This window comes from Halomonas sp. G11 (assembly GCF_001663515.1).
Lineage (GTDB): Bacteria > Pseudomonadota > Gammaproteobacteria > Pseudomonadales > Halomonadaceae > Vreelandella.
Genome location: NZ_LYXG01000023.1, coordinates 230,687 through 344,427, shown reverse-complemented (window position 1 = coordinate 344,427; position 113,741 = coordinate 230,687). Strand labels below are relative to the sequence as shown.

The window sequence follows — 113,741 nt, the reverse complement described above, 5'->3', positions numbered from 1 at the left end:
GGCAGCTCTTCGTCGCGTTACATCCTCGGCCAGCAGCAGGCATTAGCCATGCAAGGCTGGCAGAGCGTGGCGGTGAATTGGCGGGGCTGCTCTGGTGAACCCAATCGACTCGCTCGCGGTTATCATTCAGGGGTGAGTGACGACCTCGCTGAGGTTGTCGGGATGCTGTCCATGCGCCGACCGGCCCAGCCCCTGGCGGTGATTGGTTATTCGCTGGGCGGCAACGTACTGTTGAAATACCTGGGCGAGCAGGGCAGTGATACACCGCTGCAGGCAGCCGCCGCTGTTTCGGTACCGTTTCGTTTGGATCACAGTGCCGAGCGGATATGCCAGGGCATGTCGAAAATATATCAAGCACGTTTTTTACGCGACCTGCGTCATTACATGACAGACAAGCGCCAGCGATTTGCGATAAATGGCGACCCCGATGAATACGCAAGGTTGTTAGCCTTGGGATCGCTAAAGGGGGTTAGCTCGCTGTGGGAATTCGATGAGCGGGTGACAGCCCCATTGCACGGTTTTTCAAGCGCTGCCGATTACTACCAGCGATGCAGCAGCCTGCACTTCCTTTCGTCGATTACTGTGCCGACACTGATTATCCAGGCACAAGACGACCCATTTCTTTACCCAGATAGTGCGCCACATCCAGCGTCATTACCCGCTAGTGTGGCGCTTGAGTTTCATCGCCAAGGGGGGCATGTGGGCTTTATTGAAGGCTCTCCCTGGTCACCCGGTTATTACCTGGAACGGCGCTTGCCAGCTTGGCTGATGGCTATCCTGGCAAGTTCTGAACACCGGGCAAGCTGCGCGTAAAATATCGATTGTATTGGTACGGCGTTGCACTAATATGCAGCTATAAGGCTCATTGGGAGCCCTTATGGAAAGAAAGCCGCCATGCTAAAAGGTCTAATTATCTGTTTTGCTGTGCTGTTTGCACAATTAGCGGTACTGCATGTAATTGATGCGCGCCTCTACAACGCCCCTCAAGACGCACGTCAAACCGCGGTGAGCAAAAATACGCCCCTGAAAGACGACGAGGAAGGTGTGTCAAGTCATGAGGGCTGATCACAGGTTCATGGCAGGCTCGCTTCCGAAACGCTAAGGGCGGTATGGTGCAGCCAACTAAATACCGACTTCATAGGTAACAACGAGGATTTCCCGTTCAACGCTAACGCTTGCTAAACTGATACAGGATTGAAAGACTAGTCACGAAAGACGAAGAACGTGTAAGACAAAGACTTGCGTCTGGAACTTGGGAACGGCATGCTGGTCAATTGTTTGATAGATCATTACGGAGCATGAACACATGAGTTACAACGACTCACATATTGCGCAATCAGCCTCTGGCGGTGTGGCCAATTCGGTTAGCACCAACAAAGTGCTGCGTAACACCTACGCGTTGCTGGCGATGACGCTGCTTTTCTCTGCGGTCACCGCAGGCGCCTCGGTCGCAATGGGCGTTCAGCAACTGAACATCTTTGTGTTCTTCATTGGTGCCTATGGGTTGATGTTCCTGGTCCATAAAACGGCCAACTCAGCGTTAGGCCTGCTGTCTACATTCGCCTTCACGGGCTTTATGGGCTTCACCCTGGGGCCGATCCTGTCCGCCTACCTGGCATTGCCCAATGGCGGCGCCTTGATCATGAATGCCCTGGCCATGACCGGTATCACCTTCATCGGTCTTTCAGCCGTCGCCCTGATAACCAAGAAAGATTTTGGCTTCCTGGCCAATTTCATGGTGGCCGGTGCGATCGTGCTGGTGCTTGCGATGGTGGCGGCGTTGATTTTCAACATCCCCGCGCTGTCGCTAATGGTGTCGGCTGGCTTCGTGCTGTTTTCTTCAGCGGCCATTCTTTACCAGACCAGTGAAATCATCCATCGCCAGGGTGAGACGAATTATATTCTGGCGACCATCACGCTCTTCGTCTCTATCTACAACCTGTTTATCAGCCTGCTGTCGCTGCTGGGTTTCATGAGCAACGATTAACCGATCTGGCGTTAAACAGAGCAACAAGCCTCAACAGACCCTATCATTAGGGTCTGTTTTTTTATTATGTGCGCGATATCATTAGCCACACCACGATAGGTAAGGGCAATGGATTACGGACTGTTAGTCATGGGGGCCCCCTACAGCCAACCGGCGCCTCATTCGGCGCTCAGGTTTGCCCATGCGGTGCTGGCAAGGGGACATCGGCTCGTTGGCGTTTTCTTCTATCACGACGGTGTTCATAATGCGTCAATGCTAATGACTCCGCCGCAGGACGAGCTGAACCTGCGCGACGCCTGGAAGGCGCTTCATAAAGAGCACGATGTAGCCCTGGATGTATGTATCGCTGCTGCCCTGAGGCGTGGTGTCATCAGTCAATCTGAAGCATCCCGCCATGGCCATGATGCCTTTAACCTGGAAGCCCCCTTCGAGTTGACCGGGCTTGGCCAGTTGCTGACGCTTCAACAGCGCTGCGACCGTTTGATTACCTTTGCCAGTTGAGGCCATCCATGCGTGAATCAGAAGACCTGCTGGTGATTATTCGTCACGCTCCCCATGATTCGAACTGGCTGCGTGAGGGACTAGACGCCGCTCTGGTTGGCGCTGCCTTTGGACAGTCCGTCAGGCTGTTGTTCATGGGGCAGGGCGCGTTGGCATTGTGCAGGGAACAGCAGGCCGGCGCCCCGGGGCAGAAGGCCAGTCTGCCGACCATCGACATGCTCGAGATGTATGATATCGATCAGTTGAACGTTCCCCAGCGAGTGCTCGATGACCTGAAGCTGCCTCTCGAAGCGCTTGTCGATGGCGTAACACCGCTCAGTGAGGGGCAGGTCAAAGCATTATTTAGCCAAAACCGCCCGATTCTCAACTTCTAGGGTGTTTCATGATCCTGCATATTTTGACAACCCCACCCACGAGCGAGGTCGCCCAGCAGGTCGAGCAGGCCATTCAGGCGGGGGATACGCTGTTGCTGACCGAAGCAGGCGTGACGGCGGCGCTTAACCCAGATCTACACTGCTGGACGCAGGATGACTACGCGGTATTTTTGCTTGAAGAAGACCTCGTCGCCAGAGGGCTCTCAAGCATTGCGGCAAGCCATGGGTTGTCAGCGGTAGATATGGACGGGTTCGTAGCGCTGACCGAGCAACATCTACAGTCGGTCACCTGGTATTGAACAGCTGATAGGCAACAGTGAGTACATTGATGGAGAACACCGAGGCTAACGTAACGCTGGATCCGGAAGGGTATCTCGTCGACATGAGTGACTGGTCGGAAGCGGTGGCGGCCCAGTTGGCCGACGATGCAGGTATCGAGTTGACGTCCGAGCACTGGGAAATCATCCACTTGGCGCGCGGTTTCTATCGCCGTTACGAAATGGCACCGGCGATGCGGCCGCTCGTCAAGGCCACTCAGCAGGCGCTGGGTAGTGACAAGGGCCGCTCTATTTACCTGATGCGGCTCTTTCCTGGCAGTACCGCCAAGGTGGTAGCGCGCATTGCGGGACTTCCCAAACCCACCAACTGTCTTTGAGACTTTTCTGGCTTTAAGACTTTTCTGGCATTATATCGGTTTAGCTCGGGCCTTCCCCGCTAGCACTGACTGACAGCGCCACGGTGGCCCTTGCTTGTGGAATCGATACGTGGCCCTGTTGGTTAGCTCAAAGCAAAGGGCAAGCCTAGCAAGGCTCTCAGGTGTGCTTCCACGCCGCTTGCCAGCGAGGTCGGGTTATACCCACCCTCTAACGAGGAAACCAGGCGGTTATCGGCATACAGGGTGGCAATTTCCATCGCCATGTGCGTGACCCAGTAGAAGTCCTCGTCCGCCAGACACACATCGCCCATGGGGTCATCGCGGTGGGCATCGAACCCAGCGGATATCATCACCAGATCAGGCTTGAAGCGGTGCAGCGCCGGTAGCCATTGGCTCTCAATCAGGCGACGGAATTCGGGGCCTTGCGTGCCGACTTCCAGGGGCGTATTGACCACGTTTTGCCATTCGCTACGTAAATATCGCCATGGGTAGAAGGGATACTGGAAGCTGGTGCAGATCAGCACATCCGGATCATTCTTGAAAATATCGATCGTGCCGTTGCACTGGTGGACGTCAAAATCCAGGATGGCAATACGCTGGGCACCGTAACGTTCCCTTGCATAGGCCGCGCCGACGGCAATGTTGTTGTAAAAGCAAAACCCCATCGCCTCGGCGGCTTCGGCATGATGCCCGGGCGGGCGAACTGCGCAAAATACGTTATCGGCTTGGCGCTTGAAGACCTGATCGACCCCTTTGACCACCGCACCGGCAGCAAAACGAGCCGCTTTCAAGCTGTCCGGGTTCATCAGGGTGTCGCCATCAAGCGATACGATGCCTTGCTCGGGCAGGCACTTGCTAAGGGCGTCAAGATGACGCGTGGCGTGCACCCGGTTGAGTGCCGTGTCATCCGCTTCCTTGGCATCGGCCTGCATGGTTTGCTGTAATAATCCCGATAATGCTAGACGCGCTCGAATCGCTTCCAGTCGCTGAGGGTTTTCAGGATGTTCCGGCCCCATATGATGCAATGAACAGTCGGGGTGGGTAAGGTAGGCAGTGATCATTCAAGCGCTCCATGGTAGCTGGTATCACCTTAATCGCGAGACGCTGATACGCGACAGTGTCCATAAGTCTTACATCGCCCTGCACCGTTCCAGGAGAGGCAAACGTGAGCACACGTTTTTTGCACCATTTCTTTGAACCCCGCACGCTTGCCGTCATTGGCGCGTCCGAAAACCCGGCGTCGCTTGGGGGCCTGGTCCTACGCAATATCCATGAAGGTGGATTCAAGGGGCAGCGTTGGGCAGTGAATCTGAAAGGCTATGATCAGGTCTTCGGTGACCCTTGTGTCAAGCGGGTTGACGACTTGCCTGAGGTGCCCGACCTCGCCATCATCTGCTCGCCCATTGACGGGGTGCCCAAATTGATCCACCAGTTGGGCAAGTTTGGGGTAAAAGCCGCCCTGGTACTGTCCGGCGGCGCTTATCTGGACCGCGATACGGGCAATAAAGGCTCGATACGCGAGCGCATGCTAAAGGCTGCCCGAGAATCCGGCATCCGTGTGCTGGGGCCTGAATGCATGGGCCTGATCGTGCCAGCAAAAAAACTCAACGCCTCCTATGCCAGTCAGCCGGTCAAGGCGGGCCGGGTGGCGTATCTTGGACAGTCAGGCATGTTGGCCAACGCCATGATCGATTGGGCGGCCGGGCGCGATGTGGGGTTTTCGCACCTGATTACCGTGGGTGATAGTGTTGATGTGCTATTGCCGGATCTGATCGATTACGTGAACCAGTTTTCGCCAGCGCAGGCGATTCTGCTCCATCTCGAGCGGATTTCCGATGCGCAGCATTTCATGACCGCGGTACGCGACGCCTCGAGAAACCGGCTCGTGCTGGCGATCAAGAGCGGGCGAACCTTTGCCTCGGATATTTCCGGCATGGCCCCGACCCCGGGTATTGCCAATCGCGATGTCGTGTTTGACGCGGCTTTTTCACGCGCCGGGGTAGTGCGTGTCGACGACTCCGACGAGTTGCTGGATGCCCTGGAAACGCTTTCGCGCATGAAGCCCTTGCGGGGTGACCGCCTGGCGGTGGTGTCTAACGGTTTGGGCCCTGCCATGCTGGCCATCGACAAACTGGTCAGCGCCGGGGGCAAGCTGGCCGAGTTCAGCGATGAAACGCAGCAGGCGCTGCATCAAAGCCAGGTCGATTTCAGCAAACCCGGTGAAAACCCCGTTGACCTGGGCGGCAACGCCACGCCCGAGCGATTTGTCGAAGCGCTGAAAATTGTCGCCGCGGATGCCAATGTGGACGCGGTACTCGTGGTGCATGCGCCAACGCGCCTGGCGCCTTCGCTGGTCACCGCACAAGCACTGATTGCCAACCGCAAGGCCTTCCGTCGCAATCTATTGACCAGTTGGATGGGGCTCAAGGAGGCGCTGAATGCCCGCCACGAATGCAACCTGGCCGGTATTCCCACCTATATTTCACCCGAGAAGGCGGTGAAAGCTTTCATGCATATGGTGGACTATCAGCGGGTTCAGCAGTTGCTTCAGGAAACACCGCCCAGCCTGCCGTTTTCCACCAGCGCCGAGATTCGTGCGGAGTGCCGGAAATTGATCAGTGAGGCGAAGGCGGAGGGCCGTCAGACGTTAAGCCACTCGGAAACGGCGCAAGTGCTCGAGGCTTACGGCATTCCTGCAGCCACCAGCTATTACCTCACCAGCGCCGAGCAGGCGCTGGACATTGCCGCAAAGATTGAAGGTCCCAAAGCGCTTAAAGTGGTTCATGAGGGCAATTGCCGCCCTTATCGCTATCGCAAGCACCCGCATAAGATCTCGGCGGGGCTGCTTCAGGATCTTGAAACGCCCGAGCAGGTGGCGGATGGCGTTCGCCAACTGGGCGAAAAGGTGAACGAAAAGTACCCCGAGTACGCGATTCACGAATACTGCCTGCAGCCCATGCAACGCGGCAAACATTCCATGCAGGTGTGCGCGGGCATTACCCGGGACCCGGTATTCGGCCCGCTGATCGTGTTCGGCATTGGCGGCTATAAAGTCAATGTGCTCGCTGACCGCCAAGTCGCTTTACCGCCTCTCAACATGAGCCTGGCAGCGGATGTGGTCAATCGCACCCACGCGGCATCGTTGATACGCGAACATTCGTCAGACCCCGACCGGGATACCCAGCACCTATGCCAGCTGCTGGTAAAGCTGTCGCAAATGGCCTCGGATTTGGGCGAGCTGCGCGGGCTTGAACTGAACCCGTTGCTGCTCAACCGCGATGGCATGCTGGCCGTCGACTTTGCCATGGACCTCGGCCCCCCGGCACGCTTCGCCATCATGCCTTACCCGGAAGAACTGCGTGAATGGCTGACGCTGAAAAACGGCTGGCAGGTCGAGGTGCGGCCGATTCGTGCTGAAGACGCACCCTTGATTACCAACTTTCACCGCCAGCTTTCCGAAGAAAGCATTCGCTTCCGTTATTTTCATAACAAGTCGGATTTAACCCAGCGCGATCTGTCGGTGCTGTCGCACATCAATTACGACCGCCAGATGGCGTTTATTGCCGAACATCAGCGCGATGATGGCAGCAAGGAGATGCTAGGGGTGGTGCGTGTCTGGAATGACCCGGATAACATTCGAACGGAATTTTCGGTCATTATTCGCGACGACATGCAAGGCTTGGGGATCGGCAGCCTGCTGATGAAGAAAATGATCGCCTACTGCACCCACATTGGCACCCTGGAAATGGTGGGTAAAATCATGCCGGATAATCATCCCATGCGGGCATTGATGAAACACCTGGGCTTCACTTGCCGTTACAACATGGAAGAGCAGGTGATCGATGCCATCATGCGGCTCAACGAACCCGAAAGCGAATGGCAGCGCCACCGGCTGGAAAGCCTGCCGGACTAGACGCGTACAAGCCATGGCCAGCCAGCCCTGCATTGGCCAGCCACAGGACAGGGAATGTTCAGGGCGCCATACGGAAAGAGTGCCACTCGCCACCTTCGCGCCGCTCAAAGCGTATACGGTCGTGCAGGCGACTGGGTTGGCCCTGCCAGAATTCGATCATATCAGGATTCACGCGGTAGCCGCCCCAATGGTTGGGACGCGGAATTTCCTGCCCCTCATAGGCTTGCTCAAAACGCTTCTGCCGCTCTTCGATCCAGTTACGGTCGGGTATCACCACGCTCTGGGTGGCAATCCAGGCACCTAACTGGCTGCCACGTGGACGGCTGGCGAAATACGCGTCGGACTCTTCAGCGGCCACCTGCTCGACGGCGCCCTCAATGCGCACCTGGCGGGAAATCGATGGCCACCAGAAGGTAAGCGCTGCGTAGGGCACATTGTTGAGTTCGCTACCCTTGTGGCTATGGTAATTGGTGTAAAACACCATGCCGCGCTCGTCGAACCCTTTCAACAGGACCACGCGCGCATGAGGGCGCCCTTGGCTGTCGACGCTTGCCAGCGTCATGGCATTGCTGTCTTTGCCTTCCTGCTCGATAGCCAGACTGAACCATTCATCAAACAACACGAGGGGATCATCAGGGACCTGGGATTCATCGAGTAGGCCACCTTCATAATCACGCCTGATATCCGCTATGTCGCGTGCCATTGCTAGGCTCTCCATCAAGAATTTTTCACATGGTGTCGGGTGTGGTAACAAAGCTCAAGTCTTGATTAGCCCTGAGCACGTATTTGGCGGCTGCGGAATCGTGCATAGGCCATGCAGCCGGTAAACAAAGCCAGTGACAGGACGGCCTCGGCGACGCCCCGCAGGGCTTGTGTTGGAAGGGTAGCCACCATGACACCCTGGCTGAAATACAGCAGGCTGACAAACGCCAACCAAGCGTGGCCCCGGGGCCGCCTTCCGATAATGGAAGGTAGAAACAGGACCAGGGGGAGCACAAATGCTGCCATGGGGCGCCAACTGAAGGCCGCATCCTGGACCATGAAACCACGCAACAGCATCATTATCAGCAACAGGCCAAAACTTGCCAATACCCATTGCCGCGCTCGAAAGGTGAGAAGATCAACGCCGTGGCGTTGCTCCACGCGCTCCAGCCACTGCTTCATGGCGCCTCCTCGCGCATTGTCCGCATTGCCAGCGCCAGTTTGGCCAGGCGCTTGCCCTGAGCGACACACAAGGCGCGCTCGTGTTCATCGACTGAGCGGTCGCTCCGCGGCCCTGCCAGGTGGCTTGACCCATAGGGCGTGCCACCGGTCTGCGTGGCCAGCAGCTCGGTGGCGCTATAGGGCACGCCCGCGTAGACCATGCCGTGGTGGAGCAGCGGAACCAGCATGGTCAACAGCGTCGCTTCCTGCCCACCATGCAGGCTCGAGCTCGAGGTGAAGGCGGTAGCCGGCTTGTCGATCAGGGCGCCATTGATCCAAAGGCTGCTGGTGGTATCAAGGAAATATTTGAGCGGTGATGCCATGTTGCCAAACCGGGTCGGGCTGCCCAGTGCCAGGCCGCTACAGTGACGGAGGTCGTCGAGCTCGGCATAAATCGCACCTTCCTCCGGAATCTCTGGCGATGTCGCTTCGCAGGTGGGGGAAACCGGCGGCACAGTGCGCAGGCGCGCCTCGATACCTGCCACTTGCTCCACACCGGCAGCCATCTGCTGAGCCATGGTGGCGGTGGCACCCGAGCGCGAATAATAAAGTATCAAGACATAGGGCAATGAACCGGACATAGTCACTCCAAGCAGATTATTCTCTTAGGGTACCAGAGCAATGTGGGCAGCGGGTAACGACAAACGCATACCCTGCGCATTGGGTAGCCGCTGATAGACCCAGGCACGGGTGCCATCGGCAAGCTGCTTCTCCACCCGCTCGTAGCGAATCCCCAGGCGTTCATAGCGATCCAGGCGAGCGAGTTGATCGGCGGTGACGCTCAGGCGAAGCCCTTTCACCTGGCTGCCAGGCGAAGGCGATAAATCAAGCCCGTTGCGCTGATGGTCTTCAAGCGTGGCTGGCTCAGGGTCGCCCGAACCGCCCATCACCACCCAGCGAACCGGCGCATAGCGCAACGTGCCGTAGACAAACACCTGGTGTGTGCGCTGTTCGATATCCGCAAGATCGTCGGGTCGCTCATAAAACCACGGGCTGAGCATGGTCAGCCACAGCCACCCGGCAAGGCCCAGTAGCAGTATTGCACATAGCGCCAATAGGCGTTTGACCCAGGCCATGGTGTTTCCTTATGCAGCAGGCAGAAAGCTTAGGGTGGCGTGCGTCAGCGTGGAACACAAGCGTAACAAGACGCTTAAGCAATCGGTGCGGGTTTGGTAGGATAAAAGTCATATCCTGTCGGAGAGCCTGCCATGAACCAGCCACTTCGTGATGAGACCGACTTTCGGGCGCTTGTGGGCGATGTGAAGCCGCTAGCGCAGAAAAATCGGGCGGATACCGGTGATGCGCGCAAGCGTCCTTCCGAGGCGCAGCTGGCAAGGCGCGAACGCGCTGAAGCAGAGATTGATGAGCACAACTTTCTATCCGATGATTTTGTCGACCTGATACCGCCCTTTGACCCCATCGAGTACCGCCGCGAGGGGATCCAGCAGGGGGTGGTCGATAAACTCAAGCACGGCGGCTACCCGGTTCAGGCACAGCTTCATCTGCTCAGGCGGCCTCTGGCCGAGTGCCGTAGGCTGGTGTTTCCTTTTATTCAGGATGCCTACGCGCACGACCTGCGCTCGGTACTGATCGTCCACGGCCGAGGGCGTGAGATCGACAGCCCCGCCAATGTATTACGTTCCTATATTGGCAAATGGCTGATCCAGTTTGACGAAGTACAGGCCTATATCTCCGCCCAGCCCTCGGAAGGTGGGCTGGGGGCTACCTGGGTCATGCTACGCAAGAGCGATCGCGCCAAAGCCAACAACCGTGAACGGCAGCAAAAACGTCGTGGCTAGCCAGCCATGAATTAGCCGTCAACGAAAAGGGACAGCCGCATGGCTGCCCCTTTGGCTGGTTCGCTATGATGCACTCAATGGTGAGCGTTAAGGCGTTTTTCAAACAGTGCCTGGCGTTCTTCGACATCCGGCTGGTAGCGCACGCTGAAAAAACTTAGCGCCCGCAGGGCATCCTCGGGATGCTGGTCATCGCGAAGCGCCATGGCGGTAAAGCCACAGCGGCGCATGTATTCCAGCTGGTCGACCAGCACATCGCCCACCGCGCGCACTTCGCCCTGATAGCCAAAGCGCTCGCGCAGCAACCGAGCAAGGGTGTAGCCACGGCCGTCGGTGAATGCCGGAAAATGAATGGCGATTGCCGGGGCCGAACGGAGCTCATCGGCCAGGGTCACCGTCAGTTCGCAATCGCTTGCCAGCAGCGGTGCCAGTTCGGTGTCTTCCTGATGCGCTTTCCAGAGCGCCAGGGGGACAAAGGCAGGGCGCTGCTCGGGCAGCGCCTCTGCGTCGTAAGACACGCACCAGGCGTTTTCCGCCGCCAGTTCGCCATTGGCGATCAGGTGATCGGCATGAACCGGCGTCATCTCAACCGCCTCGGCCTGCTTGTCATTAGGCGGCATAAACACGCTCCTTGAAGGGTTTCAGTCCAATACGGCGATAAGTGTCCAGGAAGCGTTCATCTTCATGGCGCTGGGCCACGTAGACTTCCAGCACTTTTTCGACAACCCCGGGGACATCTTCACGGAAGAAGGAGGGGCCAAGAATCTTGCCCAATGAGGCATCATCGGTCGAGTTACCGCCAATCGATACCTGATAGTACTCCTCGCCCTTTTTATCGACACCCAGAATGCCGATATGGCCCACGTGGTGGTGGCCACAGGCATTCATGCAGCCGGAAATATTCAGATCCAGCGGCCCCAGGTCGTAAAGGAAATCCAGGTCTTCAAAGCGTTCCTGCAAGGCCTGGGCGATGGGAATCGACACGGCATTGGCCAGGCTGCAGTAATCGCCGCCAGGGCAGCAGATGATATCGTTGAGCGTACCCACCGTCGGGTTGGCCATGCCCAGCGTTTCGAGCTCTTGCCAAAGGGCTTCCAGCTCGTCCACCGGGACGTCGGAGAGCACCAGGTTCTGCTCATGGGTCACGCGGACTTCCCCGAAACTGTAGCGGTCGGCAAGATCAGCGATGGCGTCCATCTGGTCAGCCGTCACATCGCCGGGGGCGTGCTCGCGGCGCTTGAGCGATAGCGTCACGGCTTTATAACCGTAGACCTTGTGGTCGGTGACGTTATTGGTCACGAAACGCGCAAAGCCACGATTTTCCTGACGAAGACGCTCGTAAGCTGCCACCGCGGTTTCATCCACGGCGCGACGATCCGGCTCGGGGAAGTGGCTCTTTGCGGCTTCGACCGCGGCAGCATTGAGCGTCTGAGGACCATCTTTCAGATGCGCCCACTCTTCCTCGACGCGACGGCGGTACTCTTCGATCCCCAGCGCCTTGACCAGAATCTTGATCCGGGCCTTGAACTTGTTGTCGCGACGCCCGAACTGGTTGTACACCCGGACGCACGCTTCCAGATAGGTCAGCAGGTGCTGCCAGGGCAGGTCGTCGCGTACCACGTCGCCGATCATCGGCGTGCGGCCCAGACCACCACCCGCAAGGACTCTGACGCGCAATTCGCCTGCCTCGTTGTACCACAGACGCAGGCCGATATCGTGAACCTGGATGGCCGCACGGTCCTGGGAAGCACCGCTGACGGCGATCTTGAATTTGCGCGGCAGATAGGCAAATTCTGGGTGCAGCGTTGACCATTGGCGGATCAGTTCGCACCAGGGACGCGGATCTTCCACTTCATCGTTGGCAATACCGGCAAACTGGTCGCTGGTGGTATTGCGAATGCAGTTGCCGCTGGTCTGGATGGCGTGCATCTGGACTTTAGCCAGATCCGCCAGGATATCCGGCACATCTTCCAGGGCAGGCCAGTTGAGCTGCAGGTTCTGCCGCGTGGTGAAGTGGCCGTAGCCGCGGTCATAGCGACGGGTAATATCCCCGAGCGCACGCAGCTGATGGCCAGCCAGCATGCCATACGGGATCGCAATCCGCAGCATGGGGGCATGGCGCTGGATGTAGAGGCCATTCTGCAAACGCAGTGGACGAAACTCTTCTTCTCCCAAACGCCCGTCGCGGTAGCGATCCATTTGATCGCGGAATTGAGCGACGCGCTCATCTACCAGCGTTTGGTCATGAATATCATAACGATACATGGGGCACGGTCCTGCTAAAGCGAAGTTGTCACGTTGAAACGGGACGAATCAGTGTCGCCACCATAACGCGGGCATCATATTCTACAAAAGAATATATAATTATCTTTTTATCTCAAAATAGTATTTAGGCTAGCGACGTCGCCCACCGGCGGCGTTGCCATATCCAGAAAAACGCGGCTGAGTTAATGATGCGATACATCAGCTGCATTAGCCAAATGCCGAGCAGCCCATAGCCCAGACTAACGCCGACCCACCAGGCCAGCGGTAAAAAAAGCAGCCATTGCAGGCTCAGCGTCAACAGCATGACGGTTCGCTGGGCGCCCGCACCCATCAGGGCTTGAGCAAGTACCAGCGCGGCGACGTCAATGACCATCATCAGGCCCGTCAACTGTAGGGGCAGCGTGCCAAGCTTAATCAATTCTGGCGCCTTGAAAAACAGGCCAAGCAGTTTGTCTGGCACCCATAGCATTGGCAGGGCCAGTATCACCAGCAATAGCGCGGCCACCCAGAGCGCGTCCAACCCCCAGCGGTGGGCTTCCTGCTCGGCATCCCGGCCCAGAGCTTCACCCACCAGGCTCATCGCGGCAACGCCGACACCGACACCCGGCAGTATCAGCAACAGCGATAGGTTGACCAGCACGTGCCCCACAGCAACACTCGCGGTGCCTAGCTGGCTCAGCAGCCAGAAAAGCACGGCATAGCCAGCGGCAAACCAAAGCTGCTGGGCCGAGTGGGGCAACGCCAGCCGGGCGGTGGTTCTCAGCACCGGCGCCTCGGGTCGTAACTGGGCCCAGGTCAGGGCACTGCTGTGGCGGGCGGTGATACCTATCCAGAGCAGCAGCCCCACGCCTACCGACAGCGTGGTGGCAACGCCTGCACCACTGGCTCCCAGCTCGGGAAGCCCAATCAGGCCAAAAATCAATCCCGCGCTGAGCACCACGTTAAGCAGGTGGACGGTCACGATAATGCGTAAGTACAGGCGTGTGTACTGACGGCCATTCCAGTAACCGCGAAAACACAGGGTGAGCGCAATCGCCGCCAGCGACAGCACTCGCCAGCGAAAGTAATCAACGGCCACGGAGTGAACGTCTGGGGCCGGCGAGAGCCACTGCATAATCACAGGCGCCTGCCACCATGCCAGCAGCGTCAGCAATGTACCACTGACCAAACCGAGCAGCAGCCCCGCCTGCAGGGGCCGGGCGAGGCCAGAATGCCCCGCGCCCAGCCGCTGGGCGGTTTGGGATTGAACGCTGGAGGACAGGCCGAATACCAGTGCCGTCATCATGAACATGGCGTAACCGCCAAGCCCCACACCGGCCAGCGCCGTTTCGCCTAGACGGCCCACCAGGGCGGCATCGACAAGGTTGAGCATGCTCTGCGAGAGCATGCCCAGTATGACCGGCCAAGCCAGACGAACCACTAGGCCGTGGCGGTGGGCGACGTAGGGCACAGTCAGCTCGGGTCGTAGGAAAGCACCGGTGACAGCCAGCGCTCCATTTCCTCAAGCGGCATTTGCTTTCGTTCAGCCAATACCTTGACCTGATCCTGGGTAATCTTGCCGGTTGAAAAATATTTCGATTGCGGGTGCGAGAAATACCATCCAGATACCGCCGCGGCAGGCCACATGGCAAAGTTTTCGGTCAGCGCCAGTCCGGTATTGGCGGTGGCGTCAAGCATCCTGAACAGCGTTGCCTTTTCGGTGTGGTCAGGGCAGGCCGGGTAGCCGGGAGCGGGGCGGATGCCCTGGTATTTCTCGGCAATCAAGGCGTCATTATCGAGCGACTCCTCGGGCACGTAGCCCCAGAATTCCTTGCGCACGCGTTCGTGCATCCGCTCGGCAAAGGCCTCTGCCAACCGGTCCGTCAGGGCCTGAACCATGATGGCGTTATAGTCGTCGCCCGCCGCTTCGTATTCTTTGGCCAGTTCATCGACCCCGTGCCCGGTGGTCACCGCAAAGCCGCCAATCCAGTCCGCTTTGCCGCTGTCCTTGGGAGCGATGAAATCCGCCAGACTGTAGCAGATGCCGTCGCGTCCTTTGGTGGTCTGCTGACGGATATGATGCAGCCGTTCGACGACATCGGTACGGGATTCATCGGCGTAGACCTCAATGACGTCGTCATCGACGGTATTCGCCGGCCAGAAGCCAATCACGCCCCTTGCCTGGACGCGCTTTTCGTCAAGCAGCTTGCGCAGCATCACCTGGGCATCTTCAAACAGGTTGCGAGCCGCCTCGCCGACTACCTTGTCATCCAGAATCTTGGGGTATTTACCCGCCAGCTGCCAGCTCATGAAGAAGGGCGTCCAGTCGATCCGCTCGACGAGCTCATCAAGCGGGTAATTATCGAAGGTGTTCAGCCCCAATTGGTGAGGTTTGACCGGCGTATAGTTGGCCCAGTCGGTCCGAAAACGCCGCTTGCGCGCCTGGGTGTAGTCAAGGTCGGCGGCTTTGGGGCGACGCTTGGCATTGCGTTCACGAACTTTTTCGTACTCCTCGCGTATTTCGGCGATGTAGGGCGTCTTGAGGGACGGTGTAAGCAGCCGACTGGCCACCCCGACTGCCCGGGACGCATCGGTCACATAAATCACCGGATGGTCATACTGGGGTTCGATTTTGACCGCCGTATGCGCTTTCGAGGTCGTTGCACCGCCAATCAGCAGTGGCAGGTCCATGCCGCGACGCTTCATTTCCTTGGCGACGTGAACCATTTCGTCCAGGGACGGCGTGATCAAACCGGACAGCCCGATGATATCGGCGTTGTGATCCTTGGCGGCCTGGAGGATTTTCTCGGTGGGCACCATTACGCCAAGGTCAATGACCTCGTAGTTGTTGCACTGAAGCACCACGCCGACGATATTCTTGCCGATATCGTGGACGTCGCCCTTGACCGTCGCCATGACAATCTTGCCCTTGGCCTGGGTGTCAGCACTTTTTTCGGCCTCGATATAGGGAATCAGGTAGGCGACGGCCTGCTTCATGACCCGAGCGGATTTGACCACCTGGGGCAGGAACATCTTGCCTGCGCCAAACAGGTCGCCGACCACGTTCATGCCGTCCATCAAGGGCCCTTCAATGACCTCGATGGGGCGTTCTGCCTCGGCACGTGCCAGTTCGGTATCGTCTTCGATGTGCGCGGTAATGCCTTTGACAAGGGCATGTTCGATACGCTTGTTGACCGGCCAGCTGCGCCATTCCAGGTCTTCTTTTTTCGCCGCGCCGCTGCCATCGCCTTTATAATTATCGGCAATCTCCAGCAGGCGCTCGGTGCCGTCGCTGCGGCGGTTGAGCACCACGTCCTCAACGGCTTCGCGCAGTTCGGCAGGCAGGTCATCGTACACGGCGAGCTGGCCCGCGTTGACGATCCCCATGGTGAGGCCTGCACGAATGGCGTGGTACAGAAAGACCGAGTGAATCGCTTCGCGTACCGGATTATTGCCCCGGAACGAGAAGGATACGTTGGAAACGCCCCCGGAAAGCATGGCGTGGGGCAGGTGTTCGCGAATCCACTGGGACGCCTCGATGAAATCAACGGCGTAGTTGTTATGCTCTTCGATCCCCGTGGCAATGGCAAAAATATTGGGGTCGAAAATGATATCTTCCGCCGGGAAACCGATTTCATCCACCAGCAGGCGGTAGGCGCGCTCACAGATCTCCGTCTTGCGGGCGAAGGTATCGGCCTGGCCTTCCTCGTCGAACGCCATCACCACGATGGCGGCCCCGTAGCGGCGGCACTTCGTGGCCTGCTCCCGGAAAGCGGCTTCGCCTTCCTTGAGGGATATGGAGTTGACCACGGCCTTGCCCTGCACACACTGAAGCCCGGCTTCGATGATTTCCCATTTGGACGAGTCGATCATGATCGGCACGCGGGCAATGTCGGGCTCACCGGCAATCAGGTTCAGAAAGCGCACCATGGCTTCCTGAGATTCCAGCATGCCCTCATCCATGTTGATATCGATGATTTGGGCGCCGTTTTCCACCTGCTCCAGCGCGACTTCCAGCGCCGTGGTGAAATCTTCTTCCACGATCAACCGCTTGAAGCGCGCCGAGCCGGTCACATTGGTGCGCTCGCCGACATTCACAAACAGCGAGTCGGCTTCGATATTGAACGGTTCAAGGCCCGACAATCGGCAGGCGGGGGAACGTTCCGGCACCTCGCGGGGCGGCAGACCATGAACGGCTTCGGCAATGGCGCGGATGTGTTCCGGGGTTGAGCCGCAACAGCCGCCGATAATATTCACCAGCCCACTCTGGGCAAATTCGGCAACAATGCCCGCCATTTCCTCGGGTGTTTGATCGTATTCGCCAAATTCGTTGGGCAGGCCCGCATTAGGGTGGGCCGACACAAAGGTGTCAGCCTTGGTGGAGAGTTCTTCGACGTACTGGCGCAGCTCTTCGGCCCCTAACGCGCAGTTAAGGCCTACGGAAAACGGGTTGGCGTGGCGAACGGAATTCCAGAAGGCTTCGGTGGTTTGTCCCGATAGCGTTCGACCGGAGGCATCGGTGATGGTGCCGGAGATCATGACCGGTAGCCGCTTGCCCAGGGTCTCGAATAGTTCCTCGAGGGCGTAGATGGCGGCCTTGGCATTCAGGGTATCGAAGATGGTCTCGATCATGATCAGGTCGGCGCCGCCATCAATGAGCGCCTGAGCGGCTTCAAGGTAATTGTCACGCAGCTCGTTGAAGGTGACGTTACGCTTGGCGGGGTCGTTGACATCCGGCGACAGCGACGCGGTGCGCGAGGTAGGGCCCAGCACGCCCGCCACATACCGCGGCACCCCGGTCTCTTCGGCAACGGCGTCACACACTTCCCGGGCCAGCCGTGCCGACTCGCGGTTCAGCTCCGGCACAATATCTTCCATGCCGTAGTCAGCCTGGGAGAGGCGGGTACTATTGAAGGTGTTGGTTTCAATAATATCGGCACCGGCCTCGAGATAATCGCGGTGAATGCGGGTCACCACGTCGGGGCAGGTCAGCGCCAGCAAGTCATTGTTGCCTTTCAGGTCCGACGGCCAGTCACTGAAACGCTGGCCACGAAACTCCTCCTCGCTCAGCTCGGCATTCTGCAACATGGTCCCCATGCCGCCATCCAGGATATGGATACGTTGATTCAGGCGTTGGGAGAGGGTGGCAATCAAATCACTAGCAGCCATGGCAGGGGGATGTCTCCAGCGTCACAGTCAAAAAAGGTTTTTTATCGTCGGCAATCGCCGTTCAAATGAACCAACGGCGCACTATGATAACAAAGGGTGCCAGGCGGGGCAGCAATGTATTGTTTATGAATGCCATAGGCCCCATTAACGATACACCGGAAATAGCCTAGTAAAACAGTCGGGATTGTGTCGGCGCGCTGTTTTGCTTACCATAGACACAAAATGACATGTGAAGTGGCGCCGCCACTGCCACGGGAGGAAAACAGCCCTCATGACCACGACAGCAGAAGCAGAAACCAAGGTCGATACCCAAGGTATTGATATTACCAACAGTGCACAGGATTACCTGGCGGAATTGCTGGAAAAGCAGAACGTCGAGGGCATCGCTGTGCGCATTTTCATCACCCAGCCGGGCACGCCCTACGCCGAAACGTGTTTGGCCTATTGTCGCCCTGGCGAAGAAGAGCCGACTGACGAAAAGCTGGAACTCGAGAAGATCAACGTGTTTCTCGACAAGAATAGCCTGGCGTTCCTTGAGGAAGCCGTGGTCGACTTTAACGCCGACCGCATGGGAGGCCAGCTGACCATCAAGGCACCAAACGCCAAGATGCCCAAGGTCAATGCGGACAGTCCGCTGGAAGACCGCGTCAACTATGTGCTGTACAGCGAAATCAATCCTGGCCTGGCTTCTCACGGCGGCGAAGTCAAGCTGGTCGAACTGACCGAGCAGAACATGGCAGTACTGGCCTTCGGCGGTGGCTGCCAGGGTTGCGCGGCCGTCGACCTGACCCTCAAGGACGGCGTCGAAAAAACGCTCATGGAGCGTATCCCCGAGCTTGGCGGCATTCGCGATGTGACCGACCACTCGGACACCACCAACGCCTACTATCGCTAATCAATAGCGTTCCACCAAGATGATGATGCCCAGCCCTTGCTGGGCATTTTTCGTCTGCGCCCATTGACGCTAGCCGTCTAGTCACGGCTATTTTTATCTTCGTGCTCACCATTCTGGTCGCGCGCCAGTGATGTCGGCAGATCGGTTAGCTGCCGTTGCATGGCGTCCATCCTGGACCAAAGCTGTTCCTGCCAGGCCTTTTCGCGAGCATCATGTTGCCGCGCTTCTTCGGCTAACGCCGTTTCTGCGCTGGCAAGCTTTTTGATCACCTCGTCGTGGCGCTGTTGAAGGTCTTCCACTGCGGTTTGCAGCTGCTGATAAGCCTGCTGCTGGGCATGTGCCTCCAATTGATACTGATGGATTGATTTTTCCAGCGTTTTAATCTCTTCGGCCAACGCCTCGTTACGTTTATCAGCCTGTTTCAGCCGTCGCTGGTAGGCGCTTTCTTCCTGAGCCCGTTCCTGTCGGGCGCTGTCCAGCAGGCTCATCAACCGGTCTTCGGCGGCTTCATGGCGCTGCTCTTCCTGAGTCAGACGCGCCTGCCATTCGGCCTGCTGTTGGCTGAGTTGATCGGCATGCTGCGCCTGACGCTCAGCTATGTCTTGCTGGGCGCGTTCATGGGCGGACTGCCATTTGCCCACTTCGTCACGGGCTTCCTTTGCCTGGGTCCGCCACTGCGCTTCATCCGCTTGGCTGGCCGCCAGGTCCCGGCTAAGCGCCTCGACGCGCGTCTCTGTATGACGCAGATATTCTGCCAGGGCGCTTTCACGCTGCTCCGCATTGGCGGCCCGCTGGTCGGCCTCACTGGCCTCGAGTTGTGCCGCTTCGACCTGGCGGTCGGCTTCCTCGCGATAATGGCGTAACGCTTCGTGCGCCGCTTCCATGGCGTTCTTCCATAGTTCACCGGCAGCGCTAACCACAGATTCCGGCACGCCCTTGGGAGGAGGGATATCGCGGTTCTGCTCCCGGTCAAGTCGCCACTGGCGAAAGTGTTCACTGATGGTGGTAAAGCTCCCCGTGCCGAGTACTTCCCGAATGCGCTGAACGCTCGGCGTATCGCCTCGGCTAAGCAGTGTATCGATGGCCTGTTGTACATCCTGGTATTGAATGCCGCTGCGTGCCATTGGCGGGCTCCTTGCAGGGTTGGAATGACCGTGATTATCCCGCCGCTGGCGATATAAGGCAATATTACGTAATACGTAAAATGTAATTTATTTATCTTAAATCGAATAAATTCAAGATTACGCGTATTATCTTGAATTTATAAAGGGTAAAAGGCAGACTTGACGCACTTATCAGCAACTGGCGCGAATAAGAAGGAAGAAGAGGGAAGAGGGAAGAGGGAAGAGGGAAGAGGGAAGAGTAAAAATAGCAGGGTGAGAGAGGATAAGAGACGTCAATGGAAACGTGGGATAATACCGCTATCGCCAACCCGATATCGCCGCTGGAAAGCCTCGGTGGCTCGCCCGCGTTGCCACATATTACCGCCAGCACGGACGTGGAGGCGGTCGCGGCGTGGCTCGCCGAATACCAGGAAAGCCCGCAAACCTGGAAGTGTTATCGCCGGGAAGCCGAGCGCCTGCTGTTGTGGCTGAATACCCAGAACTTGACGCTTGGCAAGGTCAACCGTGACGTGCTGCGTCACTTCGAACAGTTTCTTGCCGACCCACACCCAAGTGCCTATTGGGTGGGGCCTACCAAGCCCCGGCATCACCCACAATGGCGCCCGTTCCGGGGTGGACTTTCACCGGCCAGCCGTCGGCAAAGCCTGGTTATTCTCCAGGGGTTGTTCAGCTGGCTGGTAGAAGCGGGGTGGGTGCGCCACAATCCGTTTCGCCTGATGCGCGATAAATCACGCCGCATGAGCAACCAGACGCCGCGCATAGAGCGCTACCTGGAGCGGGAGTTATGGGAATGGCTCTGGCAGTGGCTTAACCAGCCAGTGGAGGAGGGCGAACGCAACCGTTACGAAATGGCCAGACGGCGGTTCATCTTTGGCTTTGCGTATCTGCTGGCCCCCAGGGTGAGTGAAATGGCCGAGGCCCGTATGGGTGACTTTGAGCGAAGCGAAGGGCGCTGGTGGTGGTCTGTCGTCGGTAAAGGCAATAAGATTGCCCGCATTCCTCTCCCGGCTGACATGCTGGAATGCCTGGCCGAATGGCGGCAGACCCTGGGGCTCTCTACCACGCCGGAACATCAAGACGATACGCCCGTAATTCGCGCCCTGGACAAGAAGCGGGGGATTGGTCATAACCAGCTCTATCGCTTGATACGTGAGACTTTCAGCGAAGCAGCAAAGGCACTGGAAGCGGCTGATGGCAACCCTGTTTACATTGAGGCGTTGCGCCGGGCAACGCCTCACTGGTTGCGCCATACATCCATTACCCATCAAGCCCAGGCAGGCATCAGCCTGCGGCATCTGGCCGACAGCGCTCGCCACTCGCGCCTGGATACCACCGCGCGTTATCTGCACAACGAAGCCATCGAGTGGCACCAGGAACAGCAACGCCACCAGATTGAGCCGAGAGCCACCCAAGACGACGTTGAGACGTTATAATGGGCAGAATTTCGTGACACCAACGCTAAAGGAATCACCATGACTACGTCCGGTGCCGAGTTAGCCCAGCAGGAACTGATCGAAGAGTTCGACATGTTTGATAACTGGATGGACCGTTATCAATACATCATCGATATGGGCAAACAGCTACCCGCTTTCCCCGACGAGTGGAAAACAGATGAGTTTAAAATTCAGGGATGTCAGTCGAACGTGTGGATGCACCACGAAGCGCAGGACGACAAGCTGATCTTCAAGGCAACCTCTGATGCGGCGATAGTATCAGGATTGATTGCCGTGCTGCTGCGTATCTACAGCGAAAGAACCGCCGAAGAAGTACGTAGTACAGAGCCACATTTCATGACGGATCTGGGGCTGGACAAACACTTGTCGCCAACGCGGAGCAACGGCTTGCATGCCATGCTGGAGCGTATTTACCAGGTTGCCCGGCAAAGCGCTTAACAATCACGCCGGGAGCGATGATGATCACCAGTGTCTGAGTGGTCTTCGCCTTCCCGGCATAGGGCTTCACTGCGCCCGCCGGGAACAGGATCCATGCCGCCGTTGCTGCCCGGGTGACATTTTAAAATACGCTTCATAGCCATCCAGCTGCCTTTGAACGGTCCGTGTACCTGGATGGCTTCGATGGCATAGGAGGAACAGCTTGGCCAAAAGCGACAGCGTGGGCCGAGCAGGGGACTTAACGTATATTGGTAAATGCGCACCATAATGACCAGACATTGACCGAGCAGCCAACGCACGCCATTAAGCCAAGTCTTCATGGCGATGGCTTGGCGTAGAGCTCGGCGGGGTCAATAAGGGGCTCGCTGTTGATCGTAACGCCTTCGTTTGAAAGCGACAGGTAAAAGCAGCTCCGCCGCCCCGTATGGCAGGCAGGCCCGGTTTGCGCCACCTGGAGCAACAGCGTGTCGCCATCGCAGTCGAGGGCCGCCGATACCAGATGCTGCTGTTGGCCGGAAGACTCACCTTTGCGCCACAACTTGCCTCGTGAGCGCGAGTAATAGCATACCCGCTGCGTTTGCAGCGTTTCTTCCAGGGCTTCGCGGTTCATCCAGGCCATCATCAACACCTCGCCGGTATCGTGCTGCTGGGCGATGGCAGGCAGCAGGCCGTCGGCATTAAACGCGGCGGCATCGAGCAACGCCGTGACAGATAAAAGGGCATCCGCAGGAGATGCTGACTCGAGGTCTTTGAATAGTGAATTTTCTGAGGACATGTTCACGACTCATCATGAGGTTGGCAGCGCTGACATAGCCCCTGTAATTCTATGGTCTGGCGCTCTACATTGAAGCCTTGACGCTGGGCGAGGGCGGCCAGTTGATCGCTGATTTCATCCAGGTGGAGCTCTTCCACGTAACCACACTGCCGACAGATAAGCAGCTGAAAGCCATGAGCGTGTTCCGGACATGCGCAGGCAACATAGGCGTTTTGCGATTCGATACGGTGAACCAGTCCCTGTTCGATGAGAAACTCGAGGGCACGATAAACCGTCGGCGGTCGAGCCGCCGCGTGCTCTGTGGAGAGCTTGTCGAGTAGGTCATAGGCCTTTAAGCCGCCACCATGACGCGCGATCAATTCAAGCACACGGCGCCGAATAGGCGTAAAGCGCACGCCCCGCGTATGGCATTGGGATTCTGCCTGTTGTAATAGCACATTGGCGTGTGTCATAGACGTCTCGTTGACCAGGGTGAGCGCAGTTCACGCTCTAAAAGTAGTTTACGCGCTTGCTGGAGGCGTGTCAGCCGGGTCTGTCAACTCACTCACGCGGGCAAAATGATGCTGCGCAAATGCCACGCGCTTCTTGGCAGGCACGCCATCGGGCTGACGTTCGATAAGGTCCAGGCGGCGGCGCAGACCTTCACCGTTGGTCATCTGGATGGCGAGCCCGGGGCGGGCATTAAGCTCAAGCAACATCGGGCCATGCTGGCGGTCGAGCACCATGTCGGTTCCCAGGTAGCCCAGTCCGGTCATTTCGAAACAACCCGCAGCCAGATTAAGCAGCGTTTCCCATTGGGGAACCACCAGGCTAGCCAGGTCGTGCCCGGTATCCGGATGAACAAAGCAGGGGCGGTCAAACTGCACGCCGCGAAGGGCGGCGCCCGTTGCCATGTTAAGCCCCACACCGACAGCTCCCTGGTGCAGGTTGGCCTTGCCATCCGATGCCGCCGTCGAGAGCCGCATCATGGCCATGACGGGGTAGCCTTTAAAGACGATGACACGAATATCAGGGACGCCTTCGTAGGTGTAGGCCATCAGGCTTTCATCAAAGTTGATCAGTGTCTCGACAACGGCGACGTCGGGTGAGCCGCCAAGCGAGTAGAGCCCCGACAGAATATTCGACACATGGCGTTCGATATCGGTGATCGAAAGGCGTGCCCCGCTAGGCTTGATAAAATCATCGCCCTCGATCTTTTCAATGACCAGAATTCCCTTGCCGCCGCTGCCTTTGGCCGGTTTGATCACAAATCCATGGTGGCCTGACAATATTTGGCCGATGTGCTTGACCCCAAACTGGGTCGTCACCGTGCCGATTAACGCCGGCGAGGTAATCCCGTAACGTTGCGCCAACAGCTTGGTTTTCAGCTTGTCATCCACCAGCGGGTAAAGGCGCCGGTTATTGTAACGCCCGATATAGCGGATGTTACGCCGGTTCATGCCAATAATGCCTTTGTCACGCAGTTGCGACGGCCATGTCCAATTACTCAGCCAGCTCATGAGGGCTTGTCTTCCTCGGTAATGGGCTTGAAGCGCCGCAGTTCCAGCAGGCGATAACCCGTGTAATTACCCAGCAACAGGATCAGTGCCATCAAGATGAACTGAACCCCCAGGAAGTTAAAGGTGATATGGCGCACCCATGGATTGTTCATGGCCAGGAAGGCGATGACGGCGGTGAGCAGGCTGCCGCCCCCTTGTATCAGGACCTGCTTGGGACCTTCTTCTTCCCACAGGATCGACATCCGCTCGATCGTCCAGGCAAGAATGATCATTGGGAAGAAGGTAATGGTCAGCCCGGCGTTCAAGCCCATTCGGTACGCCAGCACCGAGAATACCGAGATGATGGCAATGACGGTGATAATCACCGCCGACACCCTGGCCACTAATAACAAGTTTAAATAAGACAGGTAATTACGGATTATCAGGCCTACCGACACGACCAGCAGAAAACCAATTAACCCGGTTGTCAGACTGGTCTGGATAAAGGCGAGGGCAATCAGTACAGGCATGAAGGTGCCCGAGGTTTTGATGCCTACCAGTACGCGCAGGAAGACGACGACCAGGGCGCCAATCGGAATAAGCAGAATGGTTTGAAATAGCGCCTGTTCCTCCAGCGGGAGGCTGTGAATCGAGAAGTTCAGCAGCGTATCGTTGGAGTTGTGGTTACGTACCGCCGCGGACGCGGGCTGATAATGGGTCATCATCGAGAAACTGACCCGGGAGTTTGTCCCGCCTTGTACTTCCAGGACAGCTTCGCCGGTGGTTTCCCATAGCAACAGGTTGTCTGGCTTGCCCTGGACGCCGGTAATGGGGTGGAAAAGCGACCATGTCTCGTCGTTTTCATCGAATACCTGAATCCAGGTGCTCAGTGTTTGCCGCCGACGCCCATCCTCAAGCAGCAAACCGCTGACGCCTCTGGCTTTCACTCCAGCCTGGTTAAGCAGGCGAACCACCAGCGGTGCTGGATCCATCTCGCCAAGCAGAAGGCGGGCATTTTCATCCTGGCGCTCACCGTTCACATCGCGAATCAACTCACGGGCAAAGGTGGCGTTATTGGCGCTGCGCTCCCAGGCTTCATCGATAAGCTGCTCAGCCGCCGAGTCGTAAGGGCTTTCCCACTCGACGGCGGGAGGCAGTTCAGGGGCTGCCTGCACCGGCGCTTGCGCGTCGGGCGATACCAGCATTTGCACGGAGTAATACAGCTGCTGTTCGCCATCGGCTTCGCGAATCGTCCATTCCGCACGCCGCCCCGCGTCATTTGCCTGGTAAGCCAGCCCGTAGCCAGAAGAAGCCGTGTTCTCGGTAAGTATACGATACCCAGCCTGCTGGGTCGGCAGTGCAAGATCAACCTCTACCGGGCCATCCTGGGCATCAAAGGTAATGACGGCTTCAATTTCCCAAACTTGGCGCTGTTCACCTGGCACCCAGGGTATTTCAAACTGCAGGTGACGATGTACGCTCATCGCAATGCCAGCTGCGAGCAATAAACCGACGATAAAATAAAAGGGTAGCCGGGACATTAAGATTCCTTTCAAAAGTGACAGAGGCGGCTGTCGTTATTCTTCGCTATCGTCTGACTCAGCAACTTCATCGTCAGCCGCTTGGTCGGCGGGCTCGCCACCGGGGAACTCGGGCCGGTCAAAGCGATAAGTTTCTGCTACATCGATAATGGCAATATCGAGCAAGAAACGCCGACCGAGCAGAACAGGGTAGTCCAGATGACTGCGGTCGCTAAGGGTGAACTCCACATTTTCGCTGAGCGGCCCCAGGGTTAGCAGCAGGGAAATCACCAGACGCGATTCTTCTCCGGAGGCCTGTACGATACGGACGCGACGCTCGATAGGCGCTTCAATCCACTCATCGCGGATACTTTCGACCACGACATCTTCTTCATTAAGCGCCAACTTGAAGCGCACCCAGTCTTCACCGTCACGTTCAAAGGGCGTGATGTCACGGGCAGATAGCGATGATGTATTGGCGCCGGAGTCCACTTGGGCCTGGAGATAGGTACCGATACTCGGTAATCCTACCCATTCATTGCGGCCAAGCAGCGTTTTATTTTCAAGCAGGTCGTTTTCAACATTGCATTCTTCACGAACCACAATGGATTCCTGGTTGCGTGCATCCAGTTGCTGCACATCGTTGCGCAGGAGGCGAAGCAGACTGCCGACTTCTCGTACATCGGCGGTAAAGACGTCTTGCTTGTCAAGCTGGCGTTGCTGCAAGGTCGCCGTCTCGCTGCATTGCTGGGACAACTGGGTCTGCAACCTATCCATGCGTGTGTTGAATGCTGCTTCATCAAGGGGTGGGGGTCCTTCGGGAGCAGGCTTCGGCAACGCACAACCCGTCATCAAAACAGCCGAACCTACTATCAACCAAACAACACCTGTACGCATAACATGGACACTCGTTATCAATAAGAGGATGAATGATAAGGAGTAGTGAGACCGGTTGTCCAACACCCGCACGATGTTTTGACCGGCAGTCTACCGCATTTAACATAATATATATTATGCGAACTCAAGGATGACTTGGCTTTGACCATGATTCCTGCGATAGTTTCGACAATTATTATACCCACCACTCAATCCATATAGGGAAAGCACAATGAAAATATCTGTTCAAGCTGCCGTTTTCGCCCTCCTGGTCACTTTCCTTGCAAGCTGTTCAAGTATCGATGTCGAAGATTACGCCGGTACCGAACCGCGTCTGGATATCGCCGAGTATTTTACCGGCACAACCCGCGCCTGGGGCATGGTACAGGATTACAGCGGCGAAGTTCAGCGCCGGTTTACCGTGACCATTGACGGTCGTGTTGAAAACGGCACGCTAATTCTGGATGAGGACTTCGAGTTCGCCGATGGCGAGACCGACAGGCGTGTATGGCGCTTCGAGCGTATCGATGAACATCGCTGGGAAGGCACGGCGAATGACGTCGAAGAGACGGTGGATGCCCGCCAATATGGTCATGCGTTCCACATGAACTACCCGCTGGATGTGGCGATCGGCGACAGAACGATCAACTTCACCATGGATGACTGGATGTACCTGCAACCCGATGGACGATTGATCAATCGTACCGCCATGAAAAAGTTCGGTTTAACCCTGGGGGAAATTACGCTGGTATTTGAGCAAGTGGCTCCCTGATCAAAACGATAGCCTTCCTGACGCATCAGCCCCTGCCACACCCAAAAACAGCCTGCTGATTAGCAGGCTGTTTTAGTACTAAGGTTCGCCAAAAAAGCTAACGCCCCAGGGCTCAATCATCGGCCGGCGCGTAGGAACCATCTTCACGGTGTACTTCGTTACCGGTGATTGGCGGCGTGAACACGCAGGCCAGGTGCATGGTTTTATGAGCACGCAGCAGGTGCTCGTCATGCTGGTCAAGAATGTAGATATCACCGGGCTTGATCGGCCAGATTTTGCCATCTGCCAGGGTTTCCACCTCACCTTCACCTTCGATGCAATAAACGGATTCATAGTGATGCTTGTAATGAATATGCGTTTCGGTGCCTTCGAAGATACGCGTAATATGGAACGAAAAGTTACCACCATCACCTGCCAGTACCAGGCGCGTACTGTCCCAGTTGCCGTTCTCGGCTGTCACTAAGCGATCTGTTTGGCGGGCTTCTTCAATGTTGCGAACGATCATACTGGTGCTCCAATTAAGAGGCGGCCCGAACGGAACCGCATACGTTATATCTTAGCGGAAGAATAGTAGCGTTGTTACTCGCTAGCGACAGCTTTGACACATTTTTCCAGGATGTCCAACCCTTCCAGCAGGTCTTCATCGCTGATGGTCAGCGGGCACAGGCACTTGACCACTTCGCCGTCTTGACCGCTGGTCTCGATGATCAGTCCGTGTTCAAACGCCATGGCGGTGATTTTATCGGCGATATCACCTGAAACGACGTCGATGCCACGCATCAAGCCACGGCCGCGTTCAGTGGCGGGTATGCCGTTTTCGGTAAGCATCGCGGCTAACGATTTAAAGCGCTCTTCTACAATACGGGCTTTACGCTGTACGTCACGCTCGAAAGTGTCGTTTGACCAGTATTTTTTGAGGGCGGCAGTGGCTGTCACCATGGCCAGGTTGAAACCTCGGAAGGTGCCGTTGTACTGGCCTGGCTTCCACTTATCCAGCTCCGGCTTCATGAGTACATGGGCAAACGGCATGCCAAAGCCAGATAACGACTTGGAATTGGTCACCATGTCCGGCTTGATGCCCGCATGTTCGAAGCTGAAGAATTTGCCTGTGCGACCACAGCCCGCCTGGATATCGTCAATGATCAATAGAATGTCGTGGGCTTTACAGATCTCTGCCAAGCGCTTGAGCCACTCGAGGCCGGCCACGTTGATACCGCCCTCGCCTTGCACCGTTTCGACAATCACGGCGGCCGGCACATCCAGACCGCCCGATTTATCCTTCAACAGCTTCTCGAAATAATCAAGTGTGTCGGCATGTTCGCCCATGTAGCCATCAAACGGCAGGAAGCTAGCCCCCTGGGTCGGAATGCCACCGGTGGCTTCGCGGAACTTACGATTACCGGTGGTGGCCAGGGCGCCCATGGTGACGCCATGGAAACCGTTGGTGAAGGTGACGATATTGTGCCGCCCTTTCGCCACACGCGCCAGGCGGATGGCGGCTTCTACCGCATTGGTACCGGTTGGACCAGGCAGGTGAACTTTATAGTCCAGGCCACGAGGCTTGAGAATGACATTTTCAAGCGTTTCCAGATAATCGCGTTTTGCATCGGTCCACATATCCAGGCCATGAACGACACCGTCTGTGGCCAGATAGTCGATCATGGCTTGCTTTAAATACGGATTGTTATGGCCGTAGTTCAATGTGCCCGCACCGGCGAGAAAATCGATATATTCACGACCGTTTTCATCGGTCAAGCGGGCATTCTGTGCCTTGGTGAATACCACCGGGAAAGAACGTGAATAGGTACGAACATTGGATTCCATACGTTCGAGAGTCTGGGTCTGCATTAGCGACCTCCTTTTTTAATAATCAGTTTGCCAAGCGAAAGGAAGGTAACGCGAGCGGGAAAGCCGGTTAGATGTTGTGGGTATTGAACGGACCAATACGCACCAGGTTTTCCGGGTCGTGCTCGCCTCCAAGTTGTTCGGTCGAAAAGTATTCACGGCTGTTCAGAGGGGCCTGCCAGCGCCCTGCCAGCCGTTGGAACAAGCCCCATGAGGCTTGATTGTCGGGCGTGATCGTCGTTTCGAGGTGGTGTACATCGGCCAACTCCGGGCGGGACATGATGGCCTCTACCAGGCGGCGCGCCAACCCGGTTCCCCTCGCCTTTTCACCAACGGCCACCTGCCAGAGAAAGTAGGTATCCGGGGCGTTGTCCTTTACATAGCCGGACACAAAGCCGACGACCTCACCTTCTTCATTGGTCGCGACGGCACAGGTATCCCTGAACTGAGTGGCTAGCAGGAGATAGGCATAGGCGGAATTCACATCCAGCGGGGGGCATGCTTTGATCAGCTCATAGACCCCCCAGCCGTCTTCGGCGTTAGGCTTGCGAATATATAGCGGGGTGTCCGCATGACCGACAACGGCATCGGCAATGGTCGGTCGGGCCAAGTCTGCTGAAGGCGTAAACGGCGGTGTTGGGGTGCTCATGGTTATGCTTCGCTGTTGCGATTTTAGATGTGATTATAACAGCTGCTTATGAGCAGTTCAAAAATCATGTTATTCAACTCCCTATATTCGATAATTATTTATTATACGAGCAGCCTGTTCATGGCGAACCTTGGGCAGCCACCTCCTCTTCTGACCAGGATAAGTTTAGCCCAAAGGAGATGATTGCCCAGGTCCTATTGAAACGCCACTAGCCCCGTGAAGGCGCACGCATCGTGACAAATTCTTCCGCGCCGGTGGGATGAATCCCGACCGTATTGTCAAAGTCTCGCTTGGTTAATCCGGCGCGCACCGCGATGGCAATTCCCTGGATGACCTCCCCCGCGTCGTCACCGACCATGTGGGCGCCGACCACCACATCGGTCGCATCATCCACCACGAGCTTCATCAGAGTACGTTCCTGGCTGCCTGACAGTGTATGCTTCATGGCCCGGAAGTCAGTCCGGTAAACGCGAATGACGCCAAACTGTGCCCGCGCGGCTTCTTCTGAGAGGCCGACCGTGCCAATGTTGGGGTGGCAGAAAACAGCTGTTGGCACGCGAGTGTAGTCCAGGGGGGCGGGCGCCGGGCCACCGAAGTGGTGGTCAGCTAATTGCATGGCTTCCGCAATGGCGACCGGGGTCAGTTCGGGCGTATCAATCAGGTCCCCGAGGGCAAGAATAGACGGGACCTCAGTTTCAAAGCGTTCATTGACCGATAGCTTGCCCTGCTCGTTCAGCGAAAGACCTACCGATTCCAGGCCCAGTCCGGACACGTTGGCACGACGCCCTGTAGCAGCCAGAACGACATCCACTTCAAGGGTATCCCCATTGGTGAGCGCAACCTGGTAGCCAGTGTCAGTTTTCTCGATTGTCTCGATATTGGTATCAAAATGGAGATGGACACCTTGACGATCCATTTCCTGACGCGTGAACTCACGCACCTCGTTATCAAAGCCTTTCAGGAATAGATCACCGCGGTAGATCAGATGCGAATTGCTGCCTAAACCGTTAAAAATACTGACAAACTCAACGGCAATATAGCCACCGCCAAGAACAAGAAATCGCTCGGGCAAACGTTCAAGATCAAAAATCTGGTTGGAGGTCAGCGCGTGCTCATTGCCAGGGAAGGTTGGTACCCAAGGCCAGCCGCCGGTGGCCAGCAGTATGCGCTCGGCCGTCACATGCTGCTCGTCGCCCTGCTGATCGGTAATCACTACCGAGTGCTCACTGTCCAGGCGGGCTCGCCCGTTATAGAGGTTGACGCCTGCCGTCTCCAGCAAACGCTGATAGATGCCATTGAGCCGTTTGATTTCGCTGGTTTTGTTGTCCCTTAGCGTCGCCCAATCAAAACGCGCCTCGCCGGGCAGCTGCCAGCCGAAGCCACTGGCATCATCGAATGCGCTATGGAAATGGGACGCGTAGGCGTAGAGTTTTTTGGGCACGCAGCCGACGTTGACGCAAGTGCCGCCAAGATACCGATCCTCCACGATCGCGACCCTGGCCCCCTTGGCAGCGGACATACGGGCCGCTCGTACGCCGCCGGAGCCGGCACCAATTACCAACAAGTCGTAGTCGTAACCTGTAACCTCTGACATTTCAATCTCCTATATCGTCAACACGGCGAATGTTGACCCGCTGTCGAGAGAAGGTTAAAAACCTTCCTCTGGTTAATGTGTATGCTGGCCGTCATGACTAAGAATGAGCATGCCGGGCGTAATGATGGAAAAAATGAGTAATCGGAGACCCAATGTCTGACCCTATTGAGACGTTACTAGAGAACAATCGTGCCTGGGCGAAGCGCATGTGCGATGAAGACCCTGATTACTTCAAACGACTATCAGAGCAGCAAAATCCTGATTATCTCTGGATTGGCTGTTCTGATAGCCGGGTGCCCGCCAATCAGATTATCGCTCTGCCCCCCGGCGAGGTGTTCGTCCATCGCAACGTCGCCAACCTGCTGCATCATACCGATATGAATGCGCTTTCAGTGGTGCAATTTGCTGTGGATGTGCTCAAGGTCAGCCATATCATGGTGGTCGGGCATTACGGCTGCGGTGGTATCAAGGCAGCGGTAATGGGTGGCGAATGCGGTGTCGTCGACTACTGGCTACACTCGGTTCGTGAGCAGTACAATCAACATCGTCGTTCACTTGAACACCTCACACTTGACGAGCAAATCGACCGCATGTGTGAGCTCAATGTGAAAGCGCAGGTCAATAGCCTGTGCCGCACCAAAATACTTCAGCGTGCCTGGCAGCGCGGTCAGCAGATTTCGGTTCATGGTTGGGTCTATGGCTTGAGCGATGGACGCGTAAAAGACCTCAATTGCACCATCGACGGCCTTGAACAGGTCGAAACGTTATACCGCATTGACCGTCTGCAAACCGACGACTGACGACCTATCGCCCGCGGATGCTGCGGGCGATAGTAACAGCCAGCCCCTTACCCTATAGGGCAGCTGACGCCTGTTCCCTTAATACCGCAATAGCCATTGGGATTTTTGTATAGGTATTGCTGATGATACGCCTCGGCATAATAAAAAGCGTCCAGCGGCTTGATTTCAGTAGTGATATCGCCTTTTCCTGCGGCGTGGAGCGCCTCCTGAAACACCTTGGCACTTTCTTCGGCTGCCTGATGCTGCGCCGCTGTCGTCGTATAAATCGCTGAGCGATACTGAGAGCCTACGTCATTACCCTGGCGATTTTTTTGGGTGGGGTCGTGCTGCTCCCAGAAAATATTCAGCAGGGTCGCCAGTGATACCTGGCTCGGGTCGTAAATAATTCGTACGGCCTCGGTATGGCCGGTCCGCCCCGTGCAGGTTTCTTCATAAGTCGGGTTGGGCGTTTGCCCACCGGCATAACCTGCCGCCGTCACATAGACCCCGGGCAGATCCCAGAAAAGGCGCTCCACGCCCCAGAAACAGCCCATGCCGACAACCAGTTCCTCAGTCTCTGGGGGAAAAGGCGGGTGCAGTGGATGACCGTTAACGGCATGATGATCACTGGTCGCAATGGGTGCCTCACGACCCGGCAGAGCGGGCTCCGCCTGGCGAGTGGCATTATGGGTGTCAAATATAGACATGCTGCTTACCTCATTGCTGATCGAAAATGGTTGGGTTACCAGAGCGGCTGAAGGTGTAGATCAGGTCCACTGCCTGGTTGGCCCCGGAAACTGCCTGCACATAAAGGTTGCGCCACAAAGTGTAGCGTAACGTTAGTTCTGCAATGGGGGAAAAAATTCCCACCCCGTAACTGATCCGGATATCGTCAGTCAGCTGCCCACTCAATGCCACCTGACTATCTTCACCGGAACCTGCCGTATCCAGTGTCAAATCATCGATGCCAAAGGCCTCACCGATAGAGCCAACCGCCCCACCCGTGCGGCCCAGCGACATGCCAATCAGCGCGGTGGTCAACGCGCTGTCGACACCGCCGCCTGAGTCCTCAGGGGCGCGCCCTCTCAATATATAGGAAAGCGCACGGCTCTCATTCATGGCGGGCTCGGAAAAAATGGCAATATTCGGCTGTTCGGCGTTACCCGTCACTCGGAGACCGGCAATGACATCGTCCTGGGTCACCTCCGGGTTGCGTATGGCCTCAAAGTCGAGAACGGGCAGCCCAGGTGGGCCGCTGAATAACAACTGCCCCCGGCGAATGAGCAGGTCCTGGCCAAATGCCTGAAAACGGCCGTCGACCAGGTTGACCTCGCCAAATAGCTGTAGCGAACCGCTATCCTGACGAATTTCTAATGTGCCTCCCAGCCGAGATTCCAGCCCATAGGCTGTAATCCTCATGTCGCGACCTAACGTCAGGGTAATTAAAACATCCAACTCCATGCCCTCACTGGCTAGCTCATCCGCTGCACTGGGGCCGTCTTCGCCACGTTCTGCCTGGCGGCGTGCCTCCTCTGCCGCCTGCCGATCCTGGCGCTCGGTGATAATCACTTCGTCAGGGCTGGGTGAGATGGCGGACGACGGCAAGTCTCCCACTTCCAGGCGACCCCATGGCAGGTCGACGTTGCCGCGAACCTGTAACCGTTCGGGGGTGACGCGTACACGAATATCCGGCGCGGCTTCCAAACGCCCAAACTGCGGCAATACCACCAGTATCGGCGATTGGGTTGCGTTGAGGTCTACGCCCACTCGCCAGTCGTCATCCGCTGGCCAACGGGCATTTCCTTCAATATCAAGCTGGCCTCGCTCGGCTGCCAGGAACCCATCAATCGTCCCTTCTTCGCCGTCGAACCTTATGGTGACCTCGCCATCCTGTACATCCACAGGAATATCAGGGCCATTCACCTGGATGCCAAGTAGCGCAAGCTCGCCCTGCAAGTCCGGCTGGGTGGTGGTGCCAGAAATATCGATGCGGCCATTCAAATCCCCCGCAAGCTGCTCAAGGGATACCACCATGGGCTGATACGGGGCCAGTGATACGCCATTGGCTTCAAGCGAGCCGGACAGCTCACCTGCGCCGAGTGGGTCCAGGACCGACAGCGCCAGTTCGATATCCCCCGCCTCTTCAAGCGATAGCAGCACCCTGCCATCCGCCTCGGCCTGGGTAGCGGATACCTGAGTATCCAACGAGATGCGAGGCAGCTCGACGGGCTGGCCATAATCATTGACCGCTGTGACCGCCAGTTCACCAAGCACCTCGGCATCGGCTTGCCAACGCTGGCCGCCCTGGCTCCATTGAGCGGCCAGGTCCGCGGTGGTATCACCCTCGACCTGCCACTCTTCAGGTAACCAGGGTTCCAGCGCTTCGATAGGAATATCACGCACGCTAAGCGCCGCCTGCCCCTGGTCAGGTGATGCAACCATTGGCCGGTCAGCGCATACCCGGCCACCCTGCTCGCGAACCAGACAAAACGGCGCCAAACGGGCCTCACTGCTGGCAAGGTCGAAAACGACATCAAGCGGAGCTTCCAGTCGGATATCGCCTCCCCCGGTGTCGATTTCCAGCGGTGTGAGACGCGCCTGGTAGCGCTGAGCCGTCTGGTCCAACTGGCCGTTGAGAGTGAGCACAACACGTTCCAAGGCGCCGTCCGGCTGACCATCCACATTGATATCCAGTTGATGCGATGACAGCCGTCCATCCAAGGTCAGATTTGCCGCGGCGAGTGTCTGACCACCGGCAACCAGGTTCTCGAGACCCAGTGAAACGTCCAGTTGCGGGTCCTCCAGCCCTTCCACATTGGCGTTCAGGCGTAACTGCTCGATGCGATTTTGCGCAAACCTTAGCGCTTCGCCGTTGAGCGTTGCCTGAAGCTGGGGCTGTTCCAGACTACCCCGAGCTTCAATGTCGCCGCGGATCGTGCCAGCAAGATCAGGGGAAAGCGTTTGCAGCTCGCGCAAATCAATATCGGCGTCCACGGCGAGTTCGTCAGGCTGTACCGAACCGCTCGCCGACAAGCGGTTTTCTCCCTGACGAAAGCGCAAGCGCTCAATGTTGGCCTGCAAGTCACTGTTGGCATCAAAAGCAGCATCCAACTGCAATGGATAGTCACGCAGGTCGCCGTTCAAGCTCAAGTTCGGTACATCGACCAGCCAACGTGTGCCCTGCTGACGAAGGGTGAAAGCGAGCTCGCCATCGATATCGCCTTCTAACTGGTCGACAAACAAGGCCGGATCAAATTGCTCGAGCCCTACCTGGGCATCCACCGTCAGCGGGGAGGTCCAGTCGACACGGCCTTCGCTTGTCAACTGGCTATCGCCTGCGACCAGCGTCAACGGCTGCCAAATGAAATGTGCCATGTCGCCTTGGCCGTTCACTGCGACGTCGGTTTCGGGCAGCCCCGGGCCTTGCGCCTTCAGGCCCAGCTGAAGTTGATAAGCGTCGAGGTTGCCGCTGACCTCCAGGTCAAGATCGTCGATAATGAACCCTTCGCTTGACGGTGCTTCTTCTTCGTCAAGCGCTGCATTGGTTTCAGGCAGCGGCCATGTCAGTTCGTCACTTTGCAGACGCGCCTGAAATGGAAGCGCCGGGTCCAGGGCATTCACCTGGCCTTCCAGTGCCGCGGTAATGGCTCCTTGGGCGTCAAGCTGTGCCGTCAACTCGCTCAGGTTACCCGTCAAATCAAGCGTAAGAGACTGACCATTCAGTGCCGGTAACGGCTCCTCCAGAAACAGCGTGGTTTCAGCCCGTAATTCCAGCGGATAGTCGTCACGTAGTGCAACATTACCCGCCAGGTTTAACGTCGCATCGGCAGACGCCACCTCGAAATGCTCGATCACGACGTCACTTCCTCGGGTTTCCACCCCGAGACTCAACCGTTCGACGAGATAGCGAAAGCGCCCCGTGACTTCGATATCGTCAACCGTCAGCGTGGCAAGCCGGATATCGACAGGCAGACTCACTTCGGGCAGTTCGATGGGAGAAGGGTCTGAAACCGTCTCATCACTGGCCGCGGCACCGGGCGTTTCAGCAGGCGGATTTTGTAACGCGATGGTGGCATCAATGGTCGCGGCGGTTAATCCTGCCTCGCCCTCTGCTGGTGCCAGGCGCTCCCCCGCTGACGGCGGCAAATAAAGCCGAGGGTTTTCCCAGTGCGTCGGGGCAATATCGACACGTCCCGCGCTTGCCTTTACCGAGGTGCGAAAAGAGGTCCAGGCGAACCGGGTACCATCGGGTAGTTGCAGGGCAACATCGTCCAGCACCAGTTCCCTGAGCTCGACAGGAAAGGGAAAACTGAATGGGGATGCCCCCTCTGAGCCTCCCGCCTCTGCAGGCGTTTCTTCACCACTGCCGCCAGACAGGCGGATATCGGCACCTTCCAGGCGTAACGTATCCAGACACAGCTTGCCGGACAGGACGCAGTCATCCGCCCAGGCAAGTTCAAGCTCGTCAATCCGAACTTCTGCACCGGCTGCGTCGAGCCGAAAACCGCTAAGCTGGAACTCATCGAGCACACCGCCCACGTGTTCTTCAACGCTGAACCAGCCTCGGTCCTGGCCCTGGGATAGCAATACGCCGGTTCCCCACGGCGAAAGCGCCACTCCCAACAATAAAACCACAGCGCCAATCAACCATAGCGGAAGCAGCAACAACAGTCGCAGGGTACTCCAACACAACAACCACAGGCGGAAGCGACGTGTCAGCGCTCGACGACCAGTCGCGGGCGTTTGGGTAGCTTGAGGCACATCGCTCTCCTAGAATTCGGGTCCAATCGAAAAGTGCAACCGCCAGCTATCGTCGGCGTCGTCAAACGGATGCGCCACATCAAAGCGAACAGGGCCCACCGGGGAGACCCACCTCACCCCTAAACCCGCACTTTTTTTCAGATCAGCGGGGCCCCAGTTGTCAAAGGCATCCCCGGCATCGACAAAGGCGGCTCCCCACCATGCACCGGTGACACGGCGCTGGTATTCGAGGCTGGAGGTGAGTTTTTGCTGGCCACCGCGCAGTTTACCTTCGTCGTTACGAGGCGAGAGTCCTTCGTAGGAATAACCGCGTACGCTGCTATCACCACCGGCAAAGAACCGCAGCGACGGGGGAACCTTATCGAAATCTTGGGTTTCGATGGTCCCGACACTGACGCGTGCCAAAAAGCGGTTATCGTCGCCGTAGGTACGAATCCATTCGGTATCACCCGTGAAGCGTAAGAACTTGGCGTCCGATCCCCATGCCGGGTCAGAGTACTCCACCGAAAACTGCTGTCGATCGCCCCACAGAGGAAAGCGCTGAGGCCGGGTGCGCGTGCGTGACCATTGAATACCGGGGTAGAATAACCACACTTGATCGGCCTCTCCCCCTTGGTTGAAATCCTCATAGGTAGTTCGAAAATACAGCGACTGTACCCAGTCATTGTCGAACTCCCAGCGCCGAGCGATTTCCACGGTACCTTCCAGCGAGTCGGTATCGCCGTCATCGACGTTGCGGACACCGTATTGCAGGCGATAGCTGTCACGCAGCGGGTCCTCAAGGGGAACGTCGTAGACGCCGGTAAAGCGCTGCTCGGGCGCTGACAGGTAGAGATCGTGATCCAGGCTATGTCCATAGCGGTTAATCCACGGCTGGTCCCAGCCGAACCGTAACCGTGGCCCCACGTCAGTGGCGAAACCTATGCCTGTTTCAAACTGGTGTCGGTTGGCAGGCTCCACGCTGACATCGATGGGCAAGGCTGTATCGTCGTCGGACTGCTGCGTGCTCAGCGCGCTGGCAAGTGCCGCACTGGTAATTCTTGGGCGCTTCGGTTGTGATTCGGTCGCCGATACCCACCAGGGGTCACCACCGCCAGGCGGGGCGAGTGTCAGTTCTTGAGCCGTTTCCAGGCGCGGTTTGACGGATACGGAGCTAAACCAGCCGGTCTCGGCGAGCCGTTGGTTGAAGCGCGCCAGGGACTCAGCCAAATAGGGCTCATCTTCCTCATAAGTGCGCATCTGCTGCAGACGCTCGGGTTGAATGTGGCTGCCGGTGATCAGCGTTTCGCCAAACCGGTAACGCGGGCCACTGTCAAAATCCATATACAGCCGGGCACTTTGCAAGTAGGGACGCACCTCCATCCGGCGATCCGTGAACCCCCAGTCAAAATAGCCACGTTCAATGGCCAAGCCGGAAAACTCTCCCCGCAGCCGGTCCCAGGGCGCATGACGCAGGGTATCGCCCTCTTTCAAGGGGAATCCCTCTAGCGCCTCTTTGAATGGCTTATCCTGAGCGGCGTCTCCGAGGATATTGATATCCAGTGTTTCGATGGTGACCTGAGGCCCTGGCTCGATAGTCAGGCGAGGTCTCCCTTCGGCAGGAAGATCAATGGAAATATCGGGTTCGTAATAGCCGTAAACGCGCATTGCCTGTTGGGTGCGTTGACGGATCTCACCCTCCAGACGGGTTTCGGTGTATTCGTCTTCTTCGATATTCTGCAGATAGGCGCGGATGTTGCCCGCCACCTCGCCCTCCACGCCTTCAAGGGTGGCGTCTAGTGCCCATGCGGCGGATGCCGCCACTCCTAGCGGCAAGGTTACGAGGTTTGCGATGACTGTTGCTGAAAGCCATTGCCGTTGTCTTCCCATACATTTTTCCTAACCTGATCATCGGCGTGCTGCCTTTCAGCCAGTCGTGTCAATCAACGCAACATTTCAAGCTGTGCACTGAATGCCAGTTGCGCTTGGCGAACTTGGCGTACATCATTTTCCAGCTCGTCCAGTCGCTGTGACAATTGGCTCTCTAGTGCTTCGTTGTCGCTCCTTTCACCCTCAAGCTCGCTTAGTGAGGCCTCAAAGCGTGACCACTGTTCTTGTCGCTCGGCGTCGCGGGCGTTGAGGCGTTCGTCAATATCATTTGCCAGGTCGGCAACTGACGTTTCCAGTGCTTCAAGCGCCTCTTGGCTTTGAGACTCTACATGAGCGATTTCCTCGGCTAGCGACCTACGTCCCGATGTTCCGGCTTCTTCCAACGCATCCAGCGATGCTTGGATGGCGGCAAGTTGGCTATCGCGAAGAGCCGCCCGCTCACGCTGGTCCTCCAGACGCTCAAGCAACGGATCAATCGTGTCACTGGCAATAGTGCCTTCGTTCTCGGTGAGTACATCGTAAAGCTCATTCCGAGTATCCGTTAGCGCGACCGACAATTGTTCCTGTTCTTGAAACAAGGTGCTCATCTGAGCTTGGACAAAGGTTAACGTATCTTGTACATCACTGTCACCTGAGTCCAGACGGGCGTGCATGTTTGATACCTCGCCACTGACACGCTGCAACTCCTCCTGAAGCCGCTCGCGCTCCAGGTACAGCCCTATCGCGGCTGCCACCAATAGACCAATTAACACAAACATGCACAGCCAGAGCGGCCATAGCGACGGCCCCTTACGGTGTTTGACATGCTGAGATGCAATACTCTGATCGGCATCCGGTACAATGCGCGAAGATGGGGCTCTATCGGACATGCAATTTCCTCACAACGACGTTGGATCGGCGCGCCGACCTATTCCTCGATACTTTAAGCCACAGCTGGCCACAAATTCAGGGTCATAAATATTCCTGCCGTCCAGTATCAGCTTATCGCCAAGCTGTGAAGCCAAGCGTTGCCAGTCGGGATTCCAGTAGGTTTTCCATTCTGTTACCAACATTAACGCATTAGCACCTTCACAGGCATCGTACGGGTTATCGACAAAGGTAACCAAATCATTCCTTGGACCCACAGCCGCCTTCAAAGCAGGCGTAGCCGCGGGGTCGTGAAGCTGGACGTGAACCCCCTGCGCCCAAAGTGCGTCCAGCAACGTCAGCACCGGCGCATGGTCAATCCGGGCGGTACCGGGTTTAAAGGCGGCGCCCCAAATGGCAATCGTCTTCCCTTCAAGCGCTCCGCTGTAGTAGGACCAAAGCTTGCGAAATAGCGTCTCTTTCTTCTGTTCGTTGATATCGAGCACGTGCTCGAGCAAGGCTGATTGCCGCCCGCTGGCAACCTGCACGTCGGCAAGCCTCATCAAATCCCGCGAGAAGCTTGGCCCGCCAAAGCCGCATCCTGGATAAAGGTATTCGTACCCGATACGTGAATCGCCCCCCATTCCCTGCCGGACATGTTCCACATCAACGCCCAGGGTATCCGCCAACCCGGCAATTTCATTCATGTAACTGATGCGCGTGGCCAGCATGCCGTTGATGGCCAGCTTGGTTAACTCAGCGGCACGCGTGGGCATCACCTGAAAAGCATCACGGCGTCGGTTGAAGGCTCTCAGTAACTCGCGTAGCTTTTGCTCGGCCAGTGAATCATCACAACCCAACAGCCAACGACCAGGGCGTGTAAACGACTCCCAGGCGCGTCCCTCTTCCAGCGTATCTGGCAAGGCAACACCCAGAGCGCATTCCCCCGTCAGGTGCTGTAAGCGTTCGGTTTCACCGACCGGAAAGGTCGAGTTATTGACCAGCACGCTCCCTGTCTGCCACGTCAACGCGGGGTGCTGGAGCAAACCGGCTGCCGATTCGCGCTGTGACGGTGAAAGCGCTAACCACAACACATCCACAGCCAGCTTTGCTTCCGGCTGGGCAATAACCGTTAAAGCGCCAGTCTCCAGAGACTGTTGTATCTGTTCAACGAGGTGTGGTTCGCGGCGTAGCCAGTTCTCGTTGAAAAGCGTCGACCATGGAGTATCCCCATGGGGAAGCCATGTCACCACATGGCCCACGGAGGACAGCGCAGCCGCCGCGGTTGCGGTGCTTAATTCACTGCCGTACAGGAGCACCCGCATCGTTTATCCTCCCTGATGATAGCGTGCGAGCAGCGCTTTAAAATCATCACCCAAGTCAGGGTGCCTGCGAGCATAGGCCAGCGTCGCCTCCAGGTAGCCCAGAGGTTGTCCGCAATCGTACGTCGTCCCCCGCATACGGTAGGCCTGAACGCCCTGCTGCTCACGCAGCGTTTCAATAGCGTCGGTGAGCTGAATTTCGCCCCCCGCACCGGGCGGTGTCTTGGCAAGTATAGGAAAAATCGCGGCGGGCAAGGCATAACGGCCGATGACCGCCAGGTTCGAGGGTGCCTGGTCACGCGCAGGCTTTTCAACCATGCCGAGCAGGTCAGCAGAGCATGAGGGAGCTGGCACCTCACCTGCAGGGGCGACAATGCCGTATTTTTCCACAAGCTCCCAGTTGACTTCCTCGACCATCAGTTGCGCGGTGGCGTGCTGCCCGTAGGCCTCGAGCATCCCTTGCAGATCACTGCGCGACGTGTCGCTGTTGTCTACCAACACATCCGGCAAAAGCACTGCAAAGGGCTCGTCGTCACCAATAATTGGCCGTGCGCAAAGAATGGCATGCCCAAGCCCCAGGGGCTCACCCTGGCGAACACTGATGATATTGACATCATCAGGCACCATTGCCCTGAGCGAGGCCAAGAGATCGTGTTTGCCCTTTGCTTCCAGGCTCGCTTCCAATTCAGCATGGGTGTCGAAATGGTTTTCGATGGCGCCCTTGTTACTGCTGGTGACAAACACGATATCGCGAATACCCGCCGCAATCGCCTCTTCGACCACGTATTGAATGACCGGCCGGTCCACAATGGTGATCATTTCCTTGGGAATGGCTTTGGAAGCGGGCAAGCAGCGGGTACCAAACCCCGCAACAGGCAGTACGGCCTTACGAATCATAAGAGGTCCTTTTCATGCGTTCCGGCTCAGGAGTGGTTAGAATGCCTATCATACTGAACGCGCGGTGGGTTTCCAGTTCGCCGTTAGACTGCAAGTATCAGGCCACGGTCTTTCCCATGCTTGCTCACTGTTGATGGAGTCAAAACATGTCAGCGACACCAAAGGATAGCACTGCTCACCAATATCAAGGCAATGTTGATAACGCCGAAGTGGCGAAATTTGAAGCACTTGCCAGTCGCTGGTGGGATCCGCAGAGTGAATTTAAACCCCTGCACGATATAAATCCCTTACGACTCGACTTTATCGATGCCAGGGCCGGGCTGGCGGGCAAGAAAGTGCTGGATGTTGGCTGCGGCGGCGGCATTTTAAGCGAAGCCATGGCGCGACGTGGTGCAAAGGTGACCGGTATTGACCTGGGTGAAGCACCATTGGGAGTCGCCCGCCTGCATGCGGAAGAGCAAGGCGTGACGGTTGACTACCGCAACATCAGCGTGGAAGCACTGGCAGATGAACAGGCAGGCCAGTATGACGTCGTCACCTGCATGGAAATGTTGGAGCACGTTCCGGACCCGGCGTCGGTGGTGCGTGCTTGTGCGGCCTTGGTGAGACAGGGTGGCTATGTGTTTTTCTCTACCCTTAACCGCACGCCGAAGGCGTACGCCTTTGCCATTCTAGGTGCCGAGTATGTGCTGAAGCTGCTGCCTCGGGGAACGCATGACTATGCGAAATTCATCCGCCCCTCCGAAATGGCAGGCTGGAATCGACAGAGCGGCCTGGAAGTGCGCGAACAGATCGGCCTGACCTACAACCCCCTGACCCGACGCTATCGGTTGGTTGAAAACGATGTTTCGGTCAATTACATGATGTACTGCCGTAAGGTGCATGCGTAATGCCTGTCTGCTCATCGCCTTGCGCCGTACTGTTTGACCTGGACGGCACCCTGGTGGATACCGCACCGGACTTAGCCGTCGCTACCAATGCGTTGCGTCAACACCACGGCTTGGCACCGTTGCCGTTCGCCACCATTCGTACCCAGGTTTCAAACGGCGGTAACGCCTTGGTGAGCCTGGCACTGGGCGATGACCTTAGCGTCACGCATCAGGCGGAGGCTCGTCAGTTTTTGCTGGACGCCTATGAAGCCTCGGTTGCGGTTCACAGTCAGGTATTTTCACCGCTGGACCAATGGTTAGATGCCTGGCACCAACAGGCGCGCCCTTGGGGGATTGTCACTAACAAGCCCCGGCGTTATACCACGCCATTGCTTGAAGCCCTGGCGCTGGCCCCCGGTGCTCTGCTTTGTGCAGATGATCTGACTGCCAAGAAACCCGACCCCTTGCCCCTGCTCGAGGCCGCTCGACAATTAGGTGTCAATCCCCAGCACTGCTGGTACGTTGGCGATCATCTGAGGGATATGCAAGCTGCCCGGGCAGCCGGTATGACCGCGGTGGCGGTGGGCTACGGGTATATCGCGGAAGACGATGATTATCGTCGGTGGCCGGCACACTGCTGGTATCAGCAGTGTGCCGAGCTGGTCGATGCGCTGCCTGACATCGCTTGAAAAGCCTTAAACGTCAAGTCTGCCGGGGTGGTTGCGCATCGATTTTCTGACCGTGGGTGCCCGCACTGTCGGGGCCCATCAACCACAGATAGGTGGGCATAATGTCGTCAGGCGTGCGCAAGTTGGCGGGGTCTTCACCGGGATAAGCATTACGCCGCATTTGCGTCCGGGTAGCGCCTGGGTTAAGGGTGTTGATGCGCAGGTGGGGCTCGTTATCCAGCTCGTCGGCCAATACTTCCACAAAGCCTTCTGTGGCAAATTTAGACACGGCGTAGGCCCCCCAGTAGGCACGGCCTTTGCGCCCGACACTGGAAGAAGTAAAGATGACCGACGCATCATTGGAGCGCTGCAACAACGGCAATAGCGCCTGGGTCATCCAGATGGGGCCGTTGATATTGACCTGCATGACCTGCTCCCAGAGCGTGGCATCATACTGCGCAAAAGGGGTAATCCGACCCAGTAGACCGGCATTGTGCAGCAGACCATCCAGACACCCGAACTCCTTTTCTAGGGTGTCGGCCATATCGTGAAAATCCTTGAGCGTCGCGCCCTCAAAATTGAGCGGGAAAATGGCCGGCTGGGGGCCACCATCCGCCTCTATTTCATCGTACACACGCTCTAGCTTGGCAATGGTGCGGCCAAGCAGGATTACCGTCGCACCGTGGCGGGCGTAGCTGAGTGCCGCCGCACGACCTATACCGTCACCTGCCCCAGTGACCAGCACAACACGGTCACGGAGCAAATCGGGTGCTGGCTGATAATCAATTTTACATGTCATCGCAGACCCTCCTGGCGGCTTTTGTCATCAACTGCTCTGGCGAAGAAAGTCATCGGCCAGCCCCGCCGCACTGCTTTGTGGGTAATCATCCTGCACTTTTTCAAGCAGCGCACGACTTTCTTCCGCTTCGCCCTGCCGGGCCTTGACCAAGCCAAGCTTGTACAACGCATCCGGTACCTTGCTACTACCGTCATAGTTATCAATCACGCGGGTGAATGCTTGTTCGGCGGCATCCAGTTCGCCTTCCGCGGCATACAACTCTCCCAGCCAGTAATGGCCATTGGCGGTCAGGCTGGTATCCGGATAGGCTTCCACAAAGGCTTCAAAGGCGTCGATAGCCTCACCGAAGCGGCGCTCCTGCACGTGAGCAAATGCATCCTGGTAGGCCTGCCTGGCTTCATCACTGACGTCGCTTACGGAGGGTGCATTGGCCACTTCTTCAGCGGCTTCCGGTTCAACCTCGGGTGTTGATTCCTCGATCTGATTTTGGCCACTGCTCATCAGACGGTCTTCAATATCCAGGTACCTTTCCTGCGACTGACGACGAAGTTGCTCCATTTGATGGCGCAGCTCTTCAATTTCACCCCGTAGACGCTGAATTTCCCGCTGATGCTCCTGCACCGTGTTGAATAATGCAAGGCTTCCGTTGGCACCTCCGCCCTGGGTTTGGGCTTGTTCATAAAACCCGCCGCCCGAACCTGACAGATCTTCGACAACGGGTTGTTGGGCAACACTGACAAGGGGCAATACGGATAGCGGGAGCACCAGGGCTCCCGCACCGCACAGCCTCTCAACGTAACGCTTGAGACTGTGATTCATGATGACTCCAAAATAACAGGTACTAATGCGCGTTAATCACTACGCGGGTCATCAATAATTGAACACAACGCGACGGTTTTGTGAATACGCCGCTTCGCTGCTGCCACGCTCGGCAGGCCGTTCTTCCCCATAGCTCACCACGCTCATCTGCGAAGACGAAACGCCTTGAATGTTCAAAAAGCGCTCAACGGCCTTGGCGCGTCGCTCGCCGAGGGCCATATTGTATTCACGGGTACCGCGTTCATCGGTATGCCCGTGCAAGACGACGTTGACATCCGGATTTGAACGCAGGTAGCGCGCGTGGGCCATCACCACAGATTCGTATTCGCTTTTAATCGTGTCGCGATCGTAATCGAAATAAATGGTTCTGACATCGGGAATACGCGAGTCGGCTTGTTGACTACGGTCAGCGCCTGAGGTTCCGCTGCCGTACTGACCGCTCGTTCCGGTGCCCGAGGTGCTACTGGCGCTTCCATTGCGGCCATCCTGGCTGCCATAGGAATCACCGTCTTGAGTGCCGCCGGTGCTTGAACAGCCTGCGATAACGGCAATAGAAAGCGCGACGGCCAATGAGCGAACCAAGGGTTTAAGTTGCATAATCAGACTCCTTGCCTGAAAACATGAATGGATTTCATTCGTTTAAAAACGGTGACCATGCGGGGTCACGCACATCACCTTGAGCGGCGGGTAACCTGAATGACGAACGGCCATCGGCAGAAACGGCACTCAGCACCCCATTGTTACCCTGTTGGGTAGCGAAGATTACCATGGTCCCGTTCGGCGCAACACTAGGCGATTCATCCTGAGTTGAATCACTCAAGGTGACCAGGCGACCGCTTTCAATATCCTGACGAGCGACCTGGAAACCACGGTCGGAACGGTGGATCAAAAACAGGTTTTCACCATCCGGCGAGAAACGCGCCCGGGCATTGTAGTTACCCGTGAAGGTCATACGCTCCGTTTCACCGCTACCAAGCGTTTGCTGGTAGATTTGCGGCCCACCGCTACGGTCAGACGTAAACACCAGACGACGACCATCCGGTGACCACGCAGGTTCAGTATCGATACTGTTGCTATCCGTGACGCGAGTTAACGAACGATCGGCGATTTCCATGATATAGATATCGGGCTGGCCGTCTTTCGACAGGGACATGGCCAATCGGCGGCCATTTGGCGACCATGCTGGTGCCCCGTTAATCCCCTCAAACGATGTAATCCGCGCACGATTGCCGCTACTCACTTCCTGAATATAGATCTCCGGGCGTCCACTCTCGAAAGATACATAAGCGAGCTTGCCACCGTCCGGTGACCAGGCAGGCGACAAGATCGGCTGGTCGGAAGTTAAAATCTGCTGGCTGTTGCGCCCGTCTGCATCGGCCACGTAAAGACCATAGTCCGTGCTATCGCCAACTCCTTGGGCGGTGACATACGCAATTCGCGTTGAGAAGGCACCGCGAATATCGGTAATCTCTTCAAAAATCTGGTCGCTGATATAGTGAGCAGCACCGCGCAGGTCATTTTCACTGGCCGTGACGGTTTCGCTCATCATGCGCCGCTGCCCGCTGATGTCCATCAGGTCGTATTGGATTCGATAGCCGCTGTCTGTCCGTTCGGCCCTGCCAACCACCAGATAACGAACATCCAATGAGCGCCAGGTGCTGTATTGAACATCGTCAGCCTTGCTCGGCTGCTCAAACATCGAGCTGCGATCCAGTGGATCAAAAAAACCGCTGCGATCGAGATTGTCATGAATGATTTGAGCGACGTCTTCGGGCATACCCGCCGAGCCCTCGAACGGCACCACGCCTATGGGTAGCGCCTGGTCACTGCCGCGAGTAATTTCAATGGTCAAATTGGCGTTGGCGACCGTACTCATCGCCAGTAACAGACAGAATAGCCATACCTTGCTTATGGTGTGCATCAGCGAACATCCCCCGGGGTAAATCGCAGATTGAATTGACGTAGATTGCGCTGCTGACCGGTCGGCAGCTCACGCAGTTCGACGAACGGTGCCGCATGTTCGATTGCCTGCATCGCCGACCGATCAAAGTTGCCATCGCCGCTTGACGACACCACCGACGTGGTCAGCACTTCGCCTGACGGCCCTAACCTGACTTGAAGCGTAGCACTCATCGAGTCGCTTGCACCTGACGGAATAATCCATGCCTGCTCCACGGCGCGCTTAACAATCGTCAAGAAGCTATTGGCCGCTTGCTCGGCTTGCTGAGCCTCGGCGGCGGCCTGGGCTTCACCTTCCAACTGCCGCTGCATGGCGGCTTCCGCCTCCTCCTGGCGGCGCCGCTCTTCAGCCTCACGCTGGCGCTGGGCCTCGGCCTCGGCTTCTTCCTGACGGCGTTGTTCTTCGGCTTCACGCTGACGTTCGGCCTCGGCCTGAGCTTCTTCCTGGCGGCGCTGTTCTTCGGCTTCCCGCTGGCGCTGAGCCTCGGCTTCTGCCTCTTCCTGGCGACGCTGTTCTTCGGCTTCCTGCTGGCGCTGGGCCTCGGCTTCTGCCTCTTCCTGGCGACGCTGCTCTTCAGCCTCACGCTGACGCTGGGCCTCGGCTTCTGCCTCTTCCTGGCGACGCTGCTCTTCAGCCTCACGCTGACGCTGGGCCTCGGCTTCGGCTTCTTCCTGGCGGCGTTGCTCTTCAGCCTCACGCTGACGCTGGGCCTCGGCTTCGGCTTCTTCCTGGCGGCGTTGCTCTTCAGCTTCACGCTGACGTTCGGCCTCGGCTTCGGCCGCTTCCTGAAGGCGCTGGGCCTGCGCTTCTGCTTCTGCCCTGGCGGCTTCCAAGGCTTGCTCTTCGGCGGCAGCAGCTTCAGCAGCTTCCCGTGCAGCCTGCTCGGCAGCGGCTTGCTCTTCCGCGGCGGCTTCTTCGGCCGCCGATGTATCGGGTTCTTCTACTGTCGCATCTTCCTCAGCCGCTTCCATGGCAGCTGACTGATCATTGGCCTGCTGAGCCCGGTTGGTGAACGCCTCGGTACTGATCAGGGTCGCCTGCACAATCGAAGATGAATCTGGCTCGGCGTCACTATCTGGCCATTCAATCAACGAGAACAGCACGATCAACAAGTGCACGGCAATCGCAAAAACCGCCGGCCATAGGTAGCCAATGTCTTGAGGATCACGAGGTTTTTTTACAGCCATGCCCTGTGCGTCCTTACTCATTCTGTGGCGGCTCAGAAATGAGCCCCACATTGGCTACGCCCGAGCGCTGCAGGCTACTCATCAACACGACCACTTCGCCATAAGCTACATTCTGGTCGCCACGCACCATCACTGGCGTATCAGGCCGCTGCTCTATAATAGCGCTGACCCGGCGAGTGATATCATCGGCAGAGACCTGGGTCGAATCATCTCCAAGACTGAGGTAGTACTGTCCTTCGCGGTCGATGGAGATAATGATCGGATCGTTGTCTTCCTGGCTTTCGATTGGCTGTGAACTGACCTGGGGCAGTTCAACGTCCACGCCCTGATTCAACATCGGCGCGGTAATCATGAAAATGACCAGCAACACCAGCATGACATCGATAAAAGGGACAACGTTGATCTCGCCCATGGGCTTACGCTGCCCGCCACGTTTAAACGGTCCTTGCATGGGGTAACTCCCTTAGCTTGACGCGCTGTCACGCCCTTGCAGATTGCGGTGCAAGATAGCGTGGAATTCTTCGGCGAAATCTTCGTACTTGCCCAACAGACGACTGGCGTTGTTGGAAAGCCGGTTGTAGAAAATCACGGCTGGTATCGCAGCGAAAAGGCCCATCGCCGTGGCGATCAACGCCTCTGCGATCCAGGGAGCGACCGTCGCCAACGTGGCTTGCTGGGTCATGGATAACGACTGGAAAGACCCCATGATGCCCCACACGGTACCAAACAGGCCTATATAGGGGCTGGCTGAAGCCACCGTGGCGAGGAAAACAAGGTGTTGGGTCAGGCGGTCTTCCTCGCGTGACCAGGCGACGCGCATGCTGCGCTGAACACCTTCAAGAACGGTTGCGGTACTGCGTGTTTTGGGCATCAGGCGATTGAATTCACGAAACCCTGCCTGAAAGATGTGCTCGGCCCCGTGGCGCGGATCGTCGGCCGGGATGTCCCGGTAAAGCTCATTCAAATCAACGCCCGACCAGAACGTTTCTTCAAACTGGGTATATTCTTTTTGCGCCCGGCGCAGGGCAATGCCGCGTTGAAAAATAACCACCCAAGAGAGAATGGACCCTACGGTTAACAGCAACATGACCAGTTGAACCACGATGCTGGCATTCATAATCAGGTGCGGAATAGACATGGCATTATCGTTCACAAGTGCCCTCATCAATCATCAGTAAATGTGGTGTTAGGAGCCCGCATTGTTCGTTACATAAGCGATTTGAGCGCAGACGGCCATGCCATCGGGCGCAGATCCTGCGCATTCAAGCACGCTATCTCGACCGTGGCGGCGCAAAGACGTTCATTTTCCCGCCATACCTGCTGCTCAAATGTCATCCGGCAGCGGCCAACGCTGACGATATCGGCACTTACGTCAAGCGCATCGTCCAGCCGTGCAGGCTTGGTGTAATGACAGGACAAGCGATATACCACTAGCTGAGTGCCTGCGTCCAGCAACGTTTGCTGGTCGACCCCCAAGGATCTCAGCCATTCACTGCGGGCTCGCTCCATAAACTTCAGGTAGTTAACGTAGTAGACAATACCACCCGCGTCTGTATCTTCCATGTAAACGCGAACCGGGAAACGCAGCGGCGGGTTCATGGGCGCTGCTCCCCCTGGGCTTCAATGGAAGCTTCGTGAGGAACGCGTTCAAAATGCAACCAGGCCTGCCGCGTGACGACGCGCCCGCGTGGCGTCCGCATCATCAGCCCCTGCTGGATCAAATACGGCTCGATGACATCTTCAATGGTGTCGCGCTCCTCACCGATGGCGGCTGACAGCGAATCAACCCCTACCGGCCCACCGTCGAATTTATCGATCATGGCCAGTAACAGCCTGCGGTCCATATGATCCAGTCCATGGTGGTCCACATTAAGCATGTTCAGCGCTGCGTCTGCCAGGCTTGCATCCACGGTGCCATCGCCCTTCATTTCGGCGTAGTCGCGCACGCGGCGGAGCAAGCGGTTGGCAATTCGCGGGGTGCCTCTTGAGCGACGGGCAATTTCAACGGCACCGTCATGATGGGTTTCAACGCCAAGCAACTTGGCTGAACGGGTCACGATCTCTGTCAGCTCGGTCAGGTTATAAAACTCGAGCCGTTGGACGATGCCAAAACGATCGCGTAACGGCGAGGTGAGCAACCCCGCTCGAGTCGTGGCGCCCACCAGCGTAAAGCGGGGCAAATCCAGCTTGATCGAGCGTGCGGCAGGCCCCTCACCAATCATGATATCGAGCTGAAAATCCTCCATCGCCGGATACAGGACTTCCTCGACGACGGGCGACAAGCGGTGGATTTCATCGATGAACAGAACGTCCCCAGGCTCCAGGTTGGTGAGCATTGCCGCCAGGTCACCGGCACGCTCGAGCACCGGGCCCGACGTCGATTTGAGTCCTACGCCCATTTCCGTGGCAATAATGTTGGCCAGGGTGGTTTTGCCCAAGCCTGGCGGACCAAACACCAACGTATGGTCAAGGCTATCTTCACGCAGCCGGGCGGCGCCAATAAAAATCTCCAACTGCTCGCGAACGCGGGGTTGGCCAATATAATCCTGGAGCCGTTTGGGGCGAATCGCATGGTCGATGCGACCTTCACCTTGCTCTGGCTCAGCGGCAATCAGTCGATCGTGCTCTAGCATAAGCGTTCATTTACGTCCGTGGTTGTACGCGTTCAGCCCTTCATGCGCTGGGTAAGTGCCGCCTTGATGAGGGCCTCGGTCGACAGAGAGCAGTCAAGGTCGGCCAGCATTTTCGTGGCCTCGGTCGGTTTGTAGCCAAGACTAACCAGTGCCGACTCGGCGTCCGCCAAGCTGTTGCGGGATTGGGCAGCCTGTCCATTGGCGGCTTCCAGGGGAAGCGTGGTATCACGGCCATTTTCCCACTCAGGGAAGCGATCCCGCATTTCTATGATCAATCGCTCGGCGGTTTTTTTACCCACGCCTGGGAGTTTGGTGAGCGCCTTGCTGTCATCATCGCGTACGCAGCGCATAAAAGCGTCTTCATCCATACCGGATAAGATGGCCAAGGCCAGTTTGGGCCCCACGCCATTCACTTTGATCAGGGCGCGAAACAGGGCACGTTCATGCGCGCGCCCAAATCCATAAAGCAGATGGGCGTCGTCCCGGATAGTGAGGTGCGTATATATAAAAACGCTTTCGCCAACCGGCGGCAGCGCTACCAGGGTTGTCATCGACGTTTCCAGCTCGTAACCCACGCCGTGTACATCCACCACAATCCATGGCGGCTGTTTCTCTATCAACTGGCCTTGAAGCCGTCCAATCATATTTATGCTCGCGCTAAGCCAAACCAGTCGCCACTATAAAGCCACTCTGTACAAGTGACCAGTGGTTGGGGCTGATTATCAGAGTCGCCACCGCCCGGTCGAACGGCGGCGCCCTCTCCCCTGCGTGGTCAACGCCTTGGGCCCTTGGCTGGCGTAGGCGTGGGTCAGTGCAATGGCCAGGGCATCGGCGGCATCCGCCTGTGGTGAAGCCACCAGATGCAGAATAGCCGTTACCATATGCTGCACCTGCACCTTGTCGGCGCCGCCTTGACCGGTGACCGCCTGTTTGATCTGCCGCGCGGCATACTCGTCGACCACCAGACCATGGTTGGCCATACAGACCAGCGCCACGCCTCTTGCCTGACCGAGCTTGAGCGCTGAATCAGGGTTTTTGGCCATGAAGACGCGCTCTATCGCCACGGCGTCCGGGCGGTGTAATCCGACCACCTCCCCTAGCCCTGCGTAGATTTGTGCCAAACGCTGCTCTAAAGGCCCTTCCGCCGTGCGAATGCAGCCGCTAGCGACATACCGGGGAACAAGTCCTGCCAGCTCAATGACGCCATAGCCGGTAATGCGCGAACCAGGGTCAATGCCCAGGATACGCAGCGGATTGGATAAGGCAGGTGTCTGCATATGACAGCACTCAGGTCGTCCAAACAAAAACACCGACGCCCAGGCGCCGGTGTAAGGAGATATATAAAGAGCGCTTATTCGGCCGTGGTATCCGCTTTGGCTTTCTGACGCAAACGGATATTTAGGTCTTTAAGCTGCTCTGAGCTGACTTCCCCCGGGGCGTCGGTCATCAAACAGGCAGCGCTTTGGGTTTTCGGGAACGCGATCACTTCGCGGATGGTCTTGGCACCGGCCATCAGCATCACCAGGCGGTCCAGACCGAAGGCCAAACCACCGTGAGGCGGCGCACCGTACTGGAGGGCGTCCAGCAGGAAGCCAAACTTCTCCTGGGCCTCTTCCTGGCCAATTCCCAGGATATCAAACACCGTGCGCTGCATGGTTTGATCATGAATACGGATCGAGCCGCCGCCAAGCTCGGTACCATTCAGCACCATGTCATAGGCGCGCGACAGTGCGCTCGCCGGGTCATCCTTGAGTGCTTCAGGTGAGCATGACGGGGCAGTAAAGGGATGATGCAGCGGGCTGAGACGGCCGTTATCGTCCTCTTCGAACATCGGGAAGTCGACGACCCAGAGAGGGGCCCAGGCCTGGGTGTAGAGGTCGAGATCTGCCCCCAGCTTAACGCGCAATGCGCCGATCGCTTCGTTGACGATACGCGTCTTGTCAGCACCGAAGAAAATAATGTCGCCGTCTTGGGCGTCAACACGGTCGAGCAGTTCCTCAACCACGTTTTCCATGAACTTGACGATCGGTGACTGCAGGCCATCAAGCCCCTTGGCGCGTTCGTTGACCTTGATCCACGCCAGCCCCTTGGCACCATAGATACCCACAAACTTGGTGTATTCGTCGATTTCCTTGCGCGACAGTGATGCACCACCGGGGACTTTCAACGCGGCAACGCGGCCGTCTGCCGCATTCGCCGGTCCAGAAAACACCTTGAAGTCAACCTGTTGCATCAGATCATCGACATTGGTCAACTCAAGGGGGATACGCAAGTCGGGTTTGTCTGAACCAAAGCGGTCCATGGCTTCCTGCCACGTCATGCGCGGAAACGCGGCCAGCTCGACGTCCAGCACTTCCTGGAAGAGCTGGCGAATCATGGACTCGGTAATGTCCATGATGTCGTTTTCTTCAACGAACGAGGCCTCGATGTCGATTTGCGTGAACTCGGGCTGGCGATCGGCACGCAGATCTTCGTCGCGGAAACACTTGGCAATCTGGTAGTAGCGGTCAAACCCCGCCACCATCAACAGCTGCTTGAAGAGCTGCGGCGACTGCGGCAGTGCAAAGAAGTTGCCCGCATGGGTACGGCTCGGCACCAGGTAATCGCGCGCGCCTTCGGGTGTCGCACGGGTCAAAACCGGGGTTTCGATATCCAGAAATCCCTGATTTTCGAGGAACGCGCGGACGGTGTGTGAAATACGCGAACGCAGCCGCAGCTTGTCGATCATATCGGGGCGGCGTAAATCGATGTAGCGGTGTTTGAGGCGCACCTCTTCACCGACTTTGCCATGCTCGTCGAGCTGGAAAGGCGGCGTCACCGCGGTATTAAGCACTTCGACATCTTTTGCCAGTACTTCAATCATCCCGGTGGGCATGTTGGGATTTTGCGTGCCCTCGGGGCGCAGACGAACCCGCCCGGTAATGCGCAGAACGAACTCATTGCGAGCACGGTCGGCATTGGCAAACGCGTCGGCGGTATCTGGATCCACGACGAACTGAGCGACGCCGTCGCGATCGCGCATATCGAGGAAGATAACCCCACCGTGGTCACGGCGGCGATGCACCCACCCGCATACGGTGACCGTCTGGTCTACCAATGTTTCATTTAGCTGGCCGCAATAATGACTGCGCATGTCTCATCCTGTTGTGTTTCGTGGCAAAAGATAATGGTGGGCCTTGATAGGCCCAGGTACGTGGGCTAGGCCGCCGTGTCTTTTTTCTTGGCCGCCGGACCGGTGCCATTCTGACCGCCGGTCTCCGGCGTTGCGCTTTTAGCATCAGCAGCTAAATTCTTTTTGCTGCCGGTTTTAAAATCAGTCTCGTACCAGCCGCCGCCCGCCAGACGAAAACCGGCCGCGGATACCAGCCGCGAAAGGCTGGCGCTTTCGCAAACGGGGCAGTCCGTCAACGGATCGGCGCTGATTTTTTGCAATTTATCCATGCGATGGCCGCAGGCCTTGCACTCATATTCATAGATGGGCATGTTGATGACTCCAGATAAAGCTCAACTCCGACAAAACAGCAACATGAATGCTGCCAAGCTGCAATATGCGGCCCGTCGGGATAAATTCCAAGGCGATGATTATTCACGCCAGTTTATTATACCCTTTTGTGCCCCCTGCCGAGCAAGGCTAGACGCCACCGGCAGACAGTGGAGGTCAGAAAATGCCTAATGCAGTGATACTGGATGCCGAAAGCCTCGGCCCGCAAATCGATTTAACCGCCATCCGCCAGGCGGTATCGCATCTTGAGGTGTTTGGTCAAAGCACGACTCAACAGGCCCGTGAGCGTCTGGCCAAGGCCGATATCGCCATTGTCAATAAAGTTGTGCTGGATGCGGAGACACTCAATCAATTGCCCTCGCTCAAATTGATCTGCGTGCTGGCTACCGGGCTTAACAATATCGACCTGGAGACTGCCCATGCTAGAGGGATAGCGGTTAAAAACGTTGCCGCTTATGGTACCGCCAGTGTGTCGCAGCACACCTTGATGCTGATGCTGACATTGGCAAACCGACTGCCGCTTTATCAACGGGATGTCGCCGCAGGTGCCTGGCAGAAAAGCGACTTCTTCTGCCTGCAGCATTATCCAACGATGCAGCTGTCGGGCAAGCACCTGGTGATGGTAGGCCAGGGCGAACTGGGTTCGGAAGTGGCACGACTGGCTGAAGCGCTGGGCATGCGCGTCACCTTTGCAGCCCGGCCGGGTAATGAAGCGAACGATAACCGCGCGTCGCTCGACGACCTGCTACCGGAAGCCGACGTTATCAGCCTTCACTGCCCGCTGAATGACGCCACCCGTCACCTGATCAATGCCTCACGCCTGGCCAGGGCCAAGTCTTCGTTATTGCTGGTTAACTGTGCCCGAGGAGGCGTTATCGACGAACATGCCGCGCTCTCGGCACTCAGGGATGGGCAGATCGGCGGGCTTGCCGTCGACGTGCTACCCAATGAGCCGCCCCGCGAAGGACATCCTCTGCTGGACGCGTTGGATGAAGCACTCAACCTGATTGTCACGCCCCATAACGCCTGGATTACGCCAGAAGCCAGGCAAAACATTGTCGGCTTGACCGCTGAGAACATCCAGCAGTGGCAAGCAAGCCGCTAATAAGTCGCGAAATGATCCGGAGCGTGGCACTGATCCAGGACGTTAAATTCGACATGGGTCACCTGCGCTCCTTCGGGACCTTTCCATAACCATTCGCTGACGGTTTTCACATCCTCTGGACGGCCGCAAAGCAACACTTCAACACGGCCGTCAGGCAAATTTTTTGCATAGCCGGTTAAACGGTGCTGCAGTGCCTGTTGTTGGGTAGAGCGCCGAAACCAGACGCCTTGCACTTTCCCCGTCACCCACGCACGTACACAACAATCTGCCATTGTCGCCTCCTGTTTTAACCGTCGTCATGTTCCTGATATTTGATAACAACAGCGCTATTGCGTGGCACCAACGGCCGACCTCTGCGTAACAGAAGCGAACGCGTAAAGGCGGCGCCAAACAGCAAAATGAGAGATGAATAATAAACCCACAGCAGCACCATCACTACAGAACCCGCCGCACCGTAAGTGGAAGCCGTTGCCGTATAAGCAAGATAGACAGCGATGACGCTCCGGCCAATGGTAAATAATACGGCTGTCACCAACGCCCCTATCAGGACATCCTGCCAACTCAACACCACATCGGGCAAGACCTTGAAAATCGTTGCGAAAAGCAGCGCAACGACCAACAGGGAAACCAGCGATTCGGCCACTTGGCTCAGCAGGCCTATGTAAGGCAGCAGTTGATCTGCAGCGCCGAGGGCGCTTCGGATGGCCACACCCAACACTAACGAAACCAGCAATATAAATCCGATCGACAGTACAACCGTCAACGAGAGGATGCGATTTTTGATGAACACCAGCGCCCCGTTAGCAGTCGGCTTGGCGGTGACGCCCCAGATCGTATTGAGCGAGAACTGCATTTGTGCAAACACCGTCGTGGCACCCACGACAAGTGCGCCCACGCCGAGTAGCGTCGGCATTATTCCCGCCTCCTGAATGCGCGATTGAGCGACGGCTTCCTCCACCACCGCTGCGGCATCAGGGCCGATAGTGCCTTGCAGTTGCGCCACGATCTGTCCCTGGGCCGCCTCTTCACCCAGCACAAGGCCGATGACGGTGACCGCAATAATGATGGTGGGCGCCAGTGAGAAGAGGGTGTAAAACGCCAGGGAACCGGCATAGCTGAAGGCGTTGCGCTTCAACCATAATGACGCTGAATCCCTGATCACGTTGCCCCAAAAACAAGCACTGCGTTTAAGCATGAAAACTCCCTAATCCATTGATAAAGGTCCAACTATCCATGGCCTAATTTAATCAGCATACCCAATCACACCGTTGGCTGCAGAGGTAGATTGCGCCGCCTGGACAAGCCCACCATAATGCGGGGCCATGACTTACAGACAAAGGACGGCCTCGCATGCCAACTGATGCCTCACACCCGAGCCAGGCGTATGAGTTTGACTGCCTCGTCTTTATTGGCCGTTTTCAGCCCCCTCACCTGGGCCATGTGGCGGTTATTCGTGAGGCGCTGAAACAAGCCCGTCAGGTCATCGTGTTGGTCGGCTCATCCTGGCAGGCACGCTCGCTGCGTAACCCCTGGCGTTTTGATGAACGGCAGATGCTGTTGCGTTCAGGTTTTGACGAGGAGGATAACCAGCGACTGGAAATCACACCGCTACTGGACGCGCTTTACAACAACGACGTCTGGGTTCGCGATGTTCAGCGTAAAGTACGGGATTTGACCGCGCCGACAAATGCCAGGCTGCCACGGATCGGCCTTATAGGGGCTAGCCGGGGGCAATCCAGCTACTACCTGTCACTATTTCCGCAATGGGAGTCGGTGAGTGTCCCCTTGGTCGAAGGCATTTCGGCGAGCCAGATCCGTGAGCGTTTATTCCGCTCGCCTGGCTCCACCGACGATTACCTCAGTACAGGGGCCTACCACGACCTACCGCCCGGCGTGGTCGATCATGTGCAAGCTTTTTGCCGGGGCAGCGACTATGAACAGCTGCTGGAAGAACAGCAACTGCTGGACCAGTACCGTCAAGCCTGGCAGCAGGCCCCCTACCCGCCCATTTTTGTCACTGTCAATGCCGTGGTGGTCCAGTCAGGGCATGTGCTGCTGGTGCGCCGGACGGCAGCACCGGGTAAGGGGCTGTTCGCGCTGCCGGGCGGCTTTATCAATCCCCATGAGCGCTTGCTTGACGCCTGCCTGCGGGAATTGCGTGAGCGTATTCGCTTGAAGGTGCCAGAGCCGGTATTGAAAGGCTCATTGAGGGGGCAGCGCCTGTTTGACGAACCCCACCGCAGCTGGCGAGGTCGAACACTGGCGGAAGCATTTTACTTTGCCCTGCGCCCTGATCAGCAGCTGCCTCGCTTGAAACCCGTCAAGGGCGGCGACCATGCCCGCTGGGTCGCCCTTGCCGACCTCCAACCCGACAGCCTGTTTGAAGATCATTTTTTTATTATTCAAAATTTTCTCGGCCTGCCTGCCGACTTCAGCAGCGCTCCATCGCACTAGTCCAAAAAACCTGGGCTTATCCCTGCAGGAAGTCCCGGGGCAGCTTCATCATTTGTCGCCACAGGCGTTCGACACCAGGCTTGTGGACCAGTGAACAGCGATATAGCCGTATTTCAAGCGGGATATCCCAATTGGCATCGGCGGCACGCACCAAACGACCGCTTTTGAGCTCCTCGCGGATGCAGAAATCAGGTATCCAGGCAACCCCCACCCCCTGCAATACCATGCCTTTCAAGCCCTCGGCCATGGCGGTCTCATAAACCGTGCGCAGCTTCATGCGCAGCGGGTCGTTTTTCAGCAGCATGCGCACACTGCGGCCTAAAAAGGCCCCCTGCGTATAAGCCAGATAGGGCACTGAACTGTCCTGCTGAAGCGAAAACAATGGCTTGCCCTGGGCATCGGGTAATGACACGGGCAGCATATTGACGTTGCCGATCGAAAAAGACGGGAACACTTCGGCATCCAACTGCATGGTGGCGAAGGGATCATAATAGGCCAACATGAGGTCACAGTTGCCTTCACGCAGCACGTGAATCGCCTCTCCGACATTCATGGCGACCAGGCGGGTAGGCAGCTCCCCGAGCCCTTTTTGCAACCTTGATATCCAGGGGGGATAAAAGCTCAGCGCTAACGAATGCGCGGCAACGATATCCAGCGCCTCATTGGCAATCGAGAGCCCACGTAAATGGCCTAACGATTCGGTAAGCTGTTCAACAAGGTTTCGCGCGGTGACCAGAAACAGCTGGCCTTCTGAGGTCAAGCCCACCGGCGTTGTCGAACGGTCGACCAAGGTTACCCCCACCGCCTGCTCTAACGCCCGGATACGCCGACTGAACGCTGGCTGTGTCACGTGCCGCTGCCTTGCCGATGCCGAAAAGCTACGTGTATTGGCCAATGCGACAAAATCTTCCAGCCATTTTGTTTCAAGGTTCACCAACGACTCCTTGTCACCCTAGTTATTTGAATTGATCTGTCACCGAGCCGTCAGGCTACTGAATGGGCGCCGTTAAATAGGCCGCCCGAGAGACCACTTTTTTCCACCAGGGACGCTGGGCAATTTCATCCAGACTGATACGACGACATCTTGCGAAATCATTCTCGAGCATCAAGCTAACCTGAGTGGCCACCGACGCGCTGGGCATAAAAGCGGTAATTTCAAAATTCAACCGGAAAGAACGGTTGTCCATATTCACCGTACCGACGGTTGCTGCCTTGTTGTCAACGAGCATGACTTTTTGGTGTAAAAAACCTGGGAGATAACGGTATATTTTTACGCCTGCACGCAGCATGTCGGGCAGGAATGAAAAGGCTGACAGGAAAACCAGTAAATGATCGGGGCGTTCAGGCATCATGACCCGGACATCAACCCCCCGCATGGCGGCCAGCCGAAGTGCATCCTGAACGCCCTGATCCGGCACGAAATAAGGGCTGGTGACCCACAGCCGCTCTTCCGCGCTCTGAATCACCTGCTGTATCAGCAGGCTGGCCGTATCCTGGCGATCTGCGGGCCCCGAGGGAACCACGACCACATGGTGGTTACTGGCAAAGGTCTTCAGGGGCTGCCAATCCAGGGTAATGACCTCCCCTGTGGCCCAATGCCAATCTTCCCAGAAGGCTTCCTGAAGACCCAGGACACTCGGGCCTTCAAGCTTGAGATGGGTATCACGCCAGGGGCCACGATCCGGGTCCTCGCCCAGATATTCCACGCCGACGTTAAACCCGCCAAGCCAACCTTCCTGGCCGTCGACCACCATCACCTTGCGGTGATTACGGAAATTTAGCTGAAAAGGATGCTTCAGCCCCCTGGAAGAACGAAACGCACTGACTTCAATACCTGACTGCGCCAGATCATTTAAATAGCGATCGTTGAGCTTTCGGCTGCCCATCTCGTCGTAGAGGAAGTAAATATTGATGCCACGCCGGACAGCCTGCTGAAGGTATCCCATCAATCGACGCCCGAGGCGATCATCCCGGACGATGAAGAATTGCAGAAGGATATAGCGCTGTGCACGCTCGATACCGGCAAACAGGCTTTCGAACGTTTCCTTGCCGTCAATCAGCAAGGTTGCCTGATTCCCCTGCGTCATCGGCATCATGGCTAACTGCTCAACGGCTTTAATGTCAGCGCTTTTGGCTGAAACGCTGTAAGGATCAATGTTGGCACGATAACGCACCAGCATGCGGCGCAATATATTGTCACGCACCCCGCGGGCCGTGACATAACCATAAAACCGCGGCCTGCCAAATAGCCAATAGGCGGGTACGGCCACATAAGGAAAGGTGAGCAGTGAAATAATCCAGGCGACCGCCCCCTGAGAGGTCCGACTGGACATCAACGCCATAATCGCTGAAACAATCCCCAGCGCATAGATCAACAAGATGCTGGTCCCTAGCAACCACGAGGTCATAGTGGTGTCCTCATTATGGGTGTCAATTCCATTGCGATGCGCCGGTTGAACATGGATAAAGGCCCCGCCACTGGCAGAGCCTTTATCGCCTGGAACCCGTTATCCGTTACGACATTCAAGCCGTCTGGGCGATAATGTCCTTCCACTTGGCAGGCCCGGTCTGGTGAACCGAGGTCCCTGCACTATCCACGGCAACGGTAACCGGCATGTCTTCTACTTCGAACTCATAAATAGCTTCCATGCCGAGATCCTCGAAGCCAACCACGCGAGACTTCTTGATTGCCTGGGCAACGAGATACGCCGAACCGCCCACCGCCATCAGGTAAACCGCCTGATTATCGCGAATGGCGTCAATGGCTTCCTGCCCACGCTCGGCCTTGCCGACCATGCCCAGCAGGCCTGTTTCTTCGAGCATGGTACGGGTGAACTTGTCCATACGGGTGGCGGTAGTGGGGCCTGCGGGGCCTACGACTTCGTCCCCGATCGGGTCTACCGGGCCCACATAGTAGATAAACCGCCCTTTCATATCGACTGGTAAGGGTTCGCCCTTGGCAATCATATCCACCATACGCTTGTGGGCCGCATCACGCCCGGTCAACAGCTTGCCGTTCAACAAGAGTGTATCGCCGGGCTGCCAGGTCTTGACGTCTTCGGGTGTCACCGTATCCAGATTGACACGTTTGACGTTGTCGCCTGCCTCACGGGTAATTTCCGGCCAGTCCTCCAACTTGGGAGCAGGCAATGCCACGGGACCCGAGCCATCCAGCGTGAAGTGGGCATGGCGAGTGGCGGCGCAGTTGGGAATGATGGCAACCGGCTTATTCGCTGCGTGGGTCGGGTAATCCTTGACCTTGATATCCAGCACGGTGGTCAAACCGCCCAACCCCTGGGCGCCAATGCCACTTTTATTGACCTTGTCGAACAGCTCCAGGCGCAGCTCCTCGGCACGATTGCTGGCCCCACGTGCCTGCAGGTCCTGGATATCGATCGGGTCCAGCAGTGCCTCTTTGGCAATTTCCATGGCCTTTTCCGCCGTACCACCAATGCCAATGCCCAGCATGCCCGGCGGACACCAGCCTGCACCCATTTTAGGCAGTTGCTCCATCACCCAGTCCACCACGCTGTCAGAGGGGTTGAGCATGGCAAACTTGGATTTTGCCTCGCTGCCGCCGCCCTTGGCCGCCACATGAATATCGACTTTATCGCCCGGCACGAGTTTGTGGTGGATAATCGCCGGGGTGTTGTCCTTGGTATTCTGGCGCTTGCCATCAGGGTCCGCCAGGACAGACGCCCGCAGGATATTATCAGGGAGCTGATAAGCGCGACGCACCCCTTCATTGACCATGTCATCCAGACTCATTTCCGCGTCCCAGGTCACCTTCATGCCCACATGAACGAACACGGTGACGATACCGGTATCCTGACAAATCGGGCGATGGCCGGTGGCACACATCCGTGAATTGATCAGGATCTGGGCGATGGCATCCTTGGCGGCGGGGTTTTCTTCACGCTCGTAAGCTGCCGCCATGGCATCGATAAAGTCTTTGGGATGGTAGTAAGAGATGTACTGCAGTGCATCGGCAACGCTTTGAATCACGTCGTCCTGGCGAATCACGGTCATGGACAAACTGCTCCTCGGTTATCGTCTTATCGGTGGCCTAAGCGGTTATTGGAATAGCGGCCTTTTGGCTGAAAACATTATACCGTATTGGCATTACCCCGGCAGTAACACCAACGTTATAGAATCAGGGAATAGCAGGTTTTAGTTCTTTCAATAATAAGATAACGGTATAAATTATGGTGTATTGCTTTGACAGCCCGGGCACCAATACAGCCGCCGGGAGCCGACCATCATGCGTTCGATAACCTGGCCGCAGCGATGGCAGCCAAGTCCCGCCCGTTCAAAAACGCTGAATCGCCATTGGCGGCGCGGTTCACCCACGGCAATGGCCTGCTCAATCCAGGACTGTTTATTGGTAACACCCGCCTGCTCGTAGGCCTGACGGGTCGTTTCGATAATGCAAACGGCGAGTTGTTGGCGCTGTTGCTCGGTTAAATCAACGGGGCGTTGTTTGGGGTGGCACTGGGCGTAGAAGAGAATTTCCGAGCGCAGATAATTGCCTAACCCCGCGACAAAACCCTGGTCGAGTAGTAATGCCCCCAGGCTGCGCCGATGAAATTGCTTGAGGCTCAAACGTTGCTGAACTTGCAGTGGCGTCACCGCCTGGCTCAGCAGGTCAGGCCCGAGCCGGGACAAAAAAGGATGCTCGGCGAGATTATCTTCATGCCAGAGTGAAATATCCGACGCGCTATAGAGACTGGCGCAGCGCCCTTCTGTGGTTAATCGAACGCGCAGCGAGCGCCGGGTACTGGGAGGCTTATCTTCTTTGTGCAGTTTCCAAACCCCATAAAGCTGATTATGGGAGTAAAGCACGCGCTGATCGGCGAACCCAATCAGCATTGCCTTGCCCCGGGTGTCTACCCGCAAAACCCGCACCCCAATCAGCGACGCTGCCTGCTCGGCAAGTTCGGGGAAGGCGAACCAGGCATCGTCAACCACCCGGCCGCCTATCTGCTGCTCAATACGATCTGCCGCACGGCGGATTTCTGGACCTTCAGGCATGCCCTACCCTAGCGCCAGCTGTTTTTCTTTCATCTTGTGCAACTGGTCACGCAGGCGTGCCGCTTCCTCGAACTCGAGATTTTGCGCCGCTTCAAACATGGCATCCTCGATTTTGCTGATCGCGGCGAGGAAATCGTGCTTGTCCATGCTGGCGGTATCGTACTCGGCAGCACTCTCGGCCACCTTGCGATCACTGCCACGCTTACGGTTGCTTTTCTTGCCTGGGGCCTGCGCAGCTTCCATGATATCGGTCACCGAACGTGTAATCGTGGTGGGGGTGATACCATGGGCCTCGTTGTGGGCCTTCTGCTTGTCACGCCGACGCTCGGTTTCATCCATCGCCCTGCGCATGGAATCGGTAACCCGGTCGCCGTAAAGGATGGCTTTACCCTGGGCGTTACGCGCGGCGCGGCCAATGGTCTGGATCAATGAGCGTTCGTTACGCAGGAAGCCTTCTTTATCGGCATCGAGAATGGCAACCAATGAGACTTCCGGGATATCCAGCCCCTCTCGCAGCAGGTTGATCCCCACCAGCACGTCGAATTTACCCAGCCGCAGGTCGCGAATGATTTCCACCCGCTCGACGGTATCGATATCCGAGTGCAGATAACGAACGCGGATACCATGCTCGTCCAGGTATTCGGTCAGATCTTCTGCCATGCGCTTGGTGAGCGTGGTCACCAATACCCGTTCGCCCACTTCCGTGCGAAGTCCGATCTCGGAGAGCAAATCATCGACCTGAGTGCTTGCAGGACGCACTTCAATTTCAGGATCCAGCAGCCCCGTCGGCCGCACGACCTGCTCGACCACCTGGCCTGCATGCTCGGCTTCATAGGGGCCCGGTGTCGCCGAGACGAAAATCGTTTGCGGCGAAATGGCTTCCCACTCTTCAAACTTCATCGGCCGGTTATCGAGTGCAGATGGCAGGCGGAAACCGTATTCCACCAGCGTTTCCTTGCGCGACCGGTCGCCTTTGTACATACCGCCTACCTGGGGCACGCTGACGTGGGATTCATCGATAAACAGCAGCGCATCGTCAGGCAGGTAGTCGAAAAACGTCGGTGGTGGCTCGCCGGGGGCGCGGCCCGATAAATAGCGTGAGTAGTTTTCGATACCGTTGCAGTAACCCAACTCAAGCATCATCTCGATATCGTAAAGCGTACGCTGCTCGAGCCGCTGCGCCTCCACCAGACGTTCGTGCTTGCGCAGCCACTCCAGACGCTCTTTAAGCTCCGCCTTGATATCGTCAATCGCAGCCAGGATCGTTTCCCGGGGCGTAACATAGTGGGATTTCGGGTAGATGGTCATGCGCGGGACTTGCCCGCGCACGTCGCCCGTCAGAGGATCAAAGAGCCGGATCGAGTCGATTTCATCGTCAAACAACTCCACCCGTACGGCTTCTTCTTCGGCATCTGCCGGGAAAATATCGATCACGTCGCCTCGCACCCGGTAAGTACCACGGCGAAAATCCATATCGTTGCGGGTGTATTGAAGTTCCGCCAGGCGGCGCAAGAAGGCACGCTGGTCGATCAACTCGCCGCGGGTAAAATGCAAGCGCATCTTGAGATACTGGTCAGGGTCGCCCAGGCCGTAGATGGCCGACACCGATACGACGATCAACGCATCCCGGCGCTCCAGGAGTGCCTTGGTCGCCGACAGGCGCATCTGCTCGATGTGGTCGTTGATGGAGGCATCTTTTTCAATAAAGGTGTCCGACGACGGCACATAGGCTTCCGGCTGGTAGTAATCGTAGTAGGAAACGAAGTACTCAACGGCGTTGTCCGGGAAAAACGCTTTGAACTCACCATAAAGCTGCGCCGCCAACGTCTTGTTGGGCGCCATGACAATCGTCGGCCGCTGCTGTTGCGCGACGATATTGGCCATGGTGAAGGTTTTCCCCGAGCCGGTGACACCGAGCAGCGTTTGATGGGCAAGTCCCGACTCAAGACCACTCACCAAGCCCTTGATAGCGTTGGGCTGGTCGCCTGCGGGCTCAAACTTCGACTGCAACCGGAAATCCTTGCTCATCTTCGCTCCTGATCAGGGTAAGGCGAGCTACGTGGCGCTCGTCGTAATCTCCACGGTCGATGTGGTCATCAACCGCTGGATGGGGCAGCGATGGCTGATATCTTCCAGCCGGGCACGCTGCTCGGCATCGTCAATGCCGTGAAATGTCATCGTCACTGCCAGCTTGTAAACGCCTTTCGTTTCCTGGCTATCATCGCGCTGAACAGTGACGGTAATGCCTTCCAGGGGCCATTGCTTCCGCTTGGCGTACATCTGTACCGTAATGGCCTTGCAGGTACCCAAGGCGATATCGAAGTAGTCGTGGGGGTCTGGCGCGCTGCCGTCTCCCCCCACTACGGGCGGCACATCCGCCGCCAGATCCTCAAGGCCGTCGACTTCAACGCGCTGACGAAAGACGCTGTTGCGCTCACTGATCACCGTAATCGGCTTGTGCATCATGTTACCTTTATGCCCAGGTTGAGCTTTTCAACGGCCTTGATGAGCGCTTCACGCTTTACCCGGCCGTCCACCTCAGCGCCATAGCGGCCCACTTCAGCGCTGTCCACGCCGTCGAGCATCATCAGCGCGGTGGTAATCTGATTGACCTGTTCAGCGGATTTGACCCCGTGAAAGGTTAATGATTGCTGTGCCATTGGCTAGCCTTGTTTCAAATACATTGTACTGTCACGGGTCAATGCCAACGATTATTGGCTCTCCGAGCGGATTGATATTGTCCTATGCAAAACTGATACAGACAACGAGTCTAGCATGCGGCGGGGACCTTGCAATCGCGGCCCATCGCCCACACTTAAGGTAATATTGATTCGCATCACGATTCAGCCACCCCTTCAACAGGAGTTGTCATGGCGACCGTTCCCTCTCTCGATGCCCTTAACAGCGGTATTCGCCTTCACCACCTGGCGGCCTTGGATATCCAGGGCCCCGATGCCGAGAAATTCTTGCAAGGGCAAACCAGCGCTCAGGTTAGCCTGGCCGACGGGCGCTTTGCGCCGCTCACCTGTTTCTGCACGCCAAAGGGGCGCATGCTGGCGAATGCTCAACTGATGAAGATAGGCGACAGTCATTATCGGCTACTTCTCAGCGAGTCGCTGCTGGAAACGCTGACCAGCCATTTGAAAAAATTTGCTGCTTTCTATAAAGCGGAGTTGACCCCGCTTCCCGAGCTCTCGCTGGTCGGCGCTGGAGAAAATGCCCGCTCAATCGCGGAAACGCTGGATCTCCCCTTGCCCAAGGCGCCAGGCACTCAATCCGCAAACCCGCACGCCAGCGTGCTGTGTTATCCGGGCGATACACCACGCTGGCTGTTCTGTCTGGAAGACGACACCCTGATCGAGGCCCTTGACGATGAAGGCGGCCGGGCGGCCTGGCAACTGGCCGACATTCGCAGCGGCCTGGCATGGTTGACCGAGGCACAGCAGGACCATTTCCTGCCGCAGATGCTCAACTGGGAAGCGCTTGGTGGGATCAGCTTTAAAAAAGGCTGTTATACCGGTCAGGAAGTCGTTGCCCGGGCCCATTTCCGCGGTCAGGTAAAAAAACGTCTGGTGCGCGCTGAACTTGCGAATAGCGAGGCGCCGACAACCGGGGACACGGTCATCAATGAAGCCAGCAAGGCCGTCGGCGAAGTCGTTAACAACGCCGTGAGCGAAACAGGCAGCATCGAGCTTCTGGCTGTCATGAATACCAAGGTGATGGAAGAGGCCATGCCCGTTTATATCGGGGAGACCCGCTTGACACTGCTTGACCTTCCCTACCCTATCGAACGGCTCGACCCCGAGCAACTCGCCATGGGCCTGGCCAATTGAAGGCTGGTTAATCGACGGCAAAGGGTAGTCGAAACAGACGGGCAGCATTGGCGCTGCTGATGGCGGCAACATGCTCGCGTGTTTGTCCGCGTAATGTTGCCACGACATCGCAGACGTCGCTCACCCGGCAGGGTTCATTGCGCTGGCCCTGGTAGCCACTGAGCGGCATATCGGGGCTGTCCGTTTCCAGCACAAAGCTGTCATCGGGTAATGCCCTGATAACGCGGTGCAAGCGCTTTGCCCGCTGATAGGTCGCCGCGCCGCCCAACCCCAGGACATAACCGAGATCCACAAATTTCCTGGCCTGTTCGTAAGACCCGGCAAAGGCATGGATCAACCCGGTTCTGGAAAGCGTGCGCTGGCGAAGCCGTTTGGCGACGGTGTCGTTGGCTTTGACACAGTGCACGACCACCGGCAACGCATGCTGCTTGGCCAAGGTCAATTGGGCATCAAAGTACGCCCACTGGGCATCGAGCGTAGCGTCGAAGCGTGCATCAATCCCGCACTCGCCGACGGCAACCAGCTCGGAACGCTCATTCAGCAAGCACTCCAATCGGGCAAGATCCTGGTCACGGTGTTCATCCATAAAGTAAGGATGAAGGCCCGCGCATACGCTGACATCCTGATGTTGCTGCCCAAGCGCCAGCACGGCTTGCCAACGGGCGCAGGTCGTCCCCGGCACGATGAAGTGCTTGACCCCCACGCCTCTCGCGGCTGCCATGACCGCATCACGATCAGGATCGAACTCCGCAAAATCAAGATGGCAGTGGGCATCAATCAGCATGGTCGCCTCGTATTGCCAGGCTAGTGCTCGCGTGTCGGCTGGAAGCGAATGTCCGGCCAGCGCTCCTGGGTCATCTGCAGGTTGACGCGGGTCGGCGCGATGTAGGTCAGGTAGCCCCCGCCATCGATCGCCAGGTTGGCGCTTGCCTTGCGCTTGAACTCCTCCAGCATCTTGGCATCTTCACAATACACCCAGCGGGCCGTCTGCACATTGACGGCTTCATACAGGCAATCCACCTTGTATTCTTCCTTCAAGCGGTGCGCCACCACGTCAAACTGCAGCGTCCCCACGGCCCCCAGGATCAGGTCATTGTTGTCGATCGGCATGAAGACCTGGGTAGCGCCTTCTTCCGAGAGCTGCTGCAGGCCTTTCTGCAAGGCTTTCATTTTAAGCGGATCTTTCAAGCGCACGCGTTTGAAAAGCTCCGGCGCAAAGTGTGGAATACCGGTAAAGCGCATATTCTCGCCCACGGTAAACGTATCGCCAATCTGGATGGTGCCATGGTTGTGCAGGCCAATGATATCGCCAGGCCAGGCTTCTTCCACCTGGGAGCGGTCGGAGGCCATGAACGTCAGCGCGTCGGCAATCTTGACATCCTTGTTGATACGCACATGGCGCATCTTCATGTTCTTGTCGTACTTGCCCGAGCACACCCGCAGGAAAGCGATACGATCGCGGTGGTTGGGATCCATATTGGCCTGGATCTTGAACACGAAGCCCGTAAAACGAGGGTCGTCAGCCGGGACATCCCGCACATCGGTTTCCCGGGGCTGGGGGGCTGGGGCATATTCAACAAAGCCATCCAGCATTTCGCGAACGCCAAAGTTACCCATCGCGGTTCCGAAGTAGACGGGCGTCAATTCCCCACGGCGATAGGCGTCAAGGTCGAACTCATGGGATGCGCCGCGCACCAGCTCGACTTCCATGCGCAGTTCCTCGGCCTGCTCTTCACCCAGCACTTCATCTACCTCGGGGCTATCCAGCCCCTCGATACGCTTGTCCTCGGGGATGCGACTGCCCTGGCCCTGGGTGTAGAGATGAACCACATCGTTGTACAGGTGATACACCCCACGGAAATGCCGTCCCATGCCGATGGGCCATGTCATGGGCGCACACTGGATATTGAGCACCGTCTCGACTTCGTCCATCACCTCGATAGGGTCACGGATATCGCGGTCCATTTTATTGATGAAGGTCAGAATCGGCGTGGTGCGCAGACGACAGACGTCCATCAGCTTGATGGTCCGGTCCTCGACGCCTTTAGCGCCGTCAATCACCATCAGGGCAGAGTCCACCGCTGTCAGGGTACGGTAGGTATCTTCAGAGAAATCCTCGTGACCTGGCGTATCAAGCAGGTTAACGATGCGTCCTCCGTAGGGAAACTGCATCACGGAGGTTGTCACCGAGATGCCCCGTTCCTGCTCCATTTTCATCCAGTCCGAGGTGGCATGACGGTCATTACGCTTGCTTTTCACCGAACCGGCCAGCTGGATGGCATTGCCGAACAGCAGCATCTTTTCAGTAATGGTCGTTTTACCGGCATCAGGGTGGGAAATGATAGCAAAGGTTCTTCTAAGCCCGGCTTCCTGGGCTAATTGGGTATCTTTCATCGGGCCTCATCATTAGCGTGTACTCAGCCAGACACATAGATGCCAAGTGTCAGCGGCCGAGCTATATGGCATTGCTGGCAATTGTACCCTCGCAGACAATCTTGGGCCACAAGAGGACGGTTTTGGGACGGGTTAGAAGCGCAGCTTCCTGTCCTGAACAGCGCGCACCATGGAAAGGAGCCAGACGCGGATAAACGGCCATAAAAAAACGCCGGGAGACCGGCGTTTTTTTCAAAGCTGTCGCTAACCAAATGAATGTTAGGCGAAGGTGTTGACCTGAGTTCCCACGGTGCCCTCTTTTGCCAGATCAGGCTGTGCACCGGTATCGGCGGACGCCATGATGTCAGTCACCTGCTGGGCCTGCGTATCCAATGCTTCCTTGAACACCTGCATTTGAGCCTGCTCAGCACTCTGGGCCTGGTTCATGTAGAGCGCTGTGCTGACCGCATTGCTGACGGCTACATCCATATGATCACCTCAATGTAGTACGAATATACCAGAAGACTAGCAAATGGTGCGGCAACACGCAAAACATGCCATCTAAAAACGCTCGGCCCTGAAGGGCGCCATATCGATGGCGGGCGTCTTGCCTTCCATCATGTCAGCAAGCAGGTAGCCCGTTGCCGGCCCCAGGGTAAACCCTTGATGACCGTGTCCGAAGGCCAACCAGAGGCCTTTATGCCGAGGCGCAGGGCCAATCACCGGCTTCATATCCGGAAGACACGGGCGTGCGCCCTTCCAGGCGGCTTCATCAAGACGCTCAGCCAGCGGAAAAATACGCCGTGCAGCGCTTTCCGCCGCGCTTAGCTGGCCTTCATCAGCCGGTGACTCAAGGCGGTCCAGCTCGGCACCGGTGGTCAGCCGAATACCGGCATTCATGGGCGCCAGCAAGTAGCCTACCTCGGCATCCATCAACCAGTACTGCAACCGAGCCGGTGCTTGAGTGGCATAATGCATGTGATAGCCCCGCTTGACGAAGGTCGGGAAGCGGTATCCCAAGCCCTTGAGCCACTCGCCTGACCAGGGTCCCAGCGCCATTACGACATCGTCTGCGGCCACCTCTCCATCACTGGTGGTCACACACCATTGTGCTTCACGCTGGGTAACCGACTGAATGTCACTTTGCACAATCTGACCGCCATTGGCGACGAATGATGCCGCATACGCGGCCACCAACGCGCCAGGATCAGCGACTGTCCAGGGATCAAGCCAGTGAATGGCCCCCATGATGTCATCGCCAAGGCCAGGCTGCCTGTCTAGCAACGCCTTTCGATCCAACACCTGAAATTGCACATCGTAGAGGTCCCGCATTTCTTCGGCCTCTTTCGCGCGCTTGGCCAGCTTCTCAGGCGTTCGATATATCTCCAGCCAGCCTTGGCGACGCACCAGGTCCTCGGCACCCGCGGCCTCGATCATCGGTCCATGGGTTTTAAGACACAACTGAATCAAGGAGGCATATTCCGGCACGATCTGGCGGTAGCGACGCGGCGAGGAATGATGCCAATAACTCAATAACGGCGACGCCGCCTCCAGCATACCGCCAGTACGATAGCGAATATCCACGCGTCGATTGGGCAGCACGCTCAGGATGGTTTTCAAATCGCGAGGAAAGGGGTAGGGCTTTACCGCTTCACGCTGGATAATACCGGCATTGCCAAAGGAGGTTTCCCGGCCTGGCTGGCGTCGGTCCATCAGAGTGACCTGAATCCCCCGCTGCTGCAGATGCCATGCAATGCTGACACCTACCATACCTGCCCCTAACACCACCGCATGACGCGACATTGAAACACCCTCCCATCGACAAATTGCACGACACGCAGGTCAGTCACACCGCACGCCTAGTTACCTAAAAAATAGCACTGATAAAGAAGCATTAATACAGTCTAAAAAACTGTTTTTAATCAAAATATCAGAAATTAATATCGCCAAAGACAAAAAAACCGAAAGCGTCCGGTATTACGGCACAGCAATTGCTTTGCCTTATTACCGCGAGGACCATCATTAGGGCAAAAGGCGCTAATTCAGCGCCGCCTTAACCACGCTTCGCCGTGCGCCATGCACCCAAATAGAGCTAACAGCGCACCAAAAAAGAACAAGGATGCCACCATGCCACTTACCCCCATCATCGATACAGAACTGCTCGATACACTATGGGTATTATGGGCAGCCGCACTGGTCTTTGTCATGCAGGCGGGTTTTTTATGCCTGGAAGCGGGCACAACCCGCAGCAAAAACGCCATCAATGTCGCAATGAAAAATATTGCGGATTTTGCCATTGCACTGAGCGTCTTCTGGCTGGTGGGCTTCGGGTTGATGTTCGGCGTCTCGGAAAGCGGCTGGCTGGGCACAAGCCTGTTCGGGTGGCAGCTCAACTCAGCATCCAGCTGGGTAATCACGCTATTCATCTTTCAAGCCATGTTCTGCGCTACCGCGGCGACCATTGTGGCAGGCGCCGTCGCCGAGAGAATGCCGTTTTTTGCCTACCTCTGGACCGCCCTCTGGATAGCGCTGCTCATCTACCCCGTATTCGGGCACTGGGCATGGGGCGGCCTACTGGGAGGCGAAAGCGGCTGGCTCGCTTCGCTGGGGTTTGTGGATTTTGCAGGTTCCACCGTCGTTCACAGCGTGGGGGGCTGGGTCGCGCTTGCGGCCGTTCTCGCCATCGGCCCTCGCCAGGGACGCTTCAACCAAAACCACCCCCCCACCGCCTTCCCGGCGGGCAACCTGCCCCTTGCCATGCTAGGGGCGCTGTTCATGATACTCGGCTGGTTTGGCTTCAACGGCGGCAGCACGCTGGCCATCAACGGCCAGGTACCCGGCATTCTCGCCAATACGGTCCTGGGCGCCGCCGGGGGCATTCTATCCGCCATGCTGATGGGCTGGCGAGCCCGCCGCTATGCAGACGTCATGTATGCCATCAACGGCGCCATTGCCGGATTGGTCGCTGTTACCGCAGGTGCCCATGCAGTGTCGATGTCGGCAGCACTGGGGCTCGGGGCTGTCAGCGGTGTTCTGATGGTGATCACCAGCGAATGGCTGCTCAACCACCGCATCGATGATGCTGTAGGCGCTATTCCGGCGCATTTGATTCCCGGCATTTGGGGCACACTCGCTCTGCCCTGGATAGCCGACCCCGAGGCGCTGGGAACTGGGCTGGGCACGGCGGAACAGGCCGGTGTGCAGTTGCTGGGCGTCGTTATCTGTGGACTCTGGAGCTTTGGCATTGCGTGGCTGCTGTTTCGTATCTCCGGGCGCTATTTTCCGTTTCGGGTTAGCCCTGAAGATGAAAAAATGGGCTTAAACCTCGCCGAACACGGCACCCATAACGAACTGACCCAATTGCTCGAACACATGCGCCGCCATGAACAACAGGGCGACATGCGCCAGCGCATCGAGGCAGACCCTTTTTCTGAAGTGGGCGAGATTGCCGCAGGCTACAACCGGGTCGCAGCGGCCCTGGAAAGCGCTATCGGCCATACCCGGGTGATGCTTCACAACCTGCGTGACGGCGTGCTTACTTGGCAGGCCAACGGGATACTCACCAGCCTCAACCCCGGGGCGGAGCAACTGTTTGGCGTTCAAGCCGAGCAGATGGTAGGCACCCCTGTCAGCCGCTTGCTGGAGCGCACCAACCTTGCGCCGGGTGAACGCCACGAAATCAAGCTGCGCTCCGCCACTCAGGAAGTCCGCTATCTGGAAGTCCAGATCAGCGAAGGGGCCAGCGGCTCGGACTCGGAACGTTCCGGCATGGTGCGCGACATTACCGAACGCAAGCGTCTGCAGGAACAGCTAAACCGCGAGCGGGACCTGGCCAGAACGACCCTGGCCTCGATTGGCGATGGCGTCATCACCTGCGATGCCAGCGGCCTGATCACGTTCATGAATAGCGAAGCCCAGCGGCTGACCGGCTGGCACCTTCGCGAGGCTCGTGAAAAACCGATCCAGTCGATTTATCGCCTCATTGACGACAAAACCGGCAGTCTACTGAGCAACCCGGCGCGCCAGGTGCTCACCCAGCATCGCGCCATTCATTCCACGGACGACGGCTGGCTTGAGCACTGCGACGGACAGCGAACGCCCATTCAACACAGTGCCGCCCCGATTCGCTCGCGCAGCGGCATTACGTTGGGCGCAGTGGCCGTCTTCCAGGACGTCAGCATCACTCGCCAACTTGCCGACCAGCTTAACTACCAGGCCAGCCACGACAACCTGACAGGGCTAATCAACCGTCGAGCATTTGAAACAACGCTGAGCCAGTTGCTCGATGGCCAGGAAGGCAGTCACGTTTTATGCTATCTGGATCTTGACCAGTTCAAGATCGTCAACGATACCTGCGGCCACATCGCCGGTGATGAGCTTCTCCGCCAGGTGGCCACAAAACTGCAGGCTTATGTCCGCAGCAGCGATACCGTCGCCCGCCTTGGTGGCGACGAGTTTGCCCTGTTACTGCCCAACTGCCCTATGGATCAGGCCAGACAAATCGCCGATGCCATCCGCTGCGATATCGAAAACTATCGCTTTGCTTGGCAGGAGCACACCTTTGGTATTGGCGTCAGCATCGGGCTGGTCGTTCTGAGTGATGCCCACATGCAGTTAACCGATGCCCTGCACGCTGCCGATGCCGCCTGCTACACCGCCAAGGAGGCAGGACGCAACCGACTTCACTGTTACCAGGCCAATGACCATTCGGTACTCGAACGCGACGGTGAGCTTCGCTGGGTACAGCGCTTGCAGAACGCGCTCGACAATGATCATTTCCGACTCTTCTCGCAACCTATCGAAGCTGTCTGCGCCAGACGCCCCGCCTACCAGGAAATACTTTTACGCCTGGAGGAAGACGGCAGCCTGATCACACCAGGCAGTTTTCTACCGGCTGCCGAGCGCTACCACTTTATGCCGCGCATTGACCGCTGGGTGGTCCGCAACACCCTGGCATGGCTGTCCGATATTACCCGCTCAGCCCCCGACACTGCCTGGGGCTGCTGGGGGGTCAACCTCTCGGGCGCGTCGCTGTCCGATGGCGAATTCTGCCGGGACCTGATCACCCAGGTGCAAAATGCCCGGTTGCCCAAGGGCAGCCTTTGCTTTGAAATCACCGAAAGCGCGGCCATTGCACAACTTTCCAGCGTGATCGAGCTCATCCACACGCTTAAACAACTGGGCTGCCGGTTTGCGCTGGATGATTTTGGCACGGGGCTGTCTTCCTTTAGCTACTTGAAACAGCTGCCCGTTGATTATTTAAAAATCGACGGGCATTTCATTCGCCATGTCCATGAAGACCCGATAGATCGAGCGATGGTTGAAGCCATTCACGCCGTGGGCAAAGCGCTCAATATAGAAACCATTGCTGAATTCGTCGAAACGCAGCAAACCCTGGATACGCTGAAGACCCTTGGCATTGACTATGCGCAAGGCTATTTACTCGGACACCCCGGCTCACTTACCCAGGTAGGCGGACAGCCCATCAAGGTGATGCCACGTTGACCAACAAGTGACGCCTTGAAAATTCCCGGATGGGAGAAACCATTGGGAAGTTCAAAACGGGAGAGAAGATAAAGATGAATGAGGGTAAGCGGGTAAAACAGAAAAGAGGTTAATGGGGTGGATGATGGGGATCGAACCCACGACCACCGGAGCCACAATCCGGGGCTCTACCACTGAGCTACATCCACCATAACCTGTAGAAGGGAACTGCTGATTGCTGTGCTGTCACTGGGGTGGATGATGGGGATCGAACCCACGACCACCGGAGCCACAATCCGGGGCTCTACCACTGAGCTACATCCACCATTGACAACTGCAACTGACGAGATTTCGAGGCTGATCGCTACTGGTACAAATGGCGCGCCCAGCAGGATTCGAACCTGCAACCTACGGCTTAGAAGGCCGTTGCTCTATCCGGTTGAGCTATGAGCGCACATATAATATCTGTGAACAGAGACATTGATGAGCACTTGACCACAACCATCGCCTGGAAAAGCAAAACTACCTTTCGCGTTAGACGTGGTCGGGGTGGAGGGATTCGAACCCCCGACATCCTGCTCCCAAAGCAGGCGCGCTACCAGACTGCGCTACACCCCGATTTCATTGCCTAAACGCTGCCGCCTGGCCCGTCTCAAGCGAGGCATATATTACTGTTTTTAATTTTAAAGTCAACCATCAAGCTGACAACTTACCCTGGCACTTTGCCTGACTGCCCCATCATGCGAAAATTGGCAACGGCAGACCTTTGGTTAACACTCGTGTCTTTAGTTCGCCCTTCAACCTCTACGGGGATTTCTTTACATGACCGCCCAACTCATCGATGGCAAAGCTATCGCCGCCAATGTCCGTCAGCATGTTGCTCAACAGGTAGCTGCCCGCCAGCAGGCAGGTAAACGAGCACCCGGACTTGCGGTTGTGGTGGTAGGAGACGACCCCGCCTCACAAGTCTATGTGAACAATAAGCACCGCGCCTGTGAACAGGCAGGCATTCTTTCCTTTCAGCACGCCCTGCCCAGCGATACTTCCCAGCAGACACTGGAAGCGCTGGTTGACCAGTTAAATGACGACCCTACCGTCGACGGCATTCTTGTCCAGCTCCCCTTGCCCGACGCGCTCGACGCCGAACCGATACTCGAACGAATTCGACCCGACAAGGACGTCGATGGTTTTCACCCCTTCAATATTGGTCGGCTCGCCCAGCGCATGCCTGCCCTTCGCCCCTGTACGCCAAAAGGCATCATGACGCTGCTCGAACACAGTGACGTCAAGGTCCGCGGTCTCGATGCCACCGTCGTCGGCGCCTCTAACATCGTCGGGCGGCCCATGGCACTGGAGCTGATGCTTGCCGGCGCCACCACCACGGTATGCCACCGGTTTACCAGGGATCTGGAAGCACATGTCCGACGTGCCGATCTTGTCGTGGTTGCCGTCGGCAAGCCCGGCATCGTGCAAGGTGACTGGATCAAACCCGGTGCCGTGGTGATTGACGTGGGTATCAATCGCCAGGAAGACGGCAAGCTGAAGGGGGATGTCGGCTTCACCGCGGCCGCCGAACGCGCCAGCCTGATCACCCCCGTCCCTGGCGGCGTAGGACCGATGACCGTCGCTACCCTGCTGGAAAACACCCTGGCGGCCGCTGAACAGCACGACCAATCTGACAGCTAACCGCGCTGTTTATCTTCTTCTGATGGATAGGAAAACAACATAGTGAAGCGTATCGGCATCATCGGCGCCATGGCGCAGGAAGTCAGGATCCTGGCGTCCCAGCTCGAAAACCCGGAGCGTTATGAACACGCTGGGTTTATCTTTCATCGCGGCACACGCCATGGCCTCGATGTGACAATCCTGCAATCGGGTATTGGCAAAGTGAACGCCGCGGTGGGCACTGCGCTACTTTTAGAGCGCCATCAACCTGACGCGGTGATCAACACCGGCTCAGCCGGCGGGTTCGCCAGCGACCTGCATATCGGCGATATCATCATTTCCGACGAAGTTCGCCACCATGACGTCGACGCCATGGTCTTCGGCTACGAAATGGGCCAGGTCCCCGGCATGCCCGCGGCTTATCTGGCCGATAAAGCGCTCCGCAAAGTGGCTCAGGGAGCCATCAAGACACTGGGCGAGGTCAAGGTGCGTGAAGGCTTGATCGCCACTGGCGATGCCTTCATGGCCGACCCGGCCAGGGTCGATGCCACACGCGCCTTGTTCCCCGGCATGCTGGCGGTGGAAATGGAAGCCGCCGCTATTGCCCAGACATGCCACCTTTACCAATGCCCGTTCGTGGTTATCCGCGCGCTATCCGATATTCCCGGCAGCGGCGATAACCACCTGTCCTTCGAGCAATTCCTGGATGTGGCTGCCGACCATTCCTCGCGCATGGTCGACCAGATGCTCCTCACTTTAGGCGCTAGCTGATTGACCAGTCGAGCGTCTCCCCCGCCAGCAGCGGAATGATCGCCTCGCCATCGGCATAGGGGTAGCTGGCGGGGACGCTTTGCGGGCTCCGCGACAAGGTAATCGTATCGCCATTGGGCGGCAGCCCGTAAAAGCGCGGTCCGTTGAGGCTGGCAAACCCCTCCAGCGCCGACAGCGCCCCGACTTCGTCAAACGCCCTCGCATAAAGCTCTATCGCCGTGGAGGCTGTGTAAGCGCCCGCACAACCACAGCTTGACTCTTTGGCAGTTTGCGCATGGGGAGCGCTGTCGGTGCCCAGAAAGAACTTCCCGCTGCCGCTGGTCGCCGCTTTCAATAGGGCCTGACGGTGCCTTTCGCGCTTGAGAATGGGCAGGCAGTAATAGTGCGGCCGAATACCCCCGACCAGCATTTTATTGCGATTGAATAACAGGTGGTGCGCGGTAATCGTCGCGGCCACCGTATCGGGTGCCTGGGCAACGAACTCGGCGGCTTGCTGTGTCGTGATATGTTCGAACACCACTTTCAACCCTGGGTGGCGCGCTAAAAGCGGTGTCAGTACGCGCTCGATAAACGCCGCCTCGCGATCAAAGATATCAATGGCCGCGTCGGTGACTTCACCATGCATCAACAACGGCATGCCTGCTTCGGCAAGCGCGGCAATGGTCGCATCGCAGCGCGTCAGATCCGTCACCCCAGAGGCAGAGTTGGTGGTCGCGCCTGCCGGGTAAAGCTTGACGGCGTGGACGATGCCGCTACTGGCCGCCCGCGCGATCTCTTCCGGCGGTGTGGTATCTGTCAGATACAATGTCATGAGCGGTTCAAAGCAACTACCGGCAGGCAGCGCATCCAGAATCCGCTCACGGTAAGCGACAGCTTGCTCGGTCGTGGTGATCGGCGGCGTCAAGTTCGGCATAATGATTGCGCGCCCCATCTGGGCAGCGGAATGGCCCACGACCGCTTTCAGTGCTTCGCCATCGCGCAGGTGGAGGTGCCAGTCGTCTGGCCGGGTCAAAGTAATAGCGTCCACGGAAGATCCTGTACGTCGTCAGTTATCGCAGTCAATGAAATGGGCGCCCAGCGCCTCGAACAGCAGTATACCGGATACGCCATCAGGTTAAATCGAGTGCCATTCATCCACAGCTGACTCGATGTGGCGTATGATAATTATCACTGGTTGGTCAAAGGATACACGTTATGCAGAAGGTCCGGCGAAACGCCGACATTATTGCCAGCCTCGAAGGCTTGCTGTGGCTCGCACTGGCGTGGTCGGTGTCGTTTTCTGCGTATTACGGCAGCACCGAAGCGACTGTCACCATGCTGCTGATCATCGCCACACTGGCATTTTTCAGCTGGGCGCACCGGCCGCTTCGCTACCTGCTGCGGCGTTATCATGTGCGCAAACGACGGACCGATATGTGGATTCACCTGCTGGCGCTGCCGGTGCTTATCGCGATGTTTTTCCACATCATGATTGAGGGCCTGCTGGGCAGCGCCTGGCTGCCCCCCAAGATGCTGGTATTCAATATTGTGGCCACGGCGGGATGGTTAACTTACGTCATGACGCTGTTTATTAAATTCCTGATTCATCGCTTTAAATCCACCGCCAGGTGAGCCACATGCCAACCGAGCTCCCGCTACCGTTATCGACCCCGAACCGCAACCTGGTCCGATTGACCATTGTCAGGGGCATTACCTGGACGGGTTTTTTAATTGCCATCATCGTGGGCGTCAAGTTCCTCTCGTTTGAGCTGCCCGTCCCTGAGGTGGTCAGCGTCGTTCTGGCGATGGGACTGCTCAACATTGCCACCTGGTGGCGGCTGGGACGGCCACGTGCCGTCCAGCACCTTGAGTACTTGCTACACCTGCTCGCCGATGTGGTGGGCCTGACGCTGCTGTTCTATTTTTCCGGGGGATCCACCAATCCCTTCATCACCTACTACCTGGTACCGATTACCATTGCGGCCGCTACCCTGCCCTGGCGTCATGCCTGGATCATTGCCGGCTGCGCCATGGCCGCCTATAGCTTCTTGATGATTGACTACCATCCCATCCCCCAATTGGGGCATATCAACAGTGGCAGCCCGCTGAGCCTCCATGTCTTGGGCATGTGGGTGAATTTCGGCATGTCCGCAGGGCTGGTCACTTTTTTCATCTATAAAATGGCCCATGCCTTGAGACGTCGCGACCAGGCGCTTTCCCGCACCCGCGAAGCGGCGTTGCGCAACGAGCAAGTGCTGGCCGTTGCCACCCAGGCGGCAGGCACCGCGCATGAATTGGGCACGCCGCTGTCCACCATGGCGGTACTGCTCAAGGACATGCAGCAAGAAGCCAAGGATGACCCGGAGCGTCAGGAAGATATCGAATTGCTGCGTCAGCAGGTGGATATTTGCAAATCCCGCCTGCAGCACCTCGTCAGTCAGGCAGACCGGCGGCGCATGGCAGAACCGGAAGTGCTCGACGCCGAAACCTGGCTAAGCGGTGTTGTCCAACGCTGGCTGGTATTACGGCCCGATGTCAGTCACCGACTGGACATTGCTGGCCGCCGTGGACGGCCCTGGCTGGCCGTAGACGCCACCCTCGATCAGGCACTCACCAATCTGCTCAATAACGCCGCGGACGCCAACCCCGAAGGCGTCGCCATCGGGCTGGATTGGCATTCAGACCGCGTCGTGATCGATATTCGTGATCACGGCCCCGGCGTTGCCATGTCGATTGCCGACCAGTTGGGCGATACGTTCATTTCCACAAAAAGCAAGGGAATGGGCATTGGCTTGTTTTTAACTCACGCCACTATCAATCGTTTTGGTGGGGGCGTCAGTCTTTATAACCATCCTGAAGGCGGCACGTTAACCGAAGTCACGCTACCCCGTGCTGGTGCTGACTAGGCGCTGTGCCGCCTCTCGTTAGTGATTCATTGAGGTCATCATGCAAACACCCAACCAGCGGTTATTGATCGTCGACGACGACGAGATGTTTTGCCATGTGCTAAGTCGCTCGCTCACCCGGCGCGGCTTTGAGGTCATCGTGGCCAATGATGCGGACCAGGCCCTGGCACTTGCAGCTCAACATATGCCCACCATGGCCACCCTCGACTTGAAGCTGGAAAATTCATCGGGGCTCAAGTTATTGCCCGACCTGCTGGCAGTCGTTCCGCACTGTCATGTGGTCGTATTGACCGGCTACTCGAGCATTGCGACCGCCGTGGAAGCCATCAAGCTGGGGGCCGTCAATTATCTATGCAAACCGGTCGACGCTGACGATGTACTGACCGCGTTCGAACGGTCCCAGGGCGACCCCAATATTGAAGTGGCTGATAACCCACCTTCCATCAATCGCATTACCTGGGAACACATCCAGAAGGTCTTGCAGGAGCACGATGGCAATATCTCGGCCACTGCCAGGGCGCTCGGCATGCACCGCCGAACACTGCAGCGCAAACTGCAAAAGCGCCCTGTGCGCCACTAGCCCGCTGTCTGTCTACGCCTGTGGGCTAATGCAGCGCGAATTAATGGGCGGTCCAGCCCAGGTCGATATTCCAGCTCGCCCCGGTCACCGCCCCTGCTGCATCCGAGGCCATGTAGGCGACCAGTTGCGCCACTTCACTCGGCTCGATCAGGCGTTTTACAGCGGCGTTCTTGAGCATGATATTTTCAATCACTTCCTGCTCACCCATGCCATGCAGCTTGGCCTGATCCGCAATCTGGTTATCGACCAGCGGCGTCTTCACGTAAGCCGGGCATATCGCGTTCGCCGTAATCCCCTGTTCACCGCCTTCCAACGCGGCCGTTTTGGTGAGCCCGATCATGCCGTGCTTGGCACTGATATAAGCCGCCTTGCCCGGCGAGGCCACCTGGGCATGAATCGACGCAATATTGACGATCCGCCCCCAGCCCTTTTCACGCATGTGCGGCCAGGCGGCCTGGGTCAGCAGGAAAGGGGCCGTCAGCATCAAGTCGATAATGTGACGCCATTTGGCTTCAGGAAAGTCTTCAATGGCCGCCACATGCTGAATCCCGGCATTGTTGACCAGGATATCCACGCCGCCAAAGCGTTTGACCGCCTCCGCAACGGCGCCGCGACAGGCTTCCGGGTCGGTTAAATCCGCCTGGTAGAACGCAGCCCCTGCTGCCTCGGCAATCGTTTTACCCTCGGGATTGAAATCTACCGCCAATACCTGATGGCCCAATTCACAAAAGTGTTTGACCACTGCCTCGCCAATACCGCTGCTGGTGCCGGTAACCAAGGCAACACGAGGGGTCACTGCTGTCGTCGTCATGGCAAATCCTGTTGATCAAGTGAATGTACTTACTGGGTCAGTCTAGCTGATTGATTACCGCTTCACTGCTCCCCTTCGGTAGCAGACGCAGATGATAACGTGACTCAATAACCTTTTTAGCGTCCCCCTATTGGATAACGTTGGCCGGTTGATTCACAATGCGTCTTCGTTTTAATACTGACAAAGGAGTCATGTATGTTTGTGGTCATTTTTGGGCGCCTTTCCTGCCCGTTCTGTGTTCGCGCCAAGCAGCTTGCTGAGCAGTTGGAACAGGCGGGCAGCATCGAAGGCTACCGCTACGTCGACATGCCGTCTGAGGGCGTCAGTAAAGACGATATTGCCAAAACCGCAGGCAAGCCGATTCATACGGTGCCCCAGGTCTTTGTCGATCAGCAGCATGTCGGCGGCTTCAGTGAGTTCGACCAGTTCGTTCGCGACCGCCAGCTACTGAGCACCTCCTCGACTGCCTGACCCATCGTTAGCCTGCCGTTTAGCTGCGTTGAACTTATCGTTTGTCACTTGCCTATACTGGGGTCGATAGCAACCCATAAGTTAGTGGGCCGACACCCTGGCAAGGAAGGCAGCATGCATCGCGAGGAGTTCATCCAGCAGTTATGGCTGGATTATATTCATACCCATCCTGATATCGGGGCACTTCGCCTCTGGCCCCTTTCAACGCCAGCGGATTACCTCACGCTGGTAACACTCAATCATGGTGGTTTTTCCTCACAGGCACTGTCACCAGCGCTTGCCCATATGGGGTATCGCCATATCGGGCATTATGCGATGGCCGATAAAGGGCTGCTCATCCACCTGTTGGCGCCAGCGGACAGCGGAAGCTGGTTGGTTCTCGCCGAATTACAGACGGGCACCCTGTCAAGACCCTCACGCGAAGCGCTACTCGGCCTCGTCCAGCAGACACATCCGCAAGACAGCAAGGGCCAAAACCTGCTTTGCAGGGGTCGCCCCTGGCCAATGCCTACCTGGGCACTCTATCAGCAGCTTTACACCGAACACCCACTCGCCGCCTGGTTAGCCGTAATGGGGCCCAGGCTGCACCATGTCGGCTTTGACTGCGAACAGCTTGGCCGGTCAATGGAAACCATTGACCGGCAACTGACAGAAAGCGGCCTGCCCCACATGGAAGGCCAGCAGAATGGGGTGTTCAGCGTTTCCAATCTGCTCATCCACCGTTTCTATCCGACCACGCCGCAAAAAATGATATTCGACCAGGGTGATGAACATCGCCTCTGCCTGGGCGGCCTGGCCATTGTCCAGAAACACCTGGACAGCAATCACGAGCGGGTAGCCGAGTTGTTGCTGCCTCTTCATGCACGCTGCGAGATGGCGTAAGCGCGGCGACGCTTACGCCCTGAGTTGCAACAGGCACTCGCGGGTCGGCTAGCCTTCAACAAAGGTCATTTCGGGGACGTGTTCGGGTACCACCAGTTTGCCAGCGGTCTTTTCGACGATTTCCTCAACACTCACGCCCGGCGCACGCTCTTTCAGGATGAAAGTGCCGTCCTTGATTTCCAGGTAAGCCAGGTCAGTCAATACACGGTTGATACAGCCTGCGCCGGTCAGTGGCAGATTGCATTTTTCGAGCAGCTTGGATTCCCCGTGTTTCGACGCATGGGTCATGGTGCAAATGATATTTTCCGCACCGGCCACCAGGTCCATGGCGCCCCCCATCCCCTTGATCAGCTTGCCGGGAATCATCCAGGAGGCAATATTGCCGTTCTGGTCGACCTCAAACGCCCCCAGAACCGTCAGGTCCACGTGGCCGCCGCGAATCATTGCGAAGGACTCTGCCGATGAGAAAATCGCCGCGCCGGGCCTCGCCGTTACGGTTTGCTTGCCGGCGTTGATCATGTCGGGATCAACTTCTTCTTCCGTGGGATAACGGCCCATGCCGAGCAAACCATTTTCCGACTGAAGCATTACGTCCATATCCTCGGGGATATAGTTGGCCACCAGGGTCGGAATGCCGATTCCCAAATTAACGTAAAAGCCGTCTTCCAGTTCACGCGCCACGCGCTGAGCCATTTGTTCACGTGTCAATGCCATGGTCAGTTCCTCATAGTGAATCGATTAAAAGCCAAAAAACCGGGTTGTTCGATAACGCCGCTCTCTTAGCTGTGCACCGTGCGTTTTTCGATGCGCTTCTCAAACGTGCCCTGAATGATTCGGTCTACATAGATGCCCGGTGTATGGATCTGACTGGGCTCCAGTTCGCCAGGCTCAACGATCTCTTCGACTTCAACGACGGTAATCCTGCCCGCCGTTGCGACCATGGGATTAAAGTTCTGCGCCGTATGGCGGTACATCACATTACCGTAGCGGTCGGCTTTCCAGCCCTTCACAATGGCAAATTCACCGGTAATGGCCTCTTCCAGAATATGCGGACGACCATTGAATTCACGGACTTCCTTGCCTTCGCCAATGGGGGTGCCGTAGCCGGTGGCGGTGTAAAACGCTGGGATACCGGCCCCGCCCGCGCGCATCTTTTCCGCGAGTGTCCCTTGGGGGGTCAGCACCACCTCGATCTCGTCATTGAGCATTTGCTGCTCAAAGAGCGCGTTTTCGCCTACATAAGACGCCAGAATCTTGCGTATCTGACGATCTTCGAGCAACAGGCCGAGGCCAAAACCATCGACGCCACAGTTGTTCGATACAACGGTCAGGTCCTTGACCCCACGCCGCTTTATTTCAGCAATCAAATTTTCAGGAATGCCGCACAGGCCAAAGCCACCGGCCAATACGGTCATGCCGCTTTCAATGCCTTCCATTGCTTCTTCGTAGGAAGCAACACGCTTATCGAATCCTGCCATTGTTATACCTCGCCTTGTTGTCGATGACGGTTGTCGATGACGGTTGTCAGTGATACCCCAATGTCGCTGAGCCCACGAGATGCAAGGTGTGACGGCTATCGCGACGCAGGCTTAGGGTTGCAGTGTTGTGCCAGACAATATATTTGTTAAGTTTGTTTTTCTTATCGATTTATTTTTATAACTTATAAAGAGCCAGCCATGACCGTCAAACAGTTGCGCGCCTTCCTGGCCGTTGCCCAGACCCTGAGCTTTACCCAGGCCTGCGAACGGCTACATTTGTCCCAGCCCGCCCTTAGTCTAGCCATAAAAGGGCTCGAAGATGCGCTGGGCGGCAAATTATTGCTACGCAGCACTCGCAGTGTCCGCTTGACGCCCGAGGGCGAGTCGCTGCTGCCGCTGGCCAAGCACTTGCTCGCCCAGTGGGACAATACGGAAGAACGCCTGCGTCAACGCTTTACCCTGCAGCTGGGACGCCTCAGCGTCGCGGCCATGCCAGCCTTTGCCTGCAACCTGCTCCCCAGGGCATTGGTTAGATTCCGTCAACAGTACCCCAAAATCAATGTGACCGTGCACGATGTCATCAACGAAGACGTTAACGACATGGTGCGTTCGCGTCAGGTGGAAATGGGCATTGCGTTCGCACCGGAAGGTACCGGCAGCCTGTCATTCACGCCCTTGTTCGAGGACCATTTTGTCGCGGTCGTTGCCAAAGGCTCACGGTTGAATCAGCGAGCATCGTTGTCATGGGAAGACTTGCTTGGCGAAGACTTTATTACCTTGCAGCGTCCCTCGATGGTTCGCAGACTGCTGGAACAGGCCCTTTCCCGACAGCAAATGGATTTGCCGGTCGCCTTCGAGAGCCATCAGTTATCGACTGTCGGCCGAATGGTGGCGGAAGGTCTGGGCGTCAGCGCCGTGCCATCAATGTGCATTCCCCAGATGCGGGCGCTAGGCGCGCACTACCTGCCACTGACCTCGCCAAGCGTCGCCTGTCGCGTGGGGATCCTGACGCAACAGGAGCTATCAGTGGCCGCGCATGCATTACGCACGGTCTTGCTGGAGACCGTTCAAGCGCCCTACTTACCCGAGCATGAGACTGGGCAGGCTGGGTAATATCCTTTAGCATTCAACATTACGCACCAGTAAGGAAGCGCGGAATGCCGATGTTTAAAGGGGTGATTAGCGTCGTCTTGCTAGTCCTCAATACGCTTTTTTGGGGAATCCCCCTGACAGCGCTATCGTTGCTCAAACTGATAGCCCCCAGAGGGCGCATTCAAAAGGCAGTACAAGCAGGTATTGGTCACGTCACCATGAACTGGATAGGCGTTAACCTGTGGTGGATGCGCCACTGGATACAACCTCGGCTAGAGGCGTCCGTTCCCGACAACCTGCGCCCGGATCAGTGGTGGCTGGTGATATCCAACCATCGTAGCTGGACCGATATCTTTATGCTGCTGATGGTTCTTCACCGGCGCATTCCCATGCCGCGTTTCTTTGTAAAGCGGCAGTTATTGTGGATACCGATCGTAGGGCTAGCCTTTTGGGCGCTCGATTTCCCCATCATGCGACGCATTACCCGAGAGCAAATTGCCCGCAATCCGGGCCTGGCAAAGCTGGACCGGGAGGCGACAAAACGCATGTGCGCTCGCGCCCGCCAGTCGCCCATTGCTATCTACAATTTTGTTGAAGGCACCCGCTTCACGCCGCATAAACACGCCTTGCAACAGAGCCCCTACCGCCATCTGCTTCGGCCCAAGGCGGGCGGGGTTGCTCAAGTCCTAAACTTGCTTGGCGACAAGCTCGACGGCATCCTTGACGTGACGCTGAGCTACACCAATCCGAATCCCACTTTTTGGGGCTTTCTTTGTGGCCAGGAAACACCGATCACCCTGAAGGCACGCATCCTTGAAGTGCCTGCATGGATGTTGACCGCTGACTATCACGCCGAATCGCAGCACAAGGAACATTTCCACACATGGATCAATGCACTCTGGCAGGAAAAAGACTGTCAGCTGGATGGTCAGATCGATCACGCGTGAGCAAGCTGCTCGGGGCTATCATGGTCGCCAGCACACTGGTCGGCTGCGCCAGCACGCCCTCTGACCCTCAGCGAGTCGCCGCCCCGGCGGCGGCCCAGATCAGCGGTAGCTGGGTGGCAGTCAAACGTGGCGATACGCTGGGCCAGTTAGCCAAACGCGCCAACGTGCCGCTGGAAAGGCTGCAGCGCTTCAACCCGGGCGTCAGAGCACGCCACCTGGCCGTTGGTCAACGCTTGCTGATTCCCACGCAGCAGGAACGCGCGCCAGCCAGCGGGCCATACCGCTACCAGATCCGCCCGGGCGATACTTTTTCCAGCCTTGCTCGCCATTTCGGCACCACCCCATCGCGGCTGCAAAGTGCCAACGCGGGAAGCTCGGCGACCGAGTTGCGCGTTGGTCAAATGATCAATATTCCCGTCGGTTCGAGCAATGGTACCTCGACCGCAAGCTCGACAACGTCAAGCCGCAGCCAATCGGCCGCGCAAACGTCCAGCCCGAGCAGCTCATCGCTCCCGGCATCGGCCAAACGCTGGCCCTGGCCGCTGGACGATTATCGCGTGGTTCGCCGTTACGGCCCCGATAGCCGTGGCACGCTTCAGCCCATGCTGCTGGCCACCCAGGCCAATGCAAGTGCGAAGGCAGTCGCCAGGGGCGAGGTTCGTTTTGCGGGCAGTATGCGACAGCTCGAGAAGGTGGTGATTGTTCACCATGCGGATAACCTGCAAAGCGTCTATGCCCTGTGTGAGCAGTTAACCGTCGAAGAAGGTCAGCAGGTGGCCGCAGGTGACCCGCTTTGCCATGTAGGCAAAAGTCGGGCCACAGGGCGTCATGATTTGTTGTTTGACTTACGTCAGGGCGGCAAACCGATCGATCCCCGGCGAGTGCTGAAATAAAACCGGCCCCGCGGCTGAAACCAGAGCGGGGGGCGGTTTAACAGCCCCTAACCACGATAATAGTGGGCGGTGACAAAGGGTGTTTTGGTGACCGTCATGGGCAACCGTTTGCCGCGCACTTCGGCATAGACGGTTGTGCCTGGTGCTTCAAGGTCCCGGGAAACATAGCCCATTGCCACTGGTTTGCCCACACTGGGCCCGAATCCACCGGAGGTCACCGTCCCCACCTCACTGCCATTTTCATCTACCAGCGAGGCGCCCTCACGCACCGGCGCGCGCCCCTCGGCCACCAGCCCCACGCGTTTACGGGCATGGTCTTTGGCATCGACCTGATGAAGGATCAAATCCGCACCGGGGAAGCCGCCAGGGCGATCGCCGCCGTGACGACGCGGCTTGCTGATCGCCCAGATCAAACCGGCTTCTACCGGCGTGGTCGTGGTATCCATGTCGTGCCCGTAGAGACACAGACCCGCTTCCAGACGTAAGGAGTCCCGCGCCCCAAGACCAATGGCCTCTACTTCTGGTTCTGACAGCAGACGCTCGGCGAAAGCCTCCGTAGCGTCAGCCGCCACCGATATCTCGAAGCCATCTTCGCCGGTGTAGCCACTGCGGCTGATCCATATTTCCTGGTCATCCACCTGAAAGCGACCGTGCTGCATGAACACCAGCTCGCAGGCTGCCGGGCACACCCGCTGCATGACCTGGTGCGCACTGGGACCCTGCAGGGCGAGCAACCCACGGTCCAGGGGCGCTATGTTCAGACGGTCACCTAAACGAGCCTGCAGATGGGCGATATCCTGTTCCTTGCAGGCAGCATTGACCACCAGATAGAAATGCTCGCCCGCATTGACGACCATCAGGTCGTCAAGAATCCCGCCTTCGTTGCTGGTCAGCAGCCCATAGCGCTGGGCACCTTCGGCCAACCCAACCAGATCGGCAGGAATCAGGGTTTCCAGTTCCTCGGCGACGTTATCACCGGACACCACTACCTGCCCCATATGCGAGACATCAAACAAGCCGCACTGCTGGCGTGTGTGCTCGTGCTCCTTTTTAACGCCCAACGGAAACTGGACAGGCATCTCGTAACCGGCAAAAGGCACCATCTTCGCCCCCAGTCGGCCATGCAGCGCATGCAACGGGGTCTGTTTAAGCTCAGTCATCAATCACTCCTCTACAAACAAGAGCGGGAAGCCACATGAGTGCCTTCCCGACTCTTCATAAGCATTGCAAAGGCGCACGAGCGCCTGGCAACGATTAGTTATCGTGGTCTAACGCTTCCCCTGGCAAGACGTCTTTGCCATCGAAATAGTCTTTGGTCAGTTTAAACACGACAGGCGACAGCAGTGCCAGTGCAATCAGGTTGGGAATCGCCATCATGGCGTTGAAGGTATCTGCCATCAGCCAGATGAAACCAAGCTGTGCCATGGCGCCAAGCGGAATCGCCAGAACGAAGAGTACCCGATACAACATGATAGAGCGCGTGCCGAACAGGAACTGGAAGCATTTTTCACCGTAGAACGACCAGCCAAGGATGGTGGTAAAGGCAAATACCGCCAGTGCAACGGCAACAATCTGATTGCCGAACCCGGGTAGCGCCGCATCGAAGGAAAGTGCCGTCAGCGACGCCCCTTCCTCGCCATCGATCCACACGGTTGAAGTCAAGATCACCAGCGCTGTGATGGTACATACCACAATGGTATCGATGAAGGTACCCAGCATAGCAATCAGACCCTGGCGGACCGGGTTCTTGGTCTGTGCCGCCGCATGGGCAATAGGCGCGCTACCCAAGCCTGCCTCGTTGGAGAAAATCCCCCGAGCCACACCAAAGCGAATCGCTGCCATGACCGCCGCGCCAGCAAAACCACCCGCAGCCGCAACAGGGTTGAAGGCGTAGTAGAAAATCAGGCTGAAGGCTTCACCGATCTGGCCGGCATTAATAATCAGCACGAGAATACCCGCAACGATGTAGGCAATGCCCATGACCGGCACCAGCTTGCCGGCGACTTTGGCAATCCGCTTGATGCCGCCGAGAATGACCGCACCAGCCAGCACCATGATCACCACACCGGTCAGCCATGTCGGCACGCCAAAGGTGGCATCCATGGCATCCGCGACCGAATTGGACTGAACCGTGTTACCGATACCGAAGGCCGCAACAGCCCCGAAGAACGCGAACAGTACGCCAAGCCACATCCACTTCTTGCCGAGACCGTTCTTGATATAGAACATCGGTCCGCCAACATGGTAGCCAGTACTGTCGGTTTCACGAAAACGGACCGCCAACAGGGCCTCGGCAAATTTTGTGGCCATCCCCACCAGCGCCGTGATCCACATCCAGAACACCGCGCCCGGCCCGCCTAGCGCAATCGCGGTAGCCACCCCGGCGATATTACCGGTCCCGATAGTCGCCGATAACGATGTCATCAGCGCGTTAAAGGGGGAGATTTCACCATCTTTTTCAGCACTTTCACCCTTGGCTTCCCGCCCCTGCCACATGAGCTTGAAGCCGATACCGAGCTTCCTGATGGGCATCAGTTTCAGGCCAAGCTGGAGGTAGATCCCCACACCTAGCAGCAAGATGAGCATCAACGGGCCCCATACCACCCCGTTAATGGCTCCGAAGAGACTGTTTAATGTTTCCACCTGCTACCTCCTTACCCTTTTCATGGTTTGATTTATTCGATGTAGACCAGATGTAACGCTTGGCGACGCGTCGCTTAATTCTGGCCATCAAACGCTCTGGTGTCACGAGCCGATCGCTGGCGGCACCCGACGTAAGATCGCCATGTTTTACACCATTACTTTGGTCACTTGCCATGGCATTGTCGAGTTTACATAGCAAATATCGCTAAATTGGCAATTCATCACCACGTAATCGCCATTGACGCTTTAGGTAGGGGGTCTCGCCATAAAGCGGCATCGGGGAACTTGTTTCCTATTGGAAACACGTTACCATGCGTCGCTAAACGCTCGCCGTGCACAGCGCCCATCGCCAAGGTGAACAACAAGCGCTAAGATGGCGGCTCCACATCCGTTTCGTATAGGGAATCACCATGAGCAACCTTCCTGCCAACCTTCGTTACGCTGAGAGCCACGAGTGGGTGCTTGATCATCAAGACGGTACGGTCACCATCGGCATTACCGACCATGCTCAAGCCGCGCTCGGTGATGTCGTGTTCGTCGAACTGCCCGATGTTGGCACCACGCTGACCAAGGGTGATGAGTTTGGTGTCATTGAGTCGGTCAAAGCCGCTTCTGACCTTTATTCGCCCGTCGATGGCGAAGTCATCGAGGTCAATGAAGCGCTGGAAGATGCCCCAGAAACGGTCAATGATGCCCCTTATGAAGGCGGCTGGATCATGAAGGTGCGTTTAAGCGATGAAAACCTTGACGAGCTCATGGATGCAGACGCTTATCAAGCGACCTTGAGCGACGACTGATCAATAACGCCTGCCCATTGGCAGGCGCAGCCCCCCTGCCCGGTTTACTCATCACGTTCGGAATTCTCTCCATGCCTTTTGAAACTCGCCGATTAGCCGAACTGGCTGACCACGATGCTTTTATCAAACGTCATAATGGCCCTGACGCCGACGACGTCTCCACCATGCTAAAAGCGCTCGACATGCAGCGCATGGAAGACCTGATCGAGCAAACTGTCCCCGGCGATATTCGCCTCGGCCGCGAGCTGTCGCTCGACGATCCCAGAAGCGAAGCCGAAGCCCTGGATTACCTGAGCCAGCTGGCACGCCAGAACCGGGTCGCCAAAAGTTATATAGGCCAGGGTTACTATGGGACCCACATGCCCGCGGTGATTCAGCGCAACGTACTGGAAAACCCGGGCTGGTATACGGCCTATACGCCTTACCAGCCGGAAATATCCCAGGGGCGCCTGGAGGGTCTGCTGAACTTCCAGCAGGTGGTCATGGATTTAACCGGCATGGAGCTTGCCAACGCCTCCCTGCTGGATGAAGCGACCGCGGCGGCTGAAGCCATGGCGTTGTGCAAGCGCGCCAACAAGAAAAACAAGTCCAATGCCTTTTTTGTCGCTGACGATGTGTTTGCTCAAACCCTGGACGTGGTCAGAACCCGCGCCGATTTTTTTGGGTTTGAACTCATCGTCGGACCGGCGTCATCTGTCGCCGAGCATGACGTTTTTGGGGCCTTGTTCCAGTACCCCACGGCCAACGGCGACATTAGTGACCTGGCGTCGTTGATCAGCTCCGCCGAACAACATTCAATCATGACCTGTGTCGCCACTGACCTGCTGAGCCTGGTTCTGCTCAAAGAGCCGGGTGCTCTGGGTGCCGACATCGTGGTGGGTAACTCTCAGCGCTTTGGGGTACCCATGGGCTTCGGTGGTCCTCACGCCGCCTTTTTTGCCACATCAGACAAACTCAAGCGATCCATTCCCGGGCGGATTATTGGCGTCTCCAAGGACAGCCGTGGCCAAACGGCACTGCGCATGGCGATGCAGACCCGTGAGCAGCATATTCGCCGCGAAAAAGCCACGTCCAACATCTGTACTGCCCAGGCGCTACTGGCCAACATTGCCGGTTTTTACGCCACCTACCACGGTGCCGATGGGCTGCGCAAAATTGCCGGCCGTGTGCATCGCTTGACGACAGTGCTCGCCCACGGCCTTCAGCAGGCAGGTATCCGGCTGGCACATGACACCTGGTTTGATACGCTGCGCTTGAACCAGGTAGATGCAGGCAAGATCCATGGTCGTGCGATGACCCACGACATCAACCTGCATTATTTTGCCAACGGCGATGTGGGCATCAGCCTGGATGAAACCACCACGGCCCACGACGTGGCCCTGCTGTTCGACGTGCTGCTCGGTGATGAGCACGGACTCTCTGTCGCCGCTCTTGACGAGCAGATTGTGACTGACCGTGTTTCCGGCATTCCCCGCGCCTACCAGCGGGAAAGCGACTTTCTGACCCACCCTACCTTTAAGCGCTATCGCAGCGAAACCGAGATGCTGCGCTATCTGAAGCGGCTGGAAAATAAGGACTTATCGCTTGCCCATGCGATGATTCCCCTCGGCTCCTGCACCATGAAACTCAACGCCACCAGCGAGATGATTCCGGTTTCCTGGCCGACGTTTGCCCATATCCACCCCTTCGCACCCCGCGAGCAGGTGGCTGGCTATCACCAAATGATCGACGAACTGGCCGATTTCCTGGTTGAGGTAACCGGCTATGAGCATATTTCCATGCAGCCTAACTCGGGCGCCCAGGGTGAATACGCCGGGCTGGCAGCCATCAGGCGTTACCAGAATGCCCAGGGCGAAGGCCACCGCAATGTCTGTCTGATCCCAAGCTCAGCCCACGGCACCAATCCGGCATCTGCGGCCATGGTGCAAATGCAAGTGGTGGTGGTCGAGTGCGACGCCAACGGCAACATTGACCTGGATGACCTGCGTACCAAGGCAGAAAAGCACCAGGATCAGCTCTCCGCCATCATGCTCACTTATCCGTCGACCCACGGCGTTTTTGAAACCAGCGTGCGCGAAGCCTGCCAGATCGTTCACGACAACGGTGGCCAGGTATATATCGACGGCGCCAACATGAATGCCCAGGTGGGGTTAACCCGCCCCGGGGATTTTGGCGGCGACGTGTCACACCTGAATCTGCATAAAACGTTCTGCATCCCCCACGGCGGCGGCGGCCCAGGCATGGGGCCTATCGGCGTCAAAGCCCACCTGGCGCCCTACGTGTCCAACCACGTGGTCACGCCCATTAACGGTGTCAATCCAGAGTGCGGCGCGGTATCCGCCGCGGCGTTTGGCAGTGCTTCCATCCTGCCGATTTCCTGGGCCTACATTAAAATGATGGGCGCGCGGGGGCTGCGTGAAGCCACTGAGCTGGCCATTCTCAATGCCAACTATATTGCCAAACGGCTTGAAACGGCCTACCCGATTCTCTATCGCGGCCAGAACGGTACAGTGGCCCACGAGTGCATCATCGACATTCGCCCGCTCAAGGCGGCCTCAGGCATCAGCGAAGAAGATATCGCCAAACGCCTGATGGATTACGGTTTCCATGCGCCCACCATGTCGTTCCCCGTGCCTGGCACGCTGATGATCGAGCCAACCGAGTCGGAATCATTGTATGAAATTGACCGTTTCTGTGATGCGATGATTGCCATTCGGGAGGAGATTACGCGTGTCGAGCAGGGGGAGTGGCCGCTGGACAACAACCCGCTGGTCAACGCGCCGCATACTCAGGCGGATATCATCGACACCGAATGGCAACGTCCTTACGACCGTGAACTGGGGGCCTTCCCTACCGCCGCCGTCAAGGCATCGAAATACTGGCCAGCCGTCAATCGCGTGGATAACGTCTTTGGTGACCGTCAGTTGATTTGTTCTTGCCCGACCATCGACGAGTACCGCGACGCATAACGGCCAGCTCAATCAGCAGCCAAGCGCCTTGAGGCCGACGCCCGTAAAGCGAGCCTCAAGGCGTTATTTCCTGCATCCGCTCCTGATGAAAGCCGTCAAGCAGCTTTTCATAGCGCTTGGGCAGCACGGAATCCCTGCGACGCAGTAAATACAACACTTCATTCACCGTATTGGGCAGGTTGAGTGCCTTCACCTGGCGTTGCCACGGCGAGGTCTCGAGCACCAGACGCGACACCACCGTAAAACCCAGCCCCCGGGCGACAGCATCGAGCACCATGCTGACTTCATTGGTGAAGCCCTGGTGACGAAAATGCGTCATCGAGCGAAACTCATCCGGAAAGTTGGCGCGCAACAACGCATTGGCGTGGTTGATGCCGTCGTAATAGTTGAGAAAACCAATTCCCATCAGGTCCGCAAGCGTCCCCTCGACAAAGTCAGCCGGTACCACCAGACACAGCGGCTCCTGATGCCATAGGTGGCACTCCAGATCAGGATGATTGACCGTATCGGTCACGATCCCGATGTCATAGCGCCCCTCCAGCAGGTCATTGACGATCTCGTGATTGAAGGCAAAGCTGTAGCTGACGGTCAAGCTGGGGTGTCGTTGCTGCTGACCCAGAATGTACGGATAGAACATCAGCCCCACGCTTCCCGGTGACGCTATCCGGCATTCGCCGCTATCCAGCAAATCGTCGTCCAGCGCATGACGAAACTGCTCATGCTCAGCAAACAGCTTCAACGCATAGTCGTAAGCCCGACGCCCCGACTCGGTTAACGTAAAACCTCGACCGCGCCGCTCCAACAAGGTTTTATTTAAATAACGCTCCAACTTGCGAATATGCTGGCTCACTCCGGGCTGCGTCATATCCAGTCGCTGCGCGGTACGTGTAAAACTGCCAGTTTCCACTAAAGTGATGTAGGTTCGAAAGTATTGCGCATTAAACATGTTGAGCATCATCGGGTTAGCAATGGCGCCTATCATAGCATACTGCTCGTCGGGCGATGTCGGTGTACCCATACAGGGAGCATGATAGTATGCGTTAAGACTCCACACCGTCAGGAACAGCAACACTAATGACCCCAAACGCTCAATCGCGCGACACCATTTCCAGCATTATATCGCCGGAAGGAAGCCTTGAAGTCCTCTCCCAACACGAAGTCAACCGACTGCATCGCACGTCCAAGAGTGGCTTGCATGATTTGCTGAGGCGCTGTGCCCTGGCCGTGCTTAACTGCGGCAGCCCGACCGACGATAGCCTGGCAATTCTGGAAGCCTATAAAGACTTTGAAATCGAAGTGCTTCAGCAGGATCGGGGCATCCGTTTAAAACTGACCAATGCGCCTGCCGAAGCCTTTGTGGATGGGCGCATGATTCGCGGTATTCGGGAACACCTTTCATCGGTCATCCGCGACATTGTGTATATCTACAATGAAATCCAGCGTCATGACCGTTTCGACCTGACCACTGCCGAGGGCACCACCAACGCGGTGTTCCATATTCTGCGTAAGGCGGGCACGCTCATACCCGGCCGCGACCCTAGCCTGGTAGTGTGCTGGGGTGGTCACTCCATTTCCCGGGAAGAGTACGAGTACACCAAGGACGTGGGCTACCACCTTGGCCTGCGTGATCTGGACATTTGCACAGGCTGCGGCCCTGGCGCCATGAAAGGCCCGATGAAAGGTGCCAACGTCGCCCACGCCAAGCAGCGTCGCCGCGACGGCCGCTATCTGGGGATTTCAGAGCCGGGCATCATCGCCGCCGAGGCGCCTAACCCGATCGTCAATGAACTCGTTGTCATGCCCGATATCGAAAAACGCCTTGAAGCGTTCGTACGCCTGGGGCACGGCATCATCGTCTTTCCTGGCGGCGTGGGCACCGCGGAAGAAATCCTCTACTTGCTGGGCATTCTGCTACACCCCTCGAATCAGGATATGCCATTTCCGCTCATATTGACCGGCCCGGCCGACTCTACGGCCTACTTTGAAAAGATCGATGAGTTTCTGGTCTATACGCTGGGCGAGGATATCCGGCGTTTTTATACCATCATTACCGGTGACCCCGTCGCGGTTGCCCGGCTGATGCGCCAGAGTGTCGATGAGGTTACCGAGTTCAGGCGCACTCATCAGGATGCCTTCTACTATAACTGGCGCCTGACGGTTGCCCGCGACTTCCAAGCACCTTTTGACCCCACTCACGATGCCATGCGAGCCTTGGCCCTTCACCGCCAGCAGCCAACCCATGAGCTGGCCGCCAACCTGCGCCGGGCGTTCTCGGGCATTGTCGCGGGCAACGTCAAGGAGCAGGGCATCCGCGCCATTGAGGCCCATGGCCCCTATGTGCTCAATGCCGAACCTGAGCTGATGCGTCGCCTGGATGAGCTGCTGAGTTCATTCGTGGCACAGGGCCGCATGAAACTTGATGGACAGGCCTACACCCCGTGTTATGTGCTGACATGATCATACGGGCAAAAAAGCACTGAACGACCACACAGGACGCATTTAACGCTTTATCAAGGAGAGCAAATTACCATGGACATGATCAATCAGTTGAGTGACGGAAAAACCAAGGCGTTTGCCAAACATTGCTTTGAAAGACATTCCCGGGATGAGCTGGAGGATGCCGCCAAAGGCAGGCCTGACCAGACAGAAATGAAGCATTGGGGGATTAGCGCAGGACAGTGGGAAGAAGCCGTAACCGCCGCCCTCGCCGACCACCAGGCACCTAGCTAACCCGTCAGCAATCTGACTTCCAATCCATATAAAACGCCGCCGGAGAATAACATCCGGCGGCGTTTTTGTAGGCATATTCATGATGATACTGGATTAACAATCTCATCACTTGCGATGAAATAGATCGTATTACATTGCTCCTGGTAGATGTCATTGAGAGAATGGCCACACCCGTACGACATTCAAGCCAAACGCAACAGTGGGGTGGCCATATGAAGACCTTATCCAACATGGGGTTTGCCTTCTTTGGCGCTGCCCTGGTGGCCATCAGTTACGGGCTCGCACGCTTCGCATTTGGCTTGTTTGTACCCTCCATCAGCAATGAACTGGATCTGTCAGCCTATATCGTCGGCATTATCGGCGCATTGCCCTTTGTCAGTTTCGTGCTTGCCACCATGGTAGCGCCACTTGCCGCCAACCGTCTCGGGGCACGCAACCTGGCAGTCCTCTCAGGGTGTTTTGGTGTTGGCGGTCTGGCCCTGATCAGCCGGTCTTCTGACGCTCTATCGTTGGGTATTGGTGTGTTTACCTGCGGTGTCTGCACGGGGTTGATGATGCCGGCACTGACCTCCGCCATGCAGGTATTGGTCAGCCGTTCGATGCACGGTCGCGTCAGTTCCATCATGAACGCCGGAACCAGTATCGGCATCATCGTGGCGGTACCGACCGTCGTATTTCTGGCAGATGCCTGGCGTTTTACTTATACGTCATTTGCCATACTGGCAGGCATCGGAGTCGTGGCCGCCTGGTTTTTTATCCCCTCGGTCTCACGGGTCATTCCCGCCAACGCCGCGCCACCTCCCCCGGTGACGCGACAGCAGTGGTCGCGCCTTGTCCGGCTTTCTCTGTTTGCGTTCGCGATGGGGTTTGTCTCTGCACCGTACTGGATCTTCGCACCGGACCTGGTGGTCAGGCTGGGTGAACTCCCCCCCGCCTTCACCGGCTGGCTTTGGTTCGCCGCTGGCATTGCCGGCCTGGGAGGTGCGGTGGTGAGCGATGTCGCCGATCGCAACAACCCGCCCATTACCCAGGCGTTAATGCTGATGATGCTGGCGGCAAGCCTGGTGCTTCTCGCTGCCAGCCCCGACCAGTTAGCCCTGACGATGTTTTCCGCATTGGTATTCGGTCTCGCCTACATGAGCCTGACAGGTTTATACCTGATGACCGGCATCCGCCTATTACCAGGACGCCCATCCATGGGCCCAGTACTCCCCTTCATGGCCTGCGCGCTGGGGCAGGCCGCGGGCTCTCCGGTGGTCGGTATGCTGGTCGGCGAATTCGGCTATGCTGACGCTTTTTCCATATTCTGCGTGATCGGTATTCTTGTCTCGGTACTCTCCCCCCTCTATCCAGGCCATATCGACTACCTGACCGACGATGACGAGCAGCCCCAGGAAGTTGAAGCTGAGGAGACAGGCCTTCAAGCGGCGTACGATCACCAATTCCTGGACGAGGATGGCAACCCTCTTGAGCCAGTCGGGGAGGAAGAAGAAGCAGAAGAAACGATGAAGTGACGCTTTCAGTGATCGCTGTTGCAGTGCACAATCCCGGGTTTCAAGAGCCTGGGGTATTCACGCTTGCGGCTTGAAGTCGAGATGATGTTCATAGTGCTTGCTGATAGCACGCACCCCACGATCAATATGCCACCAGACGGTAACCGCTGTCGGTCAATTGTCTGGCTAACTCAGCAATATGCGCAGGACCCACCTCACAGCAGCCACCGATCACCCTGGCGCCCAGTTCGACCCATTCCAGCGCATGTGCGGCATAGCCGACGGGGTCAAGATCAGCACGCGATGTGAGCGCGTCCACGGTTCCGCCAGGTTGTAGCGGCGCCACGGATGTAAAGCCATTGGCATACCCACCAAAGGGCACATTGAGCTTTGCAAGTTCGTGCATGGCGGTTGTAACGGCTTCAGGTACTGAACAATTGACCACTATCTTCTCTGCGCCAATAGACGCGACCTCATTCACTGCTTCGGACAGCCGTTCCCCAGAGCGCAAACGGGTACCATCGCTATCATCTACAGTGAACGCCACCCATACTGGGCGTTCGGTTTCCACCGCCGCGATCGTCGCCGCTCGTGCCTCACGTATCAGCGACATGGTTTCACAGAGGAAAAGGTCTACACCTTCTGTTTGCTGCTTCACAAGACGCCGGTAATCAAGCTGGCAAACGGTCTCGTCCGGCACGCTATCAGCGTGATAACTGGCCACCAACGGCGGCAGGCAACCCGCGATACGCACCTCGCGCCCGCTCTCTTCTCGCGCCTGCCGGGCGGCATTGAGAGCCGCAATATGCAAAGGCTCGAACATGGCGGCGCTGCCATCCCGCGCCAGACGATGCGGGGTGGCACTGTAATTATTAAGCTTAATGACTTGCGCTCCAGCCGCGATGAAATCGCGATGTGCATCCACGACCAAATGGGGCTCGTCGAGCATGACCTGAGCAGACCATAGCGGGGACACCGGCTGGCTGCTGCGTTTCCTGAGCTCTTGCCCCATTCCGCCGTCCAGCAACACTATGTTTCTGCTTTCAGCGTTCATCAGCTTTTTCCAACATCAGAAATCCACCCCTTACCTCAGTTTCTAGGCGCTTAGTGTCTCATACCCATTGAAAATTTCTGACAGTGTTAAGACACCCGATGGGATTCTTACGGTTTTCAGACTATATAGCACTATTGAACGTCGACCGGACCAATACCCCCGTGCTAACTGGGCCCACTATCAAGCCAAGACCAAAGGACACAATCGCGTTTTGTCGACTGACCTCATGCTTTTGATACAGGCAGCACCTCTGGTAGTGACACAACGGCGTCTAGTGGCATGGGCCTCGCGAAAAGGAAGCCTTGCAGCAGATCGCAGTCGCGGCGTATCAAGTCATGCTGTTGATCGCGATCTTCAATACCTTCAGCGACAACGATCAAATCCAGATGATGTGCCATGGTAATAATACCTTGCACGATTGCGGCGTTACGTGTGTCGGTTGTAATGTCCTTGATGAAAGCTCGATCTAACTTGACCTTATGTATCGGTAGGTCACGCAAATAACTCAAACTGGAAAAACCGGTACCAAAGTCATCGAGCGCGACCTTGATACCTACCGCCTTGAGTTGATTGATCAGATCGATTGCCTTTTCGGCACCGTCCAACAAGACGCTCTCTGTTACTTCGATTTCCAGACAGTCACTGGGTATCCCGGATGTCTCCAAAGCTTGCTTCACATCATCCATGAATCCTTCCCGTCGGAACTGCAACGAAGAGATGTTGACAGCAACCGGCATTCTGAGACCGCGGATGTGCATATGAGCAACGTCCTGGCAAACACGCTCCAAGATCCAACGGCCTAATGGAATGATTTGGCCTGTCTGCTCAGCCAATGGAATAAACAGCCCCGGCGACACCAAACCTCTCTCAGGATGATGCCAACGAATCAACGCTTCTAGACCTCGAAGGCGACCGCTAACTGCTTCTACGATAGGCTGGTAGAAGAGCTCAAACTGGTCGTCACGCAGTGCCGTATGTAAATCACGCCGTAAAAGTACTGACTCTCTGGTTATCCGCTGCACATCTCCTTGATACCACTGCCAGGTATTACGGCCCTGTTGTTTTGCCTCGCCCATTGCAATATCCGCTCGCTGCATGAGCTCATGGGCATGTTCTACCACTTCACTATTACAGGCGATGCCAATGCTCGCGCTAATATGAATCAACTCGCCTTCTACTTGAAAAGGCTCCAATAAATAATCAAGCAATTTTTCAGCCATACTGACCGCTGGCTCTACATCATCGAGCTCCGTAAACAGCAGCGCAAATTCATCACCGGTGAGTCGCATCAACGTATCGTATTGTCCTGTCACTCGTTGAAGCCTATCTGCTACCGCCACCAGCAGTTGGTCACCCACATGGTGACCTAATCCATCATTGATCGTTTTAAACCCATCCAGATCTAGATGCATCACCACCAGCAACCCACCCTGCTTTTTCGCTTCTATAAAAGCCACATTCAGTCGGTCATCAAAAGCAGCTTGGTTGGGTAGCCCCGTCAACAAGTCATGGGTAGCCTGATAGGCCAACTGGGCTTCTTGCTCTTGCTGATGGGTTATATCTTTTGCGATGCCAAATACACCTTGTGTTGCACCGCCGACAATGATCGGCATGGTGGTCAAGTCCAGAGACTTTAAATGCCCATCTTGGTGTCTGATCTGGAGCTCCACACGATTTGGCTTGCCGTCCAGGGTCGCGTCATAAATTGCCTGAATGCGCTCTACATCGTGGGATTGGAGCAGCATCGAAAAATGTCTGCCTTCTACCTCGTCACTGGTAAGACCTGTAATTTCATTACAAGCTTGGTTAGCAGTCACCACACGGCCTTCACGATCAATCGATAAAACACCATCGGGGTGGTAGAGGTAGAGCGAGCGATAACGTTGCTCAAGGTCGTACTGTGCTTCTAGACGTTGTCGAGCCACTACCAACTCACGTGAACGCAGTAGTATCAGCCTTACCAAGCCCAAACTCAGGGCCAAAAGGTAGCTGAGCGTCAGACCTGCAATTGCAAAACCTGCAGGCATGATACTGGCACGCAACATGCCTGAAACAGAATCCATGTGGACGTTAAACGTTAGCCGAGTACCGCCAGGTAGACCAACACGGCGCTCTTCCAGATGCGGTAACGGGCGGATGGGGGTATCGTCGATGGCCCTCCCCGACTGCCTTAAGGTTAAGTAGGGTGTGCCTTCACCGACGGTGAGCATAAACAGACCAAGGGGCACGCTAAGTTCGCGCTTGAGCAAGTCTCGTAAGTCGAGCTCTGCAACCAGCTTCCTGTCAGCATTGTCACCTAGTGAGGAAACCAGCAACACTGCACTGGGTTGACGTGCCACCCTGAGTGCCCATGTATCTGACCGCCCCGTTAATAGCTCATCACGAAGATTTGGATAATTCTTCTCGGTAAGAAGGCGACGCTCATAGGGCTGAGGAGAAACCCGCAGCTCTTCAAGTTCACCGTCGTAACCAATCAAAGCAACCGTCTTTAAGTATGGCGCGTGCTGAAAGTAGGTATGAACATCGTGCTCCCAGCGAACTGAAGAATTCAAAGTGCTATTTAGCCCTTTTCGCCAAGCAAGACGTTGAATGAAATCCCGTTCTTCCTGCATGGCATGACGAGCATTGTGCGTGGCGTTATCCAACAAGGTACTCGCCTGGCGCTGCATATTTGCCTGAGCGCTCCAACTTAAGGTGTACCAAGCAACGCAGCTCATCAACACACCGGCTACGGCGGCGAACTGCGTAAGCCTGCCCAGCGGCAGTAACTGGCGGCTCCCCCGCCAGGCAGCGCCGACAAAAGCGAGCCCACCCAGCAAAGCATAAAGCGTGGCCAGGAGGGGGGCGGATACAAATCCGTCTGCCCAGCCAATGCGGCTGGCGGGAAGCAACAACAGCAGAATAGAAAAGCCACCCGCGCCCAGTGCAAGCAAACCGCTAACGGCCCATAGCAGTCGATACCAGGCTTTTTTCATCCCCAACGTCGTACAAACAGCAACAAGTAAAAGCAGAAACGCTGCCGCCGAAAGAATTCTCGGACCACCTGATACCCAGGATGCCTCCTCCCAGGGGCTGCCTGAAACACCATTGTGGATCAGCGTATAACAAGTAATCAGCGCCAATGGCGCAGCCGCCAGAAAAACTAGCCAACGCCAATGCACGAGCCAACCCAACAAGCACAGACCTGCTAAAAAGCCAGTCAGCGCCGCATCGGCCACCATTAACCCGCTCAAGGGATAAACAATACCCGTGAGATGCCCAATGAGCCCTGTCCCACCCAGCAGAATGAAGACAGATGCAGCCATGAGCAAACCGACATCCATCGCGACATCGCGTATCCGATAGGGCAAGTCAGCAACCTCCCGAGAGTTTAAATCAGGCATATCGACTTGACCTTTTTCATCCGTTGACAAGGCGATTTCGCCCCTCCCGCTTAGCGGTATAAAGCGCCCTATCCGCTCGCGCCAGGAGGGTCTCAGATGTGTCTTCAGGCAAATAGCTTGTTACCCCCAAGCTGACCGTAATCGGCACGGGCTGCCAATGATAAGCCTCAATGGCCTGTCGCAACCGCTCCAGAGCGTTGCTGGCCTCGTCAATGGCGGTTTTCGGCATCAGCAAGGCGAACTCTTCGCCGCCAATGCGCGCAGCAAAATCTCGGCCCCTTAGCTTCGATGAGAGTAGTTTTGCAAGCTGTTGCAATACCTGATCACCAACCGCATGACCATATTCATCATTGACGGGTTTAAAATGATCAATGTCCAGCAAAGCCATGCTAAAGCCTTCAGAAAGGAAACCTTCGGCCCGGGATAGTAACTCCTTAAGCGCAACATCGAGGTGACGACGGTTAGGCAAGCCAGTTAGCGGATCACTTTTTGCTTCATGCCCCAGCCTCATGGTCAGACGTTGTAACTCTTCGTTATGGGATTTCAGGGTCGTGCGCATTGACTCCAATTCGGTGATGACGGCTTCTTTTTCCTCCAGGGCGGTCTGAGCTGCTTGGCGAGCCTCCAGAAGCTCTCGCTCTAACTGGTCCTTACGGACGATCGGCTGCATGGAGATCAGTATCTGTGGGTCTTTCTGATCGCCCAACCGGCGCGCACTACATAGAACAGGAAGGGTGTCACCGTTCGAAAGACTTAGACTAAGATGAACTTCACTGACCGACCCCACATCCGCCACTCGGTAAGCCAAAACCCCTTGGTAAACCATACGCGATTCACAGGTGAACAGTTCACTTGCAAGTCGATTGACAAGTTGCCCTGAAGGGAAGCCCAGCCAGTCACTAAGTGTGTGATTCACCAGCACCGTATAACCTTTACCATCAACGACAACTTGGCCTGATGGCGAAAATTGCCACCAGCGTGCGATATCGGCAGGTCTTGGATTCATTGGCGTTTCCCCCCTTGCAACCCAAGTTGCTCCTGAAGTGCTGAGGCCAGAATGTCTGGCGCTGTCAGTTGGGGGTAATGGCCACTTGCATCTAACACATGGAGCTGGCTATTAGGGAGGTGCTGTTGAAGGTATTGAGCTGCTTCAATAGGCACTATGGCATCCCGAACGGTTTGAACAATCAAGCTGGGTACCGTGACATTCTGCAGATGGTGGCGGATATCCCCCAGAAAGATACTCCTGGCAAATGGGCGAAGCACCTCGGGCGGTACCGCAAGAAAGCGTTGTTGCAAATTTTTTTGCTGGGTATCGGTGGCTGTGTCACCTATAGCGATTTGTGAAACGGTACCGGCCCAATCTAGGTAGTTTTGCTCCATAAGCTGCATCAAGCCATTGAGCTGGTCACGAGTATAACCACCCCGATAGTCAGGCGGATCGTCCAGGTATCGAGCCGAACTGCACATCATGACCAAGCGGCGGAAGGCGTTAGGGCGTTCAATGGATGCAAGCATACCAATGGTGCCGCCAATGGAGTGGCCAAGCATCATGGCGCCTTCCAGCGCCAGTTCATCACACAACGCCACAATATCTTCGGCATGTCCGAATGGCGAGCTATGCCGCACTACATCGTAGGCTTCCGGGGCGGCACAGCCGAAACCCGCCAGATCGACAAGGATTAGGCGATAGTCTTGCTCAAGCGCAGGAATCAAGCGACGCCATACCGTCTGATCACATCCAAAGCCATGGATCATTAATAGCGGTGTCGAACCATGCCCAAGCTCATTGACATTAAGAAGATGGCGAAGTGATGACATAGGACGCTCAGATTTATTATTGTGAAAGGTCCATTAGACAGTATCACTATGTGTGAGGTCAGGCGTAGGTACGGTATTTCAACGCCGAAAGAAGGCTTAAAAATCACGACCTATTGATGATCTCTTAGTACCAAACAAAGAGGTTCTAATCTGAAACTGAGATGCGAAAAGGCGTCGTACTGTTGCCAGTTACTTTTTTCTTTTCGGCGCCTGCTACCGATTCGCCACCTAGAACCTAGGCCAAAAAAAGACCACTTGCTGAGTTAGCTAAGTGGCCTTTTTTGATAATTTATTTGGTCGGAGCGACAGGATTCGAACCTGCGACCTTTGCAACCCCATTGCAACGCGCTACCAAGCTGCGCCACGCTCCGATTGAGGCGTTAATTTCTTGCCTCAAGACGGTGCGTATACTAGCGGTTTAGCGGGCAAATGAAAAGCTCTTTTTGCGCTTTCTTTTCAAGTGCTTGTCTATCATACGGATTCATCGTTTCAGCCTATGCGGCGCTATCGGCATCGCGTAGTAACCTAGCCATCGCAGAGTGAACGGCGGGCGTACTCACAAGCAAATGCTGGGAATATAAATCTTCGGGCACGTCAGCTGGCACATCGTAAAGATGCCCCACACTGGCACCTGCCTCGCGGGCAACGACCCAACCGGCGACGAAATCCCAAGGCGAGACGCTCTCGTAATAAGCATCCAGCCGCCCACAGGCAACATCGCAAATATCCAGAGCAGCCGCGCCGTTACGACGTATATCGCGGCAGTTGGCCAATACGGCAGCCAGGCGAGGCAAGAGAGCTTCCCGGGCCTCCCGCTGGTAGGGAAACCCGGTTGCCACAAGACTGCGCGCCAGTTCGTTGGCACCGCTTGGCTGGATGGGCTGGTCATTGCAAAAGGCCCCAGCGCCCTCAGCAGCAGTGAAGGTTTCTTCCAGGAACGGCGCGTGGACAACCCCCATCTTTGCCACACCGTCTTCCATCCAGCCAATCGAGACCGCCACATGGCGAAGCCCCTGGGCAAAGTTGACCGTGCCATCAATCGGGTCGACGACCCATAGCTGGGGGGCACTTTCGCTGAATGCCTGATCAGGAGAGAGTTCCTCGCTTAAACGAGTCTCGCCAGGAAAATGCGATGCCAGCTGATCACTGATAAAGCGATCAACCGCTACGTCGGCATCCGTCACCAACTCATCGCCCGCCTTGTAATGCCGACAAAAGGATTGCTCCTGGCGTGCCTGACGAATCATTTGCCCCGCCTGTTCGGCAATCGTTCGGGCGATGTCCAGGCGCTCTTTTAGGGTGTAGGCAGGCATTAGCAGCTCCGTCAATGGCAAGGCCCTAGCGTAGCGCATCCACCAGAATATCGACAACCACGCGGGTGGCCGCATCGATCAACACCACATCAGACCCCACACGCTGCCACTCATAACCAGGATAACGAGGCAGTTCGTTGGCGATCGGCCCATCAAACCGCTTGGCGATGCCTGGCGGCAGTGGCTTCCCACGGGCCAGATTGCGCTCTATACCCGGTGGAAGCGACTCAGCCCTAGGCGCGCCGTATTCGCGTAGCAGACGCTGGATCAGCCGTTCTTCAATACGCGGCGGGTTATCGCGATAATTTCGTTCGGCGCGATCATCGTAAGACCGATGCTCACGCTTTTGCGCCTGCCCCTGGTGATGTGACTTATCGCGAGCGCCATGCGCCGGGGCATGGTCGGGCTGAGCTATGGCGGCACTGCATGGCATAAATGCTATGAGCGCGACTGGAACCACGGTTTTGAAAAGGTTCACTGTAAGCTCCATATCTTGGTTTGGTACTTACAACATAGCCGGTGAATGCGCAGGTATTAAGGAAATAAAAAGGGCCCGAAGGCCCTTTATATCTATTCGTTAATTAGTCGTCACTATCTCTCAACGACATTCAGAAGGCAAGAACTTAGCTGGTATCTGATCACTACCTCCAGTTCGACACTGCCAGTTAACGACGCCACTGTCTTCGTCATCTGGTTCAAAGACCAGGGTTTTACCTTGCAGCTCACTGACAACTGAGTCATTTTTCATCGTTACGACAGTGACGCCCGCATCACCCTGAGAAACATCGACACTTGCAACGTATTTTCCTGCCATTTCGGCTGGCTCAGAAAGCCCAGCCTCTGCGTTATTAGTAGGGAACTCACCTCGTGAGATGAAATACTCAGAAATGGCGGTTTTCGCTGGAGACATCAAGCTAATGGCCTCGCTGACCTGAGCTCGACCGACATAGTTCTGATACTGCGGTACGGCGATGGAAGCCAGTACGCCGATAATCGCCACCACGATCATTAGCTCGATCAGGGTGAAACCGCCCTGCTTCTTGTTGCGGTTTGCCGGTTCTGCAGATTGCTGCATGGAGACGTCTCCTTGGGGAATGCTACCCAGCGTTACCGCCGAGTATTGCTTTGGGCAAAGATGCAGTGACATTAACTGACAGTATGTGGTTTATCAATATTACGCATCAACGCTTGAGCATGAGTTATATCGGCCGCAGGATGCCTGGCTTGAACCTTTCGGCTTAAAGAGCCGCTACTGTCTTGTGTTGCCAAGTATGGTAAAAGTAACCCGCAGCGCACTTCATCAACGAGTCACGCATGAGCGAAACCAATTTCGAGTCAACCTTAAGCCATGCCGCCGCCCGGGGCGGGCTGCGCGGCATCGCCCAGCGTCTGGTCAAGCACGGGTTGCTGACCGAGGCTCAGGCGGCCACCGCCGAGGCGACGGCGTTCGACCTGGATATTTCACTACTCCAGCACGTTGTTGACAGCGGCCTGGTCGATCCCAGGCAATCAGCGATAGCTGCTGGCTGGGAGTATGGCTTGCCGGTGATCGATCTCAACGCCGTGCGTTTATCGTCACTGCCACCAGCGGCTGACTACCCGGTTAAAGTCCTTCAGCACTTGACGGTATTACCGTTAGCGCGCCACGGCCACCGACTTACCGTTGCCGTCCCTTATCCGGCGACGCTTACCCAACTGGATGAACTGCAATTTGCCACCGGACTGAGCGTTGAAGGTGTGCTTGCGCCTGTTGACCAACTGAGCACGGCGTTGAACCAGTATCTCACCCAGAATGAACGCAGCATGCTGGAGGAACTTGATGACATCGACGATGCCGTCAGTTCCTTGAATGTCGTCCAGGGAGCAGCCGGTGAAGACGCTCCCCTCGAGGAAGCGCCCCAGAACAGCGACGACGCCCCGATCGTCAAATTCGTCAATAAACTGTTGCTGGATGCGATTCGCCGGGGCGCCTCGGATATCCATTTCGAGCCCTATGAAACCCAGTACCGGGTTCGCTTCCGGATTGATGGCATGCTGATCGAGGTGGCACGGCCGCCTTTTGCCATGCGTAACCGTATCGCGGCGCGTTTGAAGATCATGGCCCGGCTGGATATCTCCGAGCGCCGCCTGCCACAGGACGGGGCGATCAAACTCAAGCTGTCACGCACCCGCTCTCTCGACTTCAGGGTCAATTCACTGCCGACGGTGTATGGTGAAAAGCTCGTGCTGAGGATTCTTGACCCCACCGCCACCCAACTGGGCATCGAGCAGTTAGGCTTCACCGATGACCAGCGCGGTCATTACGAACGGGCGCTGGCGCAGCCGCAAGGCATGATTCTGGTGACCGGCCCGACGGGCAGCGGTAAAACCGTATCGCTGTATACCGGCATCAATATTCTTAACCAGATAGAGCGCAATATCTGCACCGCTGAAGACCCAGTGGAAATCAAGGTCCCCGGCGTCAACCAGGTCAACGTACTGCCGAAAATCGGTCTGGATTTCGCCAGCGCGTTAAGGGCGTTCCTGCGCCAGGACCCTGACGTGGTCATGGTCGGTGAAATACGCGACCTGGAAACCGCCGAGATCTCCATCAAAGCGGCCCAGACCGGCCACCTGGTGCTGTCGACGGTACATACCAACTCGGCGGCCGAAACCCTTACTCGCCTGTCCAATATGGGGGTGTCTTCCTTCAATATTGCAAGTGCGGTCAGCCTGATCATTGCTCAGCGCCTGGCACGCAAGCTTTGCCCTCACTGCAAGGAACCGGTTGACATTCCCCACGAAGCACTGAGACGCGAAGGGTTCAGCCAACAGGCGATTCAGCAGTCCACCCTATTTCGCCCGGTCGGTTGCAAGCAGTGTACCCACGGCTACAAGGGGCGCGTGGGTGTCTACGAAGTCGTGCCGATTACCGATGCGATGCGCCAGTTGATCATGCGCGATGCCAACTCTCTGGATATTGACCAGTTGGCCCGCCGTGAGGGGTATCCGAGCCTGCATCAGAGCGGTCTTTTAAAGGTGATGCAAGGGATCACGAGCCTCGAGGAAGTCAACCGTGTCAGCAAGGAGTAAACCATGGCCAAGTCGCCTCGGGCTCGTCGTCAGCCAAGCATCCAGCTTTACCGCTGGAAGTGGGAAGGCACTGGGCCTCAGAATCGCACGCTCAGCGGTGAAATCATAGGCCGCAGCAAGGCAGACGTTGCCAGCGAGCTCGCCAATCAGCAGATCAACGTCAAGCGGTTACGCAAGAAAGGCGGCCTCAGTGGTCGCGGGCGAATCAGCCCACACGACATCATGGTGTTTGCCCGCCAGATGGCGACCATGATTCGGGCCGGCATTCCGCTACTCCAGGCGTTTCAGGTGGTTGCCGAGAGCCTCAAAAAACCGGCGATGGTAGCGCTGGTGCAGCAAATGATGAGCGATGTGTCCGCCGGGGCCAGCTTCTCCGATGCACTACGCCGTCACCCCAAGCACTTTGACCGTCTATTTGTAAACCTTGTTGAAGCAGGCGAGCAATCCGGCGCACTTGACCAGATGCTTGAACGCATCGCCACTTACAAGGAAAAAGTCGAGTCACTCAAGAGCCGCGTCAAGAAGGCCATGTGGTACCCCTCCGCGGTGCTCCTGATCGGTGTCGGGGTCACCCTTCTTCTACTGATCAAGGTGGTGCCCGAATTCGACAGCATGTTTGACAGCTTTGGCGCGGAACTGCCCGCCTTGACGCAGATGACAGTCAACCTGTCAGGCCTTGCTCAGCGCTATTGGCTGTACGCACTGGGGGGCACCATCGCGGGGGTATTGCTGCTCAAGCAGGCGATTAACCGTTCTCCCCGCGTTGCTTACCGCGCACACAGCATTCTATTGCGCCTGCCCATCATCGGGGACATCCTGCATAAATCGGCAGTGGCGCGGTTTGCCCGAACCCTTGCGACCACCTTTGCGTCGGGCGTGCCGCTGGTCGAGGGGCTGGATACGGCATCCGGGGCAACCGGCAATAGAGTCTACGAACGCGCCGTCACCCGGACACGCCATGACGTGGCCACCGGTCAGCAGTTATACTTCGCCATGCGCATGACCAATCAGTTCCCGCCCCTGGCGGTGCAAATGGTCAGCATCGGAGAAGAAGCAGGCTCGCTGGATGCCATGTTAAACCGCGTCGCGGACTACTACGAAGAAGAAGTCGACAACAAGGTGGATGCCTTAACCTCGCTGATGGAACCGCTCATTATCGTGGTCTTGGGTCTTCTGGTCGGCGGTGTCGTGGTGTCGATGTATTTACCCATTTTCAACTTAGGCTCGGCCCTGTAAGGCGTCGTGCAAAGGCATGTCATGCAGTATTTTTCGACCACTTTCTGGCCACTGATTTTTTTATTGGGGCTATGCCTGGGCAGCTTTCTCAATGTGGTGATTACCCGCTTGCCCGTTATGCTGATGCGGCAGTGGCGTCAGGAAGCTCGCGCCCAGCTCGCGCTGGCTGAAGAATCATCGCAGCGCTTCAACCTGGCCCAGCCGCGCTCAATGTGCCCCCGCTGCGAATCTTCTATCGCCTGGCACGATAATCTGCCGTTGATCGGCTGGCTCAAACGACGTGGGCGCTGCGCGCACTGCAATGCCCGGATCAGCTTGCAATATCCGCTCATCGAGCTTGCGGGAGGCATCCTGGCCATCAGCATCGCTCTGCTTTATGGCATCAGTTGGCAGGCGCTATGGCTTTATGGCGCCTGCTTGACACTGCTCGGCCTGGCCGTCATTGATTGGCGTGTACAGCTACTGCCCGATATTTTGACACTGCCGCTACTGTGGGCCGGTCTGATCTATCAATGGCTTTTTCAACCCGCTTTCCTGGCCGATGCCGTTATCGGTGCTGTGGTCGGCTATATGAGCCTCTGGAGTTTTTACTGGTTGTTCAAGCTGACTACCGGCAAGGAAGGCATGGGCTTTGGTGACTTCAAGCTGCTCGCTGCATTGGGCGCCTGGCTGGGATGGCTATCACTTCCGCTGGTCGTGCTGTTTTCGGCGGGTTTGGGCGCCATACTGGGCCTGGCCTATCAAGCGTCATCACCCCAGGCGCGCGGCACCCCCATGCCGTTCGGACCTTTTTTAGCCCTCGCCGGTTGGATGATGCTGCTCGCTGGCAACGATATATTAGCGGTATACCTTAATATCGTCTGTTAAGCCTGACGGTCCAAATGACATATCACAGGTAGATGCACCATGATTATTGGCCTTACAGGCGGCATCGGCTCAGGCAAGTCAACCGTCGCCCGCGCCTTTGGCGAACGCGGTATCGGATGGGTCGACGCCGATGACGTGGCCCGCGAGGTTGTCGCACCCGGCGAGCCCGCGCTTGATGCTATCGGTGAGCATTTTGGACCCGAGGTGATTGATCAGGACGGGTCACTCGACCGCGCCGCTCTGCGCAAGATCATTTTTGAAGCTCCCGAACAACGCCAATGGCTTGAGCAACTCACCCACCCTCTGATTCGCGAGCGAATTATCGCCCGGCTAGAGAATATTCAGTCGGGGCCCTCTCCGTATGCGCTGCTGGTATCGCCTTTACTGTTCGAATCGGGCCAAGCGGCGTTGGTGGATCGCACCCTGGTGATCGATATTCCCACCGACATGCAGCTATCCCGAACACTTGAGCGCGATGGTGTCAGTGAAGCAAATGTGCGTGCTATTCTGGACGCACAGATGTCGCGCGAGGAACGCTGTGCCCGTGCCGATGACATCATCGACAACAGTCGCGATATTGCGCATATGCAGCACCAGGTCGCCCAACTTGATCAACACTATCGAGAGCGACTATCGTCGTGACCCGTTGACGGCCTTTGAGGCTTCCTCTTTCACTGATCACGTTTTACATTTGCGGATATTTTATGTCTCAACCTGCTAATGACAGCCCATTTGAAGTCGCCTGCCCTCAATGCTCACGAACCGTTGCATGGAGTGGCGAGAGCCCTTTCCGTCCGTTTTGCAGCAAACGCTGCCAGCAGCTCGATCTGGGGGCCTGGGCGGAAGAATCCCGCCGAATAGCCGGTGAAAATGCCATGGACGAAGCCGATATCGACGCCCTGCTGGCGCGGGCTGACCGCGACGCACCACTTTCCTGAATGGCCGCACCTGACTACCCTGCCTACCATCTTGTGCAGCACCTTGAACGGTGCTTTGATGATCTGATGGCAGCGCTGGACGTACTCGCCACGCAATACGCAGCGCAGTGTCCGCCTACCTGGATGCTGTCGCCCACAGCCGACTCCTCACCGGACGGGTTCAGAGCGGCACTTTTCGATGTCTGGCATCAGACGGGGCAGGATGGTCGGGAAACACGCAATTACCTGGGTATCGTTGTCGCCAACGATGAGCTTATCGACGCTGCTCGCCATGTAAATATAGCCAAAGACGCATTCCATGCGGGCTTGCAGAAGATTAAAAGCACTACCCCCAAAGCACTGAGTGACGCTAAAGCGAAGCTAACCACTCGCCACCCGGATGTTAATCATGTCTTACGTAAAGAAGGGTTAGCGCGGTTACATTTAAAACAATGCTGGCGTCATCTGCCTATCGCCGATGCCGAAGTCGCAAAAGTGCGCTTTGCCTGGTATCAAAGCGGACGTTCGATTAAACGCATCACCGTAAGAGACGCCGAACAAAAGCTACTTCGGCTGGATACTGATGCGCCTCATATAAAAGTGCAATTGCGTCGCCTAGCAGGCTTGCCCAGCGAAGAACCGCTTGCCCAGGTCCAGGCCCAGGCACCGCTAATGCGTGCCAATCTCTTTTTTAACCACCCGTTAGCGGATGGCCACACGCGACGGGCGCTGAACGTCTCCATGCCCCTTTTCGTTCCCAATGAGCGCTTGGGAATGCCAGATATCAAGGCACCGCCAACTCACCCCCAGCCACAACGAACGCGGGCGACTCGGCGCGATGAAAAGCTGGAATCCGATGTTTTCCTACCCAGCCTGCGCGTGTATCGCTACCGCTAAGCTTATTTAAACATCGGGTTAACAACCAGGTTTAATCAATCAGGCAGGCGCCTGCTCCTCTGTCCAACGCCCGGACGCCAGCAGCGTCTCGATCAACTCGCGCAGCTCATGCGAGGCAATGTGGTATTCCGTCAGCAATGCTTCAAATTGCTGCTGAAACGCCTCCTCGCGTAATTGAGCCTGCTTTTCGGCGTCTTCCTCTTCAAGCGCCTCCAAGGAACGCACTGGCGGCCCGGTGGGAATCTCCATCGCCTTGCCAGGGTCCTCCAGCTGACGTAGTGCTTGCGCAAACGCATCATCCAGTTCGCGAAATTTACGAAGCTTGTCGCGCTCATCCATCGGTTTCTGAACTTTTTGATATTTCATTGATATGTCATTCACACCCTTTTGATTGAGGGATACGCCTGTCTATAAGGCTATTTTCCCCAAAAACTGTGCCCAAACGCGTAAAAAGCCAAAGCCAACTTGCCTTCAAGAGCTGTTACTAGCATAAAGAGAGCATCACTATGTACCGGTGCATATAGTAAATAATACTTACGTATCGCTGCATATTTTGCGACCACTGCAATACAACGCTGCAATGTAATCACTAGGCTCTAGTGTCAACATTGAGGCAGAAAAAAGCCGCCGCGTTGTACTGACGTTGAGGCAAATTCGAGAAACCAAGGCACCGGGAGGGTGCACATTACCGCCGGAAACACCATCTGGCGGTAACACTCATGCATGGGAGGCCAGATAATGTTCAATGCTATGACACGAGCTGAGATCTGGCTGCAAGACACACTTGAAAAGCCATTGAGTATTGACGATCTTGCTCAACATCTAGGGTATTCAGCTTCTCAAGTACGACGCCAATTCCGTCACTACTTTCACACATCGCCGAGTGCTTATCGAGAAAAACGTCGGCTAGAGCGTGCGGCGGTTTTACTCGTCTTCACTCCCCGTAATATAGCGCAAATCGCGCGGGATTGCGGTTACCAAAACCACTCGTCTTTTTCACGAGCGTTTCTGCGACATTTCCAACTATCCCCACGACACTACCGTCAGGCCATGGGCCATGTGATGCATCAGCAAATACCGTCTTACGGTTACACAACTCAAATCAAGCAAGCACCTGCACGACAGGCTGTTCTCATGCGACTCTATAAATCGCCAGAGCACCTTCAAGGGCTTGGGGATAGCAATTACCATGGCCACCAGTTGGAAAGTCTGCAAGCAAGGCTGGCAGACTCAACACCCGCGGTTTCGCTGCCTGATTTACTCAGCGAAAAAATCGATGCTCTAAGCGATCAAGCTGCGCACCCGGTACGTACCGATATCGGGCTCTACCTTGAAACGCTTCACAACATGAAGAGCATTCCACTGCCTGCGCCCTACCGCCGTATTAATATTGCAGCACGCCACTATGCGAGCACCTGCTTCGAGGAATTTTCACAACTTTCACGCGCGCTGACCAGCATGTTGCTGGAACTCTTGCATATACAAAAAGGCTATTACATCAGCGGCGAGGCGCCAATGGTACTGTGGAAACCCGATTATTTGGAATTGAGGGTACCGCTGAATCAATGAGGAAATGCTTGGCTGGGGAAATAATAAAGTCGGCATTGCCACTGGGAATGCC

Annotated in this window: 109 protein-coding genes and 5 tRNA genes (1 of these 114 cut by a window edge); 42 read left to right on the top strand and 72 right to left on the bottom strand. The window is 56.8% G+C overall.

Annotation, left to right across the window (positions count from 1 at the left end; translation table 11 throughout):
- From ADS46_RS12525 to ADS46_RS12500, 7 genes are all read left to right on the top strand, one after another.
- Nucleotides 1-813, top strand: partial view of a hydrolase gene (locus ADS46_RS12525; RefSeq protein WP_066320604.1) — the 3' portion only. The gene continues 198 nt to the left of window position 1, outside the view; the window shows 813 of its 1,011 coding nt (coding positions 199-1,011); the start codon falls outside the window, past its left edge; its stop codon occupies nt 811-813.
- Nucleotides 814-894: 81 nt separating this feature from the next.
- On the top strand, nt 895-1,065 hold the full coding sequence (locus ADS46_RS18880; protein ID WP_199825226.1) for a hypothetical protein: 171 nt from the start codon (nt 895-897) through the stop codon (nt 1,063-1,065).
- Nucleotides 1,066-1,306: 241 nt separating this feature from the next.
- Nucleotides 1,307-1,987 (top strand): Bax inhibitor-1/YccA family protein, encoded by a 681-nt coding sequence (locus ADS46_RS12520; RefSeq protein WP_066320603.1) that lies wholly within the window; start codon nt 1,307-1,309, stop codon nt 1,985-1,987.
- Between the two features lie 108 nt (nt 1,988-2,095).
- Nucleotides 2,096-2,488, top strand: coding sequence for a sulfurtransferase complex subunit TusD (tusD, locus tag ADS46_RS12515; protein ID WP_066320602.1), 393 nt, complete (start codon nt 2,096-2,098; stop codon nt 2,486-2,488).
- An 8-nt stretch (nt 2,489-2,496) separates the two neighbouring features.
- Nucleotides 2,497-2,862 (top strand): DsrE family protein, encoded by a 366-nt coding sequence (locus ADS46_RS12510; protein ID WP_066320599.1) that lies wholly within the window; start codon nt 2,497-2,499, stop codon nt 2,860-2,862.
- A gap of 8 nt (nt 2,863-2,870) precedes the next feature.
- Nucleotides 2,871-3,161 carry a sulfurtransferase complex subunit TusB gene (tusB, locus tag ADS46_RS12505; protein ID WP_082926072.1) on the top strand — a complete coding sequence of 97 codons (291 nt, stop codon included), beginning with the start codon at nt 2,871-2,873 and terminating at the stop codon, nt 3,159-3,161.
- Between the two features lie 29 nt (nt 3,162-3,190).
- Nucleotides 3,191-3,517 carry a TusE/DsrC/DsvC family sulfur relay protein gene (locus ADS46_RS12500; protein ID WP_066320598.1) on the top strand — a complete coding sequence of 109 codons (327 nt, stop codon included), beginning with the start codon at nt 3,191-3,193 and terminating at the stop codon, nt 3,515-3,517.
- Nucleotides 3,518-3,639: 122 nt separating this feature from the next.
- On the opposite strand, the gene ADS46_RS12495 is transcribed toward ADS46_RS12500, so the two are convergent.
- Complete coding sequence (locus ADS46_RS12495; protein WP_066320597.1) at nt 3,640-4,578, bottom strand: histone deacetylase family protein; 939 nt, start codon at nt 4,576-4,578, stop codon at nt 3,640-3,642.
- A 104-nt stretch (nt 4,579-4,682) separates the two neighbouring features.
- On the opposite strand from ADS46_RS12495, the gene ADS46_RS12490 reads away from it, so the two are divergent.
- Nucleotides 4,683-7,430: a bifunctional acetate--CoA ligase family protein/GNAT family N-acetyltransferase gene (locus ADS46_RS12490; protein ID WP_066320596.1), complete on the top strand. Its 2,748-nt coding sequence runs from the start codon at nt 4,683-4,685 to the stop codon at nt 7,428-7,430.
- Between the two features lie 58 nt (nt 7,431-7,488).
- On the opposite strand, the gene pdxH is transcribed toward ADS46_RS12490, so the two are convergent.
- The 4 genes from pdxH to ADS46_RS12470 form a co-directional block, all read right to left on the bottom strand.
- A complete protein-coding gene (gene pdxH / locus ADS46_RS12485; protein ID WP_066320594.1) occupies nt 7,489-8,133 on the bottom strand; it encodes a pyridoxamine 5'-phosphate oxidase in 645 nt (214 codons plus the stop codon).
- Nucleotides 8,134-8,198: 65 nt separating this feature from the next.
- On the bottom strand, nt 8,199-8,594 hold the full coding sequence (locus ADS46_RS12480) for a DUF2069 domain-containing protein (protein WP_066320592.1): 396 nt from the start codon (nt 8,592-8,594) through the stop codon (nt 8,199-8,201).
- The gene (gene wrbA, locus ADS46_RS12475) at nt 8,591-9,214 is read right to left on the bottom strand and encodes an NAD(P)H:quinone oxidoreductase (protein WP_066320591.1); all 624 of its coding nucleotides are present in this window, start codon (nt 9,212-9,214) and stop codon (nt 8,591-8,593) included. The genes ADS46_RS12480 and wrbA overlap by 4 nt, the downstream gene beginning before the upstream one ends.
- 24 nt (nt 9,215-9,238) lie before the next feature.
- Complete coding sequence (locus ADS46_RS12470; protein WP_066320589.1) at nt 9,239-9,709, bottom strand: gamma-glutamylcyclotransferase family protein; 471 nt, start codon at nt 9,707-9,709, stop codon at nt 9,239-9,241.
- 132 nt (nt 9,710-9,841) lie between these two features.
- Here ADS46_RS12470 and smrA point away from each other — a divergent pair, with 132 nt between their 5' ends.
- On the top strand, nt 9,842-10,432 hold the full coding sequence (smrA, locus tag ADS46_RS12465; protein WP_066320588.1) for a DNA endonuclease SmrA: 591 nt from the start codon (nt 9,842-9,844) through the stop codon (nt 10,430-10,432).
- Between the two features lie 74 nt (nt 10,433-10,506).
- Here the strand turns inward: smrA and ADS46_RS12460 are convergent, their stop codons facing one another.
- From ADS46_RS12460 to metH, 4 genes are all read right to left on the bottom strand, one after another.
- Nucleotides 10,507-11,049, bottom strand: a complete 543-nt coding sequence (locus ADS46_RS12460; protein ID WP_066320587.1) for a DUF934 domain-containing protein — start codon at nt 11,047-11,049, stop codon at nt 10,507-10,509.
- The gene (locus ADS46_RS12455) at nt 11,039-12,694 is read right to left on the bottom strand and encodes a nitrite/sulfite reductase (RefSeq protein WP_066320586.1); all 1,656 of its coding nucleotides are present in this window, start codon (nt 12,692-12,694) and stop codon (nt 11,039-11,041) included. The genes ADS46_RS12460 and ADS46_RS12455 overlap by 11 nt, the downstream gene beginning before the upstream one ends.
- Before the next feature lie 124 nt (nt 12,695-12,818).
- A complete protein-coding gene (locus ADS46_RS12450) occupies nt 12,819-14,144 on the bottom strand; it encodes an MATE family efflux transporter (RefSeq protein ID WP_066320584.1) in 1,326 nt (441 codons plus the stop codon).
- 2 nt (nt 14,145-14,146) lie between these two features.
- Nucleotides 14,147-17,842, bottom strand: coding sequence for a methionine synthase (metH, locus tag ADS46_RS12445; RefSeq protein WP_066320583.1), 3,696 nt, complete (start codon nt 17,840-17,842; stop codon nt 14,147-14,149).
- A 271-nt stretch (nt 17,843-18,113) separates the two neighbouring features.
- Between metH and nfuA the strand changes: the two genes are divergently transcribed.
- Nucleotides 18,114-18,737 (top strand): Fe-S biogenesis protein NfuA, encoded by a 624-nt coding sequence (nfuA, locus tag ADS46_RS12440; protein WP_066320581.1) that lies wholly within the window; start codon nt 18,114-18,116, stop codon nt 18,735-18,737.
- Between the two features lie 77 nt (nt 18,738-18,814).
- Here the strand turns inward: nfuA and ADS46_RS12435 are convergent, their stop codons facing one another.
- Nucleotides 18,815-19,861 carry a DNA-binding protein gene (locus ADS46_RS12435; protein WP_066320580.1) on the bottom strand — a complete coding sequence of 349 codons (1,047 nt, stop codon included), beginning with the start codon at nt 19,859-19,861 and terminating at the stop codon, nt 18,815-18,817.
- Between the two features lie 275 nt (nt 19,862-20,136).
- Between ADS46_RS12435 and ADS46_RS12430 the strand changes: the two genes are divergently transcribed.
- The gene (locus ADS46_RS12430; protein ID WP_066320579.1) at nt 20,137-21,294 is read left to right on the top strand and encodes a tyrosine-type recombinase/integrase; all 1,158 of its coding nucleotides are present in this window, start codon (nt 20,137-20,139) and stop codon (nt 21,292-21,294) included.
- A gap of 39 nt (nt 21,295-21,333) precedes the next feature.
- Nucleotides 21,334-21,753 (top strand): SufE family protein, encoded by a 420-nt coding sequence (locus ADS46_RS12425; RefSeq protein WP_066320574.1) that lies wholly within the window; start codon nt 21,334-21,336, stop codon nt 21,751-21,753.
- Here the strand turns inward: ADS46_RS12425 and yidD are convergent.
- From yidD to ADS46_RS12395, 6 genes are read right to left on the bottom strand one after another with little or no spacing between them, the layout of a single operon-like run.
- Entirely contained in the window at nt 21,750-22,073 is a 324-nt protein-coding gene (yidD, locus tag ADS46_RS12420; RefSeq protein WP_066320572.1) for a membrane protein insertion efficiency factor YidD, read from the bottom strand. The genes ADS46_RS12425 and yidD overlap by 4 nt on opposite strands.
- Nucleotides 22,070-22,528, bottom strand: a complete 459-nt coding sequence (gene hisI / locus ADS46_RS12415) for a phosphoribosyl-AMP cyclohydrolase (protein WP_066320570.1) — start codon at nt 22,526-22,528, stop codon at nt 22,070-22,072. Before hisI ends, yidD begins: the two co-directional genes overlap by 4 nt.
- A gap of 2 nt (nt 22,529-22,530) precedes the next feature.
- Nucleotides 22,531-22,980 carry a transcriptional repressor gene (locus ADS46_RS12410; RefSeq protein ID WP_066320569.1) on the bottom strand — a complete coding sequence of 150 codons (450 nt, stop codon included), beginning with the start codon at nt 22,978-22,980 and terminating at the stop codon, nt 22,531-22,533.
- Nucleotides 22,981-23,028: 48 nt separating this feature from the next.
- Nucleotides 23,029-24,027 carry an alpha-L-glutamate ligase-like protein gene (locus ADS46_RS12405; protein WP_066320568.1) on the bottom strand — a complete coding sequence of 333 codons (999 nt, stop codon included), beginning with the start codon at nt 24,025-24,027 and terminating at the stop codon, nt 23,029-23,031.
- Nucleotides 24,024-25,547 (bottom strand): inactive transglutaminase family protein, encoded by a 1,524-nt coding sequence (locus tag ADS46_RS12400; protein WP_066320567.1) that lies wholly within the window; start codon nt 25,545-25,547, stop codon nt 24,024-24,026. Before ADS46_RS12400 ends, ADS46_RS12405 begins: the two co-directional genes overlap by 4 nt.
- 36 nt (nt 25,548-25,583) lie before the next feature.
- Nucleotides 25,584-26,423, bottom strand: coding sequence for an ATP-dependent zinc protease (locus ADS46_RS12395; protein WP_066320565.1), 840 nt, complete (start codon nt 26,421-26,423; stop codon nt 25,584-25,586).
- A 211-nt stretch (nt 26,424-26,634) separates the two neighbouring features.
- On the opposite strand from ADS46_RS12395, the gene ADS46_RS12390 reads away from it, so the two are divergent.
- Nucleotides 26,635-27,174, top strand: a complete 540-nt coding sequence (locus ADS46_RS12390) for a DUF3833 domain-containing protein (RefSeq protein WP_066320562.1) — start codon at nt 26,635-26,637, stop codon at nt 27,172-27,174.
- Nucleotides 27,175-27,286: 112 nt separating this feature from the next.
- On the opposite strand, the gene ADS46_RS12385 is transcribed toward ADS46_RS12390, so the two are convergent.
- The 4 genes from ADS46_RS12385 to gorA form a co-directional block, all read right to left on the bottom strand.
- On the bottom strand, nt 27,287-27,679 hold the full coding sequence (locus ADS46_RS12385) for an ectoine synthase (RefSeq protein ID WP_066320560.1): 393 nt from the start codon (nt 27,677-27,679) through the stop codon (nt 27,287-27,289).
- A gap of 74 nt (nt 27,680-27,753) precedes the next feature.
- Entirely contained in the window at nt 27,754-29,022 is a 1,269-nt protein-coding gene (gene ectB, locus ADS46_RS12380) for a diaminobutyrate--2-oxoglutarate transaminase (RefSeq protein ID WP_066320559.1), read from the bottom strand.
- A gap of 67 nt (nt 29,023-29,089) precedes the next feature.
- Nucleotides 29,090-29,668 (bottom strand): diaminobutyrate acetyltransferase, encoded by a 579-nt coding sequence (gene ectA, locus ADS46_RS12375; RefSeq protein ID WP_066320558.1) that lies wholly within the window; start codon nt 29,666-29,668, stop codon nt 29,090-29,092.
- A 208-nt stretch (nt 29,669-29,876) separates the two neighbouring features.
- Nucleotides 29,877-31,262 carry a glutathione-disulfide reductase gene (gorA, locus tag ADS46_RS12370; RefSeq protein ID WP_066320557.1) on the bottom strand — a complete coding sequence of 462 codons (1,386 nt, stop codon included), beginning with the start codon at nt 31,260-31,262 and terminating at the stop codon, nt 29,877-29,879.
- A 152-nt stretch (nt 31,263-31,414) separates the two neighbouring features.
- Between gorA and can the strand changes: the two genes are divergently transcribed.
- On the top strand, nt 31,415-32,062 hold the full coding sequence (can, locus tag ADS46_RS12365; RefSeq protein ID WP_066320556.1) for a carbonate dehydratase: 648 nt from the start codon (nt 31,415-31,417) through the stop codon (nt 32,060-32,062).
- 47 nt (nt 32,063-32,109) lie between these two features.
- On the opposite strand, the gene msrA is transcribed toward can, so the two are convergent.
- Genes msrA through galU form a run of 6 tightly spaced genes read right to left on the bottom strand, consistent with a single transcriptional unit; the run spans nt 32,110 to nt 41,736 of the window.
- Nucleotides 32,110-32,748, bottom strand: a complete 639-nt coding sequence (gene msrA, locus ADS46_RS12360; RefSeq protein ID WP_066320554.1) for a peptide-methionine (S)-S-oxide reductase MsrA — start codon at nt 32,746-32,748, stop codon at nt 32,110-32,112.
- 10 nt (nt 32,749-32,758) lie between these two features.
- Nucleotides 32,759-36,802 (bottom strand): translocation/assembly module TamB domain-containing protein, encoded by a 4,044-nt coding sequence (locus tag ADS46_RS12355; RefSeq protein ID WP_234346824.1) that lies wholly within the window; start codon nt 36,800-36,802, stop codon nt 32,759-32,761.
- 9 nt (nt 36,803-36,811) lie between these two features.
- Entirely contained in the window at nt 36,812-38,671 is a 1,860-nt protein-coding gene (locus ADS46_RS12350; protein ID WP_066320553.1) for an autotransporter assembly complex protein TamA, read from the bottom strand.
- Nucleotides 38,672-38,724: 53 nt separating this feature from the next.
- Entirely contained in the window at nt 38,725-39,540 is an 816-nt protein-coding gene (locus ADS46_RS12345) for a hypothetical protein (RefSeq protein WP_066320552.1), read from the bottom strand.
- Nucleotides 39,541-39,549: 9 nt separating this feature from the next.
- Nucleotides 39,550-40,842 (bottom strand): nucleotide sugar dehydrogenase, encoded by a 1,293-nt coding sequence (locus ADS46_RS12340; protein ID WP_066320551.1) that lies wholly within the window; start codon nt 40,840-40,842, stop codon nt 39,550-39,552.
- Between the two features lie 3 nt (nt 40,843-40,845).
- On the bottom strand, nt 40,846-41,736 hold the full coding sequence (gene galU, locus ADS46_RS12335) for a UTP--glucose-1-phosphate uridylyltransferase GalU (protein WP_066320550.1): 891 nt from the start codon (nt 41,734-41,736) through the stop codon (nt 40,846-40,848).
- Between the two features lie 146 nt (nt 41,737-41,882).
- On the opposite strand from galU, the gene ubiG reads away from it, so the two are divergent.
- Nucleotides 41,883-42,626: a bifunctional 2-polyprenyl-6-hydroxyphenol methylase/3-demethylubiquinol 3-O-methyltransferase UbiG gene (gene ubiG / locus ADS46_RS12330; protein ID WP_066320549.1), complete on the top strand. Its 744-nt coding sequence runs from the start codon at nt 41,883-41,885 to the stop codon at nt 42,624-42,626.
- Nucleotides 42,626-43,294 carry an HAD-IA family hydrolase gene (locus ADS46_RS12325; protein WP_066320548.1) on the top strand — a complete coding sequence of 223 codons (669 nt, stop codon included), beginning with the start codon at nt 42,626-42,628 and terminating at the stop codon, nt 43,292-43,294. Before ubiG ends, ADS46_RS12325 begins: the two co-directional genes overlap by 1 nt.
- Before the next feature lie 13 nt (nt 43,295-43,307).
- Here the strand turns inward: ADS46_RS12325 and ADS46_RS12320 are convergent, their stop codons facing one another.
- The 13 genes from ADS46_RS12320 to ADS46_RS12260 all read right to left on the bottom strand — a co-directional run bounded on the left by ADS46_RS12320 (nt 43,308) and on the right by ADS46_RS12260 (nt 54,154).
- The gene (locus ADS46_RS12320; RefSeq protein WP_066320547.1) at nt 43,308-44,072 is read right to left on the bottom strand and encodes a YciK family oxidoreductase; all 765 of its coding nucleotides are present in this window, start codon (nt 44,070-44,072) and stop codon (nt 43,308-43,310) included.
- A 27-nt stretch (nt 44,073-44,099) separates the two neighbouring features.
- Nucleotides 44,100-44,891, bottom strand: a complete 792-nt coding sequence (ybgF, locus tag ADS46_RS12315) for a tol-pal system protein YbgF (RefSeq protein ID WP_066320545.1) — start codon at nt 44,889-44,891, stop codon at nt 44,100-44,102.
- A gap of 51 nt (nt 44,892-44,942) precedes the next feature.
- Complete coding sequence (gene pal, locus ADS46_RS12310) at nt 44,943-45,488, bottom strand: peptidoglycan-associated lipoprotein Pal (protein ID WP_066320544.1); 546 nt, start codon at nt 45,486-45,488, stop codon at nt 44,943-44,945.
- A gap of 34 nt (nt 45,489-45,522) precedes the next feature.
- Nucleotides 45,523-46,812 (bottom strand): Tol-Pal system beta propeller repeat protein TolB, encoded by a 1,290-nt coding sequence (tolB, locus tag ADS46_RS12305; RefSeq protein ID WP_066320542.1) that lies wholly within the window; start codon nt 46,810-46,812, stop codon nt 45,523-45,525.
- Nucleotides 46,812-48,038, bottom strand: a complete 1,227-nt coding sequence (gene tolA, locus ADS46_RS12300; protein ID WP_156524509.1) for a cell envelope integrity protein TolA — start codon at nt 48,036-48,038, stop codon at nt 46,812-46,814. The genes tolB and tolA overlap by 1 nt, the downstream gene beginning before the upstream one ends.
- Nucleotides 48,039-48,051: 13 nt before the next feature.
- The gene (gene tolR / locus ADS46_RS12295; protein WP_066320537.1) at nt 48,052-48,489 is read right to left on the bottom strand and encodes a protein TolR; all 438 of its coding nucleotides are present in this window, start codon (nt 48,487-48,489) and stop codon (nt 48,052-48,054) included.
- A 12-nt stretch (nt 48,490-48,501) separates the two neighbouring features.
- Complete coding sequence (gene tolQ / locus ADS46_RS12290; RefSeq protein ID WP_234346823.1) at nt 48,502-49,176, bottom strand: protein TolQ; 675 nt, start codon at nt 49,174-49,176, stop codon at nt 48,502-48,504.
- A gap of 68 nt (nt 49,177-49,244) precedes the next feature.
- The gene (ybgC, locus tag ADS46_RS12285; RefSeq protein WP_066320534.1) at nt 49,245-49,637 is read right to left on the bottom strand and encodes a tol-pal system-associated acyl-CoA thioesterase; all 393 of its coding nucleotides are present in this window, start codon (nt 49,635-49,637) and stop codon (nt 49,245-49,247) included.
- Nucleotides 49,634-50,671, bottom strand: a complete 1,038-nt coding sequence (ruvB, locus tag ADS46_RS12280; RefSeq protein WP_066320533.1) for a Holliday junction branch migration DNA helicase RuvB — start codon at nt 50,669-50,671, stop codon at nt 49,634-49,636. Before ruvB ends, ybgC begins: the two co-directional genes overlap by 4 nt.
- A gap of 32 nt (nt 50,672-50,703) precedes the next feature.
- Nucleotides 50,704-51,315 (bottom strand): Holliday junction branch migration protein RuvA, encoded by a 612-nt coding sequence (gene ruvA / locus ADS46_RS12275; RefSeq protein ID WP_066320532.1) that lies wholly within the window; start codon nt 51,313-51,315, stop codon nt 50,704-50,706.
- A gap of 78 nt (nt 51,316-51,393) precedes the next feature.
- Nucleotides 51,394-51,948 (bottom strand): crossover junction endodeoxyribonuclease RuvC, encoded by a 555-nt coding sequence (gene ruvC / locus ADS46_RS12270; RefSeq protein ID WP_066320531.1) that lies wholly within the window; start codon nt 51,946-51,948, stop codon nt 51,394-51,396.
- Between the two features lie 74 nt (nt 51,949-52,022).
- A complete protein-coding gene (gene aspS / locus ADS46_RS12265; protein WP_066320530.1) occupies nt 52,023-53,804 on the bottom strand; it encodes an aspartate--tRNA ligase in 1,782 nt (593 codons plus the stop codon).
- A 65-nt stretch (nt 53,805-53,869) separates the two neighbouring features.
- Entirely contained in the window at nt 53,870-54,154 is a 285-nt protein-coding gene (locus ADS46_RS12260; protein ID WP_066320528.1) for an FmdB family zinc ribbon protein, read from the bottom strand.
- Nucleotides 54,155-54,336: 182 nt separating this feature from the next.
- Here ADS46_RS12260 and ADS46_RS12255 point away from each other — a divergent pair, with 182 nt between their 5' ends.
- On the top strand, nt 54,337-55,278 hold the full coding sequence (locus ADS46_RS12255) for a D-2-hydroxyacid dehydrogenase (RefSeq protein ID WP_066320527.1): 942 nt from the start codon (nt 54,337-54,339) through the stop codon (nt 55,276-55,278).
- Here ADS46_RS12255 and ADS46_RS12250 read toward each other — a convergent pair.
- Both ADS46_RS12250 and ADS46_RS12245 read right to left on the bottom strand, forming a co-directional pair.
- Nucleotides 55,275-55,550 carry an acylphosphatase gene (locus tag ADS46_RS12250; protein WP_066320526.1) on the bottom strand — a complete coding sequence of 92 codons (276 nt, stop codon included), beginning with the start codon at nt 55,548-55,550 and terminating at the stop codon, nt 55,275-55,277. The two genes, ADS46_RS12255 and ADS46_RS12250, sit on opposite strands and share 4 nt — an antisense overlap.
- Nucleotides 55,551-55,564: 14 nt before the next feature.
- Nucleotides 55,565-56,473, bottom strand: coding sequence for a YihY/virulence factor BrkB family protein (locus tag ADS46_RS12245; protein ID WP_066320524.1), 909 nt, complete (start codon nt 56,471-56,473; stop codon nt 55,565-55,567).
- A 155-nt stretch (nt 56,474-56,628) separates the two neighbouring features.
- Here ADS46_RS12245 and ADS46_RS12240 point away from each other — a divergent pair, with 155 nt between their 5' ends.
- Nucleotides 56,629-57,732, top strand: a complete 1,104-nt coding sequence (locus ADS46_RS12240; protein ID WP_066320523.1) for a bifunctional nicotinamide-nucleotide adenylyltransferase/Nudix hydroxylase — start codon at nt 56,629-56,631, stop codon at nt 57,730-57,732.
- 16 nt (nt 57,733-57,748) lie between these two features.
- Here the strand turns inward: ADS46_RS12240 and ADS46_RS12235 are convergent, their stop codons facing one another.
- The 7 genes from ADS46_RS12235 to ADS46_RS12205 form a co-directional block, all read right to left on the bottom strand.
- The gene (locus ADS46_RS12235; protein ID WP_066320522.1) at nt 57,749-58,666 is read right to left on the bottom strand and encodes a LysR substrate-binding domain-containing protein; all 918 of its coding nucleotides are present in this window, start codon (nt 58,664-58,666) and stop codon (nt 57,749-57,751) included.
- 55 nt (nt 58,667-58,721) lie between these two features.
- Complete coding sequence (gene cls / locus ADS46_RS12230; RefSeq protein ID WP_066320521.1) at nt 58,722-60,140, bottom strand: cardiolipin synthase; 1,419 nt, start codon at nt 60,138-60,140, stop codon at nt 58,722-58,724.
- Between the two features lie 115 nt (nt 60,141-60,255).
- Nucleotides 60,256-61,761 (bottom strand): fumarate hydratase, encoded by a 1,506-nt coding sequence (locus ADS46_RS12225; RefSeq protein WP_066320520.1) that lies wholly within the window; start codon nt 61,759-61,761, stop codon nt 60,256-60,258.
- A 174-nt stretch (nt 61,762-61,935) separates the two neighbouring features.
- Entirely contained in the window at nt 61,936-62,763 is an 828-nt protein-coding gene (nei, locus tag ADS46_RS12220) for an endonuclease VIII (protein WP_066320519.1), read from the bottom strand.
- A 3-nt stretch (nt 62,764-62,766) separates the two neighbouring features.
- A complete protein-coding gene (uvrB, locus tag ADS46_RS12215) occupies nt 62,767-64,791 on the bottom strand; it encodes an excinuclease ABC subunit UvrB (RefSeq protein ID WP_066320518.1) in 2,025 nt (674 codons plus the stop codon).
- 27 nt (nt 64,792-64,818) lie between these two features.
- Nucleotides 64,819-65,226: an OsmC family protein gene (locus tag ADS46_RS12210; protein WP_066320517.1), complete on the bottom strand. Its 408-nt coding sequence runs from the start codon at nt 65,224-65,226 to the stop codon at nt 64,819-64,821.
- Nucleotides 65,226-65,423 (bottom strand): hypothetical protein, encoded by a 198-nt coding sequence (locus tag ADS46_RS12205; RefSeq protein WP_066320516.1) that lies wholly within the window; start codon nt 65,421-65,423, stop codon nt 65,226-65,228. The genes ADS46_RS12210 and ADS46_RS12205 overlap by 1 nt, the downstream gene beginning before the upstream one ends.
- 210 nt (nt 65,424-65,633) lie before the next feature.
- On the opposite strand from ADS46_RS12205, the gene ADS46_RS12200 reads away from it, so the two are divergent.
- Nucleotides 65,634-66,596: a YgfZ/GcvT domain-containing protein gene (locus tag ADS46_RS12200; protein WP_066320515.1), complete on the top strand. Its 963-nt coding sequence runs from the start codon at nt 65,634-65,636 to the stop codon at nt 66,594-66,596.
- A 7-nt stretch (nt 66,597-66,603) separates the two neighbouring features.
- Here ADS46_RS12200 and ADS46_RS12195 read toward each other — a convergent pair whose 3' ends face one another.
- The 4 genes from ADS46_RS12195 to ADS46_RS12180 form a co-directional block, all read right to left on the bottom strand.
- Nucleotides 66,604-67,380 carry a TatD family hydrolase gene (locus ADS46_RS12195; protein WP_066320512.1) on the bottom strand — a complete coding sequence of 259 codons (777 nt, stop codon included), beginning with the start codon at nt 67,378-67,380 and terminating at the stop codon, nt 66,604-66,606.
- A 20-nt stretch (nt 67,381-67,400) separates the two neighbouring features.
- A complete protein-coding gene (locus ADS46_RS12190; RefSeq protein ID WP_066320511.1) occupies nt 67,401-68,990 on the bottom strand; it encodes a peptide chain release factor 3 in 1,590 nt (529 codons plus the stop codon).
- A 258-nt stretch (nt 68,991-69,248) separates the two neighbouring features.
- The gene (locus tag ADS46_RS12185) at nt 69,249-69,458 is read right to left on the bottom strand and encodes a putative motility protein (RefSeq protein ID WP_066320510.1); all 210 of its coding nucleotides are present in this window, start codon (nt 69,456-69,458) and stop codon (nt 69,249-69,251) included.
- 72 nt (nt 69,459-69,530) lie between these two features.
- Nucleotides 69,531-70,772 carry an NAD(P)/FAD-dependent oxidoreductase gene (locus ADS46_RS12180; RefSeq protein WP_066320508.1) on the bottom strand — a complete coding sequence of 414 codons (1,242 nt, stop codon included), beginning with the start codon at nt 70,770-70,772 and terminating at the stop codon, nt 69,531-69,533.
- Between the two features lie 324 nt (nt 70,773-71,096).
- Between ADS46_RS12180 and amt the strand changes: the two genes are divergently transcribed.
- Nucleotides 71,097-74,474, top strand: a complete 3,378-nt coding sequence (gene amt, locus ADS46_RS12175; protein WP_066320506.1) for an ammonium transporter — start codon at nt 71,097-71,099, stop codon at nt 74,472-74,474.
- A gap of 113 nt (nt 74,475-74,587) precedes the next feature.
- On the opposite strand, the gene ADS46_RS12170 is transcribed toward amt, so the two are convergent.
- The 4 genes from ADS46_RS12170 to ADS46_RS12155 all read right to left on the bottom strand — a co-directional run bounded on the left by ADS46_RS12170 (nt 74,588) and on the right by ADS46_RS12155 (nt 75,071).
- Nucleotides 74,588-74,662, bottom strand: a tRNA-His gene (locus ADS46_RS12170).
- A gap of 41 nt (nt 74,663-74,703) precedes the next feature.
- A tRNA-His gene (locus ADS46_RS12165) sits at nt 74,704-74,778 on the bottom strand.
- Between the two features lie 52 nt (nt 74,779-74,830).
- Nucleotides 74,831-74,907, bottom strand: a tRNA-Arg gene (locus ADS46_RS12160).
- Between the two features lie 87 nt (nt 74,908-74,994).
- Nucleotides 74,995-75,071, bottom strand: a tRNA-Pro gene (locus ADS46_RS12155).
- A gap of 204 nt (nt 75,072-75,275) precedes the next feature.
- On the opposite strand from ADS46_RS12155, the gene folD reads away from it, so the two are divergent.
- Nucleotides 75,276-76,139 (top strand): bifunctional methylenetetrahydrofolate dehydrogenase/methenyltetrahydrofolate cyclohydrolase FolD, encoded by an 864-nt coding sequence (folD, locus tag ADS46_RS12150; RefSeq protein ID WP_066320504.1) that lies wholly within the window; start codon nt 75,276-75,278, stop codon nt 76,137-76,139.
- A 42-nt stretch (nt 76,140-76,181) separates the two neighbouring features.
- Entirely contained in the window at nt 76,182-76,889 is a 708-nt protein-coding gene (gene mtnN, locus ADS46_RS12145) for a 5'-methylthioadenosine/S-adenosylhomocysteine nucleosidase (protein WP_066320502.1), read from the top strand.
- Here the strand turns inward: mtnN and pyrC are convergent.
- A complete protein-coding gene (gene pyrC, locus ADS46_RS12140; protein ID WP_066320500.1) occupies nt 76,882-77,916 on the bottom strand; it encodes a dihydroorotase in 1,035 nt (344 codons plus the stop codon). The genes mtnN and pyrC overlap by 8 nt on opposite strands.
- Before the next feature lie 167 nt (nt 77,917-78,083).
- Between pyrC and ADS46_RS12135 the strand changes: the two genes are divergently transcribed.
- The 3 genes from ADS46_RS12135 to ADS46_RS12125 are packed head-to-tail and all read left to right on the top strand — an operon-like array spanning nt 78,084 to nt 80,354.
- Nucleotides 78,084-78,500 carry a hypothetical protein gene (locus ADS46_RS12135; protein ID WP_066320499.1) on the top strand — a complete coding sequence of 139 codons (417 nt, stop codon included), beginning with the start codon at nt 78,084-78,086 and terminating at the stop codon, nt 78,498-78,500.
- Nucleotides 78,501-78,505: 5 nt separating this feature from the next.
- Nucleotides 78,506-79,774, top strand: coding sequence for an ATP-binding protein (locus ADS46_RS12130; RefSeq protein ID WP_066320497.1), 1,269 nt, complete (start codon nt 78,506-78,508; stop codon nt 79,772-79,774).
- A 40-nt stretch (nt 79,775-79,814) separates the two neighbouring features.
- Complete coding sequence (locus ADS46_RS12125) at nt 79,815-80,354, top strand: response regulator transcription factor (RefSeq protein ID WP_066320496.1); 540 nt, start codon at nt 79,815-79,817, stop codon at nt 80,352-80,354.
- Between the two features lie 40 nt (nt 80,355-80,394).
- On the opposite strand, the gene ADS46_RS12120 is transcribed toward ADS46_RS12125, so the two are convergent.
- A complete protein-coding gene (locus tag ADS46_RS12120; protein WP_066320494.1) occupies nt 80,395-81,165 on the bottom strand; it encodes a 3-hydroxybutyrate dehydrogenase in 771 nt (256 codons plus the stop codon).
- 195 nt (nt 81,166-81,360) lie between these two features.
- Between ADS46_RS12120 and ADS46_RS12115 the strand changes: the two genes are divergently transcribed.
- Both ADS46_RS12115 and ADS46_RS12110 read left to right on the top strand, forming a co-directional pair.
- Nucleotides 81,361-81,636 carry a GrxA family glutaredoxin gene (locus ADS46_RS12115; RefSeq protein WP_066320490.1) on the top strand — a complete coding sequence of 92 codons (276 nt, stop codon included), beginning with the start codon at nt 81,361-81,363 and terminating at the stop codon, nt 81,634-81,636.
- A 114-nt stretch (nt 81,637-81,750) separates the two neighbouring features.
- Nucleotides 81,751-82,518: a DUF1338 family protein gene (locus tag ADS46_RS12110; RefSeq protein WP_066320489.1), complete on the top strand. Its 768-nt coding sequence runs from the start codon at nt 81,751-81,753 to the stop codon at nt 82,516-82,518.
- A 48-nt stretch (nt 82,519-82,566) separates the two neighbouring features.
- Here the strand turns inward: ADS46_RS12110 and ADS46_RS12105 are convergent, their stop codons facing one another.
- Nucleotides 82,567-83,232 (bottom strand): CoA transferase subunit B, encoded by a 666-nt coding sequence (locus tag ADS46_RS12105; RefSeq protein WP_066320487.1) that lies wholly within the window; start codon nt 83,230-83,232, stop codon nt 82,567-82,569.
- Nucleotides 83,233-83,297: 65 nt separating this feature from the next.
- On the bottom strand, nt 83,298-83,996 hold the full coding sequence (locus ADS46_RS12100; RefSeq protein WP_066320486.1) for a CoA transferase subunit A: 699 nt from the start codon (nt 83,994-83,996) through the stop codon (nt 83,298-83,300).
- Nucleotides 83,997-84,194: 198 nt separating this feature from the next.
- Here ADS46_RS12100 and ADS46_RS12095 point away from each other — a divergent pair, with 198 nt between their 5' ends.
- From ADS46_RS12095 to ADS46_RS12085, 3 genes are read left to right on the top strand one after another with little or no spacing between them, the layout of a single operon-like run.
- Nucleotides 84,195-85,109, top strand: a complete 915-nt coding sequence (locus ADS46_RS12095; protein WP_066320485.1) for a LysR family transcriptional regulator — start codon at nt 84,195-84,197, stop codon at nt 85,107-85,109.
- Nucleotides 85,110-85,153: 44 nt separating this feature from the next.
- The gene (locus tag ADS46_RS12090; RefSeq protein ID WP_066320481.1) at nt 85,154-86,035 is read left to right on the top strand and encodes an acyltransferase; all 882 of its coding nucleotides are present in this window, start codon (nt 85,154-85,156) and stop codon (nt 86,033-86,035) included.
- Nucleotides 86,036-86,055: 20 nt separating this feature from the next.
- Nucleotides 86,056-86,928 (top strand): LysM peptidoglycan-binding domain-containing protein, encoded by an 873-nt coding sequence (locus ADS46_RS12085; RefSeq protein ID WP_082926078.1) that lies wholly within the window; start codon nt 86,056-86,058, stop codon nt 86,926-86,928.
- Nucleotides 86,929-86,975: 47 nt separating this feature from the next.
- Here the strand turns inward: ADS46_RS12085 and gcvT are convergent, their stop codons facing one another.
- Both gcvT and ADS46_RS12075 read right to left on the bottom strand, forming a co-directional pair.
- On the bottom strand, nt 86,976-88,088 hold the full coding sequence (gcvT, locus tag ADS46_RS12080) for a glycine cleavage system aminomethyltransferase GcvT (protein ID WP_066320479.1): 1,113 nt from the start codon (nt 88,086-88,088) through the stop codon (nt 86,976-86,978).
- A gap of 94 nt (nt 88,089-88,182) precedes the next feature.
- Nucleotides 88,183-89,571, bottom strand: coding sequence for an alanine/glycine:cation symporter family protein (locus tag ADS46_RS12075; protein WP_066320478.1), 1,389 nt, complete (start codon nt 89,569-89,571; stop codon nt 88,183-88,185).
- A 410-nt stretch (nt 89,572-89,981) separates the two neighbouring features.
- On the opposite strand from ADS46_RS12075, the gene gcvH reads away from it, so the two are divergent.
- The gene (gene gcvH / locus ADS46_RS12070; protein ID WP_066320476.1) at nt 89,982-90,368 is read left to right on the top strand and encodes a glycine cleavage system protein GcvH; all 387 of its coding nucleotides are present in this window, start codon (nt 89,982-89,984) and stop codon (nt 90,366-90,368) included.
- Nucleotides 90,369-90,439: 71 nt separating this feature from the next.
- Nucleotides 90,440-93,337 carry an aminomethyl-transferring glycine dehydrogenase gene (gcvP, locus tag ADS46_RS12065; RefSeq protein ID WP_066320475.1) on the top strand — a complete coding sequence of 966 codons (2,898 nt, stop codon included), beginning with the start codon at nt 90,440-90,442 and terminating at the stop codon, nt 93,335-93,337.
- 55 nt (nt 93,338-93,392) lie between these two features.
- Here gcvP and ADS46_RS12060 read toward each other — a convergent pair whose 3' ends face one another.
- On the bottom strand, nt 93,393-94,283 hold the full coding sequence (locus ADS46_RS12060; RefSeq protein ID WP_066320666.1) for a LysR family transcriptional regulator: 891 nt from the start codon (nt 94,281-94,283) through the stop codon (nt 93,393-93,395).
- A gap of 128 nt (nt 94,284-94,411) precedes the next feature.
- Here ADS46_RS12060 and ppnN point away from each other — a divergent pair, with 128 nt between their 5' ends.
- The 3 genes from ppnN (at nt 94,412) to ADS46_RS12045 (ending at nt 97,581) form a co-directional block, all read left to right on the top strand.
- Entirely contained in the window at nt 94,412-95,794 is a 1,383-nt protein-coding gene (gene ppnN / locus ADS46_RS12055; RefSeq protein WP_066320473.1) for a nucleotide 5'-monophosphate nucleosidase PpnN, read from the top strand.
- A 72-nt stretch (nt 95,795-95,866) separates the two neighbouring features.
- Nucleotides 95,867-96,067, top strand: coding sequence for a hypothetical protein (locus ADS46_RS12050; protein ID WP_066320472.1), 201 nt, complete (start codon nt 95,867-95,869; stop codon nt 96,065-96,067).
- A gap of 212 nt (nt 96,068-96,279) precedes the next feature.
- Nucleotides 96,280-97,581, top strand: coding sequence for an MFS transporter (locus tag ADS46_RS12045; RefSeq protein WP_066320471.1), 1,302 nt, complete (start codon nt 96,280-96,282; stop codon nt 97,579-97,581).
- 121 nt (nt 97,582-97,702) lie between these two features.
- Here the strand turns inward: ADS46_RS12045 and ADS46_RS12040 are convergent, their stop codons facing one another.
- The 8 genes from ADS46_RS12040 to ADS46_RS12005 all read right to left on the bottom strand — a co-directional run bounded on the left by ADS46_RS12040 (nt 97,703) and on the right by ADS46_RS12005 (nt 106,206).
- A complete protein-coding gene (locus ADS46_RS12040) occupies nt 97,703-98,614 on the bottom strand; it encodes a homocysteine S-methyltransferase family protein (RefSeq protein WP_066320470.1) in 912 nt (303 codons plus the stop codon).
- 224 nt (nt 98,615-98,838) lie between these two features.
- The gene (locus ADS46_RS12035) at nt 98,839-102,027 is read right to left on the bottom strand and encodes an EAL domain-containing protein (RefSeq protein ID WP_066320468.1); all 3,189 of its coding nucleotides are present in this window, start codon (nt 102,025-102,027) and stop codon (nt 98,839-98,841) included.
- Nucleotides 102,014-103,003, bottom strand: a complete 990-nt coding sequence (locus ADS46_RS12030) for a sensor domain-containing diguanylate cyclase (protein WP_066320466.1) — start codon at nt 103,001-103,003, stop codon at nt 102,014-102,016. The genes ADS46_RS12035 and ADS46_RS12030 overlap by 14 nt, the downstream gene beginning before the upstream one ends.
- Complete coding sequence (locus ADS46_RS12025) at nt 103,000-103,818, bottom strand: alpha/beta fold hydrolase (protein ID WP_066320465.1); 819 nt, start codon at nt 103,816-103,818, stop codon at nt 103,000-103,002. Before ADS46_RS12025 ends, ADS46_RS12030 begins: the two co-directional genes overlap by 4 nt.
- Before the next feature lie 294 nt (nt 103,819-104,112).
- Nucleotides 104,113-104,189, bottom strand: a tRNA-Pro gene (locus ADS46_RS12020).
- A gap of 123 nt (nt 104,190-104,312) precedes the next feature.
- Nucleotides 104,313-105,131 (bottom strand): inositol monophosphatase family protein, encoded by an 819-nt coding sequence (locus tag ADS46_RS12015; protein WP_066320463.1) that lies wholly within the window; start codon nt 105,129-105,131, stop codon nt 104,313-104,315.
- A 25-nt stretch (nt 105,132-105,156) separates the two neighbouring features.
- Nucleotides 105,157-105,609: an anti-virulence regulator CigR family protein gene (locus tag ADS46_RS12010; RefSeq protein ID WP_267886950.1), complete on the bottom strand. Its 453-nt coding sequence runs from the start codon at nt 105,607-105,609 to the stop codon at nt 105,157-105,159.
- Nucleotides 105,610-105,729: 120 nt separating this feature from the next.
- Complete coding sequence (locus tag ADS46_RS12005; RefSeq protein ID WP_066320462.1) at nt 105,730-106,206, bottom strand: pilin; 477 nt, start codon at nt 106,204-106,206, stop codon at nt 105,730-105,732.
- A 239-nt stretch (nt 106,207-106,445) separates the two neighbouring features.
- Here ADS46_RS12005 and pilB point away from each other — a divergent pair, with 239 nt between their 5' ends.
- From pilB to ADS46_RS11975, 6 genes are all read left to right on the top strand, one after another.
- Nucleotides 106,446-108,203 (top strand): type IV-A pilus assembly ATPase PilB, encoded by a 1,758-nt coding sequence (gene pilB / locus ADS46_RS12000; RefSeq protein ID WP_066320461.1) that lies wholly within the window; start codon nt 106,446-106,448, stop codon nt 108,201-108,203.
- A gap of 3 nt (nt 108,204-108,206) precedes the next feature.
- Nucleotides 108,207-109,439, top strand: coding sequence for a type II secretion system F family protein (locus tag ADS46_RS11995; RefSeq protein WP_066320460.1), 1,233 nt, complete (start codon nt 108,207-108,209; stop codon nt 109,437-109,439).
- Between the two features lie 21 nt (nt 109,440-109,460).
- The gene (locus ADS46_RS11990) at nt 109,461-110,306 is read left to right on the top strand and encodes a prepilin peptidase (protein ID WP_066320455.1); all 846 of its coding nucleotides are present in this window, start codon (nt 109,461-109,463) and stop codon (nt 110,304-110,306) included.
- 39 nt (nt 110,307-110,345) lie between these two features.
- Nucleotides 110,346-110,948 carry a dephospho-CoA kinase gene (coaE, locus tag ADS46_RS11985; RefSeq protein WP_066320454.1) on the top strand — a complete coding sequence of 201 codons (603 nt, stop codon included), beginning with the start codon at nt 110,346-110,348 and terminating at the stop codon, nt 110,946-110,948.
- 62 nt (nt 110,949-111,010) lie between these two features.
- Entirely contained in the window at nt 111,011-111,244 is a 234-nt protein-coding gene (gene yacG, locus ADS46_RS11980) for a DNA gyrase inhibitor YacG (RefSeq protein ID WP_066320453.1), read from the top strand.
- On the top strand, nt 111,245-112,120 hold the full coding sequence (locus ADS46_RS11975) for a DNA replication terminus site-binding protein (protein WP_066320452.1): 876 nt from the start codon (nt 111,245-111,247) through the stop codon (nt 112,118-112,120). It abuts the gene before it with no gap.
- 39 nt (nt 112,121-112,159) lie between these two features.
- Here the strand turns inward: ADS46_RS11975 and ADS46_RS11970 are convergent, their stop codons facing one another.
- Entirely contained in the window at nt 112,160-112,486 is a 327-nt protein-coding gene (locus ADS46_RS11970; RefSeq protein WP_066320451.1) for a hypothetical protein, read from the bottom strand.
- Nucleotides 112,487-112,858: 372 nt separating this feature from the next.
- On the opposite strand from ADS46_RS11970, the gene ADS46_RS11965 reads away from it, so the two are divergent.
- Nucleotides 112,859-113,689 carry a helix-turn-helix domain-containing protein gene (locus ADS46_RS11965; RefSeq protein WP_066320450.1) on the top strand — a complete coding sequence of 277 codons (831 nt, stop codon included), beginning with the start codon at nt 112,859-112,861 and terminating at the stop codon, nt 113,687-113,689.
- The last annotated feature ends 52 nt before the right edge of the window (nt 113,690-113,741 follow it).

Excerpts from the sequence above, each read along its gene's own strand:
- ADS46_RS18880 (WP_199825226.1), top strand. The coding sequence starts at position 895 with ATGCTAAAAGGTCTAATTATCTGTTTTGCTGTGCTGTTTGCACAATTA.
- ADS46_RS12520 (WP_066320603.1), top strand. The coding sequence starts at position 1,307 with ATGAGTTACAACGACTCACATATTGCGCAATCAGCCTCTGGCGGTGTG.
- tusD (WP_066320602.1), top strand. The coding sequence starts at position 2,096 with ATGGATTACGGACTGTTAGTCATGGGGGCCCCCTACAGCCAACCGGCG.
- ADS46_RS12510 (WP_066320599.1), top strand. The coding sequence starts at position 2,497 with ATGCGTGAATCAGAAGACCTGCTGGTGATTATTCGTCACGCTCCCCAT.
- tusB (WP_082926072.1), top strand. The coding sequence starts at position 2,871 with ATGATCCTGCATATTTTGACAACCCCACCCACGAGCGAGGTCGCCCAG.
- ADS46_RS12500 (WP_066320598.1), top strand. The coding sequence starts at position 3,191 with ATGGAGAACACCGAGGCTAACGTAACGCTGGATCCGGAAGGGTATCTC.
- ADS46_RS12495 (WP_066320597.1), bottom strand. The coding sequence starts at position 4,578 with ATGATCACTGCCTACCTTACCCACCCCGACTGTTCATTGCATCATATG.
- pdxH (WP_066320594.1), bottom strand. The coding sequence starts at position 8,133 with ATGGCACGCGACATAGCGGATATCAGGCGTGATTATGAAGGTGGCCTA.
- ADS46_RS12480 (WP_066320592.1), bottom strand. The coding sequence starts at position 8,594 with ATGAAGCAGTGGCTGGAGCGCGTGGAGCAACGCCACGGCGTTGATCTT.
- wrbA (WP_066320591.1), bottom strand. The coding sequence starts at position 9,214 with ATGTCCGGTTCATTGCCCTATGTCTTGATACTTTATTATTCGCGCTCG.
- ADS46_RS12470 (WP_066320589.1), bottom strand. The coding sequence starts at position 9,709 with ATGGCCTGGGTCAAACGCCTATTGGCGCTATGTGCAATACTGCTACTG.
- smrA (WP_066320588.1), top strand. The coding sequence starts at position 9,842 with ATGAACCAGCCACTTCGTGATGAGACCGACTTTCGGGCGCTTGTGGGC.
- ADS46_RS12460 (WP_066320587.1), bottom strand. The coding sequence starts at position 11,049 with ATGCCGCCTAATGACAAGCAGGCCGAGGCGGTTGAGATGACGCCGGTT.
- ADS46_RS12455 (WP_066320586.1), bottom strand. The coding sequence starts at position 12,694 with ATGTATCGTTATGATATTCATGACCAAACGCTGGTAGATGAGCGCGTC.
- metH (WP_066320583.1), bottom strand. The coding sequence starts at position 17,842 with ATGGCTGCTAGTGATTTGATTGCCACCCTCTCCCAACGCCTGAATCAA.
- nfuA (WP_066320581.1), top strand. The coding sequence starts at position 18,114 with ATGACCACGACAGCAGAAGCAGAAACCAAGGTCGATACCCAAGGTATT.
- ADS46_RS12435 (WP_066320580.1), bottom strand. The coding sequence starts at position 19,861 with ATGGCACGCAGCGGCATTCAATACCAGGATGTACAACAGGCCATCGAT.
- ADS46_RS12430 (WP_066320579.1), top strand. The coding sequence starts at position 20,137 with ATGGAAACGTGGGATAATACCGCTATCGCCAACCCGATATCGCCGCTG.
- ADS46_RS12425 (WP_066320574.1), top strand. The coding sequence starts at position 21,334 with ATGACTACGTCCGGTGCCGAGTTAGCCCAGCAGGAACTGATCGAAGAG.
- yidD (WP_066320572.1), bottom strand. The coding sequence starts at position 22,073 with ATGAAGACTTGGCTTAATGGCGTGCGTTGGCTGCTCGGTCAATGTCTG.
- hisI (WP_066320570.1), bottom strand. The coding sequence starts at position 22,528 with ATGTCCTCAGAAAATTCACTATTCAAAGACCTCGAGTCAGCATCTCCT.
- ADS46_RS12410 (WP_066320569.1), bottom strand. The coding sequence starts at position 22,980 with ATGACACACGCCAATGTGCTATTACAACAGGCAGAATCCCAATGCCAT.
- ADS46_RS12405 (WP_066320568.1), bottom strand. The coding sequence starts at position 24,027 with ATGAGCTGGCTGAGTAATTGGACATGGCCGTCGCAACTGCGTGACAAA.
- ADS46_RS12400 (WP_066320567.1), bottom strand. The coding sequence starts at position 25,547 with ATGTCCCGGCTACCCTTTTATTTTATCGTCGGTTTATTGCTCGCAGCT.
- ADS46_RS12395 (WP_066320565.1), bottom strand. The coding sequence starts at position 26,423 with ATGCGTACAGGTGTTGTTTGGTTGATAGTAGGTTCGGCTGTTTTGATG.
- ADS46_RS12390 (WP_066320562.1), top strand. The coding sequence starts at position 26,635 with ATGAAAATATCTGTTCAAGCTGCCGTTTTCGCCCTCCTGGTCACTTTC.
- ADS46_RS12385 (WP_066320560.1), bottom strand. The coding sequence starts at position 27,679 with ATGATCGTTCGCAACATTGAAGAAGCCCGCCAAACAGATCGCTTAGTG.
- ectB (WP_066320559.1), bottom strand. The coding sequence starts at position 29,022 with ATGCAGACCCAGACTCTCGAACGTATGGAATCCAATGTTCGTACCTAT.
- ectA (WP_066320558.1), bottom strand. The coding sequence starts at position 29,668 with ATGAGCACCCCAACACCGCCGTTTACGCCTTCAGCAGACTTGGCCCGA.
- gorA (WP_066320557.1), bottom strand. The coding sequence starts at position 31,262 with ATGTCAGAGGTTACAGGTTACGACTACGACTTGTTGGTAATTGGTGCC.
- can (WP_066320556.1), top strand. The coding sequence starts at position 31,415 with ATGTCTGACCCTATTGAGACGTTACTAGAGAACAATCGTGCCTGGGCG.
- msrA (WP_066320554.1), bottom strand. The coding sequence starts at position 32,748 with ATGTCTATATTTGACACCCATAATGCCACTCGCCAGGCGGAGCCCGCT.
- ADS46_RS12350 (WP_066320553.1), bottom strand. The coding sequence starts at position 38,671 with ATGGGAAGACAACGGCAATGGCTTTCAGCAACAGTCATCGCAAACCTC.
- ADS46_RS12345 (WP_066320552.1), bottom strand. The coding sequence starts at position 39,540 with ATGTCCGATAGAGCCCCATCTTCGCGCATTGTACCGGATGCCGATCAG.
- ADS46_RS12340 (WP_066320551.1), bottom strand. The coding sequence starts at position 40,842 with ATGCGGGTGCTCCTGTACGGCAGTGAATTAAGCACCGCAACCGCGGCG.
- galU (WP_066320550.1), bottom strand. The coding sequence starts at position 41,736 with ATGATTCGTAAGGCCGTACTGCCTGTTGCGGGGTTTGGTACCCGCTGC.
- ubiG (WP_066320549.1), top strand. The coding sequence starts at position 41,883 with ATGTCAGCGACACCAAAGGATAGCACTGCTCACCAATATCAAGGCAAT.
- ADS46_RS12325 (WP_066320548.1), top strand. The coding sequence starts at position 42,626 with ATGCCTGTCTGCTCATCGCCTTGCGCCGTACTGTTTGACCTGGACGGC.
- ADS46_RS12320 (WP_066320547.1), bottom strand. The coding sequence starts at position 44,072 with ATGACATGTAAAATTGATTATCAGCCAGCACCCGATTTGCTCCGTGAC.
- ybgF (WP_066320545.1), bottom strand. The coding sequence starts at position 44,891 with ATGAATCACAGTCTCAAGCGTTACGTTGAGAGGCTGTGCGGTGCGGGA.
- pal (WP_066320544.1), bottom strand. The coding sequence starts at position 45,488 with ATGCAACTTAAACCCTTGGTTCGCTCATTGGCCGTCGCGCTTTCTATT.
- tolB (WP_066320542.1), bottom strand. The coding sequence starts at position 46,812 with ATGCACACCATAAGCAAGGTATGGCTATTCTGTCTGTTACTGGCGATG.
- tolA (WP_156524509.1), bottom strand. The coding sequence starts at position 48,038 with ATGGCTGTAAAAAAACCTCGTGATCCTCAAGACATTGGCTACCTATGG.
- tolR (WP_066320537.1), bottom strand. The coding sequence starts at position 48,489 with ATGCAAGGACCGTTTAAACGTGGCGGGCAGCGTAAGCCCATGGGCGAG.
- tolQ (WP_234346823.1), bottom strand. The coding sequence starts at position 49,176 with ATGTCTATTCCGCACCTGATTATGAATGCCAGCATCGTGGTTCAACTG.
- ybgC (WP_066320534.1), bottom strand. The coding sequence starts at position 49,637 with ATGAACCCGCCGCTGCGTTTCCCGGTTCGCGTTTACATGGAAGATACA.
- ruvB (WP_066320533.1), bottom strand. The coding sequence starts at position 50,671 with ATGCTAGAGCACGATCGACTGATTGCCGCTGAGCCAGAGCAAGGTGAA.
- ruvA (WP_066320532.1), bottom strand. The coding sequence starts at position 51,315 with ATGATTGGACGGCTTCAAGGCCAGTTGATAGAGAAACAGCCGCCATGG.
- ruvC (WP_066320531.1), bottom strand. The coding sequence starts at position 51,948 with ATGCAGACACCTGCCTTATCCAATCCGCTGCGTATCCTGGGCATTGAC.
- aspS (WP_066320530.1), bottom strand. The coding sequence starts at position 53,804 with ATGCGCAGTCATTATTGCGGCCAGCTAAATGAAACATTGGTAGACCAG.
- ADS46_RS12260 (WP_066320528.1), bottom strand. The coding sequence starts at position 54,154 with ATGCCCATCTATGAATATGAGTGCAAGGCCTGCGGCCATCGCATGGAT.
- ADS46_RS12255 (WP_066320527.1), top strand. The coding sequence starts at position 54,337 with ATGCCTAATGCAGTGATACTGGATGCCGAAAGCCTCGGCCCGCAAATC.
- ADS46_RS12250 (WP_066320526.1), bottom strand. The coding sequence starts at position 55,550 with ATGGCAGATTGTTGTGTACGTGCGTGGGTGACGGGGAAAGTGCAAGGC.
- ADS46_RS12245 (WP_066320524.1), bottom strand. The coding sequence starts at position 56,473 with ATGCTTAAACGCAGTGCTTGTTTTTGGGGCAACGTGATCAGGGATTCA.
- ADS46_RS12240 (WP_066320523.1), top strand. The coding sequence starts at position 56,629 with ATGCCAACTGATGCCTCACACCCGAGCCAGGCGTATGAGTTTGACTGC.
- cls (WP_066320521.1), bottom strand. The coding sequence starts at position 60,140 with ATGACCTCGTGGTTGCTAGGGACCAGCATCTTGTTGATCTATGCGCTG.
- ADS46_RS12225 (WP_066320520.1), bottom strand. The coding sequence starts at position 61,761 with ATGACCGTGATTCGCCAGGACGACGTGATTCAAAGCGTTGCCGATGCA.
- nei (WP_066320519.1), bottom strand. The coding sequence starts at position 62,763 with ATGCCTGAAGGTCCAGAAATCCGCCGTGCGGCAGATCGTATTGAGCAG.
- uvrB (WP_066320518.1), bottom strand. The coding sequence starts at position 64,791 with ATGAGCAAGGATTTCCGGTTGCAGTCGAAGTTTGAGCCCGCAGGCGAC.
- ADS46_RS12210 (WP_066320517.1), bottom strand. The coding sequence starts at position 65,226 with ATGCACAAGCCGATTACGGTGATCAGTGAGCGCAACAGCGTCTTTCGT.
- ADS46_RS12205 (WP_066320516.1), bottom strand. The coding sequence starts at position 65,423 with ATGGCACAGCAATCATTAACCTTTCACGGGGTCAAATCCGCTGAACAG.
- ADS46_RS12200 (WP_066320515.1), top strand. The coding sequence starts at position 65,634 with ATGGCGACCGTTCCCTCTCTCGATGCCCTTAACAGCGGTATTCGCCTT.
- ADS46_RS12195 (WP_066320512.1), bottom strand. The coding sequence starts at position 67,380 with ATGCTGATTGATGCCCACTGCCATCTTGATTTTGCGGAGTTCGATCCT.
- ADS46_RS12190 (WP_066320511.1), bottom strand. The coding sequence starts at position 68,990 with ATGAAAGATACCCAATTAGCCCAGGAAGCCGGGCTTAGAAGAACCTTT.
- ADS46_RS12185 (WP_066320510.1), bottom strand. The coding sequence starts at position 69,458 with ATGGATGTAGCCGTCAGCAATGCGGTCAGCACAGCGCTCTACATGAAC.
- ADS46_RS12180 (WP_066320508.1), bottom strand. The coding sequence starts at position 70,772 with ATGTCGCGTCATGCGGTGGTGTTAGGGGCAGGTATGGTAGGTGTCAGC.
- amt (WP_066320506.1), top strand. The coding sequence starts at position 71,097 with ATGCCACTTACCCCCATCATCGATACAGAACTGCTCGATACACTATGG.
- folD (WP_066320504.1), top strand. The coding sequence starts at position 75,276 with ATGACCGCCCAACTCATCGATGGCAAAGCTATCGCCGCCAATGTCCGT.
- ADS46_RS12135 (WP_066320499.1), top strand. The coding sequence starts at position 78,084 with ATGCAGAAGGTCCGGCGAAACGCCGACATTATTGCCAGCCTCGAAGGC.
- ADS46_RS12130 (WP_066320497.1), top strand. The coding sequence starts at position 78,506 with ATGCCAACCGAGCTCCCGCTACCGTTATCGACCCCGAACCGCAACCTG.
- ADS46_RS12125 (WP_066320496.1), top strand. The coding sequence starts at position 79,815 with ATGCAAACACCCAACCAGCGGTTATTGATCGTCGACGACGACGAGATG.
- ADS46_RS12120 (WP_066320494.1), bottom strand. The coding sequence starts at position 81,165 with ATGACGACGACAGCAGTGACCCCTCGTGTTGCCTTGGTTACCGGCACC.
- ADS46_RS12115 (WP_066320490.1), top strand. The coding sequence starts at position 81,361 with ATGTTTGTGGTCATTTTTGGGCGCCTTTCCTGCCCGTTCTGTGTTCGC.
- ADS46_RS12110 (WP_066320489.1), top strand. The coding sequence starts at position 81,751 with ATGCATCGCGAGGAGTTCATCCAGCAGTTATGGCTGGATTATATTCAT.
- ADS46_RS12105 (WP_066320487.1), bottom strand. The coding sequence starts at position 83,232 with ATGGCATTGACACGTGAACAAATGGCTCAGCGCGTGGCGCGTGAACTG.
- ADS46_RS12100 (WP_066320486.1), bottom strand. The coding sequence starts at position 83,996 with ATGGCAGGATTCGATAAGCGTGTTGCTTCCTACGAAGAAGCAATGGAA.
- ADS46_RS12095 (WP_066320485.1), top strand. The coding sequence starts at position 84,195 with ATGACCGTCAAACAGTTGCGCGCCTTCCTGGCCGTTGCCCAGACCCTG.
- ADS46_RS12090 (WP_066320481.1), top strand. The coding sequence starts at position 85,154 with ATGCCGATGTTTAAAGGGGTGATTAGCGTCGTCTTGCTAGTCCTCAAT.
- ADS46_RS12085 (WP_082926078.1), top strand. The coding sequence starts at position 86,056 with ATGGTCGCCAGCACACTGGTCGGCTGCGCCAGCACGCCCTCTGACCCT.
- gcvT (WP_066320479.1), bottom strand. The coding sequence starts at position 88,088 with ATGACTGAGCTTAAACAGACCCCGTTGCATGCGCTGCATGGCCGACTG.
- gcvH (WP_066320476.1), top strand. The coding sequence starts at position 89,982 with ATGAGCAACCTTCCTGCCAACCTTCGTTACGCTGAGAGCCACGAGTGG.
- gcvP (WP_066320475.1), top strand. The coding sequence starts at position 90,440 with ATGCCTTTTGAAACTCGCCGATTAGCCGAACTGGCTGACCACGATGCT.
- ADS46_RS12060 (WP_066320666.1), bottom strand. The coding sequence starts at position 94,283 with ATGTTTAATGCGCAATACTTTCGAACCTACATCACTTTAGTGGAAACT.
- ppnN (WP_066320473.1), top strand. The coding sequence starts at position 94,412 with ATGACCCCAAACGCTCAATCGCGCGACACCATTTCCAGCATTATATCG.
- ADS46_RS12050 (WP_066320472.1), top strand. The coding sequence starts at position 95,867 with ATGGACATGATCAATCAGTTGAGTGACGGAAAAACCAAGGCGTTTGCC.
- ADS46_RS12045 (WP_066320471.1), top strand. The coding sequence starts at position 96,280 with ATGAAGACCTTATCCAACATGGGGTTTGCCTTCTTTGGCGCTGCCCTG.
- ADS46_RS12040 (WP_066320470.1), bottom strand. The coding sequence starts at position 98,614 with ATGAACGCTGAAAGCAGAAACATAGTGTTGCTGGACGGCGGAATGGGG.
- ADS46_RS12030 (WP_066320466.1), bottom strand. The coding sequence starts at position 103,003 with ATGAATCCAAGACCTGCCGATATCGCACGCTGGTGGCAATTTTCGCCA.
- ADS46_RS12025 (WP_066320465.1), bottom strand. The coding sequence starts at position 103,818 with ATGTCATCACTTCGCCATCTTCTTAATGTCAATGAGCTTGGGCATGGT.
- ADS46_RS12015 (WP_066320463.1), bottom strand. The coding sequence starts at position 105,131 with ATGCCTGCCTACACCCTAAAAGAGCGCCTGGACATCGCCCGAACGATT.
- ADS46_RS12005 (WP_066320462.1), bottom strand. The coding sequence starts at position 106,206 with ATGCAGCAATCTGCAGAACCGGCAAACCGCAACAAGAAGCAGGGCGGT.
- pilB (WP_066320461.1), top strand. The coding sequence starts at position 106,446 with ATGAGCGAAACCAATTTCGAGTCAACCTTAAGCCATGCCGCCGCCCGG.
- ADS46_RS11995 (WP_066320460.1), top strand. The coding sequence starts at position 108,207 with ATGGCCAAGTCGCCTCGGGCTCGTCGTCAGCCAAGCATCCAGCTTTAC.
- ADS46_RS11990 (WP_066320455.1), top strand. The coding sequence starts at position 109,461 with ATGCAGTATTTTTCGACCACTTTCTGGCCACTGATTTTTTTATTGGGG.
- coaE (WP_066320454.1), top strand. The coding sequence starts at position 110,346 with ATGATTATTGGCCTTACAGGCGGCATCGGCTCAGGCAAGTCAACCGTC.
- yacG (WP_066320453.1), top strand. The coding sequence starts at position 111,011 with ATGTCTCAACCTGCTAATGACAGCCCATTTGAAGTCGCCTGCCCTCAA.
- ADS46_RS11975 (WP_066320452.1), top strand. The coding sequence starts at position 111,245 with ATGGCCGCACCTGACTACCCTGCCTACCATCTTGTGCAGCACCTTGAA.
- ADS46_RS11970 (WP_066320451.1), bottom strand. The coding sequence starts at position 112,486 with ATGAAATATCAAAAAGTTCAGAAACCGATGGATGAGCGCGACAAGCTT.
- ADS46_RS11965 (WP_066320450.1), top strand. The coding sequence starts at position 112,859 with ATGTTCAATGCTATGACACGAGCTGAGATCTGGCTGCAAGACACACTT.